Below are 111,850 nucleotides of genomic sequence, written 5' to 3'. Positions count from 1 at the left end.
CGTACGCGCGACCGTACCTGCCGGACGCGTGCCGGCCCTTCGTCATGCCAATCGTCGCCGCGAGCTTGAGAGCGCTCGTTGCACATGTGCGGCCATGGCTGATCTACCGCGTCACAAAGTCCCGCAACCCGCCGGAGAAAGCGCTCCGGAAGGATCTCTTCCTGACGCGGACGCTGGAAGACGAAGGATATGCCGTCATCGAGACGGGATCTGATCCTTGGGACCGAAGGTTTTGGATTCTCAGCCGCGCGTTGACAGGCTGAAGCCGGTGTGGAGGATACTGGTCGTCCAGGAGAATGCCATGGCTATCGGCCTGCGGGATCCGCGCGGCGACGATCTCTACGTCAGCGATCGTGTCTTCGACGGCGTTCGTTCCCGAGACGCTGGGACGACGGCGCGTGACCGAGACCGGGCGCTGAAGCAGCTTGAGCGCCTTCGGACGGATCGGCGGCCAGGCACCGGCAAGCGCCCCTGATCGCGGCGATGTTCACGGACTTTGTGTTCGTCGACCCCGCACGAGCGGGGTTTTTTATTGCTTTTGCGGAACCGGCCCCGCAAGCGAAGGTCCGCGCCGACAGATGTCAGCGGCGAAGAGGTTCGTCCATCAAGCGGACTCTTGCGTTACGCATTCCCCGACTGGACCACGGCAGAGTTTCCGAGTTTTGATGACGGCGATCTGGTTCATCCTGGCGGGCATGACCGCTGCGGCCGTGCTCGGCCTGCTCTGGCCGATGTCGCGGCGCACGGCCGTTCCGGTGGGTGAGGGCGGCATTTCCAGCGTCGATACCGAGACCGCGTTCTACGAGGACCAGATCGCCGAGATCGACCGCGATCTGGACCGCGGCCTGATCGCCCCGGACGAGGCCGAGACCGCCCGCGCCGAGGCTGCCCGGCGGCTCCTGCGGGCCAGCCGCGATGCGCGGCGCGACGCCGAGGATGCCGGCGCGGACGAGGCCGCGCGTCCCGCCGAGCCGCGGCTGCGCCGGCGCCGGGCGGCCTCCGCCTTCGCGCTGTCCACGATTCCGCTGGTCGCGCTGATCGCCTACGGGCTCTACGGTTCGCCGGAACTGCCGGCGCAGACCGACGCCGACCGGCAGGCCGCCCGCGGCGGCACCGAGGACCTGATGAAGGCGGTCGGCCAGATCGAGGCCCGTCTCGCCCGCGACCCGAACGACGCCCGGGGCTGGGCCGTGCTCGCCCCGGTCTACATGCGGACCGGCCGGTTCGACGACGCGGCCCGCGCCTTCGCCAACATCGCCCGGCTGAAGGGCGAGACCGCCGACGTCCTGTCCGATTGGGGCGAGGCCCTGGCGGCTGCCGGGGAGGGGACCGTCACCCCCGAGGCCAAGGCCCTGTTCGAGAAGGCCCAGGCCAGGGACCAGAACGCGCCGAAGCCCCGCTTCTATCTCGCGCGCGCGGCCGAGCAGGCCGGCGATACCGCCGAGGCGATCCGCCAGCTCTCCGCCCTGGAGGCCGCCAGCCCCGCCGATGCGCCCTGGCTCGGGCTGGTCCGGCAGAACCTGGCCCGGCTCAAGGGCGAGGCGGCGCCGGCGGCCGCGCCTGCGGCGCCCCCGAAGATCCCGGCCGAGCAGCAGGCGGCGATCCGCGGCATGGTCGACGGGCTCGACGCCCGGCTCAAGGCGGGCGGCGGCACGCCGGACGAATGGCTGCGGCTCACCCGCTCCCGGGCGGTGCTCGGCGAGCGCGACCAGGCGATCGATGCCCTGGCCCGTGCCCGGGTGGCTCTGGCCGGCAATCCGCAGGGGCTCGCCCAGGTGGAGGAGGGCGCCCGCATCCTCGGCCTCGATCCCACCAAGCCGGCGGCTCCGGCGGCCTCCGGTTCAATGACCGGTTCCATGGCCGGACCCGCCCCGCGGTCCGATGCCGAATCGGCGGCTGCCGCCATGCAGGCGCTGTCGCCGGCCGAGCGCGACGCCGCGATCCGCGGCATGGTCGACGGGCTCGACCGGCGTCTCGCGGCCCGGGGCGGCACACCCGACGAGTGGCTGCGGCTCGTGCGCTCCTACAGCGCACTCGGCGACCGCGATCAGGCGATCAAAGCCCTCGACCGCGCCCGGATGGCGCTCGCCACCAACGCGGATGCGGTGAGCCGGCTCGACGGGCTCGCCCGGGAACTCGATCTGACCGCCAAATCCAATCCCTGACGGCGCCGAGGGGCGCCACGCGGCTGTTCGTACGACAATCGGTCCTGCCCGACGCCCTTGACCGGCGCGGCCGCCGGGCCGACACCCTCAAGTCTGGAATGAGAACGGTTTAGGTCTGCTCGGGCCAAAGCCCGTCGGATCCCGGGGTGGAAGAATCGTGACGCGCAAGAGCCGCCGCCTGATCCTGATCACTGCCTGCGGCAGCGTGCTCGCGCTCGCCGTGGGGCTGATCCTGTTCGCCATGAGCGGCTCGATCGTGTTCTTCCGCTCGCCAACCGACATCGCCCAGCAGGGCATCGCCCCCGGGACCCGGATGCGGCTCGGCGGCCTGGTGAAGGACGGCTCGCTCCGGCGCGGGCCCGACCAGACGGTGGATTTCGCCGTGACCGACACCAACGCCACCGTCGAGGTCCAGTACAAGGGCCTGCTGCCCGACCTGTTCCGCGAGGGGCAAGGCGTGGTGGCCGAGGGTATGCTGGAGCCGGGCGGCCGGTTCCGGGCCGACACGGTGCTGGCCAAGCACGACGAATCGTACATGCCCCGGGAGGTCGCCGACGCCCTGAAGGCACAGGGGCGCTGGCAGGAGGGGGGCGAGAAGGGCGGCGCCAAGGTCGCACCGAAGCCCGTCACCGCCTCGAACGGCGGGACCCTCGGCCCCCGCAGTGAGCGGTAAGGAAACCGGATGATCGTCGAGACCGGCCATTTCGCGCTCGCGCTCGCGCTGGCGATCTCCCTTGTCCAGATGGTGATGCCGGTCTGGGCGGCGCGCTCGGGCGACCCGGCCCTGCGCCAGGCCGCCTCGCAGGCGGCCCTGGGCGCCTTCGCGTGCGTGCTGTTCGCCTTCGCGGCCCTGACCTGGGCGCACGTCACCTCGGACTTCTCGGTCCAGAACGTCGTCGAGAACTCGCACACGCAGAAGCCGCTGATCTACAAGTTCTCCGGCGTCTGGGGGAACCACGAGGGCTCGATGCTCCTCTGGGTCCTGATCCTGACCCTGTTCGGCGCCTGCGTGGCCGTGGCCAAGAATTCCGTGCCGCCGCGCTTGCGGGCCAACACGCTCGGCGTGCAGGGCCTGATCACCTTCGTGTTCGTGCTGTTCATCATCACGACCTCGAACCCGTTCAGCCGCGTGGTCCCGGCGCCGCTCGAGGGCAACGACCTCAATCCGCTGCTGCAGGATGTCGGGTTGGCGATCCACCCGCCGCTCCTCTACGTCGGCTATGTCGGTTTCTCGATCAGCTTCGCCTTCGCGGTCGCCGCCCTGATCGACGGGCGGATCGATGCGGTCTGGGCGCGGGCCGTGCGGCCCTGGACGCTCGCCGCCTGGTCGTTCCTGACGCTCGGCATCGCGATGGGCTCCTACTGGGCCTATTACGAGCTCGGCTGGGGCGGCTGGTGGTTCTGGGATCCGGTGGAGAACGCCTCCCTGATGCCCTGGATCGCCGGCACGGCGCTGCTGCACTCCACCGTGGTGATGGAGAAGCGCGACGCCCTGAAGGTCTGGACGGTGCTGCTCGCCATCCTGACCTTCTCGCTGTCGCTGATCGGCACCTTCCTGGTCCGCTCCGGGGTGATCACCTCGGTGCATTCCTTCGCCACCGACCCGACCCGCGGCGTCTTCATCCTGGCGATCCTGATCCTGTTCATCGGCGGCTCGCTGACGCTGTTTGCGTGGCGGGCGCCGCTGCTGCGACAGGGCGGCCTGTTCGCGCCGATCTCCCGGGAGGGGGCGCTCGTCCTCAACAACCTGTTCCTGGTGGCCGCCTGCGCCACGGTGCTGGTGGGGACGCTCTATCCGCTCCTGTTGGAGATGCTGACCGGGGAGAAGATCACGGTCGGGCCGCCCTTCTTCAACGCCACCTTCATCCCCCTGGCGATTCCGCTCCTGCTGATCGTGCCCTTCGGCCAGGCGCTCGCCTGGAAGCGCGGGGACGTGCTCGCGGCCTCGCAGCGCCTGTTCGCGGCGCTCGCCGTCGCCCTGGTGGTCGGCTTCGCGGTCCTGGCTTTCACCTGGGGCGGCCCCGTGATGGCGCCGGTCGGGATCGGGCTCGGCGCCTACCTGCTGATCGGCTCGGCGCTGGAGATCGTCTCCCGGGCCCGGGGCTTTGGCTCCAGCCGGACGCGCGACCTCGGCCAGATCGGGCGCCGAGCCATCGGCCTGCCGCGCTCGGCCTGGGGCACGGCACTCGCCCATGCCGGCGTCGGCGTGGTTGTGATCGGCATCGCCGCGCAGGGGTGGGCCACCGAAGGGCTGGCGACGCTCAAGCCCGGCCAGACCCTGTCGGCCGGCCCCTACACGGCGACCCTCGACCGGCTCGCGCCCCGGGCCGGCCCGAACTACGAGGAGGCCGCGGCCTTCCTGACGATCCGGACCCGCTCGGGCGACGAGGTCGGCCGGGTCGAGACCGGCAAGCGCTTCTACCCGAGCCGCAAGATGTCGGTGACGGAATCCGGCCTGCTGACCATCGGGGCGAGTCAGGTCTACGCCAGCCTCGGCGAGATCGGCCAGGATGGCGGCGTCGGCCTGCGCCTCTACTACAAGCCGCTGGTGCTGATGATCTGGCTCGGCGCGGTCGTGATGGCCTTGGGCGGCGTGCTGTCCCTCACCGACCGCCGGATGCGCGTCGGCGTGCCGGCCAAGGCGCGGGCGCGGGCGATGCCCCACGTCGCCGCGGTCCCGGCGGAGTGATGGGTCGGGACATGAGGGCCAACGCGGTTCTTCCCGGTCCCTCTGTGGGGGACCGGGTCCACGCCTATCCGGTCGAGCCGCAGGCCCCCTCTCCTGTGCGGGAGAGGGGACCTGTCGCGGTCGATGGCCGTCGGTCTGTGGACGCCGCACCGGGGAGGGGGAAGGCGCGTGGCCGCCTCGCCTTCGCGCTCCTCGCGACCCTTTCGCTCGCCGTCCCGGCCCATGCGGTCCAGCCCGACGAGGTGCTGAAGGATCCGGTGCTGGAGCATCGCGCCCGGGAGATCTCGTCCGAGCTGCGCTGCCTGGTCTGCCAGAACCAGTCGATCGACGATTCCGACGCGCCGCTCGCCAAGGATCTGCGCGTGATCGTGCGCGAGCGCCTGCAGAAGGGCGACAGTGATCCGGCGGTGCTGCGCTACGTCGTGGACCGCTACGGCGAGTTCGTGCTGCTGCGGCCGGTCTTTGCCCTGCACACCCTGCTGCTGTGGCTGACCCCGATCCTGGCGGTTCTGCTCGGCGCTTTCGGGATTTGGCGCCTCGCCCGCCGGCGGCCGGCCGCGCCGGTCCGGACCCTGTCGGCAGCCGAGCAGGCGGAGGTCGCCGCGCTGCTTCGTCGGGAGTAGTCTTCGGCGCGTTGCGATTCGCCCGGATCGAGTCGGCAAGATTCGCTGCTCCGGCACGAGTTTTGGATCCGGCAATGCAGATCGCATGATCGGCGACGCGCCCGGGGTGAAGACGATGACCGCCACCACGCTCACCATCTCCAGTCGCAACTACTCCTCCTGGTCCCTGCGGGGCTGGCTGATCTGCCGGATGGCGGGTCTCGCGTTCGACACGGAAGTCCTGTCGGGCACGGACGTCACCAGCCGTGCGGAACTGCTGCACCTGTCCCCATCCTTCCTGGTGCCGCGCCTGCGGCATGGCGACGTGGTGGTCTGGGACATCCTCGCGATCGCCGAATACCTGAGCGAGACCTTTCCCGACGCCGGCCTTCTCCCGCGCGAAGTGGCCGAGCGTGCCCATTGCCGCTCCATCTCCGGGGAGATGCACTCGGGCTTCGTCAACCTGCGCTCGGCCCTGCCGATGAACCTGCGGGCGTTCCATCCGGGCTTTCGGGTGTTCAACGGCGCCAAGGCCGATATCGAGCGCATCGTCACGATCTTCGACGATTGCCTGGACCGGTACGACGGACCGTTCCTCTTTGGTGACCGGCCTGGCCTCGCCGATGCGCTCTACGCGCCGGTCTGCACCCGCTTCCGTACCTACGACGTCGCGCTGCCGCCCCGGGCCGCAGCCTACCGGGACGCCATCCTGCACTGGCCGTTGATGATCGAATGGGCCGAGGCCGCCGCCGACGAGCCGGATGAGATCGAAGAGCTCGACATGGAGTTCTGACCCCCCATACCGCGCGGCAGATGAAATTTCTTGCAGGGCACAAGATGATGTTGCGTCGCACGCGGGTTGGTTCGACGGGCTCCAGGCGGTAGAAACCGATGCGTTGAGAAAGGCTTACCGTATGGATGGGCCGCCGGCCCGCGACGGGTGACAGTCTGACAGGGATCCTTTGTCAGGCGACCGGACTGCACGATTGATGGTGTTCGGCATTTCTGTTCCACTTCGCTTTAGAAAAGGAACAGACTGGGCTGGAAACCATGGCGCGTCACGAGCCCTGGAGCGCGGAACGCGCTACCGGGATCATTGCAGAGCATACCCATCTCGAAGGCGCGACGCTGCCGATCCTGCACGCGTTGCAGGCGACCTTCGGCTACGTCGATGGCGGCGCCGTGCCGCTCATCGCCGACGCGCTGAACCTGTCGCGTGCCGAGGTGCATGGCTGCATCACGTTCTACCACGACTTCCGCGCCCATCCGGCTGGCCGCCACGAGGTGAAGCTGTGTCGGGCCGAGGCCTGTCAGGCCATGGGCTCGGACAAGATCCACCGCGAGATCCTCGGCCGCCTCGGCTGTGACTGGCACGAGACCACCGCCGACGGCAGCGCCACGGTGGAGCCGGTCTACTGCCTCGGCCTCTGCGCCAACGGTCCCGCGGCCCTGATCGACGGCGAGCCGGTGGCCCACCTGACTGCCGACGGCCTCGACGAGGCGCTGGCCGAAACCAAGCGGGAGACCCGCCAGTGAGCGTCACCCTTTACGTCCCCCGGGACGCCGTGGCTCTGGGCCTCGGCGCCAACAAGGTCGCCCGGGCCCTGTTCGCGGGCGCCGAGCGCCGCGGCCTCGACGTGACCATCGTGCGCACCGGCTCGCGCGGCCTGTTCTGGCTGGAGCCGATGGTGGAGGTCGCCACGCCGGAAGGCCGGGTCGCCTACGGTCCCGTCAAGGTCTCGGATGTCGACGCCCTGCTGGATGCCGGGCTCGCCACCGGCGGCGAGCATGCCCTGCGCCTCGGCGACCCGGAAAAGATCCCGTTCCTCGCCCGGCAGCAGCGCCTGACCTTCCACCGCTGCGGTGTGGTCGATCCGATCTCCGTGGCCGATTACCGGGCCCATGGCGGGTATCGCGGCCTCGAGGCGGCGCTGAAGCTCGGCGCCGAGGGCATCGTCGCGGCGGTGCGTGATTCCGGCTTGCGCGGCCGCGGTGGCGCCGGCTTCCCGGCCGGCATCAAGTGGAACACCGTGATGCTCGCCAAGGGTGAGCAGAAATACGTCGTCTGCAACGCCGACGAGGGCGATTCCGGTACCTTCGCCGACCGGATGATGATGGAGGGCGACCCCTTCAACCTCATCGAGGGCATGACCATCGCGGCGATCGCGACGGGTGCGACCCGCGGCTACATCTACTTGCGCTCCGAATACCCGCAGGCCTTCGCCACCCTGAAGGAAGCCATCGCCAACGGCATCGAGGCCGGCGTCCTCGGCGACGATATCTTGGGATCGGGAAAGACGTTCCACCTGGAGGTCCGGCTGGGCGCGGGCGCCTATATCTGCGGCGAGGAGACCTCGCTGCTGGAGAGCCTGGAGGGCAAGCGCGGCATCGTGCGGGCCAAGCCTCCGATCCCGGCGCTCAAGGGCTTCCTCGGCAAGCCGACGCTGGTCAACAACGTCATGACCTTCACGGCCGTGCCGTGGATCCTCGAGAACGGCGCCGGGGCCTACGCCGATTACGGCATGGGCCGCTCGCTCGGCACGCTGCCGATCCAGCTCGCCGGCAACATCAAGCACGGTGGCCTGATCGAGCTCGCCTTCGGGGTGACCCTGCGCGAGGTGATCGAGGATTACGGCGGCGGCACCCGCTCCGGCCGGCCGGTCCGGGCCGTACAGGTCGGCGGGCCGCTCGGGGCCTACTTCCCCGACCACCTGCTCGACACGCCCCTCGACTACGAGGCGATGGCCGCCGCGAAGGGCCTCGTCGGCCATGGCGGCATCGTGGTGTTCGACGACACCGTCGACATGGCCTCCCAAGCCCGCTTCGCCTTCGAGTTCTGCGCCACCGAATCCTGCGGCAAGTGCACCCCCTGCCGGATCGGCGCGACCCGTGGCGTCGAGACCATGGACAAGGTCATCGCCGGCATCCGGCCGGAGACGAACCTGAAGCTGATCGAGGACCTCTGTGAGGTCATGACCGACGGGTCGCTCTGCGCCATGGGCGGGCTCACGCCGATGCCCGTGATGAGCGCGATCACCCACTTCCCTGAAGATTTCAGGCGCGCCGGCGATCTGCCGGTCGCGGCCGAGTGAAGGAGACGTCGATGGGCCTGATCAAGGAGATCGACTACGGCACGCCGATCCGCGTGGCTGAGCAGACCGTCACCCTGACGATCGACGGCATGGACGTGACGGTGCCGGCCGGCACCTCGGTGATGGCGGCGGCGATGCATGCCGGCACACAGATCCCGAAGCTGTGCGCCACCGACAGCCTGGAGCCGTTCGGCTCCTGCCGGCTCTGCCTCGTCGAGATCGAGGGGCGGCGCGGGACGCCGGCCTCCTGCACCACGCCGGCCGAGAACGGCATGGTCGTGCGCACGCAGACCGACAAGCTGGCCAAGCTCCGCAAGGGCGTGATGGAGCTCTACATCTCCGATCACCCGCTGACCTGCCTGACCTGCGCGGCCAACGGCGATTGCGAGTTGCAGGACATGGCCGGCGTCGTCGGCCTGCGCGACGTCCGCTACGGCTACGAGGGCGACAACCACGTCGTGCCGAGTGCCGAGAAGTACCTGCCCAAGGACGAGTCGAACCCGTACTTCACGTACGATCCGTCGAAGTGCATCGTCTGCAACCGGTGCGTCCGCGCCTGCGAGGAGGTGCAGGGCACCTTCGCGCTGACCATCGCGGGCCGCGGCTTCGACAGCCGCGTGGCGGCGGGCCCGACCAACTTCATGGAATCGGAGTGCGTCTCCTGCGGCGCCTGCGTGCAGGCCTGTCCCACGGCCACGTTGCAGGAAAAATCGATCCACGAGTTCGGCCAGCCCGAGCACGCGGAGGTGACGACCTGTGCGTATTGCGGCGTCGGCTGCTCGTTCAAGGCCGAGATGCAGGGCACCCGCGTCGTCCGCATGGTGCCGTACAAGGCCGGCAAGGCCAACGAGGGCCATAGCTGCGTCAAGGGTCGCTTCGCCTACGGCTACGCCACCCACAAGGACCGCATCACCAAGCCGATGATCCGCGCGAAGATCACGGATCCGTGGCGCGAAGTCTCCTGGGACGAGGCCATCTCGCACGCGGCCAGCGAATTCAAGCGGATCCAGTCGACATACGGCAAGGATTCGGTCGGCGGCATCACCTCGTCGCGCTGCACCAACGAGGAGGCCTACCTTGTCCAGAAGCTCGTGCGCGCCGCCTTCGGCAACAACAACGTCGATACCTGCGCCCGCGTCTGCCACTCGCCCACCGGCTACGGGCTGATGTCGACGCTCGGCACCTCGGCCGGCACCCAGGACTTCAAGTCGGTCGAGCAGTCCGACGTGATCCTGGTGATCGGTGCCAACCCGACCGACGGGCATCCGGTCTTCGGCTCGCGCATGAAGAAGCGCCTGCGGGAGGGCGCCAAGCTGATCGTGGCCGATCCGCGCAAGATCGACCTGGTGAAGTCGCCCCACATCAAGGCCGACTATCACCTGCCCCTGAAGCCCGGCTCCAACGTCGCCTTCATCAATTCGCTGGCGCACGTCATCGTCACCGAGGGGCTGATCGACGAAGCGTATGTCCGCGAGCGCTGCGACCTCGCCGAGTTCGAGTCCTGGGCCCGGTTCATCGCCGAGGAGCGGCATTCGCCCGAGAACCAGCAATCGTTCACCGGCCTCGACCCGGCTGAGGTGCGTGCGGCGGCCCGGCTCTACGCCACGGGCGGTGCGGCCGGCATCTATTACGGCCTCGGCGTCACCGAGCACAGCCAGGGCTCGACCATGGTGATGGGCATGGCCAACATCGCCATGGCCACCGGCAACATCGGCAAGCTCGGTGCCGGCGTGAACCCGCTGCGCGGCCAGAACAACGTCCAGGGCTCCTGCGACATGGGCTCGTTCCCGCACGAGTTCACCGGCTACCGCCACGTCTCGGACGACGCCACCCGTGAGAGCTTCGAGGCGCTCTGGGGCGCCAAGCTCGACGGTGCGCCGGGCCTGCGCATCACCAACATGCTCGACGAGGCCGTCGATGGCAGCTTCAAGGGCCTCTACATCCAGGGCGAGGACATCGCGCAGTCGGATCCCGACACGCACCATGTCACGTCCGGCCTCAAGGCGATGGAATGCATCGTCATCCAGGACCTGTTCCTGAACGAGACCGCGAAATACGCCCACGTCTTTCTGCCGGGCGCCTCGTTCCTCGAGAAGGACGGCACCTTCACCAACGCCGAGCGGCGCATCTCCCGCGTCCGCAAGGTGATGCCTCCGATGGGCGGCTTCGGTGACTGGGAGGGCACGGTGCTGCTCTCCAACGCGCTGGGCTACAAGATGGAGTATAGCCACCCGTCCGAGATCATGGACGAGATCGCCGGCCTGACCCCGAGCTTCACCGGCGTGTCCTACGCCAAGCTCGACGAGCTGGGCTCGGTGCAGTGGCCCTGCAACGAGAAGGCGCCGCTCGGCACGCCGATGATGCACGTGGACCGCTTCGTCCGCGGCAAGGGCCGGTTCATGATCACCGAGTTCGTGGCCACCGAGGAGCGGACGGGGGCGAAGTTCCCGCTGATCCTGACCACGGGCCGGATCCTGTCCCAGTACAATGTCGGCGCGCAGACCCGGCGCACCGAGAACTCGCGCTGGCACGAGGAGGACGTGCTGGAAATCCACCCGTTCGACGCGGAACTGCGCGGCATCGTCGACGGCGACCTGGTCTCCCTGGAGAGCCGGTCCGGCGACATCGCCCTGAAGGCCAAGGTCTCGGAGCGGATGCAGCCTGGCGTGGTCTACACCACGTTCCACCACGCCAAGACCGGCGCCAACGTGATCACCACCGACTACTCGGATTGGGCGACCAACTGTCCCGAGTACAAGGTCACGGCGGTGCAGATCCGGCGGACCAACCGGCCCTCGGATTGGCAGGCGAAGTTCTACGAGGAGGATTTCTCGTTGACCCGGATCGCCCAGCGCCTCGACGCGGCGGAGTGACTCGATGAGCGCACAGACCCAGGAGGACAAGCTCCTCCGGATGGCGAACCAGATCGCCACCTTCTTCCGGTCCTACCCGGAGGACGAGGCGGTGGCCGGGGTGCACAAGCACATCACGGCCTTCTGGACGCCCAAGATGGTCTCGAAGCTCGAGGCCGCCCTGCCGGGGATGGGCGACCGGGCCGACAGCCTGGTGCAGCAGGCCCTGCGCGGGGCCGAGCCCCAGGCCGAGAGCCCGGTGCGCTCCGCCACCCGCGACCCGCAGAAGCTCGGCGAGGGTGCCAGCGACGCCGGCTGATCGGCCTTCGTCGCGTTCGATCGGTCCATCGCGGCGCCGGTCGAACGCGGCCGCCCTGAGCAGGGCAGCGACGGCCCGAGGCGTGCCTGGAGGTTTACGCGCCGACCCTCCGAATGAATGCAGGATGCGCCGATTTCGGTATCCGCGTATACGTCGCCCCTGAATTGTAGGCTAAACCGGTACCGATGACGGGTCGAACCCCGTCCGCGCGCTGGCACCCGCCAAGCTCAACGACTAAGCTTCCTCGGCAGCACGGCTCACGCAACGAAGTCGTGCCTGGAGGAAGCCTCTATGCGTTCAGACCTGGCGGGCGCAGTCGCGCCCGGGAGCGATCACGGATGGTTGTCCCGTGAGCGCATCGTCGCCAAACCGGGCTTCAACCGCTGGCTGGTTCCGCCGGCGGCCCTGGCGATCCATCTCTGCATCGGCATGGCCTACGGGCTATCGGTGTTCTGGCTGCCGTTGAGCCGGGCCCTTTCGGTCGGCCAGCCCGCCCCCGCCGCCTGCCCCGACATGGGCGTGATGACGGCGCTGTTCACCACCACGTGCGATTGGCGCGTCAGCGACCTGGTGACAGTCTTCTCCATCGGCATCGTGATGCTCGGCCTGTCGGCCGCCCTGTTCGGCGGCTGGCTGGAGCGGGCGGGCCCGCGCAAGGCCGGTATCGTGGCCGCCCTGTGCTGGGGCGGCGGCTTCCTGATCGGCGCGCTGGGCGTCTACCTCCACCAGCTCTGGCTGGTCTGGCTCGGCATGGGCCTGATCGGCGGCATCGGGTTGGGCCTCGGCTACATCTCCCCGGTCTCGACCCTGATCAAGTGGTTTCCGGACCGGCGCGGCATGGCCACCGGCATGGCCATCATGGGCTTCGGCGGCGGCGCGATGATCGGCTCTCCCCTGGCCGACGGCCTGATCAAGACCTTCCGCAGCCCCGATTCCGTCGGCGTCTGGCAGACGCTCGCCCTGATGGGGCTGGGCTATTGCGTGTTCATGCTGGGCGGAGCCTTCGGCTACCGGGTCCCGCCGGCCGGCTGGCAGCCGGATGGGTGGACGCCGCCTGCCGCCAAGAACGCGATGATCGCCTCGGGCCACGTCCACCTGCGGGACGCGCACAAGACCTTTCAGTTCTGGATGATCTGGCTGGTGCTCTGCCTCAACGTCTCGGCCGGGATCGGCGTGCTGGCGCTCGCCTCGCCGATGCTCCAGGAGATCTTCGGCGGCTCCCTGATCGGGCTGCCCGGCACCGGCTTCGCTGCGCTCGACGCCGGCCAGAAGGCCCAGATCGCCGCGATCGCGGCCGGCTTCGTCGGATTGCTGTCGCTGTTCAACATCCTGGGCCGGTTCTTCTGGGCCTCGATGTCGGACCGGATCGGCCGCAAGCTCACCTACGCGATCTTCTTCGCCCTGGGCGGCGTGCTCTACGCCGCCGCTCCCTGGGCCGCCGGGATCGGCTCGCAGGCTCTGTTCGTCGCGTTCTTCTGCGTGATCCTCTCCATGTATGGCGGCGGCTTCGCGACGATCCCGGCTTACCTCGCCGACGTGTTCGGCACGCAGTTCGTCGGCGCGATCCACGGCCGCCTGCTCACCGCGTGGTCGACCGCCGGCATCGTCGGTCCGTTCGTGGTCACCAAGATCCGGGAGGCGCAGGCCGCCGCCGGTGTCCAGGGCGCGGACCTCTATGGGCGGACCATGTACGTGCTGGCCGCGTTCCTGGCCGCCGGGTTCGTCTGCAACCTGTTGATCCGGCCGCTCGCCGGGCGGTGGTTCATGTCCGATTCCGAGCGCGCCGCCCTCGACGTCCGCGGCGCCGCCGCTGCCGTCCGGTCGTCGGGCTCGTTCGGCATCGGCCGGGGCGGGTTCAGCGCCGCGGCGGCACTGGCCTGGGCGGTCGTGGGCATCCCGATCCTCTGGGGGATCGGCATCACCCTGTCGAAGGCGTTCATCCTGTTCCGCTGAGCGTGCGCCCGCCGCCGGTTGTGGCCGGACGGGCGGGCCACTAGGTTTCGGCATCCCAACCTGCGGGGTGCGCGCCGCTCGGAATGCCTCCGTGATCGACAAGCTCGACTTCCTGCTCGCGCTCGCCCGCGAGCAGCATTTCGGCCATGCGGCCGAGACCTGCGGGGTGACGCAGCAGACCCTCTCGGCCGGCGTGAAGCAGCTGGAGAACCGCTTCGGCGTGCAGCTGGTACTGCGCGGTTCGCGCTTCCAGGGCTTCACCCCGGAGGGCGAGCGGGTGCTCGAATGGGCACGCCGCATCGTGGCCGACGCGCGGGCGATGCACGAGGAGGTCACGGGCCTGCGCCGCGGCCTGACCGGGCACCTGCGCATCGCCGCGATCCCCACGGCCCTGCCGATGATCGTGAGCCTGACCACCCCCTATGGCGAGCGCCACCCGGGCGTCCGGCTCACGGTCGAATCCGCGGCCTCCGCCGACATCTTCTCGCTGATCGAGAACCTGGAGGCCGATGCCGGGCTGACCTACCTCGACAACGAGCCGCTCGGCCGGGTCGTGTCGGTACCGCTCTACCGGGAGCGCTACCGCCTGGTCACGGCCGACGGCGGCCCGTTCGACGGCCGCGCCAGCGTCACCTGGGCGGAGACCGGCCGCCTGCCGCTCTGCCTGCTGACCCCGAACATGCAGAACCGCCGGATCATCGATCAGCAGATCCGGGACGCCGGCGCCGATCCGGCCGCGACGCTGGAATCGAACTCGATGATCGTGCTGATGACCCACGTGCGCACCCTGCGCTGGGCCTCGATCATGCCGGAGATCCTGGTCGATGCCCTCGGGCCCATGGCGGGCGTGCGGGCGATCCCGATCACCGCCCCGGACCTGGAGCACACGATCGGCCTCGTCGCCCCGCGCCGCGAGCCCTCGACCCCGATGGTGACAGCCCTGGTCGCCATCGCCCGGACCCTGGCGCGGACGCTCGATCCGGAGCTGTACGGCTTTTCCAGCGCCGTGACGGATGCGTGAGAGGGTGCGCGTTCAGGCCGGCGCGAACAGGCCTCGCACCAACCCGCGGACGGCCCGATAGGGAATCAGCGGCAGCTTGAGGACGAGGCGGGCCGTGAGCACCGCCAGGACCGTCAGGATCGTCAGCAGAACTCTGAACACCGTGCGCGCTCCCTTGGCCGGTCCGGCCAGTGCGGAGGGAGACGGATCCCGGCGCCGGGTCAGGCAGCGCCCGGAACGCGGCGAGACTATGGTCGGGCGTCGCCCCGGCCCCGTCCGCGGCGCCGGGCAGGATCGTTCGTCACCCTGTCCCGGCAGGGCACGAAAAAAGCCGCCCCGTCTCCGGAGCGGCCTCGAGGTCGCGGCTGGACCGGGATGGGTCCCGCGAGCTTACTTGATCTTGGTTTCCTTGAAGTCGACGTGCTTGCGCGCGACCGGATCGTACTTGCGCATCGTCAGCTTCTCGGTCTGCGTGCGGGAGTTCTTCTTGGTGACGTAGAAATAGCCCGTGTCGGCGGTGGAGACGAGCTTGATCTTGACGGTGACGGCCTTAGCCATGGCGCGGCGCTCCTGCAGGGTGCGGCATTCCGCGTGAGCGAAACGCAAATGGCCGGGAAGGCCCGGCCGAATACGGGCCGGTCAATGCCCGATCGGACCCCGCAGGTCAAGACCGCGCGGCGGATCGCTCCATCATGGCAAGGCTCGACGAGAAGACCAGGAACAGTGCCAGCAGCGCCCACGCGAAGCCGTGCGGCGGCACGAGGTCGAGCCCCCCGCCGATCAGCGGCGGCCCGAGCATCAGGCCGACATTGTACAGCACCACGAAGGCCGCGTTGGCGCCCGCGAGGTCGGAGGCCGGGACCCGGTCGCCCAGCGTGGTCAGGCCGACCGTGTAGAGCGTCCCGGCGATGCCGCCCCAGGCGAACAGGACCAGGCCGAGCGCCAGCGGCGACCCGGAGGCCAGCGGGATCAGGGCCGAGCCCGCCGCCCCGGCCAGGCCCGCGCCGAGGAGCACCGCGCCCCGGTCGACGCGGTCGGCAAGCCAGCCGAACGGGATCTGGAACAGCACGTTGCCGAGCGCGATCAGGCTGACGAGGCCGGCCGCGCCCTGTGCGTCGTAGCCCAGGCGCAGGCCGTAGAGCGGCAGGATCGCGAAGATCCCGGTCTCCACCGCCCCGTACGCGAGGGCGGCGAGCAGCGCCCCGGGGGCGAAGCGCAGATAGGCGAGGAGGCTGCGGCCGGAACCGTGCTCGATGGTCGGCGAAAGGCCTCGGGCGAGGACGATCGGCAGGCCGCCGGCCAGCATCAGGGCGGCACCGGTCAGGTAGGGGGGCAAGCCCTCGGTCCCGACGAGGGCCAGGAGCGCCGGCCCGACCGCGAAGCCCGCTGCCAGCACGGTGGCGTAGATGCCCATCACCAGGCCTCGGCGCTCCGGCGGGGCGGCGGCGTTGATCCAGTACTCGGACAGCACGAACAGTGCGCCGAGCGTCGCCGAGAACACGAAGCGCAGCGGGAACCACAGGGCGATGCCCGGCACCATCGGAAAGGCGGCGAGGCTCACCGCCCCCACGACCAGGGCGAGACACAGGAGCGGCGCGACGCCGATCCGCGCGGCCAGTCGCGGGACGAACGGGACCGTGCAGATGCTGGCGATGCCGGCGACCGCGGTGTTGAGCCCGATCAGCGTGCTCGACGCGCCGCGCCGCTCCAGCTCGATCGACAGGAGCGGGATCGACAGGCTGAGGCCGATGCCGACCACGGTGACGCAGGCGATGGCGGCGGTGATCGCCGCCACGGTGTCCGGTCCGATCCCGCGTCCCGCGACGATCCGGTCCGGCCTGTCGGAAACATTCACAACGCGACTCGTTCCCGGCGCCCGTAGCGCTCGTAGTGGAAGGGGATCATCCGGTGCGGCGCGAAATCGGCCGCGATCTGCGCCTCCAGATCGTCCAGGATGGCGCGGGTGATGAACGGCAGGTCGAGCTTGCGCGCCGCGTCCAGGCGGACCCAGGCGAGCTCGGTGAACTCGGCCTCGGGGCTCACCCGGCCGGCCTCCTCGGCCACGACCATGCGGCGATCGACGGCGAAGAACCGCGTGTCGAACCGGCGGACGCGCTTGGGCGGGGTGATCGCCCGGGCCACGAGGTGCAGCGCCTCCAGGTCCGGCAGGATCCCGTGCCGGGCGAAGGCCTCCCAGCCCGCGGGGGCGGTCTCGGGGGCGCCGTGCTCGTTCGTGCCGAGCAGCAGGCCGGTCTCCTCGTAGGTCTCCCGGATGGCGGCCAGCGCCAGCGCCCGGCCGAGATGGTGCGGCGGCCGGGAGACCTGACGGGTCAGCGCGGCCTCGGCGTAGTCGGGCAGTGCGCCGGCCACCGGCATGTGGCGGTCGCCGAGTTCGATACGGCCCCCGGGGAACACGAACTGCCCGGGCATGAAGGCGAGGCGCGGGTTGCGGCGGCCCATCAGGACCTTCGGGCCGCCCTTCCCGCGCCGGTCCAGCACGATCAGGGTGGCGGCGTCCCGCGGGCGCAGGCGCGCCGGGGACGGCGTCCGCTCAGGGCTGGTCGCGATCTCGGATTCCTGCTGCGGCTCCGGCTGCGGCAAGGCGTGTCTCCTTCAACCCCGAAACGGGGCGGCCCCGCGGTAACGTGGCGAAGCCGTGCATGCCAAGGGCATATTGCAACCCGACGACGGCACCCTTGACCGGCTGGAGCAACGCGAGGGCGAACAGGAGCGTGAAGACCGGCCAGACGCCCATCTCGACCCACAACGGGACATCGTAGGCGGTCTCGGTCTCCAGGATCAGGTAGCCGACGATGTGGGCGACGATGAAGATCACCACGTAGGGCGGCAGATCGTCCGCGCGGTGATGGTGCAGTTCCAGCCCGCAGGCGTCGCATTCCGGGCGCACCTTCAGGAAGCGTCCGAAGATCCGGCCCTGCCCACAATGGGGACAGCGGCCGATGAAGCCCCGCGCCATCGCGGGGATCAGGCGGGTGCGCACGGGAATCGCGTCGGTGGCCATGACCAAAGCCTACACCGGCCGGGTCACCGGCGCGAGCCGCGATGGCGCGTGCCGGAGTTGCGGATGCCGGGCGGGCGGCCGGAGGGGGCGGCCTTGAACGGCCGCCCGCTGGGCTTCCGGCCGGCGCCGTCCTTGCTGGACCCGGAGCGGGTCTGGCCCGCGCTCAGCAGCTCGAAGCGGAGCGCCCCCGCCACCGGCGCGGCCTCGACCAGGCGGACCTCGACGCGGTCGCCGAGCCGGAAAGTCTCGCCGCTGCGCTCACCCACGAGGGCGTGACGGGCCTCCTCGTGGCGGAAATAGTCGGCGCCGAGCTGCGAGATCGGCACGAACCCGTCCGCGCCGGTCTCGTCGAGCTTGATGAACAGGCCCGACCGCGTGACGCCCGCGATCTGTCCCGCGAAGGTCGCCCCGATCCGGTCGACGAGATGGTGCGCGATCAGCCGGTCGATGGTCTCGCGCTCCGCCGCCATGGCGCGGCGTTCGGCCGCCGAGATCTGCTCGCCGATCTGCGCGAGCTCGCCCACCGACACCTCCGCGGGCAGGCCGTCGGCGCCGAGCCGGCAGGCGGCGATCAGCGCTCGGTGGACGATCAGGTCGGCGTAGCGGCGGATCGGCGAGGTGAAATGCGCGTAGCGGCGCAGGTTCAGCCCGAAATGGCCCAGGTTCTCGGAGGCGTAGACGGCCTGGGCCTGGGAGCGCAGCACCACCTCGTTGATGAAGGTCGCGTGCTCGCTGCCGGCCACCGATCCGAGGATGCGGTTGAACAAGGCGGGGCGCAGCGCCCCCTCCTTGGGCAGCTTGATCCCGACCGAGGCCAGGACCTCGCCGAGCGCCTGCATCTTCTCCTGCGCCGGCTCGTCGTGCACCCGGTAGATCAGCGTCTGCTTGGCCGCCTCCAAGGTCTCGGCGGCGGCGACGTTGGCCTGGATCATGAACTCCTCGATCAGCCGGTGCGCATCGAGGCGCTCCGGCACGATCACCCGGTCGACCGCGCCCTCGGGCGAGAGCAGCACCTTGCGCTCGGGCAGGTCGAGCGCGAGCGGCCCGCGGCTGTCCCGGGCCTCGCGCAGGGCCGCGTAGGCCGCCCAGAGCGGGCGCAGCACCGTCTCCAACAGCGGCTCCGTTGCGGCATCCGCCTGCCCGTCGATGGCGGCTTGCGCCTGCGCGTAGGCGAGCTTGGCCCGGGAGCGCATCATCACCCGGTGGAACGTGTGGCGGCGCTTCACCCCGTCCGCGGCGATCACCATCCGGACCGCGATGGCCGGGCGGTCCTCGCCCTCGCGCAGGGAGCAGAGATCGTTGGAGATCCGCTCCGGCAGCATCGGCACGACGCGGTCGGGGAAATAGACCGAGTTGCCCCGCTCCAGCGCCTCGCGGTCGAGGCTCGAGCCGGGGCGGACATAGGCCGCGACATCCGCGATCGCCACCGTGACGAGGAAGCCGTCCGGATTGGCCGGGTCGGGATCAGGCTCCGCCATCACGGCGTCGTCGTGGTCCTTGGCGTCCGGCGGATCGATGGTCAGCAGCGGGCGGTCGCGCCAATCCTCGCGACCTTTGAGCGGGGCGGGGGCCGCTGCATCGGCCTCGGCCAGGGTCGCGTCCGAGAATACGTGCGGGATGTTGTGCAGGTGGATCGCGATCAGGCTCACGGCCTTCTCGGAGCCGAGCGAGCCGAGCCGTTCCCGGACCCGGCCCCGCGGCAGGCCGAAGCGCGTCTCCCGCTCCAGCGATACGCTGACGAGGTCGCCGTCCCGGGCCTGACCCTCCTCGCCGGGCGGGATCAGGATCTCGCGGCCCTGCGAGCGCTTCTCGACCGGCACGATCCGGCCGCCCTGCGCCCCGGCGCGGTAGACGCCGATGATCTCGGCCTTGTTCTTTCCGATGACCTTGATGACCCGGCCGGTATAGCCGCCCTCGGCGTCGCGCTCGACCCGGACGAGGGCGCGGTCGCCGATCCCGGCGTCCGGGCGGTTGCCCTTGCGCGGTCCGCGGCTTTGCGTGAGCACGATGGATGGCGGCTTGCCGGTGCCGGTCCACTCGACCGGAACCGCCAGGAAGTCGCCGTGCCGGTCGCGCGAGCGGATGTCGCTCAGAACCACCGGCGGCAGGCGACCGGCAGCTGCGAGGCCGCCGCGCCCGCGATCGAGGCCGCCATCCTCCTCGATCTCCTTGAGGATGCGCTTCAGGTCGATCTTGGCGGCGCCCTTGATGCCGAACGCCTTGGCGATCTCCCGCTTGCCGACGGGTTCGGTCGCCTCCGCCACGAAGGCGAGGATCTGCTCGCGGGTGGGGAAGGGCGGGGGAGCGGCGGGTTCGGCCGCCTCTGCGCTGATGCGTGATGCCAAAAGGTGGTGCCGGACGGTTCTCGAAAAAGGCGTGCGCCCGCGATCGGGCACCGGACCGCTGATTCGGTCTCGTCACCGCAAGATGGGGTTCCGGCCGGTCCGCGGCAACGGTGGCCGTCGCGTCCTCAACAGGCGCGATCAGCCGGTGGACGCCGATTTGCGGATGCGGTCGACCGCGAGATCGACGTCGAAGGCCGGGTCCAGGATCTCGTCGAGGCCGAACGGGCAGGCGCGGGGCAGGGTCAGGTTCACCTGGCCTTCTCCGGGCGCAAGCTCCGGCGTCTCCGCCTGCTGGATCGCCAGCGTCCAGGCGCCGTCCATGCGCAGGCTCCCGGCCTGCGGCGGGTCGGCGCCCAGGGCGGCGAGCCTGGTCCGGCCGGCCTCGCGGCAGGCGAGGCTCGTGGCGTCGTCGGAGATGAGGGCCGCCTTGATCAGCTCGGCCAGGGCATCCCTGACCCGTTCGACGCTCGCTTTCATGGGCATCCGCTCCGCACCGTCGCCACCGTGGCAAGCGGGGTGCCAGACCGGTTCGCGGCGACGTGACATAATCGCCGATCTTCCCTCGCGAGGGGCCGGGTGTAGAACGCGTTCATGATCCCGGTCCTGACCCGCCACACCGAGGCCGTGCCGCTCTATGAGGCGGTGGTCGCCGAACTGCGCCTGCGCGGCTTCGCGGGCGACCTCACCGTGTCGGCCGCGGACCGCACGGTCTTTTCCACCGACAACTCGATCTATCAGGTCGAGCCGGGGGCCGTGGCCTTCCCGCGCTCGCGCGACGACCTCGTGCGCATCGCCAAGCTGCTGGACGACCCGCGCTTCACCGAGATCGTGATCCGCCCCCGCGGCGGGGCCACCGGCACCAACGGCCAGTCGCTCGGCCACGGCCTCGTGGTCGACACCTCGCGGCACATGAACCGCATCCTGGAGATCGACGTCGCGCGCCGCATCGTCCGGGTCGAGCCCGGGGTGGTGAAGGACCAGCTCAACCGGGCGCTGGCCGAGCACGGCCTGTTCTTCGCGCCCGAACTCTCGACCTCGAACCGCGCGACCATCGGGGGCATGATCTCCACCGATGCCTGCGGTCAGGGCTCCTGCCTCTACGGCAAGACCCGCGACCACGTCCTCGCGCTGACCTGCGTGCTCGCCGACGGCACGGTCTGGACGGCCGAGCCGCTGGACGCGGCCGGCCTCGAAGCCGCCCAGGCCCGCAACGACCGGGTCGGCGAGATCCACCGCACCGTCGATACGGTCGTCACCGAGAACGCAGCGCTGATCGCCGAGCGCTTCCCCAAGCTCAACCGCTGCCTCACCGGCTACGACCTCGCCCATCTGCGCGATGCGGACGGCCGGTTCGACCTCAAGAGCGTGATCTGCGGCTCGGAGGGCACCCTGGCGCTGATCGCCGAGGCGCGGCTCAACGTTCTGCCGATCCCCAAGGCGTCGGTGCTGGTGGCGCTCTCCTACGTGGATTTCGACGCCGCCCTGCGGGACGCCCAGGCGCTGCTGCCGTTCGGCGCGGCCTCGGTGGAGACCATCGATTCCACCGTCCTGGGCCTCGCCCGCAAGGACCCGATCTGGGCCGAGGTCCGCGCCTTCTTCCCGGACGATCCCGCCGGCCGGCCGGTCCACGGCATCAACCTGGTGGAATTCGTCGGCGACGACGCGGACGGCGTGGATGCCGCCCTGGCGCGGCTCACCACGGTGCTGGAGGCCGAGCGCGGGACCGACACCAAGCGCCTCGGCTTCACCATCGCCCGCGGCGACGCGATCGAAAAACTCTGGACCATGCGCAAGAAGGCGGTGGGCCTGCTCGGGGCTGCCAAGGGCGATGCGCGCCCGATCCCGTTCGTCGAGGATACCGCGGTGCCGCCGGAGCGGCTCGCCGACTTCATCGCGGAGTTCCGGGCGCTGCTCGACGCCAAGGGGCTGCGCTACGGCATGTTCGGCCATGTCGATGCCGGCGTGCTCCACGTCCGTCCGGCCATCGACCTGAAGGATCCGAACCAGAACGCCCTGATCCGCGAGGTGACCGAGGGCGTGGTCGCGCTCACCGCAAAGTATGGCGGGCTGCTCTGGGGCGAGCACGGCAAGGGATTCCGCTCCGAGTTCGTGCCCGCGACCTTCGGGCCGCTGATGCCGGCGCTCGAAGCGGTCAAGCGCGCCTTCGACCCGGGCGACCGGATGAATCCGGGCAAGATCGCCACGGCCCGGGGCGGCGCGCTCACCCGGATCGACGGCGTGCCCCGCCGGGGCGAGCAGGACCGGACGATCCCGCCGCCGGTCCGGCAGGATTTCGACGAGGCCCTGCACTGCAACGGCAACGGCGCCTGCTTCACCTTCGATCCGGACGACGCGATGTGCCCGTCCTGGAAGGCGACCCGGGAGCGCCGGCACTCGCCCAAGGGCCGCGCCTCGCTGATGCGCGAGTGGCTGCGCCTGGCGTCACAGGCGGGCATGGACCCCGCCGCGGAGCTGAAGCGCCAGCGCCCCGGCTGGTGGGCCGATGTTTTCGCGACCATGCGCAGCGGTTTCCGGCGCCGCTCCGAGGCCGATGACTTCTCCCACGCCGTGAAGGAGGCGATGGACGGCTGCCTCGCCTGCAAGTCCTGCACGGGATCGTGCCCGATCAAGGTGGACGTCCCGACCTTCCGGGCGAAGTTCCTGGCACTCTACCATGCCCGCTACGCCAGGCCCCTGAAAGACCACCTCGTGGCCGCGCTGGAGCCGCTCCTGCCGCTGGCCGCCCGGATGCCGCGCCTGAGCAACGCGGCCCTGGCCAACCCGCTCGCCCGGATGCTGCTGGCCAAGGCCGGCCTGGTCGGGATCCCGGCCCTGTCGCCGATCGACCTGACGGCGCGGCTCGCCGAACTCGGCGTCGCCACCGCGACCCCGGAGGTGCTGGCCCGTCTCCCCTCGGCGGAGCGCGCGCGCGCAGTGCTGCTGGTGCAGGATGCGTTCACCAGCCATTTCGAGGCGGCCTTGGTCGTCGATGCCTGCGCGCTCCTGGTCGCGCTCGGCTTCAAGCCGTGGCTCGTGCCCTACCGGCCGAACGGTAAGCCGCTGCACGTGCACGGCTTCCTGGCCCGGTTCGCCGCGGTGGCGCGGTCCAACGCCGCGATGCTGCGGGCGCTCGCGCGCTCGGGCGTGCCGCTCGTCGGCCTCGATCCGTCGATGACGCTGACCTACCGGTCCGAATACGCCCAGGCGCTCGGCGGCGACGACCTGCCCAAGGTCCAGATCCTGCAGGAATGGCTTGCCACGCAGCTCGACCGGATCGCGCCCCGGCCGGGCAACGCGACCCTGCAGCTGCTGCCCCACTGCACCGAGCGCACCAACGCCCCCGGCGCGGTCCGCGACTGGCAGGCGGTGTTCACCCATCTCGGGCTGCGGCTCGACGTGCTGCCCGCGGGCTGCTGCGGCATGGCCGGGACCTACGGCCACGAGGCGCGCAACCGCGCCACCTCGGAGGCGATCTACGGCTTGAGCTGGGCGCGCCACGTGGCCGAGGCCCCCGGCGGCAACCTTCTGGCGGACGGCTATTCCTGCCGGTCGCAGGCCAGGCTGATCGACGGCGTGAGGCTCCGCCACCCGTTCCAGGCCCTCCTCGACCATGTGCGGACGGGGGCCGCCGCCGCGCCGTTCCATCCCGAGCACGCCGCGGCGGCGGCGCGATGAAGGTCGCAATCCTCGGGGCCGGCGCGGTCGGCTGCTATTACGGGTTCCTGCTCGCGCGGGCCGGCCATGCGGTCACGCTGATCGGCCGCCCGGCCCTGGTCGAGGCGGTCGCGGCAAACGGGCTGGTGCTGGAGAGCGCGGCCGGGCGTGCCGCCGTGGCGGTTCCTGCGACGACGGCGAGCGATGGTGTCGCCGGGGCGGATCTGGTGCTCGTCTGCGTCAAGTCGGGCGACACGGAAGCGGCCGGGGCGACCATCGCGCCCCATCTCGGCCCCTCGGCGACGATCCTCAGCCTCCAGAACGGCGTCGACAACGCCGAGCGCCTGGGCGTCGTGCTCGGGCGGCCGGTGGTGCCGGTGGCGGTCTACGTCGCCACCGCGATGGTCGGGCCGGGGCAGGTGCGGCACAACGGCCGGGGCGACCTCGTGCTCGGCGCCTCGGCAGCCAGCGAAACCATCGCCGCCGCGCTCATCGCCGCCGGGATCCCGACCACCGTCTCGGAACGCGCCCTGGACGCGCTCTGGGGCAAGCTGATCCTGAACTGCGCCTACAACGCCCTGTCGGCCCTGACCCAGTTGCCCTACGGCCGCCTGGTGCAGGGTGAGGGCGTCGTCGCGGCGATGACCGATGTGGTGCAGGAATGCGTCGCGGTGGCGAACGCCGCGGGCGTGTCGGTACCCGACGACATCCTCGACACGGTGCTCGCCCTCAGCACCAGCATGGCCGACCAGCGCTCCTCCACCGCCCAGGACCTCGCCCGGGGCCGGCCGAGCGAGATCGACCACCTCAACGGTTATGTCGTTCGGAAGGGGGCTGCGCTCGGCATCCCGACGCCGGCGAACCGGATGCTCCACACGCTGGTCAAGCTGGCGGAAGCGCGAAGGTAAGGTTTGGCGGATCGTGCTGCCCACGTTCCGCTTGCCTCAGATCTTGGCGGTCGCCGCACTCTCCGCCCGCATGAGACGGTCGGTTCCTCGCAACTCGCCAAACAGAGTGAGGGCTACTGTTCGAGCGGAGAGCTACAGCTATTGTCAGGCGAAATCGACACGGCAATACTCATTTAAGCGCGGTGGAAAACCATTGACGCTTGGAGGGGGAATCGCATGAAAGTCGTGAGCCTGTTGTGCGGTTCAGCCGTCGGCGCGGCCGTGCTCTCGTTGGCGCTCACGGCGCGTGCTGCCGAATATCCGACGCCCAAAGAGGGCGACGCGACGATCAAGGACTTCACATTTCACACCGGCGAAGTCCTGCCGGAGATGCGCCTGCACTACACGACCGTTGGCGATCCGAACGGCGAACCCGTCGTCGTCGTGCATGGGACCACCGGTTCGGCATCCAGCATGCTGACGCCTGGCTTCGCGGGAGAGCTATTCGGGCCCGGCCAACCACTGGACGCGGCAAAGTACTATATCATCATCCCGGACGTGCTCGGCCATGGAAAGTCATCCAAGCCTTCCGATGGTCTGAAGACGAAGTTTCCACGGTATAACTATGACGATATGGTCGAGGCTCAGTACCGGCTTCTCAAAGAACACCTCGGACTCAACCACGTCCGCCTGATCATCGGCAACTCGATGGGGGGGATGCACGCCTGGATCTGGGGCGTGAAGCACCCGGAGTACATGGACGCTCTCGTTCCCATGGCGTCACAGCCGAGCGAAATGGCGAGCCGCAACTGGATGATGCGCCGGCTTCTAGTAGAGACCATCCGGCGCGACCCGGCCTATGCCAACGGGGAGTACTTGGTCCAGCCGCCCTCGGTGCGGGTTGCAAACGTGTTCTTCGCCCTCGGCACCAGTGGCGGCACGTTGGCTCTACAAAGACACGCACCGACGGGTGACTTGGCCGACAAACTCGTGGACGCACGCTTGGCGTCACCGTTCGCCGCCGATGCAAACGATTATGTCTATCAGTGGGAATCGTCTCGCGCCTACAATTGTTCTCCTGGCCTGGAGAAGATCGAAGCCGCGGTGCTGGCGATCAATGCCGCCGACGACGAGCGCAACCCGCCCGAGACGGGGATCATGGAGCGCGAGATAAAGCGCGTGAAGAACGCGCGCCTCTACGTGATCCCGGCCAGCGACGAGACCATGGGCCACGGCACCACGGGTTACGCCAAGTTCTACAAGCGGCAACTTCAGGATTTCCTGCAGGCCGCGCCGAAGAAGGCCATATAGGCCCTCCGCAGGCAGGATCCGACTGGGACCTACGATGCTTTCGGTGTGACGCCGGCCCGGGCTGTGGCGACCTCGAAAGGTCGAAGCCAAGCGATTCCAGGCCGCGGAAGGCGTGCAACACGTCCGGTCCCGCCCCTGCCGGATCACGCACTGGCCGCAGCATTCGCCTTGCGCGTCGCCGCAGCCTTCCTGGCCGAGGCCGAGCGCTGTTCCGGTGTCCGGCTCGCTGAGGCCTTGCCGCCTGTGTCGCCGCCCGTGTGGGCCGCCGGATGGCCGGTGGCTTTGCCGCGGCCCGAGCCGCCCGGCTTCTTGCCGCCGCCGTCGTCCTTGTTGACCGTGGCCCAGGCGCGGGATTCCGCTTCCTGCTCCGGCACGCCGCGCGCCTCGTAGGAGTCGGCGATGTGATCGGCCTTGCGCTTCTGCTTGTCGGTGTATTTCGCCTTGTCGCCCTGCGCCATCGCGTGTCTCCTCAAGCTCAGCCTACGCCGGTGGGACCGTCGAGGATGGCCCGCACGCGGCGGACCAGCTCCGTGCGCCGGTAAGGCTTGTTGAGAAGGTCAAACTCGGAACCGCCGATATCGGTTCGCTCCAGGCTCGCCTCCGCATAGCCCGTGGCCAGCAGGACCTTGAGCTTGGGCTGGCGGCGGCGCGCCTCGCGGGCGAGCAGCACGCCGTTCATGCCGCCCGGCATGATCAGGTCGGTGAACAGCAGATCGATCCGCTCGCTGGATTCCAGGATCTCCAGGGCCTCGCGGGCATTGCTGGCCATCAGCGTCGTGTAGCCGAAGTCCCGCAGGATGGTGCGGGCGAGTTCGGCGACGTCCTCGCGGTCGTCCACGATCAGGATCGTCTCGGTACCCTGCCGGTCCACCGCCCGATGCGAGACCTTGGACGGGGCGTGCGCGTCGCCGTCGGTCGCCGGGAAGGACAGGCGCACCGTCGTGCCGGCGCCGACCACGGACTCGATCTGGGCGGCGCCGCCGGACTGCTTGGCGAAGCCGTAGACCATCGACAGGCCGAGCCCGGTGCCCTTGCCCTCCTCCTTGGTGGTGAAGAACGGATCCATCACCCGGGCCAGAACCGCGGGCGGGATGCCGGTGCCGCTATCCCGGATCGCGATGCTGACGTAGCGGCCCGCGCGCAGCGGCCCGATCTCGCCGCTGGCCGTGACCGCGTTGTTCTCCGTGGTGATCCGGACGGTGCCGCCATCCGGCATGGCGTCCCGGGCGTTGATCAGCACGTTGAGGATCGCGACCTCGGCCTGCGTCGGGTCCACGCGGCAGTTCCAGAGGTCCCGGTCGAGATCCAGCTCGATCGTCACCGCCTCGCCCACCGAGCGGGCGACCATCTCGCGCATCCCCTCGATCAGCGTGTTGAGGTTGACGGCGCGCCCGTCCAGCCGCTGCTTGCGGGCGAAGGCCAGGAGCTGCTGCGTCAGGGTGGTCGCACGCTCGGCCGCCTGCCGGATGTTGTCGGTGGCGCGCCCGAGCCGGGCGCGGTCCGCATCGGGCTTCTCGAGCCCGGAGGCCAGGATGTCGACGTAGCCGACGATGACTTGCAGCAGGTTGTTGAAGTCGTGCGCGATGCCGCCGGTAAGCTGGCCCAACGCCTCCATCTTCTGCGCCTGGCCCAACGCCTCCTCGGCGTCGCGCCGGCGCGAGACATCGAGCTGCGAGCCGAAAAAATATACGAGCTCCCCGGCCGAATTGTACACCGGCGAGACGAACAGGGCGTTCCAGAAGCTCGAGCCGTTCTTGCGGTAGTTCAGGATCTCGGTGGCGAATTCGCGGCTCTCGGCGATCGCCGAGCGGATCTGATCGACGGTCTCGCGGTCGGTCTCCGGGCCCTGCAGGAACCGGCAATTGCGCCCAACCAGTTCCTCGGGCGTGTAGCCGGTCATCGCCAGGAAGGCGCGGTTGGCGAAGATGATCGGATTGTCCGGCTGGCGCGGATCGGTGACGATCATCGGCATCCGGGTGGTTTCCACCGCGGCGAAGAAGATGTCGCTCTTGGGGTCGGCGACATCGCTCGCCGCGCCGTCCCTGACGACTGCGCTCGGTCCGATCGGAGGTTTTTCAGGGGAATCGGACATGGCGCGCAGTCTTATTCGTTCCAATCGTGGACAGATGGGGATGCCGGCCCGGTGCCGGCAGCGGGCTGCGACTTTAGGAAGGCACGCGGCGTTGTCGACCGTCACGCCACGTCGGCGTTGTCGCGCTTGGCGTGGGTCAGGCCGCCACCGGCCGGGCCGGGCCGGGGAGGGCCCGGGCGGGTGCGGACGCGACCTGTGCGGGCGCCGGCTCACGGCAGGCACTCGTGACCGCCGAGAGCGCCTCGTTCAACGAGGTGACCAGGAAGTCCGCCGAGGTCGCCCGGCGCAGGCGATCCAGTGTCGCCGGATCGCGCTCGCGCCAGAAACCCACCAGGATACGCACGCCCGGCACCGCGGCACGGGCCTGCCGCACCGTGAACCGGATCTGCGACAGGCTGACCGGCTCCAGATAGGAGAAGCAGATCAGCGCGAGGCCGCCCGGGTTGTCGGGGCGTTCCCCAGCGCGGATCGCGGCCATCGACAGGGTCTGCGAGGCGAGCCCGTGCCGGGCCAGGATCTGGCTGAGCATGAGGGTGGCCGCCTCGTCGAACGGGCCACGGCTCGACACGCAGAGGACCGGCGTCTCGCTGCGCCAGGCCGGCGCGAGATCCTCGCGGGCCAGCACGATGCCGGCGATCTGACGGTCTGGCCCTGCGGCGGCCAGCGCGGCCGCGGTCTCGGTGTCGGACGCGCGCGGCGCGCCCCGCCAGGTGCGCCGTGCCACCGGGGCGGTGCCGAGCCGCGCCACGACGGTTCGGATCGCGGCGCCGACCGCATCCTGTCGGGTGCGGTCCAGGGTGCCGCGTGAGAGGTCCTCCTGCGCGAGCAGAAGCCCGGCCAGCGCGACCTCGTCATAATAGGTGACCAGCGCGCGCTCCTTGAGGAACTGCCAGCCCTGGTCGATCGCCTCGGCCGGGTCGTTCGCCAGCATGCGCTGGTAGAAGATCTCCGGCGGCGCGAGCGCCGGCCGGTCGCCGAGCAGCACATCGAGATACCAGAGGCGCTCCACGTGCCGGCCGAGCACCACCAGGCAGACGGTGAGCGGGGTGGCCAGCACCAGACCGATCGGTCCCCACAGGAAGGTCCAGATCGTCGCCGCCAGGATCACGGCGATCGGCGACAGGCCGGTGGAGTGGCCGTAGAGCAGCGGCTCGATCACGTGGCCGGCAATCGGCTCCACCACCAGGAACAGGGCCGCGGTGGCGATCACCATGCTCCAGCCGGGATCGACCGCCGCGGCGAGGATCAGCGGCAGCAGGGCGCTGATCGCGGCGCCGATATACGGCACGAACCGCAGGATCGCCGCGAGCACGCCGAACAGCGTCGGGCTCGGCACGCCGATCAGCCACAGGCCGACGCCGATCACCACCCCGAAGGCGATGTTGAGGGCGAGCTGAGCCAGGAAGAACCGGCTGAGCCGGCTGGTCGCGTCGTCGATCGCCGCCGTCACCCGGCGCAGGTCTCCGGAGCCGCCCGCCAGCCGGATCGCCCGGTTCCGAAGGTCCTCGCGCTGGAGCAGGATGAAGATCGTGAAGATCAGGATCAGCCCGGTGGTGGCCAGCGGGTGCAGGATCGGGCCCGCGAAGGTCTGGAACGTCTCGACGACGCTCGCCCGGGCGGGGGTGATTTCTACGGTGAGCGGGTGCGTGCGCGTTCCCGGCTCGCCCTTGACCTCGATGGCGCCGGGCGGCTGGAGCGTGGCGCTCAGGTCCTGGACCATGTCGACCATGCGCGACAGCGTCCCGGCCCCGTCGGTCGCGCCGCGCAGGTCCTTGATCTTGTCGCGCATCACCAGCGTGTAGCGCGGCAGGTCCGACGCCAGCTGCGAGGCCTCGCTGGCGATCAGGCTGCCGATCCCGAACAGGCCGCCGAACACGATCACCACCACCAGGAGCACCGCCGCCGCCCGCGGCACGCGGATCCGGCGGAGGATGCGGACCGCCGGCACCAGGACGAAGCTCAGGAGGATCGCCAGCGTCACCGGCACCAGGATCTCGCGCCCGAGATACAGGGCCGCCATGATCGCCACGACGAGGAGGGTGGAGGCCAGCGCGACGATGACCGGCAAGCCCTGCTTGAGGCGCTGGGCGGTGACGGGATCCTCGCTCACAAAGACGCTCCACTCATATCGAATTCAGGGACGATGCCGCCCCGCGACGGCGGAGCGGTTCGGGTCAGGGAGCCTGCCGTGGCGGGCGGCCTTCAGCCGGCTTGTGCGGTCTCGCCCAGCGCGGCGCTGATCTGGCTGAGCAGCTTGGAGAAATCCACGGGCTTGGGATGGTAGTCGTCGCACCCCGCCTGGATGGCCTTGTCCCGGTCCCCGGACATCGCGTGCGCGGTGAGCGCGATGATCGGGATCGCCCGCGTGTCGGATCCGGATTTCAGGGCGCGCGCCGCCGACCAGCCGTCGAGGACCGGCAGGTTCATGTCGAGCAGGATCACGTCGGGCTGGCCCGACCGGGCCTGCTGCACGCCGGCCTCGCCGTCATGCGCCAGGATCACCTCGTAGCCGCGGCGCTTGAGGCGGCGGGACAGGAAGTCCCAGATCTCTTCATGGTCCTCGACCAACAGTATCTTCGCCATCAGAACTCGAATCCCCGGGTCGCGTCGCGCCGGCTGGCACCCCAACGCGCGGCAACGCACAAACGCCCAACGTCCCTGCCGCGATTCCGGTCCCTCCGGAAGTGGGCACCCGCGCAGAGGGCGCAACTCGGATCCGGATGTCTCATTGGGGCCACCCGTCCCGGGCTCGGGGCGATCCCGCAACCGCCACCGTCGCGGCGCTGCACGATTGACCCGGACCTCAGGCAGGACGAAGCGTATCGCCGCGCAAATCACGGATCCTGGGAGGGTGCGGCATGGCCGACACGCCGGACATCGAGTTCTACCACGCCCCCAATACCCGCTCGACCGGCGTGCGCGTGCTGCTGGAGGAACTCGGCGCCCCGCATCGCCTGCACGTGCTCAACATGCGGGCCGGCGAACATCTCGGGGATGCCTATCGCGCCATCAACCCGATGGCCAAGGTGCCGGCGATCCGCACCCGCGACGCGCTCGTGACCGAGCAGGCGGCGGTTTACCTGTATCTGGCCGACCTGTTTCCCGAGGCCGGCCTCGCCCCGTCACTCACCGATCCCACCCGGGGGACGTATCTGCGCTGGATGGTGTTCTACGGCTCGTGCTTCGAGCCCGCGGTGATCGACCGCCATCTCAAGCGCGAGCCCGGGCCGCGCGCCATGTCGGCCTATGCCGACTACGACAGCGTGATCGCCCGCGTCGCCGAAGCGCTGAAGCCGGGGCCGTACCTGCTCGGCGACCGCTTCAGCGCCGCCGATATCCTTTGGGGCAGCGCACTCGGCTGGACGATGGGCTTCGGGCTGGTCGCGCCCGATCCGGTGCTGTCGGCCTATGTCGACCGGATCCGGGCCCGCCCGGCCTTCCGGAACGTGGCCGCCGCGGATGCGCGGCTCGCACAGGAGCACGAGGCGGCCGCGGCGGCCACGTCCTGAGCCACGATCAGGCATCCTCGCTCGCGTCCCAGATGCCGGTGCGCGTGAGTTGCGGTGCCGGCTCGGGGGCGCTCCACCGGAGGGGAACCGCCGCCCGGCGCCGCCAGCCGGCCGTCATCGTGAACGCCCAGGATCGCTGCGCGCCCAGGAGACCCGCGGCGTCGGTGCCGGTCCAGTCGATCGCGGTGCGGCCCTGGAGGACCAGAAGGTCGCCACTGGTGAAGTCGAGGAACAGCAGCGCCGCACGCGGCTCGCCGACCAGGTTGCCCAGCGTGTTGAAGTAGCGGTTTCCGGAGAAGTCCGGGACCGTCAGCACGTCGCCGCGGCGCCGGACGAAGCCCGGCCGCCCGCCCCGATGCGAGATGTCGGCGCCGCCGTCCCGGAGCCCGTCCCGCGCCCGGGTCGCCACGAACAGCGTGTCCGCGGCGTCGATCAGCGCGCCGGCTTCCGCGTCCAGGGCCGACAGGATCTCGGTCGGCCCCGGCTGGCGCGGCACCGGCTCGACGTCCCGCCGCTGGATGTATTGCGGGCAATTGCCGAAGCTCTGGTCGATCGCCACGGTCAGGCCGTCCCGGTCGCGGCGCACGATGCGGCCGTTGGCACGGTTGCGCCGCCGGGTCGCCAGATCGATGCCCAGGATGCCGGCTTCCGCGCCCGGTATCAGGAACCGGGCCGCAGGGTCGGCCGGGTCGAGCGCTGCCGAGATGGCGAGATGGGTCGCGTCCGGGCTGTGCACGAAGCCGGGCGCACCCGTCAGCAGGGTCGCCACCGGCGCGCCGCTCGCATCTGCGGTCGCGACCAGGAGATAGGGCAGCCCCGCGAAGAAGCCGCGGTGCTGGTCCGGCATGAACGACCGGATCGCCGGGGTCTCGCCGAGGACGTGGCCGGCCCGCGCCTGGGCGATCGCCTCATCCGCATGGAAAGTCGCCATGGCATGCCTCACGCTTGTTCCGGGATGGGAGAGGCCGGCATCGGGACGAAGCCCGGCAGGGCCTCGATCCGGGCGATCCAGGCTCGTACGGCCGGATAGGGCGCGAGCGAGACGCCGCCTTCGGGGGCATGGGCGACGTAGGAGTAGCAGGCGATGTCGGCCAGCGTCGCCCGGTCGGCGGCGAGGTGCCGGCGATCGGCCAGGTGCCCGTCCATGAAGCCGAGGATCCGCGCGGCGGTCGCGTGCACGGTCGCGCGGTCGGCCAGGGCACCGAACACCACCATCAGCCGGGCCAGGGCCGGCCCGGTGCGTACCTCCCCGGACGCGATCGAGAGCCAGCGCTGGACCTCGGCCGCGCCGAGCGGATCGGCCGGCATCCAGCCGCCATCCGGCGCGTAGCGCGCGGCCAGGTAGACCAGAATCGCGTTGCTGTCCGGGATCGCGGCCGCGCCGTCGGTCAGGACCGGGATCTGGCCGAGCGGGTTGAGGCGCCGGAAATCGGCCGCTGCGCGCTGCTCGGCGCTCGCCACCGCGACGAACCGATAGGGCAGCCCCAGCAGCGACAGGAACAGTTCCGCGCGGTGCGAATGGCCCGAGAGTCGCAGGCCGTAGAGGGTCAGGTCGGGTTCGGACATCGTCGGGGTCTCCAGCAACGACCCGACTATCGCTCTTGCATGCGCCGCCGAAAATCCGGAGTGTTCGACACTCAGAATTTCAGGATCTGAAACAATCGATGGACCGGCTGGACGAACTCGCCCTCTTCGTCGCGATCATCGATGCCGGCAGTCTCGCCGGGGCAGCCCGGCGGTCGCGCCGTTCGGCGGCTGCCGCGACCCGGGCGCTCTCGAGCCTGGAGGCCCGGGCCGGCGCCCGTCTGGTGGAGCGCACCACCCGCCGCCTCGCACCGACTCCGGCGGGCCTCGATCTGGCCGAACGGGCACGCGGCCTGCTGGCGGGTTACGAGGCCGCCGTCTCGGGGGCGGCCGGCGATGCGGTGCGCGGTCTCGTGCGAGTCACGGCGCCGGTGCTGTTCGGGCGCAAGCACGTGGCGCCGGTCGTGTCGGGCTTCCTGGACGTCTACCCGGAGGCGCAGGTCGAACTGGTTCTGGCCGACCGCAACCTCGACCTCGTGGAAGAGGGGATCGATGTCGCCCTCCGGATCGGGCAGCTTGCGGAATCGCGCCTCGTCGCGCGCCGGCTCGGGCAGGTGCGCCAGGTCGTCGTCGCCAGCCCGGCCTATCTCGCCGTCCGGGGCACGCCCCGGACGCCCACCGACCTGAGCGCGCACGACACCATCGTGGGCCTGATCCACGCGGGCGTTCGCGAATGGCGCTTCGGTGCCAACCGGGTGCGCCTCGCCCCGCGGCTCATCGTCAACGAGGTCGAGGCGGCGCTGATCGCGGCCCGGGGCGGACGCGGTATCGCGCGGGTGTTGTCCTACCAGGCCGCCGAAGAGATCGCGGACGGTCGGCTCGTGCGCCTGCTCGCGGCCCATGAGCCGGCACCGGTACCGGTGCAACTCGTGACCCTCAGCCAGGGCCTCCGGCCCGCCCGGGTGAACGCCTTCCTCGACTACGCTGCGGAGTCCCTGAGGACATTGCCGGTCCTCCAATGCCTGAAAACGGGGACATGATCGAACTTCCGTCACCGGATTTGGTCGTAGACTGGTTTCCAAGTCGCCGCTGGCTATAGCCACGGCCGGACTCTTGCTGAGGGTTGTCCGGAAGCCCGATCCGCGTGCAGTCGGGCTCCCGCCGCCGGGTCAGCCGGGCCGGCGCCCCGTTGCGCGACCAGGGAACCGGCCAGCCCATGCGTCTGCTCACTCCGCTCCTCGCCGTGCTGCTCGCGGTCCTCCCCCCGGCGGCCCAGGCCGAACCGCTGACCGGCACCCTCAAGAAGATCAAGGACAACAACCGGCTGGTGCTCGGCGTGCGCGATAGCTCGCCGCCGTTCAGCTACCTGGACCAGAACCAGAAAGTGGTCGGCTTCGCGGTCGATATCTGCCGCAAGATCGCCGACGCCGTGAAGCGCGAGTTGAAGATGCCGGGGCTCGAGGTCGCGATGGAGTTCGTGAACTCATCCTCCCGCATTCCGCTGATGACCAACAACACCACCGATCTCGAATGCGGCACCACCACCAACAATTCCGAGCGCAAGAAGCAGGTCGACTTCACCAACACCCACTTCCTCACCGCGACCCGGTTCATCGCCCGGAAGGACCAGAAGATCGGGAGCCTGGAGGATCTGCGCGGCAAGGTGGTCTCGTCGGTGGCCGGCTCGACCAACATCCTGATGCTGATCAAGGCGAACAACGAACGTAAGCTCGGCATCACGGTGATCGCCGCCAAGGATGTGCCGGAGGCCTTCCTGATGCTCGAGACCGGGCGGGCGGCGGCCTTCGTGATGGACGACGTGCAGCTCAGCGTCGTGGGAGCCCAGTCGAAGGATCCGTCCGCCTACGCGATCAGCCAGGAGACCCTGTCCAACCCGGAACCCTACGGCATCATGCTCCGCCGGGACGATCCGGCCTTCAAGGCGGTGGTCGACCGGGCGACCGCGGATCTCTACCGCAGCCCCGAGATCATGACGATCTAGGAGACGTGGTTCCTCAAGCCGGTGCCGCCGCGGGGCCTGAACTACAACGTGCCGTTGTCGTCGGCTCTGCGCTGGGCGTTTGAGCATCCGAGCGACAATTCGGATCCGGCCTTCTACGCGCACTGATCCGGGTGGGTTTCGCTCCGGCCGCGGAGATGCGATGCCGCGTTCAGATCCGCCTGCCCCGCGAAGCCCCCCATGCTCGACCGCCAAGAGCCGGCCCTCACGCCGTCAGCGACCCGCGCGCCGGAGCCTGCAGCCGCCTCGATCCCGCGCCTGATCGTCGTCCTGGCCTGCGCGGGCTTCGGCAGCACCTTCGCGCTGCGCTCGGTCGAGCCCCTGGTCGGCGTGCTGGCGCGGGATCTCGGCAGCGACACCCACACGGTGGCGCTGCTCTCCACCGCCTTCGCGCTGCCCTACGCCTTCATCCAGCCGGTGCTCGGCCCGGTGGGCGATGCGTTGGGCAAGGAGCGGGTGATGAGCGTCTGCCTGGCGGTGCTCGCCGGCGCCCTCGTCCTGTGCAGCCTCGCCCCCGATATCGGCAGCCTGTTCGGCCTGCGGATGCTGGCGGGGGCAGCCGCCGGCGGCTGCATCCCGTTGTCGCTCGCGCTGCTCGGGGACCGGGTGCCCATGGACCGGCGCCAGGTGGCGATCGGGCGCTTCCTCGTGGCGGCGATCCTCGGGCAGCTCACCGGCTCGACCTTCGCGGGCCTGATCGAGGCGGTGATCGGCTGGCGCGGCGTGTTCGCCATCACGGCTCTGGTCGCCGCCGTCGCGTGCGCCGCGACGGTGTTCGGCTTCGACCGCACCGGCAGCCTCCCGGCCCGCCGCCCCGCCTTCCGGCAGGCGGTGCGGCGCTACCTCACCATCCTGGCCAATCCGCGGGCCCGGATCCTGTTCTCGGCGGTGTTCGTCGAGGCGATCGCGATCTTCGGGGTGTTCCCCCATCTCGCCCCGCTGATCGAGGCCCGCGGCGAGGGCGGCCCGCGCGAGGCCGGCCTGGTGCTCGCGGGCTTCGCCATCGGCGGCCTGCTCTATTCGGCCCTGGTCGGTCTGCTGGTGCGGCTGCTCGGCATGCCCCGGATGCTGATCGGCGGCGGCCTGATCTGCAGCGCCTCGCTCACCGTGGTCGGGCTGGCCGGAAGCTGGCAGGTGGACTGTGCCGCCCTGACCGCAATGGGCCTCGGCTTCTACATGCTGCACAACACCTTCCAGACGCAGGTGACCGAGGTGGCGCCCACGGCCCGCGCCTCCGCGGTGGCCCTGCACGCGTTCTCGTTCTTCTGCGGGCAGGCGCTCGGCGTCGCGGTGCTGGGTCAGGCCCTGATGCAGCTGGGGCAGTTCGGGGCGCTCGCGGCCTGCGCGGTCACGATCCTGGGGCTCGGGATCGCCACGGCCGTGGCCCTGCAGCGGCCTGGCCCCAAGATCGCCTTCTCGGATTGACCGGTCCGGTCAGGGGCGGGCCATCGCCAGCGCCTTGAGATCGAAGCCGGGATCGGCCGCCTGCTCCGGGGTGAGCGGCGTCCCCGCCGCCAGCAGGCGCCGGGCGATCATGTGGTCGGCCGCCCGGTCGACGGATTCGACCGCGCTCAGCGAACCGTCCCGGAAGCGGAACACCGAGAACGCCGCACCGGAGCCCCGCACCACGCTGGAATCGCCGGGCCCGGACAGGCCGGCGATCTGGAGCTTGTGCGGACCCTGGTCGCTCCAGAACCACGGCAGCGCCCCGTAGGCCGCCGGCTTTCCATTGAGCAGCGCGGCGAGGCAGCGGCCCTGGTCGATCGCGTTCTGCACCGACTCGATCCGCACCGTGCCGTCGGGGCTGAGCCCGCGCGCGAACGGGCTCGGGAAGCGGGCGCAGTCGCCGATCGCCGAGATCGCGGGATCGGGCGTCGCCAGGAACGCGTCGACCCGCACGCCGTCCTCGGCCGGGAGGCCGGCCTCCGCCGCCAGCTCCCGGTTCGGCAGCACGCCGATGCCGATCAGGACGACGTCGGCGGGAAGCTCCCGTCCGTCCGCCAGCACGATGCCGGTGGCGCGGCCGTCGCGACCGGTGATCGCGGTCACGCCGGCCCCGAACGCGAAACGCACGCCCCACGCCTCGTGGGCGGCACGGAAGAACCCCGCGATCTCCGGCGAGATCGCCCGGGCCATCGGCCGGTCGGCCGCCTCGACCACGGTGACCGACAGGCCCCGGGCGGCGGCCACCGCGGCGAATTCCAGGCCGATGAAGCCGGCGCCGATCACGACGATCGCCCGGGCGGAATCGAGCGACGCCCGGAGCGCGTCGGCGTCTTCGAGGCCGCGCAGCTGGCGCACGTTCGGGGCGTCGGCTCCCGGGACCGGCAGCGGCCGGTTGCGGGCGCCGGTGGCCAGCACGAGGTGGTCGTAGGCGAGGCTCTGGCCGTCCGAGAGAAGCAGGCGCCGTCCGGCCCGGTCGATCCCGACGGCGCGGAGGCCGGGGCGGTGGGCGATGGCATGCTCGGCGAAGAAGCCGGGCTGGCGCAGGAACAGGCCCTCGGCGTCGGTCTTGCCGGCGAGGTACGCCTTCGACAGGGGCGGGCGCTGGTAGGGCAGGGCGGTCTCGTCGCCCACGAGGGTGATCGGATCCCGGAATCCGCCCTCGCGCAGGGAGGCGGCCAGCTGGAACCCGGCTTGGCCTGAGCCGGCGACGACGATGCCGGCCGCGCTCACGCCTTGGCCCCGGTCACTTCGGGCAGCGTCACGCCCGGCAGCATGCGCGCACCGTCGCTCATCAGGTACGACCAGACCGCGGAGGCCGCCGGGCCCAGCACCTTGTCGGCCCGGCGCACCGCGTACCAGTCCCGACGGATCGGCAGGCCCTTGACGTCGAGGAGCGCGAGCCGGCCGCTCTCGACCTCGGCCGCCACGGAATGGACCGACAGGAGCGCGATCCCGAGCCCCGCCATCACGGATTGCTTGATGGTCTCGTTGGAGCCGGTGTCGATGTCGAGCAAGGCGCGCTTGACCAGGATGCCGCTCATGAACTCCTCGAAGACCGTGCGCGTGCCGGAGCCCTCTTCGCGGAAGAAGAACGGCTGGTCGGCCAGGTCTTCGCGCGACAGCCCGGTCCGGCCGGCCAACGGGTGGCTGGGAGGCGCCACCAGGACCAGCGGGTGTGGACCGAACGTCGCCGCCTCGATCGGGAAGTCCCGGGGCGGGCGGCCCATCACGGCGAAGTCGATCTCGTAGCCGCGCAGGGCCTCGACGGTCTGGCCCCGGTTGCGGACCGAGAGGCTGATCTCGACCCCGGGATGCTGCTTGACGAAGCCCGCGATCACCTGGGGGGCGAAATATTTGGCCGTCGAGACGACACCCAGCGCAACGCGCCCGCCCTCCGCGCCGCGCAGGGTCCGCAGGCGGTCGGTGCAGGTCTCCAGCACGGTGTTGATGCTGTCGATCGCCCAGAGCATCTCGCGCCCGGCATCGGTGGGCTTGAGCCCCCCCGGCGTCCGGTCGAACAGCAGCAGCCCGGCCTCCTCCTCCAGCTGGCGGATGCGCGCGTAGAGGGCGGCCGAGGTGACGTTCAGCTCCTGGGCCGCCCGGGTCATGGTTCCCAGGCGGGCCACCGCCGCCACCGCCTGGAGCTGCTTGAGAGAGAGGTTGCGCATGGCGGAGGTCTCGTTTTTTTTGTCCTATGACACAAGATCCCCCAGAAATCTTGAGCGTGGCGTCCTCGGTTCTTGTCGATCGGGGCGCGCCGCCCGCTATCATGGTGGTAGAGGGGTCGCTACAGACCGGCGCGGAACGCGCGATCCCGGCGGGCGGGATTTCAGCAGGAGAGACAGGCCGATGGCAATTTCAGCAGCGATCGGGACGCCTCTCGAAACCTGCCTGGCGCAGGCGGTCGAGGCCAACCCGGCCTTGAAGGATGCCGCCGCGGTGATCCGTGCGATCGCGGGCTCGGCGGTGGAGATCAGCGCGCTGATCGGGCGCGGCGCACTTGGCGGCGACCTCGCGGCGGCGGGCGAGCACAACAGCGACGGCGACGTGCAGAAGGCGCTCGACGTGATCGCGCACGAAAGCGTGACCGCCGCCCTGCAGGGCGCTCCTGTTGCCGAAGTCGCCTCCGAGGAGGCCGAGGAGGTGATGCGGTTGAACCCGGACGCGCCGCTGGCCGTGGCGATCGACCCGCTCGACGGCTCGTCCAACATCGGCGTCAACATGGCGGTGGGGATGATCTTCGGCATCCGCCCGTCGATCAAGGACCCGGCCAACCCGCTGGCCTCGTTCACCACCCCGGGCACCGCCCAGATCGCTGCCGGCTTCGTGACCTACGGCCCGGCCACCGCGCTGATCCTGACGCTCGGCGACGGCACCCAATCCTACGTGCTCGACCGGGAGGAGGGCGCGTTCCGCCTGACCAGCCCGGCCATGTCGGTTCCGGCCTCGGCCAAGGAATTCGCCATCAACGCCTCCAACGTCCGGCACTGGGACGCCCCCGTGAAGGCCTATATCGAGGATTGCCAGCGTGGCACCGAGGGACCGCGCGACAAGGACTACAACATGCGCTGGCTCGCCTCCCTGGTGGCCGACATCCAGCGCGTGCTGACCCGCGGCGGCGTGTTCCTGTATCCGGGCGACGCCCGCAAGAACTACGCCCGCGGCCGCCTGCGGCTGCTCTACGAGGTCGCCCCGGTGGCGATGCTGGTCGAGCAGGCCGGGGGCGCCGCCTCGGACGGCCAGACCCGCATCCTCAACCTGGTGGCCACCGGGATCCACGAGCGCGCGCCCCTGGTCTGCGGCTCGACCGAAGAGGTCGCGTGCGTGGCCGCCTATTATGCGGGCGGCAAGCCCGATGCCGGCCGCTCGCCGCTGTTCGGCCAGCGCGGATTGATGCGGTCGTAATCGCAACGCGAAGTACAAGAGCATGTCGGCGCGGCACCCCATCATCTCGGTGACCGGCTCCTCAGGAGCCGGCACGACCTCGGTGCGCAACACCTTCGAGCAGATCTTCCGCCGGGAGGACGTGCGCGCCGTGTTCATCGAGGGCGACGGGTTCCACGCCTACGACCGGGACACGATGCGGGCCATGATGGCGCGCGAGCCGACGCTGTCGCATTTCGCGCCCCGGGCGAACCTGCTGCCGGAGCTGGAGGCGGTGTTCCGCAGCTACGCCGAGAACGGTACCGGCCAGACCCGGCACTACGCCCACGACCAGCACGACGCCCGGGCCTACGGCATCCCGGAGGGCAGCTTCTCGGATTGGGAGGCGTTCCCGCCGGATTCCGACCTGCTGTTCTACGAGGGCCTGCACGGCTGCGTGGCCGACCCGGACGTGGACATCGCCCGCTACGCCGACCTGAAGATCGGCGTGGTGCCGGTGATCAACCTCGAATGGATCCAGAAGCTGCACCGGGACCGCTCGTTCCGCGGCTATTCCACGGATGCCGTCACCGACGTGATCCTGCGGCGGATGCCCGACTACGTGCAGACCATCTGCCCGCAATTCTCGTTCACGGACATCAACTTCCAGCGGGTGCCGACCGTCGACACCTCGAACCCGTTCATCGCCCGCTGGATCCCCACCGCCGACGAGTCGCTGGTGGTGATCCGGTTCAAGGACCCGAAGGGGATCGATTTCTCGTATCTGGTGTCCATGATCCACGACAGCTTCATGAGCCGTGCCAATTCCATCGTGATCCCGGGCGGCAAGCTCGACCTCGCCATGCAGCTGATTCTGACGCCGATGATCATGCAGCTCGTGGAACGCCGCCGCCGCCTGGCGTGATTCCATAGGGATCGGACGAAGCCTTTGAACCAAGCAAGACCATCGATCCCATACGGCCCCTCATCCTGAGGTGCTGCGCAGCAGCCGCGAAGGTGCCCTCCAGCCGGCCACGGGATTTCTTGAGGGCTCCTTCGAGGCCTCCGCTCTGCTCCGGTACCTCAGGATGAGGGACAGTGTGGGATCGGCCCGTGGGCCGAAGATTGTCTGAGCCAAACCGCAGTCGAAAGATCCATGATGCTGCCTCCCGTCATCGCCCCGTCGATCCTCTCGGCCGACTTCGCCCGCCTCGCCGAGGAGACCTGTGCCGTGGACGCGGCCGGGGCCGACTGGATCCATCTCGACGTGATGGACGGCCATTTCGTGCCCAACATCACCTTCGGCCCTCCAGTGGTGAAGGCACTGCGCCCGCACACGCAAAAGTTCTTCGACGTGCACCTGATGATCGCGCCGGCCGACCCGTATCTCGCGGCCTTCGCCGACGCCGGCGCCGACGGGATCACGGTCCATGCCGAGGCCGGGCCGCATATCCACCGCTCGCTCCAGACCATCCGCGATCTCGGCAAGCGCGCCGGCGTGGCGATCAACCCCGGCACCCCCGCCGCGATGGTCGAGCCGGTGCTCGACATCGTGGATCTCGTGCTGGTGATGACGGTCAATCCGGGCTTCGGCGGCCAGACGTTCCTGCGGAGCAGCATGGAGAGCGTGGCGCGGGTGCGGGCCATGGTGGCCGGCCGCGACATCCGCATCCAGGTCGACGGCGGCATCGACGCCGAGACCGTGAAGGCGGCAAGCCGCGCCGGCGCCGACACGTTCGTGGCCGGCAATGCGGTCTTCAGCGGAGGTCCAGACGCCTACGCGGAGCGCATCGCGGCGATCCGGGCCGGCGCGGAGGGCGCCTCCGGTCGCGACCTCTCGTGCTGAGGGCGCTGATCTTCGATGTCGACGGCACGCTCGCCGAGACCGAGGACCTGCACCGGCAGGCGTTCAACCGCGCCTTCGCGGACCTGGATCTGCCCTGGCGCTGGGACCCGGCGCTCTACGCCGACCTGCTCACCGTGATGGGCGGCAAGGAACGGCTCACCCACTACATCGACACGCACCACCCGGGCGAGGCGGCTTCGCTGCACGCCCGGGCGCCTGAGATCCACGCCCGCAAGACGATCGCGTATGGCGGCCTCGTCACCGGGGACGGCCTGCCCCTGCGCCCGGGGATCGCCCGGCTGGTCGGCGAGGCCCGGAACGCCGGCCTGCGCCTGGCTATCGCCACCACCACCAGCCGGCCCAACGTCGATCGGCTGCTGGCGGCGAACTTCGGGCTGGACGACACGCCCTTCGACGTGATCGCGGCCGGCGACGAGGCCGCGCGCAAGAAGCCCGCCCCGGACGTGTTCCAACTGGCTCTGGACCGCCTCGGTGTCCCGGCCGTGCAGGCCGTGGCGTTCGAGGATTCCGCCCCCGGCATCGCCTCGGCCCGCGCCGCCGGCCTGCCGGTCCTGGCGACCCGCAGCCGCTACACCGACAGCCACAGCCTCGACGGCGCCTTCTCGGCGGTCTCCGATCTCGGCGAGCCCGGCCGCCCGCACCGGCACATCGCCGGGCTCGAATGGCCGGGCGACGTGGTGACGTTGGGCGCTTTGCAGGATTGGCACGCGGGCGTGCGCTGAGGCGGCTGCGTCCCACGCGGCTGACGCGATCGATATTTTACCTCCGGGGCCCGGCGCATCGCCGAGGAACAGCGCCGGGCGGCGATGCACCAGATGGCCGACGCGTTCGAGCGGGCGACCAGCGGGATCGTCGCCACGGTCTCGGCGTCGGCCTGCGCCTTGCAGGCCACGGCGCAGACCCTGGCGACGACGGCGGCCAAGACGGCGGAACGGTCTACCACGGTCGCGGCCGCCTCCGAGCAGGCGGCATCCAATGTCGGCACCGTGGCGGCCGCCGCCGAGGAGCTGGGCGCCTCGGTGCAGGAGATCGGACGGCGGGTCGCCGCCTCGGCGGATCTGGCACGGACCGCGGTGGGCGAAGCGGACCAGACCGCCGCGCTCGTGACCGCCCTGACCGCAAGCGTGGCCAAGATCGGCGAAGTGGTCGGGCTGATCTCGGGCATCACGGCACAGACCAACCTGCTGGCGCTCAACGCCACCATCGAGGCGGCCCGCGCCGGCGAGGCGGTGCGCGGCTTCGCGGTGGTGGCCTCGGAGGGCAAGGCGCTGGCCGACCAGACCGCAAAGGCCACCGGTGAGATCGGCCAGCAGATCGGTGAGGTCCAGGGTGTTACGGGCGAGGCCGCCACGGCGATCGGGCAGATCGGCGGCCGCATCCGGGAATTCAGCACCGTGTCCGCCTCGATCGCGGCGGCGGTGGAGCAGCAGGATGCGGCGACCCGGGAGATCCGTCCACAATGTCGGTCCGGCGGCCTCCGGCACCGGGGTGGTAACCCGCACCATCACGGGGTGTGGCCGGGGCGGCGGAGAAGACCGGCGCGGCGGCGGCCGAGGTTCTGACCTCGGCCTTCGAGCTGTCGCACCAGTCGGAGCGGCTGACCGCCGCGGTCGGGCGGTTCCTGGCCACGGTCCGGGCGGCGTGAGGCGGGATCGTTCGACGCTCGCGATCCGTAATTCAACGCGCTCGCCGATGCCGACTAGGGATCCACTCCGGCGGCGAGCGCTCTAGCGCCGCCGCCCCTCAGGCCGTCCCTTGGCCTCGGTCGCGAACAGCATCGAACCGGCCACCGCGCCGAGCAGCGTGGCGATCCCGAGCTTGAGCCAGCGGCGGTCGTCGGTCGGGGGCGTCGTCGCTGTCCTGCTGTGTTCGGTCCGGCGCGGCATCGGGTTTCCAGCTGACATGTCCCGCGCCAACGCCCGGCGCGGGCGATCTTTCCGCGGTCGCGACGATCGGGTGGCGCGTTGCTTCGTCGGAAGCCGGCGGCCTATAACGCGGCGACCTCACAGCCGCGACGGCGGGGTCCCGGACGCCCGCCCTCGCCAACGAACAAAGTCTCACGCAACATGGCAGGCCATTCGCAGTTCAAGAACATCATGCACCGGAAGGGCCGGGTGGACGCGGTCCGCTCGAAGGTGTTCGGCAAGCTCGCCCGCGAGATCACCGTGGCGGCCAAGCTCGGCACGCCGGACCCGGCCATGAACCCGCGCCTGCGCGCGGCGATCATCGCGGCCCGCGCCGAGAACATGCCGAAGGACAACATCGAGCGCGCTGTCAAGAAGGCGGCCGGAGCGGATGGCGAGAACTACGAGGACATCCGCTACGAAGGCTACGGCCCCGGCGGCGCCGCGCTGATCGTGGAGGCGCAGACCGACAACCGCAACCGCACCGCCTCGGACGTGCGCTCGGCCTTCACCAAGTCCGGCGGCAGCCTCGCCGAGACCGGCGCCGTGGCGTTCATGTTCGACCGGGTCGGCGTGATCGGCTTCCCGGCGAGCGTCGCCGATGCCGACACGATGCTGGAGGCGGCCATCGAGGCGGGGGCCGACGACGTCAGCTCCAGTGAGGACGGCCACGAGGTCGTCTGCGCGCAGGAATCCTACGGCGAGGTCGCCAAGGCCCTGGAGGCCCGGTTCGGCGAGCCCAGCCGCACCGGCCTGGTCTGGAAGGCCCAGAACACGATCGACGTCGATGACGAGACCGGCGAGAAGCTGATCCGCCTGGTCGAGGTGATCGAGGACCAGGACGACGTGCAGCACGTCTACGTCAACTTCGCATTGTCCGATGCACTGATGGCCAAGCTCGAGGGCTGAGCGTCGGCCGCCGCGCGGCTCGGCCCGGCGCCGTTCAGGCCTGGGCCGCCAGCTCGGCGCCGAACCGCTCCTGCACGTAGGCGTCCAGGGAGAAGCTGTCGTCCGGCAGCTGGGCCATGAACCGCTCGGCCACCTCGGTCAGGACGAGGTCCGGCTTCGTCCGCGCGATGTAGGACCAGTCGAGCGACGTGCTCCAGACGAAGTGCACCTCGCGGAACGTCTCGGCCAGCAGGATGGTCAGCATGTAGGGCATGACGTGCGAGAACGAGTCGCCGAACAGCGCCAGCCGGCGCGGATCGGCCGCCGTCTCGTTGCGGTAGATCACGTTGGCGCCGCCGTGCAGCGTGTGCAGCAGCCCGGCCTTCTCCCGCGCCGCGACGATCGGGCTGGCAAAGGTCCGCACGGAATCTCGCTGGATCCGGTAGGCCCGGGACGGCGCCCGGCGCGGCGGGTCGAAGGCACTGCCCAGGTCGCCGTCATGATCGACCGGGGTGAACGGCCGGTCCCGCAGATCCGCCCGCGGCTCCGTCCCGAAGGCCCGGCAGATCTCGGCGTAGGCCAGGTAGCAGCCGTCGAAGCTCCAGTGGGTATCGGTCCGGCAATAGAGGTCTGCGGCGTCCCGGGCGGCCCGCATCGGCGCGACCAGGTCGATGCAGGTCTGTCGCCAGCGCTTCCGGCGCCGCCAATCCGCGTAGAGGCCCCGCGGCCCCCGCCGCCAGGCGGGACCCATGTCCGGCTCCGTGTGGATCAGCCGATAGGCCGGCGAGACCGCGGGCGCGATGGTGATCCCGTCCAGCTGGTTGTCGTAGATCACCAGCTTGTCCGGCGCGACCACGTGGCGATACCGGATGCCGAACGCCCGCAGCCGCCGCTCCCGGTTGGACACGAGGCTCCGCCACGCCCAGATCAGATCGGCCATCGCCTCAGGCCGCTCCAACTGCCCCAGGATGTCGTTCGTCCCGGTCTTCAGGAACAGCCACGTGTCCCGCCCGACATGGATGTGATCGGTTTTGCTCGACGCCATGACGCACTCAGGAGAGGGATCGGGAATTCGGCAGCAAGGGGCGGGATGCAGGCCCGGCCGCGGGACGGCAGGGTGACGGGTGTTCGATATACCCGTCCGGCAGGTGCCGTCATGTCCGTTCCCCGCCTGCCTCTCCCCCGCCTGCCCCTCCCCAATGCGCCTGCGCCGCCGCATAGTCCCGCCATGAGCGTTCCCCCGACAGCCGATCCCGAGGAGGCCGCCCGCCGGGCGGCGCTCGCCGCTCGCGACGGGCGGGCGGACGGCACCTTCGTGTACGCGGTCCGCACGACGGGGGTGTATTGCCGCCCGAGCTGCCCGTCGCGGGCGGCCCGGCCCGAAAACGTCACCTTCCACCGCACCTGCGCGGAGGCGGAAGAAGCCGGCTTCCGGCCGTGCCGCCGCTGCCGGCCGGACGAGCCCGGTCCGTCCGTGCGCCGGGCGGAGGCCGTGGCCCGGGCCTGCCGGCTGATCGAGTCCGCCGAGACGGTGCCGCCGCTGTCCGAGCTCGCCCGCGCTGCCGGCCTGAGCGCGTACCATTTCCACCGGGTGTTCAAAGCCGCCACCGGGGTGACCCCCAAAGCCTACGCGGAGGCCCGACGGGCCGGGGCCCTCGCCGCCGCGCTGCCAAGAGCGTCAACCGTCACCGAGGCGCTCTATGATGCCGGCTATGCGACAGCGAGCCGGTTCTACGCCGGCGCCGCACAGCGGCTCGGCATGGCGCCTGCCGCCTACCGCAAGGGCGGGCTCGGCATCCGTATGCGCTTCGGCGTCGGCGCCTGCACCCTGGGAGCGATCCTGGTCGCCGCCACGGAGGCCGGCCTCTGCGCGATCCTGCTCGGCGACGACCCCGAACTTCTCGTCCGCGACCTGCAGGACCGGTTCCCGGGGGCCGAGATCGAGGGTGGCGACCCCGCGTTCGAGGCCTGGATGGCGCGGGTCATCGGGCTCGTGGAGGCGCCGGGCACCGGCCTCGACCTGCCCCTCGACATCCGCGGCACCGCCTTCCAGCAGCGCGTCTGGGCGGCCTTGCGGGCGATCCCGGTTGGATCGACCGCTACCTACGCGGACATCGCCCGCGCCATCGGGGCGCCTACATCCATGCGGGCCGTTGCCCAGGCCTGCGGGGCGAACCACCTCGCGGTGGCGATCCCGTGCCACCGGGTGGTCCGCTCGGACGGATCCCTGTCAGGCTACCGCTGGGGCGTGGACCGCAAGCGCGACCTGCTCGCGCGCGAGGCGGAAGGCTAGAGAGAAACTAAAGCCGCGGAGGTGGGATCGCATGGGCGGCAAGCCTCAGCGCCGGCCGCCGCTGGGTGGGCCGCCGAAACCGCCCGGTCCTACGCCCGGGCCACCGAATCCCCCGCCGGGACCTCCCGGGACCGCGCCGAAGCCGCCGCGCGGCCCACCGAACCCGCCGGGCCCGTCCGCGCCGGGGATGCGGCCGGCCCCGGGCCGGGTGTCGATCGCCGGGCCGTGGGAATCGCCGAGCCCCCCGAACGGGCTCTGCCGGGGGCCCGGCTCGGTGCCGAAGCGCTCGGGGACATTGCGGGGCAATTCGGGCAGGTCGGGCAGCTTCTGCAGGTCGAGGCGGTCGCGCTCCCGCTCGAAGCGTGGCGCGTCCGGCGATTGCAGGCGATCGGGCGCGATCCGGTCGTCGATCCGCAGTCGCTCCATCGTGAGCCTGCCATCCGGGGCGATGTCGGCGGTGAGGACGCCGCGCACGCTGCCCTGGCGCGGGACGCGCAGGCCTGCGCGTCCCGACACGGCGAGGCCCGAACCGAGGTCCAGACCACCGCCGGCGCGACCGATATAGGCTTCGACCGACACCGTCCTCAGGCCGGGCGGGAACGGCAGCCCGACCTGGGCGGCGTTGGTCACGGCGAAGGCGCCGGCCTCGGTGGCGCCGGTCACCAGGGCGCGCTGGCCCGGGGGCAGGACGTCGGCTCCCTTCAGGCGCAGGCCGCCGATGGAAAGGCCGCCGCCCGCGTCGCGGCGCACCGGCCCGGCGACGCGGTCGGGCCCGAAGCTGCGCGGCTCGATCAGGCTCGCCACGATCACGCCGTCCGGCCGGCGCAGGCCGCTCACGGCGACGCGGGTGCCGGGCTTCCAGTCCCCCGCCAGGTCACCGGTGGAGACCCGCTGGCCGAGCACGATCATCCGCCCGGGCGCGAGCGATTCCACCGGCCCGACCACCTCGCTGACCACGTCGATGCGGCTTGTGCCCAGGCCGCCGCGCTCCGGCCGGGCGACCACGTGCACGACCTGGCCGATCTTCAGGTCGGCCGCCTTGGCGGGCTCCCCGTCGATCTCCACCGCGACCTCGGGCGGGTAGGCGATGCGCAGGTCGTTGACGACGATCGAGCCGAAGCGGCGGATCGTGCCGATCACCCCGGTGCCGCCGATGCCGCGGTCGCCCTCGCCGAGGGCACCGTCCTTCGGCTCGTCGGTCATCTTCATGCCGGTGCCGCCGATGCCCTGGTCGCGCGGGTTTTCCTGGGGCAGGGCGGCGCCCGGCAGCAGGCTGGCGGTGCCCGCGAGCAGGCGGAGGACGAATCGGCGGTTTGGCGAGGATTGCACCGGCCGGCCTCTCAGCGCCCGTCCGTGGACCGGGCCGGCGGGGCGGCCTCGGCGTAGACGTAGAGGCCGAAGTTCCACCGGTGATCGCCGCCGGAATCGGTCTGGCAGGCGGCATGCGCCTCGCGGTTGGCCTGCTGCAGGGCCTCCATGGCGATCTCGCGGGCCCGCGCCTCGAGCTTGACCGCAAGCGCCTCGGACAGCCCGTCGTAATGCACGGCCCGCTCGAGGAAGCGCGGTTTGTCGCCGACGATGTTGGCGACACTGGCCGCGATATGGTCGTGCAGGTTGCGGCCGAAATAGTAGAGCTGCGGCTCGGCCGAACCGTCCCCGCGCGGCACGTAGGCCGCCTCGGCCAGAACGATCCGGTCCTGCGGGTCCAGGGAGGCGAGCCCGCGGTCGAGCCACTCGTCGAGCACCGCGCGGGGGCGCAAATCGCGGGTGATGCCGGAGACCAGGACCTCGAAGGACGGCGCGCCCGCATCCGCTGTCCGCGGCAGCGGCAGCGGCTGGCCCTGCGGATCGGTGAAGGCCGGGTCGGCGATCCAGCGTGCGATGATCCGGCTCGTGCGCGAGACCACGGCCGGCACGGCGCTCACCGGCGCCCCGGCCCCGCGCAGGCGCCGCACTTCCTTCCGGTGGATGCCGGTCAACAACGAGACCCGGCTGTCGGTCTGCTCCTTGCCGGGCAGAGCGAAGTCGTACTCGGCGACGTTCACGTAGAGTTCGCGCAACAGGTCGGTAAGCGCCGGGAATGTGATCCCGCGTGCTACGAGCAGGCGCACCAGCGGGCGCAGCAGCCGGGCCAGCGGCGCATGCAGGCTTGCGCCCTCCGGTTTCGTGGCGGGGGTCTCGGACATGCTCGTAGGGTTAGACGATGTGTCGTGGGAGACAATCCCACGAGGTGTGCAACCGCACCCCGGACCGCCGATTTTTCGTTGACGTGGGAATTTTACACACATAACTGAGATGCGTGGTCAAATTTCCCACGTTCTTGACGGGGCTAGGACGATGAGTGCCAAGATGCGCAGACTGACCGCCGAGGCGCTGCCGCCGCTCACGCTGCCCACGAAGGCGCCCTCTCGGCCCCGCCAATCCGATCCCGTGCCGCGGCTGCGGCGGATCGCCTGCCTCCTCACAGCGCTCGCACTGCCCGCCCTGGGGACCGCCGTCGCCGACACGGCTCACCGGGCCGGCGAGACGACGGGGTCGCAGACCGCCGCACCCGTCATCCTACGGAACGCGGCGGCTCTCCACGCCTATGGGCACCCGCACCTGCAAACGGACGCCGCGCTGAGCCGCCCACGCGTGGGTTCCCGGTCGTGAACGCCGTGTTCCGGGTCATGACCGACCGTGATCGCCAGGTGCCGAACTGCGGCGGTGCGCCGATCCTCGATCTCGCCCTCTGCCTCATCCTCTCCGTGACCGTCATCGGGCTGCTGCTGCTCGCCCTCTGAAGCCTCGCGCGACCGCCGCCCGGGCGCGGCACGCGCTCGGCTGGTGCGACGGGCAGAAGCCTCGAATACGCGGTCTGGCCCACGCAGCTAGAGCCGTGCCCTTTCAGGTTGGCTCATAGGCATCGTATCCAGCAGCGGTAAGGTAGTTTCGGCACTCATCCGGTCGGACGGCGGCGAACGCGTCCTCGATGGCGATGGTCAGGCCGGCGGCGGTCCGTGCTGCAGCCGTCCGGAGGAGGGCTTTGACCTTGGCAAAGACCTGCTCGATCGGATTGAAGTCGGGACTGTAGGGCGGGAGGTAGAGAACCCGTGCGCCGACCGCCTCGATGGCCTCGCGCACCCCGGCGACCTTGTGGGCGTTCAAATTGTCGAGGATGACGGTGTCACCGGGCCTCAGCACCGGAGCCAGGGTGTCGGTGACGTAGGCCCGGAAACGCATACCATTCGTGGCCCCATCGAAGACGGTCCTGGCGATCAGTCCCGTGGCGCGCAGGGCGGCGGTGATGGTGGTGGTCTTGTAGTGCCCGTGAGGCACGGCGATCCGGCAGCGCTGACCGCACGGAGCACGACCATAGCGGCGGACCATCTTCGTCGTGGCGGCCGTCTCGTCGAGGAAAACCAGGCGATCTGGATCCAGATCGGGTTGTCGCTCGAACCAGTCCTCGCGTGCAGCCTTCACATCCGGCCGCTCCTGCTCGGCCGCGTGGACAGCCCCTTTTTACGGGTGATCCCATGCCGGGCGAAGAAGCGCGACAAACTGCTCGTGCTCGCCCGGACGCCGCGGTCCGAGAGCCTGTCGCGCAGTTCCCGCAAGAAGGAGAGCGGGTGTTCTTCGTTGAGCCGAAGGATCAGGGCCGCCTGCGCTTCCAGACGCTGCGAGTTGCGGTCGCCGCCCATGGGCTTGGGCGCGATCTGCCCGTTCTGACGGAAGCGCTCGTACCAACGGACCGCGCTGGCCGCCCCGACCCCGAAGCGTTTGGCCGCCTGACGCCGCGATGCACCCGCTTCAATCGCAGCGACCACACGCTCGCGCAGATCCACCGACAGGGCTGAAGGCATGGCGATCCTCCATCACAAGCCCATCCAGTGAATCACACGCCAGCCAGATCGCCTACCCCGCGCGATTCAACCCGCCAGGGCACGGCTCTAATGGAGAACGCTTCGCCAGGATGGAGGGGCTGGGCATCTCCGGTTCAGCCACCGGGTCAGCCGGCTGGATACTACAACGTCAGAGATCCGACGTATTGCGGTGCCGGCAAACAGGGTTTGGGATCCGCGTCGACGCGTGCCGGTGTGAAGTACCGATTTTAGTCAACATTCGCGGCGAGCGATCTTGACGATATCGTTCCGCTCGGCCGCAATGCACGGTGTTCGGCTCCGCGAATCCATCGGCCGGCCGGGATCGTCCGCGCCAGTCGGGTCACACGGATGCCGAATGCCGCGCCGGTCCCGCCGCGTGGCGTCAGGAGGCATCACCGATGCAGGATCGGCCGTGAACGCTCCCAGCCTGACCCCCATTGCGACGGCCCTGCTGACCCTCGGTCTCACCGTCGGTGCCGCGGCTGCGCAGGAGATCGTGCCGCCCGGGCCCTCAAGCCGGGGCGCGCTCCTGATCCACGGCAATTTCTGTGGTCCGGGGAACCGCGGCCCCGGCTACGCGCCGGTCGACGCGCTCGATCTCGCTTGCGCGCATCACGATGCCTGCTGGCCGGATCCAGCTTTAGGGCTGCTGCCGGCCTGCGCCTGCAATCGACGTCTCGAAGTCGAGGCGGGTCTGGTCGCCCGCGATCCGTGGTCGCCGGTCGAGACGCGGCAGACGGCGCGGTTCATCGCGGACTTCGCGACCGCGCTGCCTTGCGCGGACGCGTCGGGGCAGATCCGCTGATCAGGCGGCGTCGGCGGGGTTCGCGGCCGCCTTGGGGCCGCCCTTGGCGACGCCGACCAGCGCCGGGCGGAGTACCCGCTCGCCGATCACGTAGCCGGTCTGCACGACCTGCACGACGGTGCCGGCCGGGACATCGGGGTTCGGCACCTCGAACATGGCCTGGTGCCGGTTCGGGTCGAACTTCTGGCCCTCCGGCTCGACGGGCTTCACCCCGTGCCGCTCCAGGGTCTTGGCCAAGTCGCGCTCGGTCAGCTCGATGCCGTCGATCAGCCCCTTGAAGGCGCCGTCCGCGGCGGCCTTCGCGTCCCCCGGGACGCTGTCGAGGGCCCGGTGGATGTTGTCGGCGACATTCAGAACGTCGCGGGCGAAGTTCGTGACCGCGTAGGCGCGCGCATCCGCGATCTCCCGCTCGGTCCGGCGGCGCAGGTTCTCCATCTCGGCCAGCGTGCGCAGCATCCGGTCCTTCAGCTCGTCGCGCTCGGCGGTGAGGAGGGCCAGGGCCTCGGCCACCGGATCGACGGACGCCGCGGCGGCGCCCGTGCCCGGCGACGTGGTCTCCTGGGCCGCGCTGGCACCGGCCTCGACCGTGGTCTGGCGCTGGTCGTCCTGGGACATGTCGTTGCTCGTCATCGCGGTTCAGTCGTCGGCAAGGAGGGGGGAGGAGAATCGAATTCGGCGCTGATATCTGGCCCGGGGCGGCCGAAATCAACCCGCACGCTCACGCCTCGCGCGGCGGCGGCGCGGCGACCAGGGCTTCCAGGCCCTCGGCCCGGAGGACGGCGACGTCGCCCGCGAACACCTCGAGCATCGCCTTGCGGATCGCCGCCTGCCGGTCGGGCTGCGTCACCCGCGTGCCGGTGAGGTCGGTGACGTAGAAGACGTCCACCGCGCGCTCGCCGAAGGTGGCCACGTGCGCCGAGGTGATGTTGAGCGACAGCCGGCCGAACGCCGTGGTCAGCTCGTAGAGCAGGCCCGGCCGGTCGAGGCCGGTCACCTCCACCACGGTCTCGCGGCTCGACAGGGCGTTGTCGATCCCGACATCCGGCGGCACCAGGAAGGTCTTGGCCTGGGCGCTGGTCGGCGGGTGCTTGTCGGCCACGAGGTCGGCGATGCGGATCTCGCCCTTCAGGGAGCGCTCGATCGCGGCCGTGATGCGCCTGCTCCGGCGCAGCTCGTCCTCGTCGCGCTCGAAGGCCCGGGAGATGAAGATCGTGTCGAGGGCGAAGCCGTCGGTGGTGGTGAAGATCTGCGCATCGACGATGTTGCTGCCGGCCGCCGCGCAGGCCCCCGTGACGATCGCGAGCAGGCGCGGGTGGTCCGGCGAGTAGATCGTGACCTCGGTCACGCCCCGCACCGGATCGAGGGCCACGTCGGTGGCGCTGGTGCGGCCCTCGCTCAGCACGTCGCGGAGGAAGACCGCGTTCTTGATCTGGCGCGGGCTGTCGACCTTCAGCCAGTAGGCTTGGCCGTGGCGCGCCGCGTAGGCGTCGAACTCATCCGAGGCCCAGCCGGGCAGCTGTTCGCGCAGGCTCATCTGGACGAGGCGCACCCGGTCGGTGCGGGCGATCTCGGAATGGCCGCCCGAGAGGAACACCTCGGTCTCGTCGTAGAGGGTGCGGACCAGGGTGCCCTTCCAGGCGGTCCAGACCCCGGGGCCGACCGCGCTGATGTCGGCCACCGTCAGGATGGTCAGGAGCTTCAGCCGCTCCAGGCTCTGCACCACCGAGGCGAATCGCTCGATCGTCTTGCCGTCCGACAGGTCGCGGCTCTGCGCGGTCATCGACATCAGCAGGTGATGCTCGACCAGCCAGGCCACGGTCTCGGTCTCGGCCTCGGTCAGCCCGAAGCGCGGGCAGAGCCGCGCGGCGATGGCCGCCCCGGCGATCGAGTGGTCCTCGGGTCGGCCCTTGGCGATGTCGTGCAGCAGGATCGCGGCGTAGAGCGCCGTGCGGTTGTGGATCGTGTGGATCAGGCGCGAGACCAGTGGGTAGGCCTCCTCGGCGCGGCCCGACTCGATGGCAGCCAGGATGCCGACGGTGCGCAGCAGGTGCTCGTCCACCGTGAAGTGGTGGTACATGTTGAACTGCATCATCGCGACGATGCGGCCGAAATCCGGGATGAAGCGACCCAGCACGCCGGCCTCGTTCATCTCGCGCAGGGCCTCCTCGGGGGCGTTGCGCGAGGTCAGGATGTCGATGAACAGCCGGTTGGCTTCCGGATCCGCCCGCAGGGTCGGGGTGATGAGCCGGCGCGACCGGTTCGCCAGGCGCTTGGCGTCCGGGTGGATCGCGAGGTTGTGGCGGTCGGCCAGCCAGAACAGGCGGATCAGGTTGACCGGGTCGCGCTCGAACGCGTCCTCGGCGCGCAGGTTCACCCGGCCGTGGTCAATCCAGAAATCCTCGGCCTCGATCGCGGTGGCGCGGAAGCGGTCGCGGAACCGGCCGATCCAGCGGTCGAGCACCGGCGTGCGCTTGGCGTGGCGCGCCTCCAGCTCGGCGCAGACGATGGCGGTGAGGTCGCCCACGTCCTTGGCGACGCGGAAATACGCCTTCATGAAGCGCTCGACCCCGGACAGGCCGCCCCGCGCCTCGTAGCCGAAGCGCTCGGCGATCCGCGGCTGCAGCCCGAAGGACAGCCGCTCCTCCGCCCGCTTGGTGACGAAGTGCATGTGGCAGCGGACCCGCCACAGGAACTCGTCGCAGCGCTCGAACAGCGCGTATTCCTCCTGGGTGAACAGGCCGGCGCCGACGAGCTCGATCTGGTCGCGCACCCGGTAGGTGTACTTGGCGATCCAGAAGAGCGTGTTCAGGTCGCGCAGGCCGCCCTTGCCGTCCTTGACGTTGGGCTCGACCAGGTAACGCGAGGTGCCCGCCTTCGAGACCCGGGCGTCGCGCTCGCGCAGCTTGGCGTCAACGAACTCGGCGGCCGAGCCGATCACCAGCTCGGCGTCGAAGCGCGTCACCAGCTCCTCGAACAGGATCCGGGTGCCGAACAGGTAGCGCGCCTCGAGGAGCGCGGTGCGGATCGTCATGTCGGCCTTCGCCTCGCGGAGGCATTCCTCCACGGAGCGGGTGGCGTGGCCGACCTTCAGCTTCAGGTCCCACAGGACGTAGAGCATCGCCTCGACGACGCTCTCCGACCACGCGGTCTGCTTGTACGGCAGCAGGAACAGCAGATCGATGTCGGAGCCCGGCGCCATCGTGCCCCGGCCGTAGCCGCCGGTGGCGACCACGGCGAGCTGCTCGCCGGTCGAGGGGTTGTCGTTGGGGTAGAGCTGCCGCACCACCGCGTCGTGGATCGTCTGCACCACGGCGTCGGTCAGGTTCGACAAGGCCTGCGCGCAGCCAAGGCCGTTGCGGTCCTGCAGAAGCTGCGCCTCCGCGGCGCGGTGGCCGTCCTCGATGACCCGGCGCAGCTCGGGCACGAGTGCGGCGCGCAGCTTGGTCGGCTCGCGGGCTTCGCGGTCGAGGTTGGCAAGGACCGTTTCGAGGGCGGCGGCGGGATCGAACATGCCCCCCGTTAGCATGATATGCCTACGCCGCCAGCCGGGCGGTGATGCACGGGACACAGTGGTCCCTCCCGACCCGCATACCATTCCGCGTCGACGCGGGCGCCGGCGCGGACGGCCACCGTTATTCCGCGGCCGGCAGGTTGAGGGCCAGCAGCCGCGCGGTGCGCCGCTTGGCAGTCGCTCCCGGCGCCGAATCGTCGGCCCGCCGCCGCGCGTCCGAGATCGCCGCGTGGACGCCGTCCACCGCCAGGATCAGCGCGCTCACGGTCCGGGCGTCGATGCTGCGCTCCCGGGCGTAGCAGACGACGTCGGCCACGAGCCCGTCCGTCTCGATCGCGATCGTGTCGAGTTCGGCCGCGCTGGTGGCGGCCCGAACCTCGCGCATGATGTCGAGCAGGCGGTCGAGCACGATGTCGATCCGCTCCCGGCGCTTGCGGGCCAGCCGCTGCCCGATCCAGGCGATGCCGGAGCCGATCGTGCCGCCGAAGAAGGCCAGCAGGTAGATGTAATCCTCGTAGCGATCCAGGAAGGTCTGCTGCTCGCGCTCGAAATAGTCGACGGCGCCGGGATGGTTCGGCAGGCGTGCCGACGTCGCCGCGACCGTGGTGTCGAAATCCGGCGCCTTCATCAGCTTGGCGGCCGGGGCCGCGGCGGCGAGCCGCGAGCGCCACTCGAACAGGTGCTGCGTCGCCGAGGCGATCGCGACCCGGCTGACCGAGCCCCGCGCCATCAGGCGGTAGGAGGCGCCGACGGTGCGGACCTCCTCGTCCGGGCGCTTCGGACGGCCGCCGAAGGTTCCGGCCGGGATCGACAGCGATTGCAATTCGGGGAAGCGCTGCAGGATCGCGTCCCCGTCCGGGATCGACACGAACCCGATCTTCCGATCGGGGGAACCCTGCTCAATGGCTCGCACCACCGCGCCCGCGATCTTCGAGGCGGGGCTGGCGATCACCGCCACCGCGTCGACGCGCTTCTCGGACAGCGCCGTCGCGACCTCACCGAGCTTCAGCGGCACCACCTGCACGTGGCCGGATGCGATCTCGGCCGCCGGCTCGGCCTCCGGCGCATCCGCACCGGGGTTGTCGGGCAGAAGGTCGTAGAAGGAGAGAAGGTTGGTGAGGAACGGCAGGTCGGCGCTGTGGCGCACGACGATCCCGAGACGCTTGCGCGCCAGCGCCGGCACGTCCTCGATCTCGGAGGCCTCCGGCGCGGCGATCACCAGGGCTTCGTCGTGCAGGATCGCCAGCGTCAGGCCGTTCTCGGGCAGGAACACGTCCGGCCGCACCACCGCGAGGTCGGCCCGGTTGCGCTGGAGCGCCAGGGCGCTGTCGCGCACGTCCGAGAAGCGGACGACCTTGAGGCGCACGTCCTCGCGGCTCCGGTCGAGGGCGTTCGCGTAGGCCTCGATCAGCGCGGCCTCGGCTCCGTCCTGGGGGCCGACCGCCACCGTCAGCGTGGTCGGCCGGGATAGATAGACGATGCCGGCCGCGACCGCGGCCAGCCCGAAGGCTACCAGAACCAGGAGCCACTCGCGGCGCATCAGGATCGTCGCCGCGGCGCGCAGGCGTCGCCGCCACGGGCCGTGGGTGAGATCGGGCGAAGGACTTTGCTGCGGACCATGGCCGAGCCTGTCGCGTTGCGCGCGTTCCATCCCCAAGTCATGGAACGCAAACCTGTCGAGATCGTGAAGAACCGGTGAAACCACCAAACGTTGCAGAGACCGGGCCACGCGGACGCCCTGCGGGAAAAGACCGCAACGCGGAGCGCCGGCCGCCCGGACCGGTCAGCGCCGCCTGGCTGCAGCGGGTCGCGCTCTACTACCTCGAACGCTACAGCGCCTCGACCGAGATGCTGCGCCGGACCCTGGCGCGGCGGGTCGACAAGCGTGCGCGGTTGCGTGGCGAGGATCCGGCCCCCTTCGCCGAGATGGTCGACGCCACCGTGGCGCGGGCGGTCTCCGCCGGCCTTGTCGACGACGTCCGCTTCGCCGACGCCCGGCTCGCCACCCTGCGCCGGCGCGGCACGTCCAGCCGGGGCGCAGCGGCGAAGCTCGCCGCCAAGGGGGTGCCCCGCGACGTGGTCGAGGCAGCGATGCAGGCCGAGCGCGAGGCGATCCCCGATGCGGAGGCCGCCGATATCGAGATTCGGGCGGCGCACGCCTACGCCAAGCGGCGGCGCCTCGGGGTGCATCGTCGGCCCGACACCAGGGCGCTCTACCGCGACCGCGACCTCGGCGCCCTGGCCCGGGCGGGTTTTTCCTACGATCTTGCCCGCCGGGTGGTGGATGCCGACCCGGACGAGCCTGATTGAGGGGCAGCACCTCGGTCATCCGTCGGGTGCGGCATCGCGGACGGGGGCCGGCGACGGGTCGGCCTTGCCTCTTGGGGCATGTGGTTCATTGTCTGTTCGATGGACGAAACGCTGGCCAAGAAACTGCGCATCCTGGCAGATGCTGCGAAGTACGATGCGTCGTGCGCCTCTTCGGCGGCGCCCAAGCGCGCGGCCGGCAAGGACGGGCTCGGCTCCACCACCGGGGCCGGCATCTGCCACGCCTACACGCCGGACGGGCGTTGCGTTTCGCTGCTGAAGATCCTGCTGACCAACTGGTGCCTGTTCGACTGCGCGTATTGCATCAACCGGCGCTCCTCGAACGTCCGGCGGGCGAAGTTCACCGTGGAGGAGGTCGTGAACCTCACCCTGAACTTCTATCGGCGCAACTACATCGAGGGCCTGTTCCTGTCCTCGGGCATCATCAAGTCGCCCGACCACACGATGGAGCTGCTGACCCGGGTGGCGAAGTCGCTCCGGCGCGACCATGGCTTTGCCGGCTACATCCACCTCAAGTCGATCCCTGAGGCGAGCCCCTGGCTGATCGAGGAGGCGGGCCTCTACGCCGACCGGCTCTCCATCAACGTGGAATTGCCGACCGAAGCGAGCCTGCAGCGGTTGGCTCCCGAGAAGGACGGCGCCGCGATCCAGAACGCGATGGCGCAGATCGGCGAGCGCATCGTCGAGGCCAAGGCCGAGAAGCGGCGCTTCTCCCCGGCCGGGCACTCGACCCAAGTGATCGTCGGGGCGGACGCCACCACCGACGAGGCCCTGATCCGCAAGAGCGCGCATCTCTACGGCAGCGTCGGGCTGAAGCGGGTCTACTACTCGGCGTTCAGCCCGATCCCGGACGGGTCGGCGATCCTGCCGCCGAAGCCGCCGCCCCTCCAGCGCGAGCACCGGCTGTACCAGGCCGACTGGCTGCTGCGGTACTACGAGTTCACCCCCGACGAGGTCGCCGACGCCTCAGAGGGCGGCATGCTCGCCCTCGACATCGACCCCAAGCTGGCCTGGGCACTCAAGCACCGCGAGAAATTCCCCGTGGACGTGAACAAGGCCGACCGGGAGTGGCTGCTGCGCGTTCCCGGTCTCGGCGCGAAGGCCGTGGACAAGATCGTGACGGCGCGCCGCCACGCGACCCTGCGCCTCGACGACGTCGCCCGCCTGACATCGGGGCTGAAGCGCGCCCGGCCGTTCCTGATCGCGGCCGACCACCGCCCGGTCGGGCTCACCGACCGAGCCGACCTGCGCGAACGGCTGGTCGAACCGGCCCGGCAGCTGAGCTTGTTCTGATGAAGGCCGGAGGTGCGTCCGACTCTTCTCCTCCTGCGGGAGGAGGGGATGCGCATTCACCGCAGAGCATCCTCCTGCGCCCGGGCGCCGATCTCACAGGTTTCCGCGATGCCGCCCGCAGGCTCGTCGCGCAAGGATTCCCGCCTGAGGCGGTGACGTGGTCGGTGACGGATTCCCCCGGCCTGTTCGGCGCCGAGACGACCCAGGCTCCGGCCGGTCCGCTCGCCCTGCCGAAAGCCGTCGCCGGCCTGATCCCCCAGGTGATCCCGCACCGCGATCCGGAGCGCTACGGGCTGCTCTACGCCCTGATCTGGCGGGTCTGCCAGGGCGAGCGACACCTGATGGAGGTCGGTAGCGACCCCCTGGTCCACCGCCTCCACCGGATGGCGAAGGCGATCGGGCGCGACCTGCACAAGATGCACGCGTTCCTGCGCTTCCGCCGCGCCGAGGATTCGGGCGGGGAGCATTTCGTGGCGTGGTTCGAGCCCGATCACCACATCCTGGAGGCGGCCGCGCCGTTCTTCGTCGCGCGTTTCCGCGGCATGCGCTGGTCGATCCTAACGCCGGACGGGTCGGCGCATTGGGATACCGACACCCTGACCTACGGGCCGCCCGGGGACCGGGCCGCGCTCCCCGAGGGCGACGGCTTCGAGGCCGGCTGGCAGACTTATTACGAGAGCACGTTCAACCCGGCGCGCACCAACCTGAAGGCCATGCGGGCGGAAATGCCCAAGAAGTATTGGCGCAACATGCCCGAGACCGCCGCGATCCCCGCCCTCGTCCGGGCGGCGGCGGGCCGGACCGAAGCCATGATCGAGAGGGAGCCGACCTTGCCCACACGCCGCGAACCCGCCCGCGCCGTCGCCGCCATGGCCGACCAGGACCCGAAGACGCTCGACGAACTGAACGCGATCATCAAGCGCACCGAGCCGCTGGTCCCGGGCGCCACGCAGGCGGTTCTCGGCGAGGGGCCGGTCGGCGCGGCGATCGCCTTCGTGGGCGAGCAGCCGGGCGACCAGGAAGACCGGCAGGGCCGCCCCTTCGTCGGTCCCGCCGGGCAACTGCTCTCGCGGGCCATGGCGGAGGCCGGGATCGACCGGGGGGCGAGCTACCTCACGAACGCGGTCAAGCACTTCAAGTTCGAGGAGCGCGGCAAGCGCCGGATCCACCAGAAGCCCACGGCCGGCGAGGTCAGCCACTACCGCTGGTGGCTCGACCGAGAACTCGACTTCGTGGCCCCGAAGCTCGTGGTGGCGCTCGGCGCCACCGCGGTGCTGGCGCTCACCGGGAAGGCGGTGCCGATCACCCGGGCGCGCGGCCCGTTCCGGTTCGACCGCTTCGACAACCGCTTTCAGGGCTTCATCACGGTCCACCCGTCTTACCTGCTGCGCCTGCCCGACGAGGCCAAAGCGGACGCCTACGCGGCGTTCGTGGACGACCTGCGCCGGGTGGAGGAGATCGGCCGCGAACTCGCGGCGTGATCGGCCATCGCGGCTGATCCCCGGCACTCGCGTTTGGACGGGGTGACTGGAGGGAGCCGACGCCTGAGCGCTGCCGCGAGGGCCCGGTATCCCGAGGTGCCGTGGCGACTGATCGCGGGAGCTGGCAGCGTCGATCACCACGGCTACGACAGCCTGACTCTGGACATCGTCTGGCTCACCGTCCACGACGAATGACCCTTTCCGATGGCGGCCTGCCGTGCCGAGCTGGATCGCACGCGCCCTGATCGCCCCGAGACGCCTTCGCCCCAGACGCCTTCGCCCATGACAGTCGAGCGCCCATGACCGTCGAGACCGCCGCCGCAAGTCCCAAGAAAGTCGGCCCGGGCGATCAGGTGATCCTGGTCGACGGCTCGTCGTTCATCTTCCGGGCCTATTTCCAGTCGATCAACCAGGACCAGAAGTACAATTCGCGTCCCTCGGACGGGCTGCCCACCGGCGCCGTGCGGCTGTTCTGCACGAAGATCGCCCAGTTCCTGCAGGAGGGCGCCGCCGGCATCATGCCGACCCATCTCGGCATCATCTTCGACAAGTCCGAGGGCTCGTTCCGCAAGGAGATGTTCCCGGACTACAAGGGCCATCGCCCGGACGCGCCGGACGACCTCAAGCGCCAGATGCCGCTGATGCGTGACGCGGTGCGGGCCTTCGGCCTGCACGCGGTGGAGCTGGTGCGCTACGAGGCGGACGACCTAATCGCCACCTATACGCGGCAGGCGGAGGCCCGGGGCGCGGGCGTCATCATCGTCTCGTCCGACAAGGACTTGATGCAGCTCGTCGGGCCGCTGGTCCGGTTCTACGACTTCGAATCGGGCTCGAAGGGCAAGGCCGGCTATCGGCCCGAGCGCAACCTCGACGTCGAGGCGATCATCGCCAAGTGGGAGGGGCTGCAGCCCAACCAGATCGGCGACGCGCTGGCGCTGATCGGCGACACCTCCGACAACGTCCCCGGCGTGCCCGGCATCGGCCTGAAGACCGCGGCGGCGCTGATCAAGGAGTTCGGCAGCCTCGAGGCGCTGCTGGAGCGGGCCGGCGAGATCAAGCAGCCCAAGCGCCGCGAGACCCTGCTGGCCAACGTCGAGCAGGCCAAGCTGTCGCGCAAGCTGGTGGCGCTGATGGAGGACGTCGCCGTCCCGGTGCCGCTGGACGACCTCACGGTGCCCAAGCCCGATCCCGAGAAGCTGGTCGGCTTCCTCAAGGCGATGGAGTTCAACACCCTGACCCGCCGCATCGCCCAGATGCTGCATGTCGACCCTGAGGCGGTAAAGCCCGATCCGGCGCTGCTGCCCGGGGCGAGGCCCCACGGCTACGGCAACGCCGGCGGCGGCGGCGGCGGCGGCGGCGACGCGGTGCCGTTCTTCGGCGATTCCGTGCCGCCCGATCCCGAAACCGCGGCGGCCGGTGCCGAGCGGCCGCCGGGCGCCGCCCCACCCGGGGGCGGCGAGGTTGATCCGTTCGCGGATCTCGACCTGCCGGACGCGCCGGCCAAGCCCCGGGCGCCGATCGAGGCGACGCCGGGCAACGTGGTCGCCGCCCGCGCCGCGGAGGCCGTAGCGCCGTTCGACACCGCCGCCTACGAGACCGTCGCGTCCCTGGAGCAGCTCGACGCCTGGATCGCCGAGGCCGAGGAGGCCGGGGTGGTCGCGGTCGATACTGAGACCGACGCGCTCGACGCGCACAAGGCCGGGCTCGTCGGCGTCTCCCTGGCCACCGCCACCGGGCGGGCCTGCTACATCCCACTGGCCCATATCCAGGCCGCGAAGGTGCAGGCCGATTCCACCGACCTGTTCGGCGAGGGCGCGGCGGCCTCCGACGTGGCCGAGCCGGTGCCCGGCCAGATCTCCCTCGACGCGGCCATCGCCCGGCTGAAGCCGTTCCTCGAGAATCTCGGGGTGCTGAAGGTCGGCCAGAACCTCAAATACGATTGGGTCGTGCTGGCCCGCTACGGCATCGAGATCGCGCCGTTCGACGATACGATGCTGATCTCCTACGTGCTCGACGCCGGCAAGGGCGGGCACGGCATGGACGAGTTGGCCCGCCGCCATCTCGGCCACCAGCCGATCACCTTCTCTGACGTGGCCGGCACGGGGCGGAACAAGGTCAGCTTCGACCGGGTGGCGATCGACAAGGCCACCGCCTACGCGGCCGAGGATGCCGACGTCACGCTCCGCCTGTGGCGGATGATGAAGCCGCGCCTCGTCGCCGAGCGGCGTGTGGCGGTCTACGAGACCCTGGAACGGCCGCTCCTGCCGGTGATCGCCCGGATGGAGCAGCGCGGCATCCGGGTCGACCGCGAGATGCTGAGCCGGCTGTCCGGAGACTTCTCGCAGATCCTGGTCCGCCTGGAGGAGGAGATCCAGGAGGATGCCGGCGAAAAGTTTTCCGTCGGCTCGCCCAAGCAGATCGGCGACATCCTGTTTGGCAAGATGGGCCTACCGGGGGCGAAGAAGACGCCCTCCGGCCAGTGGGCGACACCCGCGACCCTGCTCGAAGAACTGGCCCAGGCCGGGCACGAGCTTCCGAAAAAGATCCTGGAGTGGCGCCAGCTGTCGAAGCTGAAATCCACCTACACGGATTCGCTCCAGACCCATGCCGACCGGGAGACGGCGCGGGTCCATACCTCGTTCTCGCTGGCCGCTACCACCACGGGCCGCCTGTCCTCGTCCGAGCCGAATCTGCAGAACATCCCGATCCGCACCGAGGAGGGCCGGCGCATCCGCCGGGCCTTCGTGGCGGCGCCTGGCAACCGGCTGATCTCGGCGGATTACTCGCAGATCGAGCTGCGGCTCCTGGCCCACATGGCCGACATCCCGGAGCTGCGCAAAGCGTTCGCGGACGGCATCGACATCCACGCGGCGACCGCCTCGGCGATGTTCGGCGTGTCGCTCAAGGACATGACCCCCGACCTGCGGCGCCGGGCCAAGACCATCAACTTCGGCATCATCTACGGCATCTCGGCCTTCGGGCTGGCGGATCGCCTCGGCATCGGCCGGGAGGAGGCGTCGGCGTTCATCAAACAGTATTTCGAGCAGTTCCCGGGTATCCGAGACTACATCGACAGCACGAAGAAGATCTGCCGGGACAAGGGCTACGTCACGACGCTGTTCGGCCGGGTCTGCCACTACCCGCAGATCCGCTCCAACAACCCGTCCGAGCGCGCCAGCGTCGAGCGCCAGGCGATCAACGCCCCGATCCAGGGCTCGGCCGCCGACATCATCCGGCGCGCCATGACCCGGATGGAGACGGCCCTCGCCGCGCAGAAGCTCAAGGTCAGCATGCTGCTGCAGGTCCACGACGAGCTGGTCTTCGAGGCCGCCGAGGACGAGGTCGAGCGCGCGATCCCGATCATCCGCGGCGTGATGGAGGAGGCGCCGGCGCCGGCCCTGACGCTCCGGGTGCCGCTGGTGGTGGAGGCCAACGCGGCGGGGAACTGGCAGGAGGCGCATTGAGGTCGTCTGGCCTGCGCCGTCCCCGGGACCGGCTCTCGGTCCTCGATTCGGCGCCCTCGCTTTCGGCGAACCGGTATCCAATTCGGCGGGGAGCGCTCTAACCGTCGTCGCGCGACGAAGACGGCGGGCAGGATTGCAGGACGTCGCCGATGAACGCGTCTTTGGCGGCGCGATAGACCGTCATCGGGTGATCGTGGTGGGCGCGCTTCAGAGTATTGTAGCGGGCTACCAGTTCGGGATCGGCGCGCAGGGCCGCAGCGAAACGGTGGAATACATCGAAGGGGCCGCCTTTGAGTGTGAGTTGGATCCCAAGGTGCGGCGTCCAGCCGTCATCCTGGAACGCCGCGAAGTCATCGGTGCGGACCGACCCGCCGTTGCGTGTGAAGCGTGCCGCGAGGCAATGTTCAGCGATGGCGAAGGCCTGCCGCTCGACACGCACCACGATATCGAGATCTCCTTTGGTCAAGCAGCCCGGTATGGCGGTGGCGCCGACGTGCAGGATCTCCGTCTCGAGGGGCAGGACGATCTCGAGTGCGCGCCGGACCACCGCGAACAACTGGTCCGCCGCTGCGTGGGCCGCAGCATTATCTTCGGTCAGACGGAAGCGCTGAACGTGGGTCATGACGGGCGATCTTCAATGCAAGTCCAGACGCCTTGGAAGCACGGTCGAAGACGGTCATACGCGGCAACACCCATGATGCAGATGACCATCATCCCGTGACCGACCCCCTGGCCTTCCTCTCCGGCGGCGGCGAGGCCGCGCGGATGATTCGTGCGCGGGACTGGTCCGGCCACCCCCTCGGCCCGCCCACGACGTGGCCGGCGGAGCTCCGGGCGGCCCTGTCGCTGGTGCTCAACTCGCCGGAATCGATGATCCTGGCCTGGGGGCCGGATCTGCATTTCTTCTTCAACGACACGTATGTCCCCTTGCTCGGGCCGCGGCTGCCCTGGGCGATGGGCGCGCGGTTCGAGGAGGTCTGGGCCGATGGCTGGGCGCAGGCCAAGCCGATCATCGATGCGGCCATGGAGGGCCGGCCCGAGCGGTTCATCGACCTGCCGTGGCGGCTCGACACCGACCGAGGCGCGCAGGACACCTGGTGGACCTTCTCATATTCGCGGGTGCTCGACGCGGACGGCGCGGTCGCGGGCCTGTTCATCCTAACCAACGAGACCACCGGCCGGGTGATGGCCGACGCCGCCCTCACGGAGAGCCGGGGCCGGCTGGAGACGGCGCTCGCGGAACTGCGCGACCTCAACGCCTCCCTGGCCCTGCAGGTCGAGGAGCGCACCGCCGACCGCAACGCCCTGTGGACCCTCTCCTCCGACATGATGCTGCGGTGCCTGTTCGACGGGACGATCACCGCGGTGAACCCGGCCTGGACGGAGGTGCTGGGCTGGCGGGCCGACGAACTCGTCGGCACCAACCTGATCGGCTTCGTCCACCCGGACGACCTGGGCCGCACCGCCGCGGGCGGGGAGCAACTGGCCGCGGGGCGCAGCCAGGCCCGCTTCGACAACCGCTACCGCCACCGGGACGGCAGCTACCGCTGGATCACCTGGGCGGCCCGGCCCGGCGACGGGGTGATCAACGCGGTCGGGCGCGACTTCACCGCTGAGCGCGAGCGGGCCGACGCCCTGGCCGCCGCCGAGGAGGCCCTGCGGCAATCGCAGAAGATGGAGGCGGTCGGCCAGCTCACCGGCGGTCTGGCCCACGACTTCAACAACCTGCTCGCCGGCATCTCCGGCTCGCTGGAGCTGATCCAGACCTGGCTGGCCCAAGGGCGCCTCATGGATGTGGACCGCTACATCAGCGCCGCCCAGGGCGCGTCCAAGCGCGCCGCCGCCCTGACGCACCGCCTCCTCGCCTTCTCGCGCCGGCAGACCCTCGACCCGAAACCCACCGACGTGAACCGTCTGGTGGCCGGCCCGGAGGAAATGATCCGCCGCACGGTCGGCCCCGCCGTGACCGTGGCGGTGACGGCCGACCCGGACCTGTGGCCGGCCCTGGTGGACCCGCCGCAGCTCGAGAACGCCCTGCTCAACCTGTGCATCAACGCCCGGGACGCGATGCCCGAGGGCGGCCGCATCACCATCGAGACCGCCAACACCCGGCTCGACGCCCGCGCCGCCCGGTGCCACGACCTGCCGCCGGGCCAGTACCTGCTGCTGGGCGTCGCCGATACCGGCATCGGCATGGCGCCCGAGATCGTCGGCAAGGTGTTCGAGCCGTTCTTCACCACCAAGCCGATCGGGCAGGGCACCGGCCTCGGCCTGTCGATGATCTACGGCTTCGCCCAGCAATCGGGCGGCCAGGTGCGGATCGCCTCCGAACTCGGCCGCGGCACCGATGTCTGCCTCTACCTGCCCCGACACCGGGGCGCCGTGGCCGAGGAGGACCCGCACGCCGCATTCGGCGCGCCGGCCCGGGCGGCGCCGGGGGAGACCGTGCTGGTGGTCGACGACGAGCCGACCGTACGCATGCTGGTGACCGAGGTGCTGGAGGATCTCGGCTACACGGCGATCGAAGCGGCCGACAGCGTCGCCGGCCTCAAGGTGCTGCAATCCGACGTGCGCATCGACCTACTGGTCAGCGATGTCGGGCTGCCGGGCGGCCTGAACGGGCGGCAGATGGCCGAGGCCGGCCGAGTCACGCGTCCGGGCCTCAAGGTGCTGTTCATCACCGGCTACGCGGAGCACGCCGTGCTGGGCAACGGCCCGCTCGCCCCCGGCATGCAGGTGATCACCAAGCCGTTCGGAGTCGAGGTTCTGGGCGCCCGCATCCGCGAGATGATCGGGACGGCTTGACCCCGCCGCCGGTCCGGGCCTTCACAGAGCGAAAGACACCAACCGGGAGGACAGGATGCGGGCGCTGCTGTGCACGAGGCTCGACGGGCCGGAGCAGCTGGAGATCGTGGATCGCCCCGATCCGGTGCCGGGCCCCGGGCAGGCCCTGGTGCGGATCCGGCTCGCCGCCCTCAACTTCTTCGACACGTTGATCGTGGCCGGCCGCTACCAGGTGAAGCCGCCCTTGCCGTTCTCGCCGGGGGGCGAGGGCGTCGGGGTGGTCGAGGCGCTGGGAGAGGGCGCCATAGGCGTCTCCGTCGGCGACCGGGTCATCGTCCATGCCGGATACGGCTGCTGCGCGGAGCTGATCGCCGTCGATGCCGGCAAGCTCACGCCGGTGCCGGAGGCCGTGCCGGACGCGCAGGCGGCCGGGCTCACCATCACGTACGGCACCTCGCTGCACGCGCTGGTCAACCGGGCGCGCATCCAGCCGGGCGAGTGGCTCGCCGTGCTCGGCGCCTCCGGGGGCGTCGGCCTCGCCGCGGTGGAACTCGGCCGGCTGATGGGCGCCCGGGTGATCGCCTGCGCCTCCTCGGAGGAAAAACTCGCGGTCGCCCGCGCCCACGGCGCCGAGGCGACGCTGGTCTACGATCCCGCGACCCTGAAGGACGCGTTGCGCCGGATCAGCGGCGGCGGGGTCGACGTGGTCTACGACGCGGTCGGCGGCGACTACGCCGAGCCGGCCCTGCGCGCCCTGGCCTGGCGTGGGCGCTACCTCGTCATCGGCTTCGCCGCCGGCGGCATCCCGCGGCTGCCGCTCAACCTGATGCTCCTGAAGGAACTCGACGTGCAGGGCGTGCACTGGGGCGCCTTCCTCGACCGCGAGCCGGAGGCGCACCGGGCCGACCAGCGCCGGCTGCTGGCCTGGGTCGCCGAGGGCAAGCTTACCGCGCAGGTTCACGGTACCTACCCGCTGGCCAAGTTTCCGGAGGCCTTCGGGCTGCTGACCCGCCGGGCTGCGATGGGAAAGGTGCTGCTGCAACCCTGATCCGTTGGATCCTCGCCTTAAAATTGGAATCGGCAAGGCGATCCAGGCTATAAGGCGAGCGCCGCGAAGATTATTGTCCCGTATCTGCGCTCTTGGCGGCTTGTTGGTTGGACGACGCAGCGAACGCTGAAACCTTGTTGTCACGCTCCTGCGCTAAGGTTCGAGCCATTGGCTTGGAGAGGCCGCGAGATGAACTTGGGGCGCAGCATCACTGTTCGGTTGTTCTTGGCGTCGTTCGTCGGATTCATCCTTCTGATCGCCAATTCCCTATCGAACATCGTGAGCATCAAGGCGGTTCACGACTCGGCCAGGGAGATGCGGGACGTCTGGAACGTGAAGAATCGCGAGCTGGACGAGCTTCAGTTCCTGGCACTCCGGTATCACACCACCACGATCCGCAGGGTGATCGCCGAGGAAAGCGCCGAAAACCGCGACCTCGACACCGAATTCACCGAGATGGACGCGGCCATCCCGGAGAAGTTCAGGCAGTACCGCTTTCACATCGGATCCGCCGACGAGACCGCCCTGTGGAATGCGTTCGAGGCGCGTTGGCAGGCCTATCTCGCCGCTCGGGAACCGATTGTGGCGGCTCTCCGGCGCGGTGACCGCAATGCAGGCCGCGACGCCATCGCGCCGGCCCGCACGCCCCTGGTGAACGCCTTCGGGGCGCTGGCGGACCTCGCCAAAGTCAACGCCACCGGCACGCAGGCCGCGACGCGGCGGGCCGAGGACGCCTACGCGACCGCCTGGACCGTCACGGCCGCCCTGCTGATCGCGGGCCTGGTCGCCACGGCCGGAGCTCTCTGGTTGATCCTGCACGGCGTCGCCCGTCCGATCCGGGCCATGACCGGGATCATGGCGCGGCTGGCGGCGCAGGATCTGACCGTCGCCGTGCCCCACGCCGCGCGGCGCGACGAGATCGGCGCCATGGCCGCGTCCGTGCAGGTGTTCAAGGACGGCCTGATCCATGCTCAGGCGCTGGAGGCGGAAACCGCGCGCGCCCGGGCGGACGCCGAGGAGCAGCGCAAGACGGGCATGCGCCACATCGCCGACGCCTTCGAGGGGTCCGTCGGCGGCATCATCGGGACGGTTTCGGGGGCGTCCGCGGCGCTGCAGGCCACCGCCGCCACCATGACCAGCACGGCCTCCGGCACCGCCAGCCAATCCCTGCGGGTGGCGAGCGCGGCCGAACTGGCTGCCGCCAACGTCAACACCGCGGCCTCCGCGGCGGAGGAACTCGAAAGCTCCGTCCAGGAGATCGGCCGTCAGGTGTCGAGCGCCGCGGCTTTGACCCAGGCCGCCGTCGAGGACGCCGCGTCAACGGCTCATCTGGTGCAAGAGCTGAGCGGTGCCGCCGCCCGGATCGGCGACGTGGTCACGATGATTACCAGCATCGCCGGACAGACCAACCTGCTGGCGCTCAACGCGACCATCGAGGCGGCTCGCGCCGGCGAGGCCGGGCGCGGCTTCGCCGTGGTCGCTGCCGAGGTGAAGGAGCTGGCGAGCCAGACCGCCCGGGCCACGGACGAGATCGGCGGCCATATCGGGCGGATCCAGGCCTCGACCGACCACGCGGTCTCGGCCATCGGCCGCATCGGCGGGCGGATCCAGGAGATCAGCGCCGTCGCGACCCTGATCGCGGCCGCCGTCGAGGAGCAGGGGGCCGCGACCCGGGAGATCGCCCGCAACGTCACCGAGGCGGCGTCGAGCGCCGGCGAGGTGACGAGCAGCATCTCCGGCGTCGCGGACGCCGCCAATCAGACGGGGACGGCGGCCGACCAAGTGCTCAGCTCGGCGTCCGAGCTGTCGCTCCGGTTCGAGCATCTCCGGAGCGAGGTGACACGCTTCCTCGCGACGGTGCGGGCCGCCTGAAGCGCCGGATCAGAGCAGGCCGCGCGCCTTGGCGAGGCCGACCAGATCGGCCTGGGGGCGCGCGCCGATGTGCTGGATCACCTCGGCGGCCGCCAAAGTGCCGAGGCGGGCGCTGGCGACGTTGTCGAGGCCGCGGGCGTGCCCGGCCAGGAACCCGGCCGCGAACAGGTCACCGGCCCCGGTCGTGTCCAGCACCTCGCAGACCGGGCTCGCCTCGACGGACCGGACCTCCCCGCCCTGCACCACCAGGGCGCCGTCCGACGAGCGGGTGACCAGGCCGAGCAGGTGCCTGCCGCGGGCGTTGCGCTCGTCGCGCAGGGCGGCCACGGCGGCCTTGGGATCGTCGGTCTGGTAGAGGCTCTGAAGCTCGCCGATATTGGCGAACAGGATGTCGATGCTGCCGTCGCGCACGAGGCCCAGGAATTCGTCCCGGTAGCGGCCGACGCAGAACGCGTCCGACAGCGTCAGCGCCACCGCGTTGCCGGCCTGGTGGGCGATCTCGACCGCCTTGCGGAACGCATCCTTGGCGGCGGGCGGGTCCCACAGATAGCCTTCGAGATAGACCACCCGGGCCGAGGCGACGAGCGCCCGGTCCACGTCCTCGGGCTTCAGCCCCTGGCAGGCGCCGAGATAGGTGCTCATCGTGCGCTCGCCGTCGGGCGTCACCAGCACGAAGCAGCGGGCCGTGGCCGGCCCCTCGGTCGCGGGCGGCACCGTGAAGCCGACGCCCGTGGCCTTGAGGTCGTGGCCGAACAGGCCGCCGAGCTCATCGTTCCGGACCTTGCCGACGAAGCCGGTCTTGGCGCCGAGCAGGGCCGCGCCCACCGCGGTGTTCGCCCCCGAGCCGCCCGAGACGATCGTGGCCGGGCCCATCGCAGCGAACAACGTCTCCGCCCGCTCCTCGTCGATCAGCTGCATCGCGCCCTTGGTCACCCCCTGGGCGTCCAGGAAGGCGTCGTCCGTGCGGGCGATCACGTCGACGATGGCGTTGCCGAGCACGAGGAGATCGAGGGGTGTGGTCATCCGGGTGTCCTGATTCGCGTTTGCGCCGCTGTGACATCCGCCTCGGATCGGATCAAGCCGCGGGCGCTGCGGGGGCGGGAGATCGGCGAACAGCTCGGCCACCGACAGGCTCAGGCCGAGCGGGGTCGGAGCGAGGGGCCCTCGGCTTCCGATGCGGGCTTCGATCGGGCGTTCCAAGGCGCGTCTGTGGTGAGCGATCAGACGCTTGACCGGATCGATGATCAGGTCGTGCGCGACGCTGGCGATTTAAAAATAGCCGACGCGCTTTGCCTCGGTATCCACCGACTTGATCCCCGGTGAGAGCCCCTCGACCACGATGACGGGGTGGGACACCTCGACGGCATCAAGGTCGATCGCCGGCCCACAAACCAGGGCATCCGGTTCGGACGTGGTCGCAACGTCGATGCGGACCGTCATCCGAGGCTTCGCCTGTTCGATCATACCGTCACGCGAGCACGCATGGCCCTCGCAGGCATGCGCCCTCACCCCGCGATCTTCTCCAACGCCACGTCGCGGGTGCGGGGTCCCAGCAGCCCGACCAGCGACCCCGCCGCCAGCATCGCCGCGGAGATGAACAGGAACACCCCCGGGGTGCCGGCCTCGCGCAGCACGAAGGCGATGACGAACCCCGTGAAAATCGCCGAGAAGCGGCTCCACGAATAGACGAACCCCACCGCCCGGGCGCGGATGCCGGTGGGGAACAGCTCGGCCTGGTAGGCGTGGAAGCTGTACGACATCACGTTGGAGGCCAGCGTCAGGCCGATCCCGAGCGCGATGATTGCCGACACGTCGCGGGTCTGCGCGAAGGTCAGCCCGCAGGCGATGTAGACGAGGGCTGCGGCCACGATGACGTGCTTGCGCTCGAACCGGTCGGCGATGGCCAGGCCGATCAGAGGCCCGACCGGGGCGGCCAGCGCGATCAGCGCCGTGTAGGCGAGGCTCGACGTGATGGTGATGCCCTGCGCCACCAGCAGGGTCGGCACCCAGTTGGCGAAGCCGTAGAAGCCCACCGTCTGGAACACGTTGAAGCCGGCCATCATGAATGCCCGGCGGCGGTACGGCGGCACCCACAGGTCGCCGAAGGCGCCGCGCCGCTGCACCGGCTCCGGCGCTGCGGGCAACGGCAGGGGGCGGCCGTACTCGGCGGCGACCTGGCCTTCGAGGCGCCGCAGGACCGCGTCGGCCTCCGCGAGCCGCCCGCGCTCGACCAGCCAGCGCGGGCTCTCCGGCAGGCCGGCGCGCAGCCACCAGACCCCGATCGCCGCGGTGGCGCCGATCAGCACGACCCAGCGCCAGCCGTCGATCCCCAGCGGCGCCGTCGGGATCAGCAGATAGGACAGGAAGGCCACCACCGGCACGGCGGTGAAGCCGATGCCCTGGCACAGGGCGAAGGCGCGGCCGCGGATCGCCTTCGGAACCAGCTCCGAGAGGTAGCTGCCGATGGTCACCATCTCCAGGCCGAGGCCGATGCCGGCGATCAGCCGCCAGAGATTGAGCCCGAACGCGTCGGTCTGGCAGGCCATCACGACGTTGGCGGCGGTGTAGGACAGCAGCGACCACGTGAAGATCGCCCGGCGCCCGAACCGGTCGGCCAGCCAGCCGCAGACCAGGGTTCCGATGAACAGCCCGGTGAACAGGGCCGCCACGAAGCTCGCCACGCCGCTCGCGCCGAACAGCCCGGGCGTGGTCGGCGTGAGGATCCCGGCCTTCACGAGCCCCGGGGCGACGTAGCCGGTGAACAGCAGGTCGTAGAGCTCGAAGAAGAAGCCGAGGCCGAGGAGAGCGACGAAACGCCAGATCGTGCGCGTCGGCGGCAGCCGGTCGAGGCGGGCCAGGATGGCGCCGGGGTCAAGATCACTACCCGACGTCCGCGCCGCCGTACTCGTCGTCATGTGCCTGGTCCTGCCTCAGGCGCCGCAGCACCACGCTGGCGCAGTGCCGCGGAAGGCGCCTCCGCGCAAGGTGTCGGTCACGCCCCGAACACCGACCAGCCCATGCGCTGGGTCAGGCGCTCCAGGGCGACGCGGCCGAGATGGGAGTTGCCCGCCGCGTCGAGGCCGGGTGACCAGACCGCGATCGAGGCCTTGCCGGGGGCCACCGCCAGGATGCTGCCGCCGACGCCGCTCTTGCCCGGCAGGCCGACCCGGTAGGCGAACTCGCCCGAGCCGTCGTAGTGACCGCAGGTCAGCATGATCGCGTTGATGCGGCGCGCCCGCTCGGCCGAGACGACGTTGTGCCCGGTCGACGGGTTGCGGCCGTTATGGGCCAGGAACCGGCCCGCCATGGCGAGCTGCCGGCAGGTCATCGCGATGGCGCAGTGATGGAAGTAGACGCCGAGCGTGTAGTCCACCGGGTTCTCGATGACGCCGAACGACTTCATGTAGTTGGCGAGCGCGGTGTTGCGGAAGCCGGTGCGCTTCTCGGAGGCCGCCACCTGCTCGTCGATGGTGATGGTGGGGTCCTGGGCCAGGAACTGCATGAAACGCAGGATCTCGCCCAACGCCTCCCGGGGCGCATGACCCGAGAGGATCACGTCGGTCACCGCGATGGCGCCGGCATTGATGAACGGGTTGCGCGGCACCCCGCGCTCCCGCTCCAACTGGACGATCGAGTTGAACGGGTTGCCGGAGGGCTCGCGCCCGACCCGCTTCCACAGCCGGTCACCCACCATGCCGAGCGCCAGGGTCAGCGTGAACACCTTCGACACGCTCTGGATCGAGAACGGCGTCTCGCTGTCGCCGCCGACGGTGACGGCCCCGTCGGCATCGATCACCGCGATGCCGAACTGGTTCGGGTCCACGTGGGCGAGTTCGGGGATGTAATCGGCTACCGCGCCCCGGTCGGAGCGCAGGGCCATCTCGTCGGAGATCTCCCGGACGACGGTGTCGAGATCGGGCACGGCCGGGCCTCGCCGGGCGCCCCGATCAGGCCGCCGCCAGGGACATCGACATCGATTCCTTCTTCATCAGCTCGCGGAAGAAGCCGTCGAGATGGGTCAGCTTGTCTGGCGAGCCGTCCTGGATGATGCGGCCGCCTTCCAGCACTACGATCCGGTCGAAGTCCTGAAGCGTCGACAGGCGGTGGGCGATGGCGATGACGGTGCGGCCCTTCATGAGGTTCGCGAGCGCCTGACGGATCGCCTGCTCCGATTCCGCGTCGAGCGCAGAGGTCGCCTCGTCGAGCAGCAGGATCGGCGAATTCTTCAGGATGGCCCGCGCGATGGCGATGCGCTGGCGCTGGCCGCCCGAGAGTTTCACGCCGCGGTCGCCGACCATGGTGTCGAAGCCCTCCGGCAGGGCCTGGATGAACTCGGTGCAGCGTGCCGCCTCGGCGGCCTGCCAGACCTCCTCGTCGGTGGCCTCCGGCCGGCCGTAGCGGATGTTCTCGCGCAACGAGCGGTGGAACATCGACACGTCCTGCGGGACGACCGTGATCGCCTCGCGCAGGGATTCCTGGGTCACCAACTCGACCTTCTGGCCGTTGATGCGGATCTCGCCGGTCTTCACGTCGTAGAAGCGCTGCAGCAGCGAGAACAGGGTCGACTTGCCGCCGCCCGACTTGCCGACGAGGCCGACCCTCTGGCCCGGCTCGATCACGAGGTCGAAATCGGTGAAGACCGGGCGCCCGTCCGGATAATTGAAGGCGACGTGGTCGAACTCGATCTTGGCACCCTGGCCGGCGAGCGGCTTGGCTTCCGGATGGTCCACGAGGTCGTGGGGCTGGAGCAGGGTGTGCAGCGCCTCCGCCAGGCGGGCGGTGTGCTGGGTCGCGTCCACCAGTGCCACCGCGAGGTCGCGGGTGGCCGCCAGGATGCGGATGCCGAGCGTGCAGACCAGCACCACCTGGCCATTGGTCGCCTGGCCGGCCTCCCACATCTGGATCGCCCAGTAGAGCAGGCCGAACACCGCCAATACGGTGAGCACCGCGTGCACGATGCGCAGCTTCTCAAGGTAGAGCAGCGACGAACGGCGGGCGCGCATCTCCGTGGCGATCGTGCTCTCGAAGCGCTGGCCCTCGCGCTTGAAGCCCGAGAACGCTCGCACGAGCGACATGTTGCCGACGAGGTCGACCATCTCGCCGTCCACGGAGGCCGCCTTGGCGGCGAAGTCGTGGTGCAGCGGCTTGCCGGCCGCCGCCATCTTGAACATCAGCACGACGACCGCGGCGAAGACGCCAGCCAGGATCGCCGCCATGGTGGTGTTGACGGTGGCGATGTAGGCGATCGACCCGAAGGCCGCGACGGTCGGCGGCATCACGTTGAACACGAACATGTTCTCGACCGTGAAGATCGCGTTCGAGGTCGCCGTGATGCGCGACGCCAGGGTTCCCGGCTGCCGGTCGGAGAAGAAGGTCGGCGAATGGCCGGTCATGTGCCGGAACAGGTCCCGCCGGATGTCGCCGGTGACGCCCACGAACGTGAAGGCCCCGGTCAGCGCCGCCACGCGCCAGAGCATGTTGTCGGCCGCGATGAATCCGATCAGGACGGCGAGCGCCCCCCAGACCACGGTGTTGCCCGGGCCGGGACCCTTGGTCAGCGCATCGACCACGCCCTTGAGGGCATAGTCGGTCGAGACCGAGAACCCGACCGCACCGAGCACGGAGATCAGGATCACCAGGTGGGGCACCCAGCGGCGCCGGAGGTATCGCCCGACGAAGGCGAAGGGCCTCTCAGCGTATTGGTGCAGCTCTTCCATCGCGGTGACCATTCCGTATTCACGCGGCACTGGCTGGTGCGGGCTGAGGCGGAGTGCAACGCGGGCGTAATCGGACCCGCAGCGGCAACGCGACAGCGTTGCCATATGTTGCACCGGCCCGCACCTCCCGCGCGCTTTTATCTCTCAAACCTGAACGCCGCTTGAGCGGCGCGGATACACGCAAGCGAATCCGATGCCGCGGATCACGCCTCCTCCGCCGGCTGGCGCGTCTCGGGCATGATCAGCGCCACCAGCATGAAGGCCGCGAAGCCCATGAAGGCCAGCCCCAGGAAGGCGCTATGGCTTCCCAGGCGGTCCGCCATGATCCCGGCGATCGACGTCGAGAGCGCAGCGCCCACGCCCATCGCGGTGCCGACCGCGCCGAGCGCAAGGTTGAAACGCCCCGTGCCGCGGGTGAGATCCGAGACCACGAGAGGCACCATCACGCCGAGCACCGAGGCGGAGATCCCGTCGAGAACCTGGATGGCGACCAGGCCGTAGGGGTTCGTGGTGTAGGCGAGCATCAACCCGCGCACCGGCAAGGCGCCGAAGCCCAGGAGCAGCACCGGGTAGCGGCCGAACCGCTCGGCGGCCCGGCCGACCGCGGGGGCGCTCACGGCGAGTACCGCCTGCGGGACCATGATGCAGGCCGCGATCAGCGCGGTTGCGGTCTCGCTCGCCCGCAGGGTGAGGACGCTGCCCACCAGCGGCAGCATCGCGGCGTTCGCGAGGAAGAACAGGACCATGCAGGCCGCGAAGCACAGGAGCCCGCGATTGGTCAGCAGCGCCCGCACGCCGTCCTGCCCGGCGGCGCGGGGCGGCTGGGCGGAGGCCGGCTTGGAAGCTGCCGTGGAAGTCGACTTGGAGGCCGCCTCGGGGGCCACATCCTTGAACACGTTGGCGTCGATCTCGTCGGCGCGGATTCGCGTCAGCGCGATGATCGTCGGCACTACGAGAGCCGCCGTCAGGTAGAACACCGCTCCGTTCGAGAGGTAGTAGCCGATGGCGCCCATGCCGGCGGCGCCGAGCGCGTTGCCGACCGCCGCGAAGCTCGCGTTGCGGCCGAGGCGCTCGCCCGCCCGGGCACGCCCGACCAGCCCGATGCTGATCGCCGCGATAGCCGGCGTGAGCACGCAGCTCGCCCCCGAATGCACCGCCATGGCCAGGAGCACCACCGGGAAGCTCGGCCAGATCGCCAGCGCGAAGGCGCTGCCCGAGATGCCGATCACCGCTACCGCGGCGGCGAACCGCTTCGAGCGCACCACGTCGACGAAGGCGCCGCCCGGCACCTGGCCCAGCAGCGCGACGAGGCTCCCTACTGTGAGGGCGAAGCCGATATCGGACTGGGTCCACTTCGCCTGCGAGAAGTACACGGCCAGGAACGGCCCGAACCCGGTCTGCAGGTTGGCGACGAAGAACGCGAAGGCGTCGAGGCCGTGGCGGCTTGCCGCCGTGAGCGTTCGGTCCACCGGTGCGGCCTCCGCGGCCGCCCGGGCCGGCTCGCGCGCGACTTCGGCCGACTGATCCTTCAGGCGGACGGGCCGCGACCGCGGGTCCTGTCGGGACACCTCGCGCTCGCGGGGGGAAACGGCGGGTCTTGCCTTCAATCGGGCCACCGTCACTTATCCGGGGCCTTTTCCGGCGGGGTGGCGGGAAGCGGGGCGGACGGCGTCGGGACCGACGGAGCCGGAACGGTTGGCGCAGACACGACCGGGGCGGCGGGATTGACCGGCGGGGCCGCGCTCGTCGCCTGCTCGCCCTCGGGCACGGGGGCGGCCGGGCTCGCCGGGCCGAGCACGACGATCGGCTCGCCGGCCTTGTATTCGGGCGACACCCGGACCTGGTTGCGGCTCAGCGCGACGGATAGCTTGCGCTCTTTGTTGCCATCGGGGGTGAAGCGCAGGGCGCGCCAATCGACGGCGATTTTGCGGGTGCCGACACCCAGGAATCCGCCGAAATCGATGATGGCCGCCCGGGGATGCCCGTCCTTGTCGATGATGATGTCGATGACGCGCCCCAGCTCGTCGCCGCCGGCGCTGCGCACGCTGCGGCCGAGCAGGCTCTCGTAATCCTGGGTGTCCAGCACCGTGGCCGGGGTCCCCTGCTGCTGCGCCGCGTTCGACGGCGCTCCCGGCGTGGCGGAGGTGGTCGGCGCCCCAGCGGGCGGCGCCGCTGCTGGGGGCGCAGGGTGCAAAGGCGGGGCAGCAGGCACCGGCGGGGCGGCGGGCGGCGTTTGCGCGGCGGGTGGACCCTGCGTCGGGGTCTGGCCGGATGCTGCGCCATCGCCCCCGGGGGCCGGGGCCTGCGCCGCAACGCCCGACGCCCAAAAGGCGAGCGTCACGGCCGCGATCATCCGGTTGGTTCTGAACACGCTGCGTCCTCTGAGGAAGGGCCGGGCCGGGCCGACGCGCCGGCAAGACCGCGACCGTATCGGCCGGATTTGGGCCCGCCGTCGGCGCGACCCCGCCTGCGGACAGCACCCTGCCGAAGGACCTGGGCGAAGTTATGGACCGTCGGGGCCAGCCGGCAAGTTCCGCGCCGGTCCGATCCGGACGCCCTCCCGGACGCGCGCGACGGGTGCTGGCGCGCATGTGTCTGGTTTTCGCCGCAACCCGAGCGTAGACAGCCGACGATAAGCTTTTGCGAGCTGCGGAGACCACCGCGGCCCCTTGCGAGGACTACACGATGTCGACCCTCCCCTCGTCGGTCTGTGCCACTGCGCGCGGCCTCGCGCTCTGCGCCGCCATGGCCAGCCTGGTGGCCGGCTGTCAGGCGCTCGGCGGCGGGGGCGGCGTAATGCCGGAAACCGAGGTCGGGCTGCCGCCCTCGCTGCGCGGCTCCCTGCCCAACCGCGAGGCCCGCAACGCCGGGGTCGATGCCGACGGGCAGCCGCTCCAGACCGCTCCGACGAAGCAGCTGGCGATCCCGCGCAGCGCCGGCGGCGCGACGCAATCGGCCAATGCCGGGGAACGCCGGATCCGGCGCGAGGACATCGAGGGCGGCAACGCCGCTGGCGGCGCGGGCAGCAACTCGATGGGCCCCATGCTGTCGCCCGGCGGCAGCGTCGGCCTCGGCGGGAAGTTCTAAGGACCGTAACCGGAAGCGGGCGCGGCGCTACTCGTGATGGGCGCGGGCCACCTCTCCCGTGCAGGAGAGGTGGCCCGTCGCGGTCCGCAAGGGTGCCGGCGGCAAAAGCCCGTGCGGGCACGAGGCGTCCCGGTGGAGCGTCGATGGCCCGCGCCCTGCGCTCACAGCGTTGGCGCGCGCACGCCGTAATAATCCTCGATCTTCCCGCGGTAGTTCGGGTCGGCGAATGCGTCCTCGCCCGGGCCGTGGCTCGGTGCGCCGGCGAGGTTGCCCGGATCGATGTCGACCACGTAGCCGCCGAGTTCGGTACTGTAGGTCAGTGCCTTCCAGGGCAGGGGGTGGTGGTTCTCGCCGAGCCCGAGGAAGCCCCCGAAGGCCAGCACCGCGTAGGCGACCTGGCCGGTGACCTTATCCACCATGAAGTTGTACACGGCCCCGAGGTGCTTTCCCTCGCGGTCGTACACCGCCGTGCCCTCGACCTTGTTCGAGGCGATCAGGCGGGCGGTCTCGTCGATGGCGATGCCCTCGCCGGTGGGATCGAGCTCCAGGGAGCCCGTCTTTCTCACGGGACGCTCGGTGGGCAGATCCGTCGGCATGGTGACTCCCGGGTTACGCGGACCGGGCCGGACGTGCCGCCGGCCCTGGTCACTAAACGCCGGGGCGGGAGCGGGTTCCGGTGGCTCAGAGATCCGCCAACATCCCGGCATCGGCCCGGCGCTGGTTGATCCGGTCCCGGACCGAGCGGCTGGCCAGCAGCATCTCGAAGCCGAACGCGATGAGCGCGCAAAGCGTGCACAGGATCGCGGTCCCGAACAGGCCGAACAGCAGGCTCGCCACCGTGCTGTCGCGCAGGGCGCCGACGAACAGCGTCAGCACCGAGCCGCAGGTCGCGACGCCGCCGAGCGCGGCCAGGAACACCGCCGCGTCCAGCGCCAGCGAGCGCGTATGAAGCCGGTCGAGCCGCTGACCCAGGATGATCCGCTCGGCCTCGCCGGCTCCAGCCAGCAGCGTCGACACGCGCTCGGCCTGGTCGGCCACCCGCGCGAGCCGGGCACCGAAGACGTTGAGCAGCGTCGCGAGCCCGGACAGCAGGAAGACCGGGCTCAGCGCCACCTGGACGACGTGGGCGGTGCTTTCCAGGGTGGTGGATGTGATGGGATCGATCATGCTCGCGGGCCCATGGACCCGGCGGCCCGGCACGGCAATCCCGTGCGCCGTCAAACCAGCCCGCGTTGCGGTTCCAGGCCGGACGAGACCGGCTCGGCCCGGATACCGAGACCAAGACCGAGCACGAGCCCGGTGGCGAGCAGCAGCGCGAGCGCGAGAACCGGGGTAAACATGACTGTATTTCTCGGGCCTGATCGTTAAGAGCAGGTTTCGAGCGCGCGGGTTCGGCGGAATGTTCTTCGCGGCGGTGCAGATCGGCGGCTTCCGGTGTGGATTTCCGCGCCTGCCCTGTGGATGAGGCCCCCGCGAAGGCGATTTCCCCTTGGAACGGCGGCGGCACCGCTTAGTTGCTGCTATGCTGGCTCGGCCGTGGGGCGCTCATGCCCCGGCCTGCGGCCCGAGAACCGGAGGAAGTTTATGGCCACGAAGACCGAGAAGGCTGCGCCGAAGGCGGCCAAGACCACGAAGGCCGACGAGCCGAAGGCCGCCAAGGCCGCGCCCGCGAAGGCTGCCAAGCCCGCCGCCACCAAGGCCGCCGGCGCGAAGCCGAACGCCCTGCAGCAGCCGCTGAAGCCGTCTGCCGATCTCGGCGCGATCGTCGGCACCGATCCGTTGCCCCGCGGCGAGGTGGTCAGCAAGGTGTGGGACTACATCAAGAAGCACAACCTGCAGAACCCCGAGAACAAGCGCGAGATCCTGGCCGACGACAAGCTCAAGAAGGTCTTCGGCAAGGACAAGTGCTCCATGTTCGAGATGAACAAGCACCTCGCGGCTCACCTGAAGTCTTGATCGTCTAAGCCCGGGTCCGGCGCCTTCGCCGGACCGGTGGCTCTCGATCGAACGGGGCCCGACGGCCCCGAGCCGAAGACCGTTTCGCTCGATGCGGTCTACGCGAGACCTTGCAGGACACCGCCATCCACCCGCAGCGCAGCGCCCGTCGTGGCGCTCGCTGCCGGGCTGCAGAGATAGGCGACGAGGTTCGCAACCTCCTCCACCGTGGCAAGGCGCTTGATCAGCGACGACGGGCGATGCTCGGCCACGAAGGCACGGCCCATCGCGTCGAGGTCGGCGTCGGCCGCCCCACCGGCCATCTGCTTCATGAACTCGGCGACGCCTTCCGACAGGGTCGGCCCGGGCAGCACGCTGTTGACCGTCACGCCGGTGCCGGCGACGGTCTGCGCCAGGCCCCGAGAGATCGCGAGCTGCGCGGTCTTCGTCATCCCGTAATGGACCATCTCGGTCGGCGTGTTGATGCCCGACTCGCTCGAGATGAAGATCACGCGGCCCCAGCCGCGCTCGGCCATGGCCGGGGCGTAGGCACGCGACAGGCGCACGCCGCTCATCACGTTAAAGTCGTAGAAGCGCTGCCAGTCCGCGTCCGGGATCTCGAAGAACGGCTTCGGCTCGAAGATCCCGGTGTTGTTGACCAGGATGTCGACCGCGGGCAGCCCCCGGACGAGAGCATCGACCCCTTCGGCGGTGGCCACGTCGCCCGGTGCCGCGAAGGCGCGGCCGGCCTTGGTCTCGCCGCGCAGCTTGGTCAGCGCCGCTTCGACCCGCTCGGCGGTGCGGCCGTTGACGCCGACCTCCGCGCCGAGGTCGCAGAGCTCCTTGGCGATGGCGTAGCCGATGCCGCCGGTCGAGCCGGTGACGAGGGCCTTCTTGCCGGTGAGGTCGAGGTCCATGGGCGGAGACTCCGGGGCTTGGAACACGGGTTGTGGATCTCGGCCCAACGCGCGCCAGGCCGGTCGGTGGCATACCGGGCTCGCCTAACCGCCCTTACCCCGCCGCAGGACGCTGGCGCAGCCGCCGATTGCGGCGAGCGCCACCGCGCAGGAGAGCGAGAGGGTCACGGCCCGTTCGGCGCCCAGCCCGTGGGTCAGCCCGAAGATCACCGCCACGAGGGCGGCGCCGAGCGACTGCCCGGTGAGGCGGGCCGTCGACTGCATGCCGCTTGCCCCGCCGGCGCGCTCCCGAGGCGCCGAAGTGACGATCACCTTGTTGTTGGGCGACTGGAACAGGCCGAAGCCGAGCCCGCACAGGGTCAGGCGCCAGACGATGTCGAGGGTGGCGGGCGACTCGGGCAACAGCGTCACGCCGACGAGGCCGGCCGCCAGCATGGCGAGGCCGATGCCGCCGAGCAGCCCGGGCGGGTAGCGGTCGGCCAGGCGCCCCGAGATCGGCGCCATCGCGGCCACCGCGATCGGCCAGGGGGTGAGCAGGAAGCCGGTCTGGGTGCTGGAGAGGTGCAGCACATCCTGGAAGTAGAACGGCAGCGCCACGTAGGACACCATCTGGGCGCAGAAGGAGGCCACCGAGGTCGCCATCGACAGGGCAAAGGCGGGGATCCGCAGGAGGTCCACCGGGAGCAGCGGGGCGGGCAGCCGGATCTGGCGCCGCACGAACACGGTGCCGATCACCAGGGCGCCGACAAGTTCGGCGACGGCGATCGCTTGGCCCTCGGGGTCGCCGAGCCCGTCGATGCCGATGATCAGCAGGCCGAAGGTTAGCGCGTTGAGCACCGCGCTCACCAGGTCGAAGCGCCGCCCGCTGGCCGGGGTCGCCGGCAGGGTGCGCGTGGCCACCGCCAGGGCGAGCAGCCCCACCGGGACGTTGACCAGGAACAGCCAGGGCCAGCTCGCCACGGACAGGATCGCGGCCGCCACGGTTGGCCCCGCCGCCGAGGCCACCGCCACCACCAGGGCGACGTTGGCGACCCCCTGGCCGATCATCCGGTGCGGATAGATGAACCGCACGAAGCCGATGTTGACGCTCATGATCGCCGCGGCGCCGAGCCCCTGGACGATGCGCCCCGCAATCAGCAAGGGCAGGCTCGGCGCCAGCGCGCAGGCCAGCGACGCCGCGACGAACACTGCGAGCCCCGGCAGGTAGACCCGGCGGAAGCCGAAGATGTCGCCGAGCGATGCGAAGGGCAGGAGGCTCGCCGTCACGGCGATCTGGTAGGCGTTGACCACGAAGATCGCGTCGGCGGGCTTCACCGCCAGGTCCTTCGCCATCACGGGCAAGGCCACGTTGACGATGGCCCCGTCGAGGACCGCCATGGTCATGGCCAGCCCGATCGCCGCCATCGCCAGGACGCGCTCCCGCGGCGGCAGGCCGTCGTGCTGGGCGGGGACGCCTGTACCGGCCGGGACCTGCGCCATGCGCGCGCTCCTGCGGCGTCCCGGAGGGCCGGCGACGTCGGTTGCGGGGGGAGATCCGGGCGCGGATGCACCGTGGATGCCGGTTCCCTCTCGCGCAGCCGCGGCACAGCGTCGAGGGCCGTGGTGTGTCCTATGTCACGGCGCGGCGGGATTGTTCGCCCGGCTATGCATCAGGCGAGCATGTAGGTGAGGAGCGCGCGCAGCTGCGCGGGCTTGATCGGCTTGCGCAGCAACTCCGCGCCGGACCGTGCAACCTTCGCCTCGACCTCGCGGGAATGGTCGGCGGTTGTGACGATCACCGGCAGCGCCTCGCCGTAGAGGTCATTCAGGTACGCGGCGACGTCGAGCCCGCAGGCATCGTCGTCGAGGTGGTAGTCGAGGACCAGGATGTCGGGCCGCGGGGCTCCGGCCTGCATGGCGGCGCGGACCCCGGCCAAATCCCGGAAGGTCGAGACCCGGGCGTCCCAGTTCTGCAGCAGGCGTGCCAAGGCGTCGGCCGTCGCGGCGTCGTTCTCCACCGCCAGGACGTGGGCGCCGGACAGGCGGGTCACCACGGGGGCCGGCGGCGCGATGGCGGCCGGGATCGGGCTCAGCGGCAGGCCCAGGGTCACCCGGGTGCCGTGGCCGGGCCGCGAGGCCAGGGTCAAAGGATGATCCAGCGCCTGGGCCATGCGCCGCACGATCGACAGGCCGAGGCCGAGGCCCGGCTCCTCCGCGGCGCCGGTCCGGGTGCCGCCCCGGAAGAACTCCTCGAAGACCAGGTCGTGCTCCTCTGCGGCGATGCCGCAGCCGGTATCGAACACATCCACCCGGACTCCGCCGGCAGCGCGCCGCGCCGCGAGCACGATGCCGCCCGCGCCGGTGTAGCGGATGGCGTTTGAGACCAGGTTCTGGACGATGCGCTGGAGCAGCATCACGTCGCTGGTGACCGTGAGGTCCGGGCAGCGCACGGCGAGCCGCAGGCCCTTGCGCTCCGCGAACGGCTTGAAGCTCCCCGCCAGCTCGGTCAGCAGGTCGGGCAGGAAGACCGGCTGCAACTGCGGCCGGACGATGCCGGCATCGAGCTTCGAGATGTCCAGGAGCGTCTTGATCAGGTCCTCGATCGTCTGGAGGCCCCGCTCCACCCGGCCCGCGATGGTGCGCGCCTCGGGCAGCAGCGGGAGGTCGTCCAGCGCCGAGATCGAGAGGCGCGCTGCGTTTACCGGCTGCAGCAGGTCGTGACTCGCCGCCGCCAGGAAGCGTGTCTTCGAGCGGTTGGCGGTCTCGGCCTCCTCCTTGGCCGCCGCCAGGGCCTCGTTCGAGCGCTCCAGGCGGTGCATCAGTCCGGTCAACTCCTCGGTACGGGTGCGGACGCGGCCTTCCAGCATGATCGCAGTCTGGAACAACGAGTAGGCGCTGCCGCGCTGATCCATGCTGCGCTCGACGTGAGACATCAGCGCGGCGTTGATCCGCTCCAGCTTCTCGATCCGCCGGCGCAGGGAGGCGTCGGTCTCGAGCCCGCCCGGGTGCAGGGTCATGATCCGGCCGGGACCGGCGGGCCGCTGGGCTCCGTGCCCCGGGTCAGCCCCTTGCCGATCGCGATGCCCGTGAAGGTCTGGTTGAGGTGCATCGCCCGGTACTGCTCGCCGAAGGTCTCGAAGCCGACGACGTTGTAGCGGCGGTACAGGTCGGCGATGCCGTGGCCCACCTGCCGGCTCTCGGCATCGAGCCGGCGCAGGACGCATTCGAAGCCGATGATCAGGTCTACGCCGCCCACCACCGTGTCGAGGCGGGCCAGCTCGGTCCGGGTCGAGGTCACGATGTCCCGCGGCTCAGCCAGCGTCAGCACCACGCCCTCGTCGATGGCGCAGAAGAAGCTCAGCGAGCCGTCCTCGTTCATGCGGCGGATCGAGCGGCAGAAATACTCGCCGCCGACCTTCACGGCGAGCGGGTAGGCGGCAAAGCTCATCGGCGACAGGCCCTCGGGATCGAGGCCGATCGCCATGGCGTATTCCCGCGCCGCCGGCTCGGCGTTGAGTTCATGGACGGTGCGCCGCTCGCTGTCCGAGGCGGTGACGACGAACTTGGTCCCGGTCGGTTCGAAATTGTCGCTCTTGAAGATCTCGAACGGGAAATCCGTCTCGACCAGCACCAGCACCGCGGCGTTACGGTGGATCCGGCCGCCATGCAGCAGCACCGCGTCCCGGAAGCGCAGGTCGTCGCCCGCCGAACCGCCGACGATCGGGATGCCGTCGAGTGCCCAGGCGATGGCCGAGACCACCGTCTCCTCCGCGTTGGCGAGCCCATCGATCAGCGACAGGGCGAAGCGGCGATCGACGGCGGGCGCTTCGGCTTCGCGGGAGGACACCGGCGGATCGAGGGTCCGGCGCAGGGCACGCACAGCTGAGGCGGTGCGTTCGACATCGAGGTGGTCGATGGCGTCGAGCACGGTCGAGACGATGCGGAAGCGCTCGGTCGGGAAGGCGATCACGACGAGGCCGCGATCGAGGCCGCCCGCCGGAGCGATGCCCCCCGACATCGAGCAGCCCGCGATCGGGACGCCGGGGAACTGCCTCTCCATGGCGGTAGCCAGGATTTCGGGGTCGTAATCGTGCGAGAAGAAGGCGACGATCTGGGACAGGGCCGGGGTACCGATCGCCCGCGCGATCTCGGAGACAGCCTCAGGGGCCGCCGCAGCCTCCGTCCAGGCTGTCCAGATGCCGCACGCATGGCGGCGCACTCCGGTTCCTTGAGCCACGTTCCACCCCCTCACACCCCCTTCGGCGAGCTTTGCCTCGCTCTTCAGAGTCTTGCGCGGAGTATGTCGTGCACAACCGAACGGCGCAACGGGGCGTTGCGCCGTCTCTCTGGGAGGCCCTGACCCGCGTGGAAACGCGGCGCCGCTCACTTCATGCAGACATCTTCCGCCTTCGTGAAGGCAGCGGGTTTCGCCTCGTGATCGGCCGGGCGGTTGCGCCCGACCACGCCATCCGCGCGGGCGCGCAGATACGTGTAGATGTCCGGCATGTAGCACATGACGTTCCGGTTATCCCCGAACGCCGGCATGACCAGTTCCTGGGAGGCGTTCACGTCCTTCTTGCCGCCGGTGATGATGCCGGCGAAGTGCGCGTAGTCCATGCCCTTGAGCGCATCGACCAGGGAGGGCGCATAGGTCGAGCCCATGCCGTCCGGGCCGTGGCAGACGATGCAGTTGGCGTTGTACCGCAGGTACCCCGACATCGTGTACCAATCGACCTTCTTGCCGCCGTCGGTGACGTGATAGGTCGGATCGCCGTTCTTGTCGGTGTACTGGCCGTCCTGGACCTTGGCCGGCTGCGTCGGGCCGTCGCTCTTGAGGTCGCCAGGGCTCGTCTGCGGGGGCGATGGGGTGTCCGGGTTGGCGGCCGAGGCCGGGGCCGCCCCCAGGGTCCCGATCACCAGCCCCGCGACTGCGAGCGCCGCGAGCGCATCAGTTGTGCACCGCATGTCGTTCCTCCAGCCGCCCTAGCGTTCCGGTTCTTCAGGTGGCGGCGGTGGACAACGGCGCTCACGGCACGCGAATGCCGTTGGACATCTTCACGTTTTCGCGCGGGTCTCACCGACCTGCAGGCACGGGCGCCACAGGTCGGAGAATTCCTACGTCATCCGCGTTGCGCACAGCATTAACCTTTTGTTAATCCGCCGATTGCCGCCGGGCCCCCGGCGTGAGAGCTTTCGTTAACGAGAGCTTAACGGTTGGGTCACGGCGATGCGGTTCGCGGGTTCCATGGTGCAGAGTTCGGTTCCCAGCTCTGCGCTGCGTCGGGTGGCTCGCAGCCGTCGCGTCCTGGCCGGCTTCGCCTGGGCGGCCCTGTGCTTCGCCGGGCTCGGCGCCGGTACGGTGCAGGCCCAGACCTTCGCCAGCCTGCCGTCCCCGCAGATCGGGGCCGAGCCCCAGGGCGCGGCGCGGCCGATCGCAGCCTGGGTGACGTTCTGCCAGTCCTACGCGGCGGAATGCGCCGTGGACCGGAGCGAGCCGGCGCGCATCACCCTGACCCCGGCGGTCTGGGCCGCCATCGTCTCGGTCAACCGCCGGGTGAACAAGTCGGTCGAGCCGAAGACCGACATGGAGCACCTCCACGTCGCCGACCGCTGGGACCTGGCCGAGGACGGCATCGGCGACTGCGAGGACTTCCAGCTGCTCAAGCGCCACCTGCTGGCCGAGGCCGGGCTGTCCCGCCGGGCGATGCGCATGACCGTGGTGATCGACGAGAAGGGCGAGGGCCACGCCGTCCTGACCCTGATCACCGACCGCGGCGACCTGGTCCTCGACAACAAGACCAACGCGATCGTGCCGTGGCACAAGACCGGCTACGTGTTCATCAAGCGCGAGAGCCAGGACGCGACCGCGTGGGTCTTGCTCGGCGGCGTCACCTCGCCGGTCACCACCGCCAACCGCTGATCGGGCCGGTCCTGCGCACCGCGTCGGCCATTCGCGGGACACATCCGGACAGCCGGATTTTCACCTGATCGTAAGCTCCCGCTAACCTTGTCGGCGTCACCCTGTCTCCGGACCGAGTGCCCGATCCATGTCGCCTGCCTCTCTCGCATCGCCCTTGCTGCTGGCTGCAATGCTGCTCGCCTCCGGGCCTGTGCGCGCTGGCGGCGAGACCGAGACCCGCCACGCCGGCTGGCGCGAGTGCCTCAGCCGCAACTTCCAGATCCAGGCCGCGCTCACGGACCCTGATCTCGCTGCGGATTCCGCGTTCCGGGCCTGCCGCAGCGCCGAGGACGCCTACCTCGCAGCCCTGGCGCGTTCACCGCTTCTCGACGGCGACGACGTCGCCCGAGCCCGGCCGATGCTCGCCGGCCGTTTCCGGGCCTGGCTGATCAGCAGCCGGGGGTGATGGGTTGGATCCGGCGCCGCTCGGAGATCCACCCAGCAATCGCTCACGCCGGCGTCCGGGGCCGGGCAGGGCGTTGGGACGCTAGATACCGCAGGCGCAGCACGACCGGACATTGGCGATCCTCTGTGCAGGCGTGCCGAACGTCGACTGGGTCACACCGTAATTGCTCCAGTGCGTGATCCACTGCTTGATGTAGTGCAGGCCGTTGGGCGCGTTGGCGAGTTGATGGGCCGCCCAGCAATCTGCCAGCCGTTCCGAGTTGTTTCGGATGGCGAGAAGGCCATAGGCATGGACGATGTAGAAGTGACTGGCGCCGTTGACCTGGGACTCGACCAGACTGATCCGGGTCGGACACAGTAAAAGGCCGTCGGATTTGGACGTCGCGATATTACCGGACGTCTCAGAGCAGCTTTTCGTGATCGATATATTCAACAATCCGCCCGAAGCGCTCCACTGAGCAAGTGATGGCCCGCATTGAGAAATAAATGCGCAGACAGAGGCTGCAGCAATTCGAGCGCGCGACATGGAATTTTCCCGGAACAATACGATTTGTGAGCATATACGGTTGGAGAGATTTGCGAAACATTGCGCATTTTGAATGACTTGTACGATGTTACATGTCGCAGGAAGTGTCAGAGGCGTGGCATGGGGGTCCGGTGCTGCTTGCCCGCTCGGCCTGACATCGGCAGCAAGGAGCGGGACGCTTTCTCTCCCCCGGAGCCGGCACGGTTTCCGAGGACCAGGAGAGCCTCATGACCCGATACCGCTGCGTGCCGATCGGCACCGAGATCGCGGAGCGCTTCCGCCGGAGCGGGCGCGACGATTTCGATAACCCGGTGCGGACGGTCACGGCGACCGACTCCAGCGGGTTTCCCTGTCGGCAATGCCTGTGCTGCGCCGATCCAGGCGAGCCGATGCTGCTCGGGTCCTACGATTTTGGGCGTCCGCGCGGCATCTACTGGGCCCCGAGCCCGATCTTCCTGCACGCGCGGTCCTGTGGAAGCTTCGTCACGGCGGATGTCGTCGCACCGATCCTCCGCGCCAACACCCTGGTGTCGGTCCGGGCCTACGACGCGGCGGATCTCTGCCTGTACGATCTCGGCCACGTCTGTCCCGGTGCCGAGATCGACGCGCCGCTGCTGCGCGCCCTCGGCGATCCGCGCACGGCCTTCGTCAACGTCCACACCGCGCGGCCCGGCTGCCTGCTGTCGCGGGTCGAGCGGATGACGGCTAGCCCTTCAGCCGCGCCTTGATGCGCCGGGTGAGCCCGTCGCGCACGTCCCGGTAGGCGTCCAGGCGCTGCTCCCGGGAGGCGTCCTGCAACAGGGTCGGGTCCGGCGTCGGCCAGTACTCGACATCGGCCGCGAGCGTGTGGGTCAGGTCGAGGGCCCGGTGGTGCGCCTCCGGCGAGAGGGTGATGATCAGGTCGAAGTTCAGCCCTTCCCAATCCTCCAATTGCTCGACGGTGCGGGGGCGATGCCGGCTCGCGTCGATGCCGACCTCGTCGAGCGCCGCGACCATGAACGGATCGGTGGGCTCGCCCGAGCGCACGCCGGCCGACTGCACGTAGGTGGATTTGCCGAAATAGGCCCGTGCGATCGCCTCGGCCGCGGCCGAGCGCACCGCATTGAAGTTGCACATGAACAGGACCGACTGGACCCGCCGCTTCTTCGGGGCGATCTCGGGGAAAGGCTCAACCATCGCCGTTCGGGGCCGGACGGCGCCCTAGCCCTTCCAGTGCAGGGCGAAGATCAGCGTAAACAGGCGGCGCGCCGTGTCGTGGTCGAGGTCGACCTTGCCGTCGAGGCGCTGCTTGAGCGTGTCCGACGCTTCGTTGTGCAGGCCGCGCCGGCCCATGTCGATCGCCTCGATCTGCGACGGCGAGGCGGTACGGATCGCGTTGTAGTAGCTCTCGCAGATCATCTCGTAGTCGCGGATCACCCGCCGGAACGGCGTCAGCGACAGGAGGTGCGTCATCACCGGCTCGCCGTCCACCGTGCTGATCGCGAAGGACAGTTTGTTCTCGACGAGGCCGAGCGTCAGCATGTAGGGCCCCTCGTGGCCCGGAATCGCGAAGACGTTGTCCTCCAGGATGTCGAATAGCGCGATCGCCCGTTCGTGCTCCTGATCCGGGTTGCCGCGGGCGATGGATGCCTCGTCCAGGCTTACCTTGGCGAGGCGGTTCGGCCCGCGCTGCTTCTCGGCCATCCCCAAGACCTCACAAGTTCAACCGGATCGCGACGGAGCGGGCATGACCCTCCAGACCCTCCGACCGGCCGAGCGTTATCGCTGCCGGGCCCAGCGCCCGCAAGCTCTCCGGCGTGCAGGCCAGGATGGTGGTTCGTTTCAGGAAATCCAGGACGCCGAGGCCCGAGGAGAACCGGGCCGAGCGGGCGGTGGGCAGCACGTGATTCGGGCCGCCGACATAGTCGCCGATCGCCTCCGGGGTGTGGGAGCCGAGGAAGATCGCGCCGGCGTTGCGGATCCTGAACGACAGCGCCTCGGCATCCTGGGTCTCGATTTCCAGGTGCTCGGGGGCGATCCGGTCGACCAGCGGGACCGCCTCGTCGAAATCCCGGACCCGGATGATCGCGCCGTAATCGCGCCAGCTCGCCCGGGCGATCTCGGCCCGGGGCAGGGTGGTCAGCGCGCGCTCGACGGCAGCTTCCACCGCCTCGGCGAGTTCCGGGCTGTCGGTGATCAGCACCGATTGGGCGGCGGTGTCGTGCTCGGCCTGGGCCAGGAGGTCGGCGGCAATCCAGTCGGGATTGGCATGGCCGTCGGCGAGGATCAGCACCTCGGACGGGCCGGCGATCATGTCGATCCCGACCTGGCCGAACACCCGACGCTTGGCCGCGGCCACCCAGGCGTTGCCGGGGCCGACGATCTTGGCGACCGGGGCGATGGACGCGGTGCCGTAGGCCAGCGCCGCCACCGCCTGAGCGCCGCCGACCCGATAGACCTCGTGGACCCCGGACAGGCGGGCTGCGGCCAGCACCAGGGGATTGAGGATGTTGTCGGGCGTCGGCACCACCATGACGATCCGCGGCACCCCCGCCACCCGCGCCGGCACGCCGTTCATGAGGACCGACGACGGATAGCTCGCCGTCCCGCCGGGAACGTAGAGGCCGACCGATTCCAGCGCCGTCCAGCGCCAGCCGGCGGTGACGCCGAGCGCGTCGGTTGCCCGATGATCCTGGGGCTTCTGCTGCGCGTGGAACGCCTCGATCCGCTCGGCGGCGAGGCGCAGCGCCGTCATCGCCTCGTCCGGGCAGGACGCCACGGCCGCATCGATTTCGGCCTCGGTGATCCGCAGGGCCTCGGCGGAGAAGTCCGCGCCGAGCCGGTCGAAGCGGCGGGTGAACTCGACCAGGGCGGCGTCGCCCCGGGCGACGACCTCGCCGATGATGCCGCGCACCGCCTCGTCGACATCCTCCGCGATCTCGCGCTTCAGGGTGAGCAGCCGCGCGAAATCGGCGGCGAAGTTCGGGGTTGAGCTGTCGAGCCGGACCATCGGATGTCTTTCGTCTGTCTCAGGCCGCCGGGCCGGGGGCGGTCACCGCATCGGTCGTCGAGTCGATCGCGTGGCCGGGGCGGGCGACCGCCTCCCAGACCGGACCGAGATCCTTCATCCGGACCTCGATGCACTCGACCTCGAGCCGCACCGCCGCGCCGCCGGAGAACACCATGTCGATATGGCCCGACGGCGAGTCGGTCGCCTCGAAGGTGAGTGCGAGCAGGCTCATCGGCGTGGTGTCGCCCGGAGCCAGCCCACGGGTCTTCACGCTGAGGACGCGCTCGACATGCAGGCCGGCCAGCCGCCGCCGCGGCGGGGCGTCGGGCGTCCAGTCGAAACGCCGTACGACCATCAGGAAGCGATGCTCGCCGCTCAGGTAGGTCAGGTCCTCCGGGCGCAGGATCGCGTCCTGGAGGTGCGCGGAGATCACGGTCAGATCCTCGGTATCGAGGGCGGCGAGCTTGAGCAGCTCCATGAAAGGATCCTCGGGGATAGGTAGGCGCGGGCGACGGCGGCGGCCCCACGGCAGGGCGTAGGTAGCGGCCAGACCGGGTTCGGGCAACGCCCGCATCCGGGAAGGCGGTTCCGGCCGTGGCATCCGGCCTCATCACGCTGCCTGGGGCCCTCAGGACGACCGAGACGATTCGAGGCAGGACGACGATGGTGAAACGGATCTCGCTCGCGGCACTGGCTGCCCTGACCCTGGCGCCGCTGCTCGCCGCCCCGGTGCGCGCGCAGGTCGGTCCCGACGCGGATGTCTACGTGTTCGGCCGCCCTGGACCGGATCGCTACGAATACGACCGTCGCCGCCGGCCACCCCCGCCACCCCCGCCGCCGGAGGACGATTGGCGCCGCCGGCCACCGCCTCCACCGCCGCCCTACGACGATGACGACCGCCCGCGTCGGCGCCCGCCGCCGCCACCGCCGCCGGTCGAGGAGGACGATCGGCCGCGCTACGACCGGCGCTGGCGCAGCGTCGGCCTCTGCATCACGGCCGGGATTGACAGCCGAGCTCGTCCCGCCGCGTCCGGCGGCTGCGAGATGCCCGGCTTCGGGTACGCGCTTGGGCCGATCGAGGGCTGACGGACTTCAGGCGGCGCCGTCGTCGAGACGCTAGGGCGCCGCCAGCACCGCGATCGGCAGATGCCAGGCCTCGCTGATGATGCGGATCCGGGCGAGGGTGAGGGGGCTTTTCCGGCTCAGGATCTCCGATGCGCATGCCCGCGAGCCGAGCGGGTGCCCCAGCTCCGCCTGCGCGTGGCCCATAGCGGCGAAGGCGAACTGCAGGATCTCGATCGGATCGGCCTCGGCGATCGGGAAGGTCCGCTCTTCGTGGGCTGCGATCAAGATGGAGAGAACCTCGAACCGATTGCCGTCGGGTGTCCCGACGGCAGGCTCCTCGGCGACGTAGCGATCAATCTCCGCGAGCGCCCAACGGTGATCGTCAGCCATGCGGATCGGCCTGACGTCCTCGACCGTCTCGGTAAGCCGAGTGGAGACGGTCTCCATCTGCATCATCCGACCACTCCGGTGAGCGGATCGACGGCATCGTGCTCAGCACGAGTGCCGACGAGCCGAAGGAGCCTTCGCGACCCGGCCATACCAGGCTCGCAGCGGCACCTCCGACCGAGGATGCTGTGCCCCGAATACCACGAGGGCACAGCGAGCCCCCCGGTCCAAGCCCGTTCCCAGGCTGGGACCGGGGGGCTCGGGCCGGTAAGGCGCGCTCGGCCGAACTCAGATTGGCGTCAAACCCGCACGCGCTCGATCTGCGCGCCGCAGCGCCCGAGCTTGGCTTCCAGCGCCTCGAAGCCGCGGTCGAGGTGGTAGACCCGGTTGATCTGGGTCTCGCCCTCGGCGGCGAGGCCCGCGATCACCAGGGAGACGGAGGCGCGCAGGTCGGTCGCCATCACCGGCGCGCCCTTGAGCCGGTCGACGCCCTCGACGATGGCGAGGTCACCCTCGAGGCGGATCTTCGCGCCGAGGCGGGCCAGCTCCTGCACGTGCATGAACCGGTTCTCGAAGATCGTCTCGCGGATGTGCGACTGGCCCTTGGCCAGCGTCATCAGCGCCATGAACTGCGCCTGCAGGTCGGTGGGGAAGCCCGGGAACGGATCGGTGGTCACGTCGACGGCCGCGATGCCGCCGCCGTTGCGGCGCACGCGGATGCCCCCCTCGACCTGGCTGATCTCGGCCCCCGTGGTCGACAGGACGTCGAGCGCCGAGTGCAGCAGCTCGGCCCGCGTGTCCTTGAGGATCACGTCCCCGCCGGTCATCGCCACCGCCATGGCGTAGGTGCCGGTCTCGATCCGGTCGGGCAGCACCTCATGGCGCGCGCCGTTGAGCCGGGCGACGCCTTCGATCTCGATCCGGGGCGTGCCCGCGCCGCGGATCTTGGCGCCCATCTTGTTCAGGCATTCGGCGAGGTCGACCACCTCGGGCTCCCGGGCGGCGTTCTCCAGCACCGTGGTGCCGTACGCGAGGGAAGCCGCCATCAGGGCGACGTGCGTGCCGCCGACCGTGACCTTCGGGAACGCGATCTCGGCCCCGCGCAGGCCGTTCTTCGTCTTGGCGACCACGTAGCCGGCGTCGATCTCGATCTCGGCCCCGAGCTTCTCCAGGGCGGTGATCAGCAGGTCGACCGGGCGGGTCCCGATGGCACAGCCGCCCGGCAGCGAGACCTTGGCCTCGCCGAACCGGGCCAGCAGCGGTGCCACCACCCAGAAGCTCGCCCGCATGGTCGAGACAAGATCGTAGGGCGCGGTGGTATCGATGACGTTCGAGGCGGTGAGCCGGATCGTCTGGCCGGTCTCGGTGGTCTGCCCGGGGCGCTTGCCGACCACCATGTGGTCGACGCCGTGATTGCCGAGGATCCGCGTCAGCGCGGAGATGTCGGCGAGCCGCGGGACGTTGATCAGCTCCAGCGTCTCGCCGGTGAGCAGGCTCGCGATCATCAGCGGCAGCGCCGCGTTCTTGGCGCCCGAGATCGGGATCACGCCGTTCAGGGGCGCGCCGCCGGTGATGTGAATGCGGTCCATCGTATGTCCTCGGGCGGCGCACCAGATGGGCGCGCGGCCGGCCGTTCTCCTGGTGGACGCCGCGGCGTCCAGGCTTGGCCGTCCCCTATAGACCGGATTTGTCGGAATCTGGACCGGCAGAATCGGTCTCGCGCGGGTCGGGCTGCTCCGCGTCGGGGGCGCCCCCGGTCTCGGCGCGACCTCGGTCCTGTGCCTTCCGGCGGCGCAGATTCGCCCGGAGTGCCGCCTTCAGGCGCTCGGACCGCGCGTCCTTGCCCGCGCTCATCGCGCGACCCTTCGTCGCCGCAGGCTTGAGCCGCGCGATCCCGCGCCGGGGCAGGCAGTTCGGCGTGACGCCATGGCGGTACTCAAGGATCTGACAGCGTGTTCGGGCTTCCGCGGCCGCCCGTGAGGTTAGCGAGTTCGTCCCCGCCTCTCAACGGCTGCAGGGCAGCGATGCCGGAACCTTACCTTGAACCAGTTCCAGATCCGCGCGTATCTTGCGGCCCTCACGCGAAGGACTGGACCGAGGCCGTACGTTGATCGCGGGATCAGGTTGCCGAACCGGCACCGACCGCACGGCCGCACACGCGAAGGACGCTCGATGACCGTCACCCGGATGCCCAGCACGATGCTCGCCCAAGCGGGTTCGACGCGCGCCGGCTCTGGCTACGAGCGGTACTTTCGTGGCGCCCTCGACCAGCTCCACGGCGAGCGTCGCTACCGCGTCTTCGCCGACATCGAGCGCATCTCCGGACGCTTCCCCACCGCCAAGTGGCGGAAGCAGGATGGCAAGACCGCCGAGATCACCGTGTGGTGTTCCAACGATTACCTCGGCATGGGCCAGCACAAGGAAGTGGTTTCGGCGATGACCGAAACGGCCGCGCGCTGCGGCGTCGGGGCGGGTGGCACGCGCAACATTGCCGGCAACAACTCGCCGCTGGTCGATCTGGAGCGGGAACTCGCGGACCTGCACGGGAAGGAGGCGGGTCTGGTCTTCACCTCGGGCTACGTATCGAATCAGTCGGGCATCTCGACGATCGCCAAGCTGATCCCGAACTGCCTGATCCTGTCCGATGCCTTCAACCACAACTCGATGATCGAGGGCGTCCGCCATTCCGGCTGCGACAAGAAGATTTTTCGCCACAACGACCTCCAGCACCTGGAAGAGCTGCTCCGCGCCGCCGGCGACCGGCCGAAGCTGATCGTGTTCGAGTCGGTCTACTCGATGGACGGCGACATCGCGCCGATCGGCCGAATCTGCGACCTCGCCGACACCTACGGCGCCATGACCTACCTGGACGAGGTCCACGCGGTCGGCCTCTACGGACCCCGCGGCGGCGGTATCGCCGAGCGTGACGGCGTCATGCACCGGGTCGATGTGATCGAGGGGACGCTCGCCAAGGGGTTCGGCTGCGTCGGCGGCTACATCACCGCCTCTGCCGCTATCTGCGATGCGGTACGCAGCTTCGCCCCGGGCTTCATCTTCACCACCGCGTTGCCGCCGGCGGTGGCCGCCGCCGCCCGAGCCTCGGTGCGCTACCTCAAGCGATCGAACGTCGAGCGCGAGGCGCATCAGGCCCAGGCCGCCGCCACGAAGGCGGCGCTCACCGAGGCCGGCCTGCCGGTTCTGGAGACCGAGACCCACATCGTGCCCGTGATGGTCGGCGACGCCGAGCTGTGCAAGGCCGCGGCCGACCACCTGCTGGAGCGGCATGCCATCTACATCCAGCCGATCAACTATCCGACGGTCCCGCGCGGCACCGAGCGCCTGCGCATCACTCCGTCGCCGTTCCACGACGCGACCCACATCGCCCGTCTCGCCGCGGCCCTCGCCGAGACCTGGGAGACCCTGGACCTTCCGCGGGCCGGGACGGTGTTCGTCGAGGCGGCGGAATAGGGTTTTGCGGTCAGAGCTTGCAGCCGGACCCACGCGGCTCTCCCTGCCCCGCAGAGGCTAAAACGTTCACCCATCGGAGGTGGACGACGAAACACGCTGTCCTCACCCGCACCCCTGACCGCTCCGCGCTCAGGGAGCGGAAATGCGTGGCGCCTCGAGCGCTGGCTGCGGACCTTGATGTTGATGCCGGCAAGTCCCCGCTTCAGGGAGGAGGACGGTGCCTGCCAGAGTCGATCGGCTTGGGCGGGAAGCCCTCACCACAAACGGCCGACCTCGCCCATCCTCGGCAGGCTCGTCTTTTCCGGCGCCGGCCTGTAACCACGGCGCCAGCATCCATCCCCGAAAAGTCGCGAAAAAATGATCTCCTCTCCGCTCATGACCGTGATGGTCGACGCCGTGCGCAAGGCTGCGCGCGGCCTGCGCCGCGATTTCGGCGAGGTCGAAAACCTCCAGGTCTCGCGAAAGGGCCCGGGCGACTTCGTGTCCGCCGCGGACCGGAAGGCCGAGGAGACCCTGCGGGACGCCCTCATCAAGGCCCGGCCGGGTTACAGCCTGGTGCTGGAGGAGAACGGCATCATCGAGGGCACCGACAAGAGCCACACCTGGCACGTCGACCCCCTCGACGGCACCTCGAACTTCCTGCACGGCGTGCCGCATTTCGCGATCTCGGTCGGGCTCGAGCGGGAGGGCCAGATCGTGGCCGGCGTGATCTTCGACCCCATCAAGGACGAGCTGTTCGTCGCTGAGCGCGGCAAGGGCGCCTACCTCAACAACCGGCGCCTGCGCGTCTCCGGCCGGCAGGACATGGCCGATGCGCTGGTCGGCTATGGCACGCCCTATCTCGGCCGCGGCAGCCACCCGCGCCTGCTGCGCGAGCTCGGCGCCGTGATGGCGGTGGCCGGCGGAACCCGGCGGATGGGATCGGCGGCCCTGGATCTGGCCTACGTCGCCTGCGGTCGCCTCGACGGCTACTGGGAGCGCGACCTCCAGACCTACGATTTCGCCGCGGGCGTGATCCTGGTGCGCGAGGCCGGCGGCTACGTGACCTCGGCGGACGGCGCGGCCGAGCCCCTGGCGGCCCGCTCGGTGGCCTGCGGCAACGAGGTGCTGCATCGCGAATTGCTCGCCCTCCTCAAGAAGGTGCAGGCGGCCTGATCCTCCGGCAGACGCCATCAAACTGGTCAGGGGCCGGGCCTTCTGCTTTAAGCCCGCCGTCCCCCACGGAAGGCCCGAACCCATGGAAGCCCGCCGCCACGTCGCGCTGAAGGAATCGATCCGCTCGATTCCCGACTACCCGAAGCCCGGCATCATCTTCCGCGACATCACCACGCTGCTCAGCGACCCGCGGGCGTTCCGGCGTGCGGTGGATGCGCTGGTCCATCCCTACGCGGGCGGGCGAATCGACCAGGTGGCCGGCATCGAGGCCCGGGGATTCATCCTGGGCGGCGCCATCGCGCACCAGCTGTCCTGCGGCTTCGTGCCGATCCGCAAGAAGGGCAAGCTGCCCCACAAGACCGTCTCGATGGCCTACGCCCTCGAGTACGGCACCGACGAGATCGAGATCCACGTCGATGCGGTGAAGCCCGGCGACAAGGTGCTGCTGGTCGATGACCTGATCGCCACCGGCGGTACCGCCACCGCGGCGGTGAACCTGCTGCAGAAGATCGGCGCCGAGATCGTGGCCGCCTGCTTCGTCATAGACCTGCCGGAGATCGGCGGGGCGCAGCGCCTGCGCGACATGGGCGTCGAAGTCCGTGCTTTGATGCAGTTCGAGGGTCATTGAAGTCCAGGAAGAGGTCCACGAAACGTTGACTTCGCGGGACCCATCCGCCATAAGCCCGCCACTCGCGACGTGGCGCCCCGCCTGGGCGCCCTTCGTGTTTGCAGACAACCAGGACGCGTGAAGGTCGGGTGCGGCAATTGCCGCCCACGAGCGCGCCTCGACCTTTGAAGGCTCTGAACCATGAAGAGAACCTACCAGCCGAGCAAGCTCGTCCGTAAGCGTCGTCACGGTTTCCGTGCGCGCATGGCCACTGCGGGCGGCCGCAAGGTGATCGCGCGTCGCCGCGCTCACGGCCGCAAGCGCCTGTCGGCCTGAGCCGGTCGGACCCTCGCCGGCGCGGTCCTGCTGCGGCAGCCGCGCCGTGAGGCGTGTGCATGATGCGGAAACATGGAATCCGGTTTTCCGAACTCATCATGCGGCACACACTATGAGATCGGTCGGGATCGAACCATCGATGGCGACGATCGCGCGGCTGAAGAAGCGGCCTGATTTCCTGGCGACAGCCGAGGGCCGCCGCTTCCATACCGATCGCATGACCGCCCAGGGGCGTCTGCGCGATCCGCAAGCGGCGGATGGCCTCCGGCTCGGGTTCACCATCACCAAGCGCGTCGGCCATGCTGTCGAACGCAACCGTATTCGCCGGCGCCTGCGGGCGGCGGTGAACCTGGTCGCCTCCGGTCTTCCGGGCGATCTGGCCGGGTTGCCGGCCGACATCGTGCTGATCGCCCGCCGCCCGGCCCTGACCGCGCCCTTCGAGGCCCTGGCAGAGGACCTGCGTCGCGCCATTCCGACGGTGACGCGCCCGGCCGCGCCGAGGCCCCCCGGCAGTTCCCGCGGCGACCGGTCCGGCAAGCCTGGCGGCCGGCCGGCCAAGACCACACCTCTCCAGCGCGATGCGGGCCGGGTGCCCGCGCAGCCTGCTGCGTCCCGCGAACCTGACATCGATCCGTCGCAGGACCGCGCCAGAGGTCTCCGAATCACGGACGCGCGCAGGCCCGAACGGGCCGGTGCCGCTCCTGTTGCCACTCCGAACACGTGCGGCGGTGTCCCCGATGGGCAATGACAAGACGAACATGTTCGTGGCCATCGGCCTGTCGCTGCTGGTGCTGCTCGGATGGCAGTACTTCGTGGCCGGCCCGCGGGTGGAACAGCAGCGGCTGATCGAGGCGCAGAACAAGGCCGCCCAGCAGCAACAGCAGCCGCCGGGCGTGACCCCGGACGGTGTGCCGTCGCCTTCGCCCAAGGAGGGCGGGCCCGCCGCGCCCGTGCCCGGCACGGTTCCCGGGCAGGCCGGCGCCGTCTCGCGCGAGGCGGCGCTCGCCCGCTCGCCGCGCATCCGGATCGAGACCCCGGCGCTCAGCGGCTCGATCGCGCTCAAGGGCGGCCGCGTCGACGACGTGTCGCTGAAGAACTACCACGAGACCGTGGACCCGAAGAGCCCGGAGATCGTGCTGTTCTCCCCGGCCGGCAGCGAGGCGCCGTACTACGCCGAGTTCGGCTGGGTCGGCGCCAATGCCGGGCCGCTACCCGGCAGCGAGACGGTCTGGTCCAGCGATGGCAAGACGCTGTCGCCCGGCATGCCCGTGACCCTGACCTGGGATAACGGCGCCGGCCTCGTCTTCAAGCGCATCATCGCGGTCGACGACAAGTACATGTTCACGGTCCGCGAGGAGATCGAGAACAAGGGCTCGGGCGCGGTGACGCTCTATCCGTACAGCCTGGTCTCCCGCTGGGGTAAGCCGCACACCCAGGGCTACTACGTCCTGCACGAGGGCATGATCGGCTATCTCGGCAACGACGGCCTGCAGGAATTCACCTACGACAAGCTCGCCAAGGAAGGCGCCTATGGCGGCGCCAACACCAAGGGCCGCGCCTGGAACGGCGTGACCGGTGGCTTCGTCGGCATCACCGACAAGTACTGGGCCGCCGCCGTGATGCCGGCCGACCAGGACGTGCCCTACACCGGCGCCTTCACCGACCGGACCGACGGCGCAACCAACGTCTACCAAGCCAGCGTCCGCGGTGACGCCGTGAACCTGGACGCGGGTGCCTCGGCGACGACGACCCAGCGCCTGTTCGCCGGCGCTAAGGAAGTCAACCTGATCAACAACTACGAGAAGGATCTCGGCATCAAGCACTTCGATCTGATGATCGATTGGGGCTGGTTCTTCTTCATCACCAAGCCGATGTTCCGGGCGTTGGATTTCTTCTTCCATCTCTTCGGTAATTTCGGCGTCTCGATCCTGGTGGTCACCTTCTGCCTGAAGCTGCTGTTCCTGCCGATCGCCAACCGCTCCTACGTGTCCATGGCCAAGATGAAGGCCGTGCAGCCCGAGATGGTCGCCATCAGGGAGCGGTACAAAGACGACCGCATGAAGCAGCAGCAAGCCACGATGGAGCTGTACAAGAAGGAGAAGATCAATCCGGTCGCGGGCTGCTGGCCGGTGCTGATCCAGATCCCGGTCTTCTTCGCGCTCTACAAGGTGCTGTTCATCACCATCGAGATGCGCCACGCTCCGTTCTTCGGGTGGGTCCACGATCTCGCGGCGCCGGATCCGACGAGCATCGTCAACCTGTTCGGCCTGCTGCCCTTCCCGGCACCGGACTTCGTCCATCTCGGCGTCTGGCCGCTGATCATGGGCGTGACGATGTTCGTGCAGATGAAGATGAACCCCGCGCCGCCGGACCCGGTCCAGGCGCAGATCTTCACCTTCATGCCGATCGTGTTCACCTTCATGCTGGGGTCGTTCCCCGCCGGCCTCGTGATCTACTGGGCTTGGAACAACACCCTGTCGGTGATCCAGCAATACGTCATCATGCGTCGCAACGGCGTGAAGGTGGAGCTGTGGGACAACCTGCGGACCACGTTCCGGCGCGGCGGAACCAAGGCGGCGGCGACCACGAAGGGCTGACGCCCGCGGTCTTCGCCGACACCGCATCCCGGAGGGCGCCCGCCGCCGTCCGGGATGCCGCTCTGGGCCGACAAGGAAAGCCGTGACCGAGACCAACGACGATGCGGCCGACCTCCTGGAGGCCGGTCGCCTGCTGTTCGCCGGGGCCGCCGACTTCTACGCGGCCGCCCAGGTGCTCGAGCGCATCCCGCCCATGGAGGGCGTCGAGATCGCGTTCGCAGGGCGCTCGAACGTCGGCAAGTCGAGCCTGATCAATGCGCTGACCGGCCGTAACACCCTGGCGCGCACGTCGCATACGCCGGGGCGGACCCAGCAGCTCAACTTCTTCCGGATCGGAGACCGCATGTCCCTCGTGGACATGCCGGGCTACGGCTACGCGGCGGTGGAGAAGGCCAAGGTCGAAGCCTGGACCAAGCTGATCCATTCCTACCTCAAGGGCCGCGCCAATCTCGCCCGGGTGTTCATGCTGATCGACGCCCGCCATGGCTTCAAGTCGATCGACACCGACGTGCTCGACGGTCTCGACAAGGCCGCCGTGAGCTACCAGGTCGTGCTCACCAAGGGCGATTCGCTGAAGAAGGGCGAGATCGAGAGCCGCATCGCCGGCATCCAGGCGGGGCTCGCCAAGCGACCGGCCGCCTTCCCGCAGGTGATCCTCACCTCCAGCCGCGACGACCGCGGCATACCCGAGTTGCGCGCAGCCGTCGCCAAGCTGCTGATCGAGCGCGGGGCATGAGCCTCTCGAGGATCGACCGGGGGCTCATGGCCTTGGCCTGCCTCGCCGGCCTGCTCGGTGTCGCCCTCAGCGCCGCGGCGGCCCACATCCCGGGGGCGGATTCGCTCAAGACTGCGGCCCAGTTCCTGTTGTTCCACGCCCCGGCGATCCTGGCGCTCACGGGCTTGGCCGCCGGAGGTCTGATGCGACCCGGCCTATCCCGTACCGCGGCGGGTCTGCTCGTCCTCGGCGTGATCCTGTTCTGCGGCGACCTGTCGGTCCGGACCTGGCTGCAGCGCCCCCTGTTCCCGATGGCCGCCCCCATCGGCGGTTTCGCCCTCATGGGCGGCTGGCTCGTGGGAGCTGTGGGCGTACTGGTGCCGGCACGGCGGGCTTAGATTCGCTCCCGATCGCGGTGCAATCGGGACCACATCTACCCCCTCGACTCGACGCGCGCGCGCGCCGCCGAAACCGTATCCACTTCGGCGGCGCGCGCTCTAGCCACTAGCCTGAACCTGTAGAAACTCAAGCGCCGGTCCCTGTGCGTCCGAGAAGACGCCGGCCGTGAGAGCGCCGCCATAGACCGCCGCCGTGTCGAGATTGGTCCGGAACCGGCGCACCTCCGGGTGGCCGTCCCGCTGGGGCGTGTGGCCGTGGACCACGTGCCGGCCGAAATCGTGATCCTCCTGGAGGAACGGCTCCCGGATCCACAGGCGGTCGTGCACGTCCGAGTCCGAGGCCGCGGTGCCGGGGCGCAGACCGGCGTGGACGTACCAGCGGACCTCATCGTCGTGCAGGGTCGGCAAGGCTTCGATCCAGTCGAGGGTATCGCTCGGCAGCCCGCTGGGGTCGCGGGCACCGAACGAGTCGAGGGTGGCGTCCCCGCCGTTATACAGCCAGTGCCGGGCTGCCTCGGGCGTCAGCAGCGCATCGAGGAGCATGCGCTCGTGGTTGCCCATCAAACAGGTGACACGCTCGGGCTCGGCCCAGTTCAGGCGGCTGACCGTGCGCAGCACCGCAGCGCTGTCGGCCCCGCGGTCGATGTAGTCGCCGAGGAACACCAGACGGTGGCCACGGTCCCCGGCATGGGCGGCGATCCGCTCCAAGAGCGTGTCGAGCAAGTCGGCGCGTCCGTGGATGTCGCCGATGGCGTAGGTTAGTGGTGCGGAGTCCATGGGCCATCGTCTACGGGAGGGATCCGGTCCGCAAGGCTTCGCCGCGGATCAAGGCACCCCCACGGGGAAGATTTTCAGCCCCCCGACTCTCGGGCGTATCGGCCGTCGTATCGGCCGGCCTGGATCATCGCGAGCACCTCGGCCTCTTGGGCAGAGTGTGCGCGCACCGCCTCGATCAGGCGCGGCGCGAGCGCGGGCGGGAAGGTTACGACGCCATCCGCGTCGCCCACCACCACGTCCCCCGGGCTCACCGTCCAGCCTCCGACGGAAACGGGTACGTTGATGGCGCCGGGGCCGATCTTGAACGGACCCCGGGGCGTGGCGGCGCGTGCGTAGCAGGGGAAGTCCGAACCGGCGAAGGCGTCGGTATCGCGGATTGCGCCGTCGATCACGAAGCCCGCCACGCCCCGGCTCTCGGCGATCGCCTTCATGATTTCGCCGACCAGCGCCCGGCTCGTGTCGCCGCCGCCATCGACCACGATCACATCTCCGCGACTGACCTGTTCGAGCGCCTGATGGATCGCGAGGTTGTCGCCGGCCCGCACCCGGACCGTGAACGCCCTCCCGAGGAGCCGGGCCTGTCTGTGGAAAGGCCGCAGGCCGTGCAGGACCGCCATCCGGTCCAGGCAGTCGCTGATCGTCGCCGTGGGGAAGTCCTGGAACGGGGCGAGCAGGCCGGGATCGACGGTGGGCGGCGGCGGATTGTGCGTGATGCCGGGCATCGGCGAGAAACCTCCCTGATGGCGGCCGGGCTGGATCCTGCCGGATCCGCGTCGGAGCTGTGCCGGGGGCGGATCTTGCCCCAGGATTCGCGCGGTGTCGCGGGGGCCGTCGGCTTCAGCGCTCGGCGGCTTGGGGGCCCGCCGCGCCGCCGCCGGTCGCGAGCTTACGGCGGGCGTCGGCCTGGCCGCTCTGCGTGTCGAAGTACTTCGCCGCGTCGCCGAGCTGGACCGCCGGCTGGCATTTCGGCGTGCAGGACAGCGATTCCTGATCCATGCCGCGCTGGACCGTGATGGTCGCATCCCGCGATGCCTCGACCCGGATCATCGTCTCGGCGATCATCGCGCCGGCCGTGTCGAGCGCGATCAGGTTGGTCGAGCCGTAGCTCTTACCGGTGAGCACGAGCACGCCGTTCTTCTGCGGCGTGACCTCCGCGATGATCGGGTTGCCGACGATGACGGTCGCGGTCTTCTCCGGCAGGCGGATGACCTTGGCGTTGTCCACCAGCACGGTGACGATCGGCAGCGGCTCCGGCTGGGCGGCCGCGACCGTGGCACCCGTCAGCAGGAGGACGAGGCCGGCTCGGCCCGCATTCGACAGGGTGCGGCGCATCGGATTCCTCGGAAGCGGCCGGCGCCTGCGCGAGGCGCGACGCCTGAAGCCGCAGCGATAGCCCGGGACCGGTGAAGGAACCGCTAAGCATGAGGCGGCCCGCGCGCATGCTCAGCAACGGCGAAACCTATCTTTCACTAAGCTCGCAGCGGACCAGCGTCGGACTTTGTTCGAGGTGCGATTTAACCGAATTTCAAGGCGTAACGGGCAATCTCCAAGAGCCGCCGATCGAGACGTAGAAATCTTCGTCGGTCATCTTTCAAACTTCACGTTGCCCGTTCTTGATCGAAGGATCGTCTCCCATGAAGACCCTGTTCTCGCGTTTCGCCTCCGACGAGTCCGGCGCCACCGCGATTGAGTACGGCATGATCGCCGCTCTGATCGCCGTCGTCATCATCGGCGCGCTGAAGACTGTGGGCACCTCGCTGTCAGCCAAGTTCAGCGCGATCTCGGGCAACCTGAACTAATCGGGTCTCTCCACGATCAGGATCCGCGGCAGGTTCGAGGCTCCATCGCTTGAGGCGATGGGGTCTCGGCCGGCCGGATCCCTCGTCCGGCTGCGGCCCCGCGCCGCTTCCCCGCCAGGTACGGATAGGGTTGGCCCCGAGATGGTTGGCGCAGGTTCGGCGATCGCGAGTCTCGGAACGGCGGGCTTCGGCCTGCTGGTGCTGTTCCCGTTCCTGATGGCCTACGCGGCGGCCAGCGACCTGCTGACGATGCTGATCCCGAACCGGATCTCGTTGGCCCTCGTCGCGGGCTTCGCGCTCATGGCCGCCACCGGCCCGATGAGTTGGCTCGACATCGGGCTTCATGTCGGCGCTGCCGCGCTCGTGCTGACCGTGACGTTCACGCTGTTCGCGCTCGGGGTGATCGGCGGGGGCGACGCCAAGCTGGCCGCCGCGACAGCGCTCTGGCTGGGCTTCGACGGCCTGGGCGATTACCTGCTGGTGGCCTCGATCCTCGGCGGTGGCCTGACACTCGCGATCCTGGCCGTGCGCGGCTACCCGCTGCCGATGCGCATCGCGCGCCTGCCCTTCGCGCTGCACCTCCACGATGCCAAGACCGGGATCCCGTACGGTATCGCGCTCGCGGCCGCCGCCCTGCTGGTGCTGCCCGAAACCGAGGTCTGGGCCCGCGCGCTGGCCGCTTGAAATCCTGGCACCAAAGCAATTCTCGATCTCGAGATCTGGAGCCCAGGTTCGGAGCCCGTTAGAACTGCGCCATGTCGTTCGCGCTGCTGCGTCGCCCCGATCCCGACCACCTTGAGGTCCAGCACGATGGAGCCAGCCTCCAGATCGCGCTGCGCCGGCGCCCGACCGCGCGTCGGATCACCCTGCGGGTCTCGGCCGCCACCGGCGAGGTCGTGATCACCCTGCCGACCCGGACCGCCGTGAACACCGCCCAACGCTTCGCCACCAGCCATGCCGGCTGGATCGCCGCGCGTCTGGCGCGGGTGCCGGAGCGCATCGGTTTCGTTCCGGACGCGATCCTGCCGCTGCGTGGGGCGCCACACCGGTTGCATCTGCGCGGTACGCGCAGCGGCGCGGTGCGCGTCGAGACGGAGGCCGGGGAACCGGTGATCTCCCTCTCCTGCGAGCCGGCCCACGTCCCGCGCCGGATCCGGGACTACCTGACCCGCGAGGCGCGGCGGGACCTCGCCGAGGCGGTCGAGCGGTATGCGCCCCTGGTCGGTCAGCGGCCGGTCCGCATCACTCTGCGGGATACCCGCAGCCGGTGGGGATCCTGCACGGCGCGGGGCGAGCTGAACTTCTCGTGGCGCCTGATCCTGGCGCCCCCGATGGTGCTCGATTACCTCGTGGCCCACGAGATGGCGCACCTGCGCGAGATGAACCATTCGGCGCGGTACTGGGCGCTGCTGCACGGGCTATGCCCGCACGTCGACGCCGCCGAGGCGTGGCTGAAGCGCAACGGCACCAGCCTGCATCGCTACGGCTGAACGGTCTGCCCTCAGCCCTCGTTACCCTCAACCCTTGGCGCGCAGGACCTTCTGACGCGTAACGGCCTCGCCGGGCCAAGTCGGCCGCGGATTGACCTGGCCGGGCTCGAGCGTGCGGGGGGCGACGCTGTCGCAGACCTCGCGCTGCCGGATGATCATCGGGTTGCCGAAGGCGTCGCGGCGGCGCACCAGGCCGCCTTCGCGGCAATAGCCGGCGATCGCGGCCTGCCCGTTGCGGCCGCCATACGGGTTCACCGCCACGGGCGGATGCTCGACGATCAGCGTGTCGGAGCGGTTGAGGGAGCGTTCGACATAGGTGGTCTCGCCGACCGGCAGCGATTGTGCCCCAGCCTGCGCGAGGGTGGCCATCAAGCAGGCGGCCGAGAGGGCGAGCGGGCGCATCACAGCTTCAGGATCCTGCGCTGGAGGAAGAGCGAGCCCTATTTAGGCGCTTCTGCAACCTTCGGGTAGCGTCAAGGAGCAACACCGGAGCCGGCATCGCTTGACAGCGCGGGTCCGAGCATGGTCGGAACACCCCCGATTTTACGGCCTCGCCGGTCCTCGGCGATGGCGTTCCGAAGGGTTCGGCGGTGCCGCTTCACGCGAAGCTCGATCGTTTCCGGTGCGTCGTCCGGCGCGCCGTCTTGCCGGCCTGCCTTGCCTTCTCCGCGGCAGGGCTCGCATCGGTGGGGCCGGCCGCGGCCCAGGGCATGGTGCGCAAGACCTTCGACGATTGGCAGCTGCGCTGCGAGACGCCGGCCGGTGCGAAGGCCGAGCAATGCGCGCTGGTGCAGTACCTGGCCGCGGAGGACCGCCCGAACCTCACCCTCGTGGTGATCGTCCTAAAGACGGCGGACAATCGCGGTTACCTGCTGCGGGTTGTGGCGCCGCTGGGCGTGCTCCTCCCCTCCGGTCTCGGTTTGAAGATCGACCAGACCGATGTCGGCCGGGCCGGCTTCGTGCGCTGCCTGACGACCGGTTGCGTGGCCGAGGTGGTGATGGATGACGGCTTGATCCGCCAATTCAAGGCCGGCACGCAGGCGACGTTCATCGTGTTCCAGACGCCCGAGGAGGGCGTCGGCATCCCGCTCTCGATGAAAGGCTTCGCGGCCGGGTTCGACAGCTTGAAATGACGATGCCGCCCGGGAGCCGTGCGATGATCGGAGAGCGTGACCTGTTTCTGGGCCTGTGCGGCCTGATTCTCGCCGGTTCGTTGTGCGCAGGCCCGGCCCGCGCCGAGGACGGCAACGTGTTCTCCAACCTGTTCAAGTTCGGCGGAACGACGGTCCCGCCATCGCAGCCGCAAAGCCTCGATCCGCCCTATTGCCCGCCGGTCGAGGTGGCGGAGAACGGTGCGGCGTATCGCATCCTCGCCGGTGGCGATGTGCGGACGCAGTTCTCGGTCGGCCGGCTCGCCCGGGAATGCGCCCGGCGCCAGGACGGTTCGATCACCGTCAAGGTCGGCGTCGAGGCCAACGTGCTGCTCGGCCCGAAGGGTGCGCCCGGTCGGTTCGACGTGCCGGTGACGATCCAGATCCGCCACGAGGGTAAGGTCATTGCGAGCCGCGTCGAGCATACCAGCGTCGTCGTCGGCCCGGGCGAGGCCCAGGGCTTCGCCACCATCGTGGCCGAGGAATTGACCGTACCTCCGGCGGTGGCCGAGGATTACGATATCACCGTCGGCGTCGGCAGCGGCAAGGGTACCGGCGGCAAGCCCGCGGCCAAACCGCGGCGCAAAAAGCCGGCTGCCGCCGCCGAGGCCGCCGGCGGAGGCGACGCTGCCCAGTGATGCCGCGGCGCGCCCCGTCGAACCGACCCCACCGAGCGGACGTGCCGGACGCGGGGCAGCCTGGCTCGACCGCCAGACGCGGTTCCGCCTGGAGCCGGCCGACGACCCGGTCTTCGATCGCCGCCTGATCCTGCCCGACCATTCCGTCGGCTGGATCGTGCTGAGCTATGGCGGTGACCCCCTGGCTGCGCCGCGCCGGCCGATCCTGCGCGTTATCCGAGGGACCGCCGGCACGCCGCAGGATTTCGTCCTCCCGGGCGCGTCGCATGGCTACGCCCATTGGCTCGGCCTGATCCCCGGGGATGCCCGGGAGATCCGGCTCTCGGCCGGACCGGGTTTCGTGCTTGAGCGGGTCGGGGCCCGGAGCGAGGCCTCCGTGCTCGTTCAATGCCTCTTGCGGCGACCCTGGCGCTTCCTGTCCTCCCTCTACGAGCGCGCGCGCGGATCCGAGCGGCGCTACCGCGATACGTTGCGCGGTGCCTGCGCGGTGACGCCGATGCAGCATTACCGGTCCTGGGCGACCTCGCGGAGCCGCCCGATCCAGGTGGCGCCGACCGCCCTGCGGATCCGATGCTTGATCCTCGCCCGGCCCGGCGAAGATGCGGCGCTTGCCGCGACGCTGGACGCCCTCGGCACGCAGATTCACCCGGGGCGGACGGTTGTCGTCGCCTGGGAGGATGCACGTCCCGAGGCACCGGACGCCCGTGCCGATCACCAAATCTGGGACAAGCGTGCCGCGCCCGCCGATCTCATCGCCGAGGCCGACGCCCTGTGCCTGCTCCGGGCCGGCGACATCCTCACCCCCGACGCGCTGGCGCTGCTGGCCCCCGCCCTGGCTGAGGCGGATCTCGCCTACAGCGACGAGCTCGGCCCTGATGGCCGGCCACTGCTTAAGCCGGACTGGAGCCCGGACCTCGCCCTGGCCACCGGCTATGTCGGCCGCTCCAGCCTGGTCTCCCGCGCGCTGCTTACGCGGCTGCCGCCCGAGCCGGTTGGGCCCATGGACGAGGCGGTCCTGGCAATCGAGATCTTCGCAATCGTCGCCGGCGCACGCGGCGCGCATGTCCCGCGGATCCTCGCCCGCACGGCGGGCCACGGCCTGGATTCCGCAGGGAGAGCCCGCGTGCTGGGCGCCCGCCTCGACGCGTTGAGCGTCTGGCCGAAGGCGTCCGTTCGTAAGGGCGCCGTCCAGCTGGACTGGCCGCTGCCGCGTCCCGCCCCGCGGGCCAGCATCGTGATCCCCTCCCGCGACCGGCTCGACCTGATTGAGCGGGTCTGCCGCGGCGTGCTGCACGAGACGGCTTACGCCGATCTCGAACTGATCATCGTCGACAACGGCTCAACCGATCCGGCCGTGCTGGCATATTACGACGCCCTGCGCCGGGACCCGCGCGTCCGGATCCACGTCGATCCGCAACCGTTCAACTTCGCCGCCATGGTCAATGCCGGCGTCGCGGACGCCACCGGCGCGGTCGTGGTGCTGCTCAACAACGATGTGGCCGTTCTCGAACCCGGCTGGCTCGACGCGATGGTCCGCCAGGCGAGCCGGCCCGAGGTCGGGGCGGTCGGCGCAAAACTCCTCTACGCGGACGGCACCCTGCAACATGCCGGCGTCGTGGTCGGCCTCGGCGGACGGGCCGGCCACATCCTGCGCCGCCGCCCCGGCGATACGCCGGGCCATCTCGGCCGGTTGCGCGTCGCCCACGAGGTCTCGGCCGTGACCGCCGCATGCCTCGCCGTATCGCGCGACAAGTACCACGCGGTCGGCGGCTTCGACGCCGAGACGTTCCCGGTGGATTTTAACGACGTCGATTTCTGCCTGCGCCTCGGCGCCGCCGGCTGGAAGACGGTGTGGACGCCGGCCGCCACGCTGGCCCATCTCGAATCCGTCAGCCGAGGGCCCTCGGTCGGCGCCAAGCGCGCGCGGTTCGAGCAGGAGGCGGCTCGCTTCTCCGAGCGCTGGCGCGACGTGATCCGCCATGATCCGTTCTACCATCCCGCCTTGTCACTCACGACCTTCGGCGAGGATCTCGAATGACGCCGCGCCGATGACCGAGCCAGTGGTCGGCCTCGCACAGAGACTGAAACTCGGCATCCCGCGGCGCTCCGGCCGCGCGATGCGCGATGCGCTGCGTCAACTACTGGGCCACCCTCGGGCGACGGCAGAGATCCTGCTCGCGCGGCTCCAGGGCCGACGGCTTCGCGCGCGCCAGAAGCTGGCCGCCCTAATCGGGATCGACCACCAACTCACCCTTCCAGCCGCCATCCTCGACCGGTTCCCACTCGATCGCGCCCCGCCGGCGGACGGCATTCTGGTGTTGGGCGACAGCATTCTGGTCGCGGGTGCGCGCGACCGCATCGCCACTGCGTTCGCGGCCGATCCGGAGCTACAGGCCATCTACGGCGACGCCCTGATCCAGGACCATCCACGCGGTCCGGTGCGGCCCCTGCTCGCGCCCAGCTTCGACGCAGACTGGCTGGCGCATCTCGATTATCTCGCCCCCCTGCTGGCCTGCCGGCCGGGCGCTCTCGCCGCGGCGACGCGGCCGACCGGTCCCGCCGACGCCGCGTTCCGGATCGCCGAGCGGTACGGCGCCGGCGCGATCGGCCATCTGCCCGAGATCCTTTCGATCCGCCGCGGTGTGCCCGGGGATCGTGCGTCGCCGGCAGGGGAGGGGGGGCAGCATCGCCATTTCGACGCCCTGCGCGGGCATCTCGACCGGACCGGACGCCGGGAAAGCCGCATCGTCGTTGTCGGCGACGACGGCTTTTTCCAGGTCGAGCACCCGCTGCCCGATCCGCGGCCGCTGGTGAGCCTCATCGTGCCGACCCGCGACCGGCTCGATCTGCTCCGCCCCTGCCTCGAAAGCCTCGCTACCTGCACCGACTGGCCGAACCTCGAGCTGCTGGTCTGCGATAACGACAGCCGGGAACCGGAGACGCTGGCATTCCTCCAGGCGCTCGAGCGCGAGGGGAGGGGGCTCGTCGTGCCCTGTCCGGGCCCGTTCAACTTCGCCGCCATGAACAATGCCGCCGCCGTCCGCGCCCGCGGCGCGCTGCTGGTCTTCGTCAACAACGACGTCGAGGCGTTCCGGCCCGACTGGCTGACCCGCATGGCCCGGGAGGCCCTACGCCCCGAAATCGGCGCGGTCGGCGCCAAGCTCCTCGACGATGAGGGGCGGGTCCAGCACGGTGGCATCGTGCTCGGCACCGGCGGCCTCGTCACCCATGCGCACCGACACTTCCCCGGCGACGCCCCCGGCTACCTGGCAGGCTTGCGCGCCACCCATGCGGTCTCGGCGGTCACCGCCGCCTGCCTGATGGTCGAGACGCAAAAATTCCGGGCGGTCGGCGGCTTCGACGACGCGGACTTCGCGGTCGATTTCAATGATGTCGACCTGTGCCTGCGCCTGAATGCGGCCGGCCATCGTACGTTGCTGGTGCCGGGGGCGGTACTGCATCACCGCGAATCGGCGAGCCGCCGCTGGACCCCGGCGGCGCGTGCCCGCCACGAGCGCGAGATCACGGCGTTGAAAAAGCGATGGGGGCCGCTGCTGGCGCAGGACCCCCATTATCACCCGGGCTTCGACCCGGACCTCACGACCCACGCGCGGCTGCGCCGGGGCTTCCCTGCGGCGGGGCCGGCGTCGGTGCGCCGGCCACCCGCCTGAGCGGATTACTGGACCAGGCGGGGACCGCCGCCCTGGACCTTCTCGTTCTCCGACATGATCCCGAGTCGCTTGGCGACTTCCGTGTAGGCCTCGATCAGGCCGCCCAAATCCTTGCGGAACCGGTCCTTGTCGAGCTTGTCCGAGGACTTGATGTCCCACAGCCGGCAGGAATCCGGGGAGATCTCGTCGGCGACCACGATGCGCATCATGTCGCCTTCCCACAGGCGTCCGGTCTCGATCTTGAAGTCCACGAGCCGGATGCCGACGCCGAGGAAGAGGCCCGACAGGAAGTCATTGACGCGGATCGCCAGCGCCATGATGTCGTCGATCTCCTGAGGCGTCGCCCAGCCGAACGCCGTGATGTGCTCCTCCGACACCATCGGGTCGTTGAGCGCGTCGTTCTTATAGTAGAATTCGATGATCGAGCGCGGCAGCTGGGTGCCTTCCTCCAGGCCCAGCCGGGTCGCCAGCGAGCCGGCCGCGACGTTGCGCACCACCACCTCGAGCGGGATGATCTCGACCTCCCGGATCAGCTGCTCACGCATGTTCAGCCGGCGGATGAAGTGCGTCGGCACGCCGATGTCGTTGAGGTGCTGGAACACGAATTCGGAGATCCGGTTGTTCAGCACGCCCTTGCCGTCGATGACCTCGTGCTTCTTCGCGTTGAAGGCGGTCGCGTCATCCTTGAAGTGCTGGATGAGTGTCCCGGGCTCGGGCCCCTCGTAGAGGACCTTCGCCTTGCCCTCGTAGATGCGACGGCGGCGGTTCATAGGCGTGTACCGTGGTTTGAGGAAGTCCATGGGCCGAGGCTCCTGATGCGCGACGATTGGGAGGAA

107 protein-coding genes and 2 pseudogenes (1 of these 109 cut by a window edge) are annotated in these 111,850 nt (G+C 70.1%); 57 read left to right on the top strand and 52 right to left on the bottom strand.

What is annotated here, in order from left to right; genetic code table 11:
* From ACYQPG_RS00580 to ACYQPG_RS00525, 12 genes are all read left to right on the top strand, one after another.
* Window positions 1-263 carry the end of a hypothetical protein gene (locus ACYQPG_RS00580; protein ID WP_461229974.1) on the top strand. It extends 349 nt beyond the left edge of the window, so the window shows 263 of its 612 coding nt (coding positions 350-612); its start codon lies off the left edge, out of view; the stop codon is at window positions 261-263.
* Window positions 264-665: 402 nt separating this feature from the next.
* On the top strand, window positions 666-2,165 hold the full coding sequence (gene ccmI / locus ACYQPG_RS00575) for a c-type cytochrome biogenesis protein CcmI (RefSeq protein ID WP_147940199.1): 1,500 nt from the start codon (window positions 666-668) through the stop codon (window positions 2,163-2,165).
* Window positions 2,166-2,322: 157 nt separating this feature from the next.
* A complete protein-coding gene (ccmE, locus tag ACYQPG_RS00570; protein ID WP_461229973.1) occupies window positions 2,323-2,838 on the top strand; it encodes a cytochrome c maturation protein CcmE in 516 nt (171 codons plus the stop codon).
* Between the two features lie 9 nt (window positions 2,839-2,847).
* On the top strand, window positions 2,848-4,854 hold the full coding sequence (locus ACYQPG_RS00565) for a heme lyase CcmF/NrfE family subunit (RefSeq protein WP_147908023.1): 2,007 nt from the start codon (window positions 2,848-2,850) through the stop codon (window positions 4,852-4,854).
* 137 nt (window positions 4,855-4,991) lie between these two features.
* Complete coding sequence (locus ACYQPG_RS00560; RefSeq protein ID WP_147908022.1) at window positions 4,992-5,477, top strand: cytochrome c-type biogenesis protein; 486 nt, start codon at window positions 4,992-4,994, stop codon at window positions 5,475-5,477.
* A 115-nt stretch (window positions 5,478-5,592) separates the two neighbouring features.
* Window positions 5,593-6,249 (top strand): glutathione S-transferase family protein, encoded by a 657-nt coding sequence (locus tag ACYQPG_RS00555; RefSeq protein WP_147908046.1) that lies wholly within the window; start codon window positions 5,593-5,595, stop codon window positions 6,247-6,249.
* 257 nt (window positions 6,250-6,506) lie between these two features.
* Window positions 6,507-6,992 carry a formate dehydrogenase subunit gamma gene (locus ACYQPG_RS00550; protein WP_147908021.1) on the top strand — a complete coding sequence of 162 codons (486 nt, stop codon included), beginning with the start codon at window positions 6,507-6,509 and terminating at the stop codon, window positions 6,990-6,992.
* Complete coding sequence (locus tag ACYQPG_RS00545; protein WP_461229972.1) at window positions 6,989-8,548, top strand: formate dehydrogenase beta subunit; 1,560 nt, start codon at window positions 6,989-6,991, stop codon at window positions 8,546-8,548. The genes ACYQPG_RS00550 and ACYQPG_RS00545 overlap by 4 nt, the downstream gene beginning before the upstream one ends.
* An 11-nt stretch (window positions 8,549-8,559) precedes the next feature.
* On the top strand, window positions 8,560-11,421 hold the full coding sequence (gene fdhF / locus ACYQPG_RS00540; protein ID WP_419830881.1) for a formate dehydrogenase subunit alpha: 2,862 nt from the start codon (window positions 8,560-8,562) through the stop codon (window positions 11,419-11,421).
* A gap of 4 nt (window positions 11,422-11,425) precedes the next feature.
* Window positions 11,426-11,719 carry a formate dehydrogenase subunit delta gene (locus ACYQPG_RS00535; RefSeq protein WP_419830880.1) on the top strand — a complete coding sequence of 98 codons (294 nt, stop codon included), beginning with the start codon at window positions 11,426-11,428 and terminating at the stop codon, window positions 11,717-11,719.
* A 291-nt stretch (window positions 11,720-12,010) separates the two neighbouring features.
* Complete coding sequence (locus ACYQPG_RS00530) at window positions 12,011-13,672, top strand: OFA family MFS transporter (protein WP_147908017.1); 1,662 nt, start codon at window positions 12,011-12,013, stop codon at window positions 13,670-13,672.
* 91 nt (window positions 13,673-13,763) lie between these two features.
* Window positions 13,764-14,693, top strand: coding sequence for a LysR family transcriptional regulator (locus ACYQPG_RS00525; RefSeq protein WP_147908016.1), 930 nt, complete (start codon window positions 13,764-13,766; stop codon window positions 14,691-14,693).
* A 12-nt stretch (window positions 14,694-14,705) separates the two neighbouring features.
* On the opposite strand, the gene ACYQPG_RS00520 is transcribed toward ACYQPG_RS00525, so the two are convergent.
* The 7 genes from ACYQPG_RS00520 to ACYQPG_RS00490 all read right to left on the bottom strand — a co-directional run bounded on the left by ACYQPG_RS00520 (window position 14,706) and on the right by ACYQPG_RS00490 (window position 20,516).
* Window positions 14,706-14,834, bottom strand: a complete 129-nt coding sequence (locus ACYQPG_RS00520; protein WP_281408660.1) for a hypothetical protein — start codon at window positions 14,832-14,834, stop codon at window positions 14,706-14,708.
* Between the two features lie 228 nt (window positions 14,835-15,062).
* Window positions 15,063-15,230, bottom strand: a complete 168-nt coding sequence (gene rpmG, locus ACYQPG_RS00515) for a 50S ribosomal protein L33 (RefSeq protein ID WP_020092568.1) — start codon at window positions 15,228-15,230, stop codon at window positions 15,063-15,065.
* Window positions 15,231-15,336: 106 nt separating this feature from the next.
* Complete coding sequence (locus ACYQPG_RS00510) at window positions 15,337-16,527, bottom strand: MFS transporter (RefSeq protein WP_419830879.1); 1,191 nt, start codon at window positions 16,525-16,527, stop codon at window positions 15,337-15,339.
* A complete protein-coding gene (locus ACYQPG_RS00505) occupies window positions 16,524-17,273 on the bottom strand; it encodes an NUDIX hydrolase (protein ID WP_187193422.1) in 750 nt (249 codons plus the stop codon). Before ACYQPG_RS00505 ends, ACYQPG_RS00510 begins: the two co-directional genes overlap by 4 nt.
* Entirely contained in the window at window positions 17,224-17,694 is a 471-nt protein-coding gene (locus ACYQPG_RS00500; RefSeq protein ID WP_147908015.1) for a DUF983 domain-containing protein, read from the bottom strand. Before ACYQPG_RS00500 ends, ACYQPG_RS00505 begins: the two co-directional genes overlap by 50 nt.
* Before the next feature lie 23 nt (window positions 17,695-17,717).
* Window positions 17,718-20,039, bottom strand: coding sequence for a ribonuclease R (gene rnr, locus ACYQPG_RS00495; protein WP_461229971.1), 2,322 nt, complete (start codon window positions 20,037-20,039; stop codon window positions 17,718-17,720).
* A gap of 138 nt (window positions 20,040-20,177) precedes the next feature.
* The gene (locus tag ACYQPG_RS00490) at window positions 20,178-20,516 is read right to left on the bottom strand and encodes a hypothetical protein (RefSeq protein WP_461229970.1); all 339 of its coding nucleotides are present in this window, start codon (window positions 20,514-20,516) and stop codon (window positions 20,178-20,180) included.
* Window positions 20,517-20,630: 114 nt separating this feature from the next.
* On the opposite strand from ACYQPG_RS00490, the gene ydiJ reads away from it, so the two are divergent.
* The 3 genes from ydiJ to ACYQPG_RS00475 all read left to right on the top strand — a co-directional run bounded on the left by ydiJ (window position 20,631) and on the right by ACYQPG_RS00475 (window position 25,891).
* Window positions 20,631-23,714: a D-2-hydroxyglutarate dehydrogenase YdiJ gene (gene ydiJ / locus ACYQPG_RS00485; RefSeq protein WP_461229969.1), complete on the top strand. Its 3,084-nt coding sequence runs from the start codon at window positions 20,631-20,633 to the stop codon at window positions 23,712-23,714.
* Entirely contained in the window at window positions 23,711-24,601 is an 891-nt protein-coding gene (locus ACYQPG_RS00480; RefSeq protein ID WP_147940707.1) for a ketopantoate reductase family protein, read from the top strand. Before ydiJ ends, ACYQPG_RS00480 begins: the two co-directional genes overlap by 4 nt.
* Window positions 24,602-24,817: 216 nt before the next feature.
* The gene (locus tag ACYQPG_RS00475; RefSeq protein WP_461229968.1) at window positions 24,818-25,891 is read left to right on the top strand and encodes an alpha/beta fold hydrolase; all 1,074 of its coding nucleotides are present in this window, start codon (window positions 24,818-24,820) and stop codon (window positions 25,889-25,891) included.
* A 143-nt stretch (window positions 25,892-26,034) separates the two neighbouring features.
* On the opposite strand, the gene ACYQPG_RS00470 is transcribed toward ACYQPG_RS00475, so the two are convergent.
* From ACYQPG_RS00470 to ACYQPG_RS00455, 4 genes are all read right to left on the bottom strand, one after another.
* A complete protein-coding gene (locus tag ACYQPG_RS00470; RefSeq protein ID WP_461229967.1) occupies window positions 26,035-26,349 on the bottom strand; it encodes a plasmid stabilization protein in 315 nt (104 codons plus the stop codon).
* Between the two features lie 17 nt (window positions 26,350-26,366).
* Entirely contained in the window at window positions 26,367-27,983 is a 1,617-nt protein-coding gene (locus ACYQPG_RS00465) for a hybrid sensor histidine kinase/response regulator (protein ID WP_147940705.1), read from the bottom strand.
* A gap of 136 nt (window positions 27,984-28,119) precedes the next feature.
* On the bottom strand, window positions 28,120-30,093 hold the full coding sequence (locus ACYQPG_RS00460; protein WP_461229966.1) for an AI-2E family transporter: 1,974 nt from the start codon (window positions 30,091-30,093) through the stop codon (window positions 28,120-28,122).
* A 92-nt stretch (window positions 30,094-30,185) separates the two neighbouring features.
* On the bottom strand, window positions 30,186-30,566 hold the full coding sequence (locus ACYQPG_RS00455; protein WP_058192055.1) for a response regulator: 381 nt from the start codon (window positions 30,564-30,566) through the stop codon (window positions 30,186-30,188).
* Between the two features lie 275 nt (window positions 30,567-30,841).
* Here ACYQPG_RS00455 and ACYQPG_RS00450 point away from each other — a divergent pair, with 275 nt between their 5' ends.
* Complete coding sequence (locus ACYQPG_RS00450; RefSeq protein ID WP_147940703.1) at window positions 30,842-31,492, top strand: glutathione S-transferase family protein; 651 nt, start codon at window positions 30,842-30,844, stop codon at window positions 31,490-31,492.
* A 7-nt stretch (window positions 31,493-31,499) separates the two neighbouring features.
* Here ACYQPG_RS00450 and ACYQPG_RS00445 read toward each other — a convergent pair whose 3' ends face one another.
* Together ACYQPG_RS00445 and ACYQPG_RS00440 are read right to left on the bottom strand one after the other, a co-directional pair.
* Entirely contained in the window at window positions 31,500-32,423 is a 924-nt protein-coding gene (locus tag ACYQPG_RS00445) for a pyridoxamine 5'-phosphate oxidase family protein (protein WP_147940702.1), read from the bottom strand.
* Between the two features lie 8 nt (window positions 32,424-32,431).
* Window positions 32,432-33,058: a glutathione S-transferase family protein gene (locus tag ACYQPG_RS00440; protein ID WP_147908005.1), complete on the bottom strand. Its 627-nt coding sequence runs from the start codon at window positions 33,056-33,058 to the stop codon at window positions 32,432-32,434.
* Window positions 33,059-33,156: 98 nt separating this feature from the next.
* Here ACYQPG_RS00440 and ACYQPG_RS00435 point away from each other — a divergent pair, with 98 nt between their 5' ends.
* From ACYQPG_RS00435 to ACYQPG_RS00425, 3 genes and pseudogenes are all read left to right on the top strand, one after another.
* Window positions 33,157-34,056: a LysR family transcriptional regulator gene (locus ACYQPG_RS00435; RefSeq protein ID WP_419830872.1), complete on the top strand. Its 900-nt coding sequence runs from the start codon at window positions 33,157-33,159 to the stop codon at window positions 34,054-34,056.
* 176 nt (window positions 34,057-34,232) lie between these two features.
* Window positions 34,233-35,144 (top strand): annotated as a pseudogene (locus ACYQPG_RS00430) (amino acid ABC transporter substrate-binding protein).
* Window positions 35,145-35,216: 72 nt separating this feature from the next.
* Entirely contained in the window at window positions 35,217-36,461 is a 1,245-nt protein-coding gene (locus tag ACYQPG_RS00425) for an MFS transporter (RefSeq protein WP_461229965.1), read from the top strand.
* A gap of 9 nt (window positions 36,462-36,470) precedes the next feature.
* On the opposite strand, the gene ACYQPG_RS00420 is transcribed toward ACYQPG_RS00425, so the two are convergent.
* Window positions 36,471-37,712: an NAD(P)/FAD-dependent oxidoreductase gene (locus ACYQPG_RS00420; RefSeq protein ID WP_461229964.1), complete on the bottom strand. Its 1,242-nt coding sequence runs from the start codon at window positions 37,710-37,712 to the stop codon at window positions 36,471-36,473.
* Window positions 37,709-38,650: a LysR family transcriptional regulator gene (locus ACYQPG_RS00415; RefSeq protein ID WP_147908001.1), complete on the bottom strand. Its 942-nt coding sequence runs from the start codon at window positions 38,648-38,650 to the stop codon at window positions 37,709-37,711. Before ACYQPG_RS00415 ends, ACYQPG_RS00420 begins: the two co-directional genes overlap by 4 nt.
* Before the next feature lie 181 nt (window positions 38,651-38,831).
* On the opposite strand from ACYQPG_RS00415, the gene ACYQPG_RS00410 reads away from it, so the two are divergent.
* The 5 genes and pseudogenes from ACYQPG_RS00410 to ACYQPG_RS00390 all read left to right on the top strand — a co-directional run.
* Window positions 38,832-39,887 carry a class 1 fructose-bisphosphatase gene (locus tag ACYQPG_RS00410; RefSeq protein WP_461229963.1) on the top strand — a complete coding sequence of 352 codons (1,056 nt, stop codon included), beginning with the start codon at window positions 38,832-38,834 and terminating at the stop codon, window positions 39,885-39,887.
* Window positions 39,888-39,909: 22 nt separating this feature from the next.
* Entirely contained in the window at window positions 39,910-40,770 is an 861-nt protein-coding gene (locus ACYQPG_RS00405; RefSeq protein ID WP_147854414.1) for a phosphoribulokinase, read from the top strand.
* A gap of 234 nt (window positions 40,771-41,004) precedes the next feature.
* Window positions 41,005-41,691, top strand: coding sequence for a ribulose-phosphate 3-epimerase (gene rpe, locus ACYQPG_RS00400; RefSeq protein ID WP_461232401.1), 687 nt, complete (start codon window positions 41,005-41,007; stop codon window positions 41,689-41,691).
* Complete coding sequence (locus ACYQPG_RS00395) at window positions 41,685-42,434, top strand: HAD-IA family hydrolase (RefSeq protein WP_147940697.1); 750 nt, start codon at window positions 41,685-41,687, stop codon at window positions 42,432-42,434. Before rpe ends, ACYQPG_RS00395 begins: the two co-directional genes overlap by 7 nt.
* A 39-nt stretch (window positions 42,435-42,473) precedes the next feature.
* Window positions 42,474-43,357: pseudogene (locus tag ACYQPG_RS00390) on the top strand (methyl-accepting chemotaxis protein); the annotation flags it as partial.
* A gap of 82 nt (window positions 43,358-43,439) precedes the next feature.
* Here the strand turns inward: ACYQPG_RS00390 and ACYQPG_RS00385 are convergent.
* Entirely contained in the window at window positions 43,440-43,616 is a 177-nt protein-coding gene (locus tag ACYQPG_RS00385) for a hypothetical protein (protein WP_419830868.1), read from the bottom strand.
* A gap of 162 nt (window positions 43,617-43,778) precedes the next feature.
* On the opposite strand from ACYQPG_RS00385, the gene ACYQPG_RS00380 reads away from it, so the two are divergent.
* A complete protein-coding gene (locus tag ACYQPG_RS00380) occupies window positions 43,779-44,525 on the top strand; it encodes a YebC/PmpR family DNA-binding transcriptional regulator (protein ID WP_147907998.1) in 747 nt (248 codons plus the stop codon).
* A gap of 34 nt (window positions 44,526-44,559) precedes the next feature.
* Here ACYQPG_RS00380 and ACYQPG_RS00375 read toward each other — a convergent pair whose 3' ends face one another.
* Window positions 44,560-45,549 carry an alginate O-acetyltransferase AlgX-related protein gene (locus tag ACYQPG_RS00375; protein ID WP_461229962.1) on the bottom strand — a complete coding sequence of 330 codons (990 nt, stop codon included), beginning with the start codon at window positions 45,547-45,549 and terminating at the stop codon, window positions 44,560-44,562.
* Window positions 45,550-45,732: 183 nt separating this feature from the next.
* Here ACYQPG_RS00375 and ada point away from each other — a divergent pair, with 183 nt between their 5' ends.
* Window positions 45,733-46,797, top strand: a complete 1,065-nt coding sequence (ada, locus tag ACYQPG_RS00370; RefSeq protein ID WP_419830866.1) for a bifunctional DNA-binding transcriptional regulator/O6-methylguanine-DNA methyltransferase Ada — start codon at window positions 45,733-45,735, stop codon at window positions 46,795-46,797.
* A 45-nt stretch (window positions 46,798-46,842) separates the two neighbouring features.
* On the opposite strand, the gene ACYQPG_RS00365 is transcribed toward ada, so the two are convergent.
* Both ACYQPG_RS00365 and ACYQPG_RS00360 read right to left on the bottom strand, forming a co-directional pair.
* Entirely contained in the window at window positions 46,843-48,126 is a 1,284-nt protein-coding gene (locus tag ACYQPG_RS00365; RefSeq protein ID WP_461229961.1) for a DUF5666 domain-containing protein, read from the bottom strand.
* An 11-nt stretch (window positions 48,127-48,137) separates the two neighbouring features.
* The gene (locus ACYQPG_RS00360) at window positions 48,138-48,983 is read right to left on the bottom strand and encodes a DUF6502 family protein (RefSeq protein WP_147909331.1); all 846 of its coding nucleotides are present in this window, start codon (window positions 48,981-48,983) and stop codon (window positions 48,138-48,140) included.
* A gap of 163 nt (window positions 48,984-49,146) precedes the next feature.
* On the opposite strand from ACYQPG_RS00360, the gene ACYQPG_RS00355 reads away from it, so the two are divergent.
* Window positions 49,147-49,449, top strand: a complete 303-nt coding sequence (locus ACYQPG_RS00355) for a hypothetical protein (protein ID WP_419830864.1) — start codon at window positions 49,147-49,149, stop codon at window positions 49,447-49,449.
* Complete coding sequence (locus tag ACYQPG_RS00350) at window positions 49,446-49,580, top strand: hypothetical protein (protein WP_461229960.1); 135 nt, start codon at window positions 49,446-49,448, stop codon at window positions 49,578-49,580. Before ACYQPG_RS00355 ends, ACYQPG_RS00350 begins: the two co-directional genes overlap by 4 nt.
* Before the next feature lie 103 nt (window positions 49,581-49,683).
* Here the strand turns inward: ACYQPG_RS00350 and ACYQPG_RS00345 are convergent.
* A protein-coding gene (locus tag ACYQPG_RS00345) for an IS630 family transposase (protein WP_461229959.1) occupies window positions 49,684-50,639 on the bottom strand; the annotation gives its coding sequence in 2 pieces (ribosomal slippage) (window positions 49,684-50,288 and window positions 50,288-50,639; 957 coding nt in all).
* 433 nt (window positions 50,640-51,072) lie between these two features.
* Here ACYQPG_RS00345 and ACYQPG_RS00340 point away from each other — a divergent pair.
* On the top strand, window positions 51,073-51,465 hold the full coding sequence (locus tag ACYQPG_RS00340) for a hypothetical protein (RefSeq protein ID WP_461229958.1): 393 nt from the start codon (window positions 51,073-51,075) through the stop codon (window positions 51,463-51,465).
* Here ACYQPG_RS00340 and grpE read toward each other — a convergent pair whose 3' ends face one another.
* From grpE to ACYQPG_RS00325, 3 genes are all read right to left on the bottom strand, one after another.
* On the bottom strand, window positions 51,466-52,080 hold the full coding sequence (gene grpE / locus ACYQPG_RS00335; protein ID WP_147909334.1) for a nucleotide exchange factor GrpE: 615 nt from the start codon (window positions 52,078-52,080) through the stop codon (window positions 51,466-51,468).
* A 103-nt stretch (window positions 52,081-52,183) separates the two neighbouring features.
* Window positions 52,184-54,976, bottom strand: coding sequence for a [protein-PII] uridylyltransferase (locus ACYQPG_RS00330; protein ID WP_147940505.1), 2,793 nt, complete (start codon window positions 54,974-54,976; stop codon window positions 52,184-52,186).
* 121 nt (window positions 54,977-55,097) lie between these two features.
* Window positions 55,098-56,516, bottom strand: coding sequence for a TAXI family TRAP transporter solute-binding subunit (locus ACYQPG_RS00325; protein ID WP_147909348.1), 1,419 nt, complete (start codon window positions 56,514-56,516; stop codon window positions 55,098-55,100).
* Between the two features lie 155 nt (window positions 56,517-56,671).
* Between ACYQPG_RS00325 and ACYQPG_RS00320 the strand changes: the two genes are divergently transcribed.
* The 4 genes from ACYQPG_RS00320 to polA all read left to right on the top strand — a co-directional run bounded on the left by ACYQPG_RS00320 (window position 56,672) and on the right by polA (window position 63,542).
* Window positions 56,672-57,286: a regulatory protein RecX gene (locus ACYQPG_RS00320; protein WP_147909336.1), complete on the top strand. Its 615-nt coding sequence runs from the start codon at window positions 56,672-56,674 to the stop codon at window positions 57,284-57,286.
* Between the two features lie 99 nt (window positions 57,287-57,385).
* Complete coding sequence (locus ACYQPG_RS00315) at window positions 57,386-58,597, top strand: putative DNA modification/repair radical SAM protein (protein WP_147909337.1); 1,212 nt, start codon at window positions 57,386-57,388, stop codon at window positions 58,595-58,597.
* Window positions 58,597-60,078, top strand: a complete 1,482-nt coding sequence (locus ACYQPG_RS00310; RefSeq protein WP_187278517.1) for a UdgX family uracil-DNA binding protein — start codon at window positions 58,597-58,599, stop codon at window positions 60,076-60,078. Before ACYQPG_RS00315 ends, ACYQPG_RS00310 begins: the two co-directional genes overlap by 1 nt.
* Before the next feature lie 299 nt (window positions 60,079-60,377).
* Window positions 60,378-63,542, top strand: coding sequence for a DNA polymerase I (gene polA, locus ACYQPG_RS00305; protein ID WP_461229957.1), 3,165 nt, complete (start codon window positions 60,378-60,380; stop codon window positions 63,540-63,542).
* A 97-nt stretch (window positions 63,543-63,639) separates the two neighbouring features.
* Here the strand turns inward: polA and ACYQPG_RS00300 are convergent, their stop codons facing one another.
* Window positions 63,640-64,164, bottom strand: coding sequence for a GrpB family protein (locus ACYQPG_RS00300; RefSeq protein WP_147909339.1), 525 nt, complete (start codon window positions 64,162-64,164; stop codon window positions 63,640-63,642).
* Between the two features lie 95 nt (window positions 64,165-64,259).
* Here ACYQPG_RS00300 and ACYQPG_RS00295 point away from each other — a divergent pair, with 95 nt between their 5' ends.
* The 3 genes from ACYQPG_RS00295 to ACYQPG_RS00285 all read left to right on the top strand — a co-directional run bounded on the left by ACYQPG_RS00295 (window position 64,260) and on the right by ACYQPG_RS00285 (window position 69,246).
* Window positions 64,260-66,347: a hybrid sensor histidine kinase/response regulator gene (locus tag ACYQPG_RS00295; protein ID WP_461229956.1), complete on the top strand. Its 2,088-nt coding sequence runs from the start codon at window positions 64,260-64,262 to the stop codon at window positions 66,345-66,347.
* A 55-nt stretch (window positions 66,348-66,402) separates the two neighbouring features.
* Window positions 66,403-67,374 carry an NADPH:quinone oxidoreductase family protein gene (locus ACYQPG_RS00290; protein ID WP_461229955.1) on the top strand — a complete coding sequence of 324 codons (972 nt, stop codon included), beginning with the start codon at window positions 66,403-66,405 and terminating at the stop codon, window positions 67,372-67,374.
* Window positions 67,375-67,563: 189 nt separating this feature from the next.
* Window positions 67,564-69,246, top strand: coding sequence for a methyl-accepting chemotaxis protein (locus ACYQPG_RS00285; RefSeq protein WP_461229954.1), 1,683 nt, complete (start codon window positions 67,564-67,566; stop codon window positions 69,244-69,246).
* Between the two features lie 9 nt (window positions 69,247-69,255).
* Here ACYQPG_RS00285 and ACYQPG_RS00280 read toward each other — a convergent pair whose 3' ends face one another.
* The 7 genes from ACYQPG_RS00280 to ACYQPG_RS00250 form a co-directional block, all read right to left on the bottom strand.
* Complete coding sequence (locus ACYQPG_RS00280) at window positions 69,256-70,269, bottom strand: adenosine kinase (protein ID WP_461229953.1); 1,014 nt, start codon at window positions 70,267-70,269, stop codon at window positions 69,256-69,258.
* Window positions 70,270-70,515: 246 nt separating this feature from the next.
* The gene (locus ACYQPG_RS00275; RefSeq protein ID WP_461229952.1) at window positions 70,516-70,686 is read right to left on the bottom strand and encodes a hypothetical protein; all 171 of its coding nucleotides are present in this window, start codon (window positions 70,684-70,686) and stop codon (window positions 70,516-70,518) included.
* Window positions 70,687-70,751: 65 nt separating this feature from the next.
* Window positions 70,752-72,161, bottom strand: coding sequence for an MFS transporter (locus ACYQPG_RS00270; RefSeq protein WP_147940513.1), 1,410 nt, complete (start codon window positions 72,159-72,161; stop codon window positions 70,752-70,754).
* Window positions 72,162-72,238: 77 nt separating this feature from the next.
* Window positions 72,239-73,168, bottom strand: coding sequence for a glutaminase (locus ACYQPG_RS00265; RefSeq protein WP_147909345.1), 930 nt, complete (start codon window positions 73,166-73,168; stop codon window positions 72,239-72,241).
* A 25-nt stretch (window positions 73,169-73,193) separates the two neighbouring features.
* Window positions 73,194-74,963: an ABC transporter ATP-binding protein gene (locus tag ACYQPG_RS00260; protein ID WP_461229951.1), complete on the bottom strand. Its 1,770-nt coding sequence runs from the start codon at window positions 74,961-74,963 to the stop codon at window positions 73,194-73,196.
* Between the two features lie 203 nt (window positions 74,964-75,166).
* Complete coding sequence (locus tag ACYQPG_RS00255; RefSeq protein ID WP_147909347.1) at window positions 75,167-76,585, bottom strand: MFS transporter; 1,419 nt, start codon at window positions 76,583-76,585, stop codon at window positions 75,167-75,169.
* Window positions 76,582-77,316 carry a PRC-barrel domain-containing protein gene (locus ACYQPG_RS00250; protein WP_461229950.1) on the bottom strand — a complete coding sequence of 245 codons (735 nt, stop codon included), beginning with the start codon at window positions 77,314-77,316 and terminating at the stop codon, window positions 76,582-76,584. The genes ACYQPG_RS00255 and ACYQPG_RS00250 overlap by 4 nt, the downstream gene beginning before the upstream one ends.
* A gap of 332 nt (window positions 77,317-77,648) precedes the next feature.
* Here ACYQPG_RS00250 and ACYQPG_RS00245 point away from each other — a divergent pair, with 332 nt between their 5' ends.
* A complete protein-coding gene (locus tag ACYQPG_RS00245; protein ID WP_419830857.1) occupies window positions 77,649-78,050 on the top strand; it encodes a hypothetical protein in 402 nt (133 codons plus the stop codon).
* Between the two features lie 161 nt (window positions 78,051-78,211).
* Here ACYQPG_RS00245 and ACYQPG_RS00240 read toward each other — a convergent pair whose 3' ends face one another.
* The 3 genes from ACYQPG_RS00240 to ACYQPG_RS00230 form a co-directional block, all read right to left on the bottom strand.
* Complete coding sequence (locus ACYQPG_RS00240) at window positions 78,212-78,646, bottom strand: PRC-barrel domain-containing protein (protein ID WP_147910348.1); 435 nt, start codon at window positions 78,644-78,646, stop codon at window positions 78,212-78,214.
* Window positions 78,647-78,731: 85 nt separating this feature from the next.
* Complete coding sequence (locus ACYQPG_RS00235) at window positions 78,732-79,217, bottom strand: DUF2721 domain-containing protein (RefSeq protein WP_147910347.1); 486 nt, start codon at window positions 79,215-79,217, stop codon at window positions 78,732-78,734.
* 50 nt (window positions 79,218-79,267) lie between these two features.
* Window positions 79,268-79,390 (bottom strand): hypothetical protein, encoded by a 123-nt coding sequence (locus ACYQPG_RS00230; RefSeq protein WP_281407111.1) that lies wholly within the window; start codon window positions 79,388-79,390, stop codon window positions 79,268-79,270.
* Between the two features lie 244 nt (window positions 79,391-79,634).
* Here ACYQPG_RS00230 and ACYQPG_RS00225 point away from each other — a divergent pair, with 244 nt between their 5' ends.
* On the top strand, window positions 79,635-80,006 hold the full coding sequence (locus tag ACYQPG_RS00225; RefSeq protein WP_147910346.1) for an SWIB/MDM2 domain-containing protein: 372 nt from the start codon (window positions 79,635-79,637) through the stop codon (window positions 80,004-80,006).
* A 98-nt stretch (window positions 80,007-80,104) separates the two neighbouring features.
* Here the strand turns inward: ACYQPG_RS00225 and ACYQPG_RS00220 are convergent, their stop codons facing one another.
* The 5 genes from ACYQPG_RS00220 to ACYQPG_RS00200 all read right to left on the bottom strand — a co-directional run bounded on the left by ACYQPG_RS00220 (window position 80,105) and on the right by ACYQPG_RS00200 (window position 85,846).
* On the bottom strand, window positions 80,105-80,902 hold the full coding sequence (locus ACYQPG_RS00220) for an SDR family NAD(P)-dependent oxidoreductase (RefSeq protein WP_461229949.1): 798 nt from the start codon (window positions 80,900-80,902) through the stop codon (window positions 80,105-80,107).
* A gap of 84 nt (window positions 80,903-80,986) precedes the next feature.
* The gene (locus tag ACYQPG_RS00215; RefSeq protein ID WP_147910344.1) at window positions 80,987-82,381 is read right to left on the bottom strand and encodes an MFS transporter; all 1,395 of its coding nucleotides are present in this window, start codon (window positions 82,379-82,381) and stop codon (window positions 80,987-80,989) included.
* Window positions 82,382-82,551: 170 nt separating this feature from the next.
* On the bottom strand, window positions 82,552-83,898 hold the full coding sequence (locus tag ACYQPG_RS00210) for an ATP-binding response regulator (RefSeq protein ID WP_461229948.1): 1,347 nt from the start codon (window positions 83,896-83,898) through the stop codon (window positions 82,552-82,554).
* Window positions 83,895-85,100 (bottom strand): FIST signal transduction protein, encoded by a 1,206-nt coding sequence (locus ACYQPG_RS00205; RefSeq protein ID WP_461229947.1) that lies wholly within the window; start codon window positions 85,098-85,100, stop codon window positions 83,895-83,897. The genes ACYQPG_RS00210 and ACYQPG_RS00205 overlap by 4 nt, the downstream gene beginning before the upstream one ends.
* A 164-nt stretch (window positions 85,101-85,264) precedes the next feature.
* Complete coding sequence (locus tag ACYQPG_RS00200) at window positions 85,265-85,846, bottom strand: c-type cytochrome, methanol metabolism-related (RefSeq protein WP_147910341.1); 582 nt, start codon at window positions 85,844-85,846, stop codon at window positions 85,265-85,267.
* 262 nt (window positions 85,847-86,108) lie between these two features.
* Here ACYQPG_RS00200 and ACYQPG_RS00195 point away from each other — a divergent pair, with 262 nt between their 5' ends.
* Both ACYQPG_RS00195 and ACYQPG_RS00190 read left to right on the top strand, forming a co-directional pair.
* Window positions 86,109-86,801, top strand: a complete 693-nt coding sequence (locus ACYQPG_RS00195; protein ID WP_461229946.1) for a transglutaminase-like cysteine peptidase — start codon at window positions 86,109-86,111, stop codon at window positions 86,799-86,801.
* A 127-nt stretch (window positions 86,802-86,928) separates the two neighbouring features.
* Entirely contained in the window at window positions 86,929-87,246 is a 318-nt protein-coding gene (locus ACYQPG_RS00190) for a hypothetical protein (protein WP_419830853.1), read from the top strand.
* Window positions 87,247-87,327: 81 nt separating this feature from the next.
* Here the strand turns inward: ACYQPG_RS00190 and ACYQPG_RS00185 are convergent, their stop codons facing one another.
* Window positions 87,328-87,771 carry a hypothetical protein gene (locus ACYQPG_RS00185; protein ID WP_461229945.1) on the bottom strand — a complete coding sequence of 148 codons (444 nt, stop codon included), beginning with the start codon at window positions 87,769-87,771 and terminating at the stop codon, window positions 87,328-87,330.
* Window positions 87,772-87,998: 227 nt separating this feature from the next.
* Here ACYQPG_RS00185 and ACYQPG_RS00180 point away from each other — a divergent pair, with 227 nt between their 5' ends.
* Window positions 87,999-88,499 (top strand): DUF1203 domain-containing protein, encoded by a 501-nt coding sequence (locus tag ACYQPG_RS00180; RefSeq protein ID WP_147910337.1) that lies wholly within the window; start codon window positions 87,999-88,001, stop codon window positions 88,497-88,499.
* Here ACYQPG_RS00180 and ACYQPG_RS00175 read toward each other — a convergent pair.
* Genes ACYQPG_RS00175 through ACYQPG_RS00160 form a run of 4 tightly spaced genes read right to left on the bottom strand, consistent with a single transcriptional unit; the run spans window position 88,477 to window position 91,238 of the window.
* Window positions 88,477-88,947, bottom strand: a complete 471-nt coding sequence (locus tag ACYQPG_RS00175) for an arsenate-mycothiol transferase ArsC (protein ID WP_147910336.1) — start codon at window positions 88,945-88,947, stop codon at window positions 88,477-88,479. The two genes, ACYQPG_RS00180 and ACYQPG_RS00175, sit on opposite strands and share 23 nt — an antisense overlap.
* 24 nt (window positions 88,948-88,971) lie before the next feature.
* Entirely contained in the window at window positions 88,972-89,454 is a 483-nt protein-coding gene (locus tag ACYQPG_RS00170; protein ID WP_461229944.1) for a UPF0262 family protein, read from the bottom strand.
* A 10-nt stretch (window positions 89,455-89,464) separates the two neighbouring features.
* Complete coding sequence (gene hisD, locus ACYQPG_RS00165; RefSeq protein WP_461229943.1) at window positions 89,465-90,760, bottom strand: histidinol dehydrogenase; 1,296 nt, start codon at window positions 90,758-90,760, stop codon at window positions 89,465-89,467.
* 19 nt (window positions 90,761-90,779) lie between these two features.
* On the bottom strand, window positions 90,780-91,238 hold the full coding sequence (locus tag ACYQPG_RS00160; protein WP_147910333.1) for a DUF2948 family protein: 459 nt from the start codon (window positions 91,236-91,238) through the stop codon (window positions 90,780-90,782).
* Window positions 91,239-91,423: 185 nt separating this feature from the next.
* Here ACYQPG_RS00160 and ACYQPG_RS00155 point away from each other — a divergent pair, with 185 nt between their 5' ends.
* Window positions 91,424-91,846 (top strand): hypothetical protein, encoded by a 423-nt coding sequence (locus tag ACYQPG_RS00155; protein ID WP_461229942.1) that lies wholly within the window; start codon window positions 91,424-91,426, stop codon window positions 91,844-91,846.
* A gap of 30 nt (window positions 91,847-91,876) precedes the next feature.
* On the opposite strand, the gene ACYQPG_RS00150 is transcribed toward ACYQPG_RS00155, so the two are convergent.
* The 3 genes from ACYQPG_RS00150 to ACYQPG_RS00140 form a co-directional block, all read right to left on the bottom strand.
* A complete protein-coding gene (locus tag ACYQPG_RS00150) occupies window positions 91,877-92,281 on the bottom strand; it encodes a helix-turn-helix domain-containing protein (RefSeq protein ID WP_419830850.1) in 405 nt (134 codons plus the stop codon).
* Window positions 92,282-92,511: 230 nt separating this feature from the next.
* Window positions 92,512-93,801 carry a UDP-N-acetylglucosamine 1-carboxyvinyltransferase gene (murA, locus tag ACYQPG_RS00145; RefSeq protein ID WP_147909877.1) on the bottom strand — a complete coding sequence of 430 codons (1,290 nt, stop codon included), beginning with the start codon at window positions 93,799-93,801 and terminating at the stop codon, window positions 92,512-92,514.
* A gap of 85 nt (window positions 93,802-93,886) precedes the next feature.
* Complete coding sequence (locus ACYQPG_RS00140; RefSeq protein WP_419830849.1) at window positions 93,887-94,066, bottom strand: hypothetical protein; 180 nt, start codon at window positions 94,064-94,066, stop codon at window positions 93,887-93,889.
* Window positions 94,067-94,411: 345 nt separating this feature from the next.
* On the opposite strand from ACYQPG_RS00140, the gene hemA reads away from it, so the two are divergent.
* The 8 genes from hemA to ACYQPG_RS00100 all read left to right on the top strand — a co-directional run bounded on the left by hemA (window position 94,412) and on the right by ACYQPG_RS00100 (window position 101,488).
* On the top strand, window positions 94,412-95,680 hold the full coding sequence (hemA, locus tag ACYQPG_RS00135; protein WP_419831101.1) for a 5-aminolevulinate synthase: 1,269 nt from the start codon (window positions 94,412-94,414) through the stop codon (window positions 95,678-95,680).
* A gap of 357 nt (window positions 95,681-96,037) precedes the next feature.
* Window positions 96,038-96,835: an inositol monophosphatase family protein gene (locus ACYQPG_RS00130; protein ID WP_147909874.1), complete on the top strand. Its 798-nt coding sequence runs from the start codon at window positions 96,038-96,040 to the stop codon at window positions 96,833-96,835.
* A gap of 82 nt (window positions 96,836-96,917) precedes the next feature.
* A complete protein-coding gene (locus ACYQPG_RS00125; protein ID WP_147854491.1) occupies window positions 96,918-97,463 on the top strand; it encodes an adenine phosphoribosyltransferase in 546 nt (181 codons plus the stop codon).
* Window positions 97,464-97,643: 180 nt separating this feature from the next.
* Window positions 97,644-97,778, top strand: a complete 135-nt coding sequence (rpmH, locus tag ACYQPG_RS00120; RefSeq protein ID WP_007558110.1) for a 50S ribosomal protein L34 — start codon at window positions 97,644-97,646, stop codon at window positions 97,776-97,778.
* 139 nt (window positions 97,779-97,917) lie between these two features.
* Complete coding sequence (gene rnpA / locus ACYQPG_RS00115; RefSeq protein ID WP_419830848.1) at window positions 97,918-98,526, top strand: ribonuclease P protein component; 609 nt, start codon at window positions 97,918-97,920, stop codon at window positions 98,524-98,526.
* On the top strand, window positions 98,516-100,375 hold the full coding sequence (gene yidC / locus ACYQPG_RS00110) for a membrane protein insertase YidC (protein ID WP_147909872.1): 1,860 nt from the start codon (window positions 98,516-98,518) through the stop codon (window positions 100,373-100,375). The genes rnpA and yidC overlap by 11 nt, the downstream gene beginning before the upstream one ends.
* 82 nt (window positions 100,376-100,457) lie before the next feature.
* Window positions 100,458-101,111 carry a ribosome biogenesis GTP-binding protein YihA/YsxC gene (gene yihA, locus ACYQPG_RS00105; protein ID WP_147909871.1) on the top strand — a complete coding sequence of 218 codons (654 nt, stop codon included), beginning with the start codon at window positions 100,458-100,460 and terminating at the stop codon, window positions 101,109-101,111.
* Entirely contained in the window at window positions 101,108-101,488 is a 381-nt protein-coding gene (locus ACYQPG_RS00100) for a DUF423 domain-containing protein (protein WP_419830847.1), read from the top strand. The genes yihA and ACYQPG_RS00100 overlap by 4 nt, the downstream gene beginning before the upstream one ends.
* A gap of 99 nt (window positions 101,489-101,587) precedes the next feature.
* On the opposite strand, the gene ACYQPG_RS00095 is transcribed toward ACYQPG_RS00100, so the two are convergent.
* The 3 genes from ACYQPG_RS00095 to ACYQPG_RS00085 form a co-directional block, all read right to left on the bottom strand.
* Window positions 101,588-102,265 carry a metallophosphoesterase family protein gene (locus ACYQPG_RS00095; RefSeq protein WP_461229941.1) on the bottom strand — a complete coding sequence of 226 codons (678 nt, stop codon included), beginning with the start codon at window positions 102,263-102,265 and terminating at the stop codon, window positions 101,588-101,590.
* Between the two features lie 74 nt (window positions 102,266-102,339).
* Window positions 102,340-102,987 (bottom strand): RraA family protein, encoded by a 648-nt coding sequence (locus ACYQPG_RS00090; protein WP_147909870.1) that lies wholly within the window; start codon window positions 102,985-102,987, stop codon window positions 102,340-102,342.
* 115 nt (window positions 102,988-103,102) lie between these two features.
* The gene (locus ACYQPG_RS00085) at window positions 103,103-103,597 is read right to left on the bottom strand and encodes a pilus assembly protein N-terminal domain-containing protein (protein ID WP_147909869.1); all 495 of its coding nucleotides are present in this window, start codon (window positions 103,595-103,597) and stop codon (window positions 103,103-103,105) included.
* 302 nt (window positions 103,598-103,899) lie between these two features.
* Here ACYQPG_RS00085 and ACYQPG_RS00080 point away from each other — a divergent pair, with 302 nt between their 5' ends.
* The 3 genes from ACYQPG_RS00080 (at window position 103,900) to ACYQPG_RS00070 (ending at window position 105,554) form a co-directional block, all read left to right on the top strand.
* Entirely contained in the window at window positions 103,900-104,064 is a 165-nt protein-coding gene (locus tag ACYQPG_RS00080; protein ID WP_147856566.1) for a Flp family type IVb pilin, read from the top strand.
* Window positions 104,065-104,205: 141 nt separating this feature from the next.
* The gene (locus tag ACYQPG_RS00075) at window positions 104,206-104,748 is read left to right on the top strand and encodes an A24 family peptidase (protein ID WP_419830846.1); all 543 of its coding nucleotides are present in this window, start codon (window positions 104,206-104,208) and stop codon (window positions 104,746-104,748) included.
* 71 nt (window positions 104,749-104,819) lie between these two features.
* Entirely contained in the window at window positions 104,820-105,554 is a 735-nt protein-coding gene (locus ACYQPG_RS00070) for a M48 family metallopeptidase (RefSeq protein WP_419830845.1), read from the top strand.
* 27 nt (window positions 105,555-105,581) lie between these two features.
* Here ACYQPG_RS00070 and ACYQPG_RS00065 read toward each other — a convergent pair whose 3' ends face one another.
* Window positions 105,582-105,956 (bottom strand): hypothetical protein, encoded by a 375-nt coding sequence (locus ACYQPG_RS00065; RefSeq protein WP_461229940.1) that lies wholly within the window; start codon window positions 105,954-105,956, stop codon window positions 105,582-105,584.
* 242 nt (window positions 105,957-106,198) lie between these two features.
* Between ACYQPG_RS00065 and ACYQPG_RS00060 the strand changes: the two genes are divergently transcribed.
* From ACYQPG_RS00060 to ACYQPG_RS00045, 4 genes are all read left to right on the top strand, one after another.
* On the top strand, window positions 106,199-106,687 hold the full coding sequence (locus tag ACYQPG_RS00060; protein WP_187193413.1) for an invasion associated locus B family protein: 489 nt from the start codon (window positions 106,199-106,201) through the stop codon (window positions 106,685-106,687).
* A 23-nt stretch (window positions 106,688-106,710) separates the two neighbouring features.
* Window positions 106,711-107,343 carry a hypothetical protein gene (locus tag ACYQPG_RS00055; protein ID WP_147909864.1) on the top strand — a complete coding sequence of 211 codons (633 nt, stop codon included), beginning with the start codon at window positions 106,711-106,713 and terminating at the stop codon, window positions 107,341-107,343.
* A gap of 157 nt (window positions 107,344-107,500) precedes the next feature.
* Complete coding sequence (locus ACYQPG_RS00050) at window positions 107,501-109,381, top strand: glycosyltransferase family 2 protein (RefSeq protein WP_246692872.1); 1,881 nt, start codon at window positions 107,501-107,503, stop codon at window positions 109,379-109,381.
* 10 nt (window positions 109,382-109,391) lie between these two features.
* On the top strand, window positions 109,392-111,014 hold the full coding sequence (locus tag ACYQPG_RS00045; RefSeq protein ID WP_461229939.1) for a glycosyltransferase family 2 protein: 1,623 nt from the start codon (window positions 109,392-109,394) through the stop codon (window positions 111,012-111,014).
* Window positions 111,015-111,019: 5 nt separating this feature from the next.
* Here the strand turns inward: ACYQPG_RS00045 and purC are convergent, their stop codons facing one another.
* A complete protein-coding gene (gene purC / locus ACYQPG_RS00040; protein ID WP_147855639.1) occupies window positions 111,020-111,814 on the bottom strand; it encodes a phosphoribosylaminoimidazolesuccinocarboxamide synthase in 795 nt (264 codons plus the stop codon).
* Window positions 111,815-111,850 lie beyond the last annotated feature (36 nt).

The organism is Methylobacterium sp. CM6246, assembly GCF_054818005.1.
This window is presented reverse-complemented; position numbering and strand designations above follow the sequence as displayed.

Bases quoted from the DNA above. Each gene is read 5' to 3' on its own strand.
- ACYQPG_RS00440 (WP_147908005.1), bottom strand. From the start codon at position 33,058: ATGTCCGAACCCGACCTGACCCTCTACGGCCTGCGACTCTCGGGCCAT.
- ACYQPG_RS00530 (WP_147908017.1), top strand. From the start codon at position 12,011: ATGCGTTCAGACCTGGCGGGCGCAGTCGCGCCCGGGAGCGATCACGGA.
- ACYQPG_RS00550 (WP_147908021.1), top strand. From the start codon at position 6,507: ATGGCGCGTCACGAGCCCTGGAGCGCGGAACGCGCTACCGGGATCATT.
- ACYQPG_RS00225 (WP_147910346.1), top strand. From the start codon at position 79,635: ATGGCCACGAAGACCGAGAAGGCTGCGCCGAAGGCGGCCAAGACCACG.
- ACYQPG_RS00290 (WP_461229955.1), top strand. From the start codon at position 66,403: ATGCGGGCGCTGCTGTGCACGAGGCTCGACGGGCCGGAGCAGCTGGAG.
- ACYQPG_RS00410 (WP_461229963.1), top strand. From the start codon at position 38,832: ATGGCAATTTCAGCAGCGATCGGGACGCCTCTCGAAACCTGCCTGGCG.
- ACYQPG_RS00070 (WP_419830845.1), top strand. From the start codon at position 104,820: ATGTCGTTCGCGCTGCTGCGTCGCCCCGATCCCGACCACCTTGAGGTC.
- ACYQPG_RS00455 (WP_058192055.1), bottom strand. From the start codon at position 30,566: ATGGCGAAGATACTGTTGGTCGAGGACCATGAAGAGATCTGGGACTTC.
- hemA (WP_419831101.1), top strand. From the start codon at position 94,412: ATGCTCGCCCAAGCGGGTTCGACGCGCGCCGGCTCTGGCTACGAGCGG.
- ACYQPG_RS00405 (WP_147854414.1), top strand. From the start codon at position 39,910: ATGTCGGCGCGGCACCCCATCATCTCGGTGACCGGCTCCTCAGGAGCC.
- ACYQPG_RS00055 (WP_147909864.1), top strand. From the start codon at position 106,711: ATGATCGGAGAGCGTGACCTGTTTCTGGGCCTGTGCGGCCTGATTCTC.
- ACYQPG_RS00450 (WP_147940703.1), top strand. From the start codon at position 30,842: ATGGCCGACACGCCGGACATCGAGTTCTACCACGCCCCCAATACCCGC.
- ACYQPG_RS00185 (WP_461229945.1), bottom strand. From the start codon at position 87,771: ATGTCGCGCGCTCGAATTGCTGCAGCCTCTGTCTGCGCATTTATTTCT.
- ACYQPG_RS00045 (WP_461229939.1), top strand. From the start codon at position 109,392: ATGACCGAGCCAGTGGTCGGCCTCGCACAGAGACTGAAACTCGGCATC.
- ACYQPG_RS00075 (WP_419830846.1), top strand. From the start codon at position 104,206: ATGGTTGGCGCAGGTTCGGCGATCGCGAGTCTCGGAACGGCGGGCTTC.
- rnpA (WP_419830848.1), top strand. From the start codon at position 97,918: ATGGCGACGATCGCGCGGCTGAAGAAGCGGCCTGATTTCCTGGCGACA.
- ACYQPG_RS00125 (WP_147854491.1), top strand. From the start codon at position 96,918: ATGGAAGCCCGCCGCCACGTCGCGCTGAAGGAATCGATCCGCTCGATT.
- grpE (WP_147909334.1), bottom strand. From the start codon at position 52,080: ATGTCCCAGGACGACCAGCGCCAGACCACGGTCGAGGCCGGTGCCAGC.
- ACYQPG_RS00140 (WP_419830849.1), bottom strand. From the start codon at position 94,066: ATGAGCGCGGGCAAGGACGCGCGGTCCGAGCGCCTGAAGGCGGCACTC.
- ACYQPG_RS00260 (WP_461229951.1), bottom strand. From the start codon at position 74,963: ATGGAAGAGCTGCACCAATACGCTGAGAGGCCCTTCGCCTTCGTCGGG.
- ACYQPG_RS00280 (WP_461229953.1), bottom strand. From the start codon at position 70,269: ATGACCACACCCCTCGATCTCCTCGTGCTCGGCAACGCCATCGTCGAC.
- ACYQPG_RS00465 (WP_147940705.1), bottom strand. From the start codon at position 27,983: ATGTCCGATTCCCCTGAAAAACCTCCGATCGGACCGAGCGCAGTCGTC.
- ydiJ (WP_461229969.1), top strand. From the start codon at position 20,631: ATGATCCCGGTCCTGACCCGCCACACCGAGGCCGTGCCGCTCTATGAG.
- ACYQPG_RS00435 (WP_419830872.1), top strand. From the start codon at position 33,157: ATGGACCGGCTGGACGAACTCGCCCTCTTCGTCGCGATCATCGATGCC.
- ACYQPG_RS00425 (WP_461229965.1), top strand. From the start codon at position 35,217: ATGCTCGACCGCCAAGAGCCGGCCCTCACGCCGTCAGCGACCCGCGCG.
- ACYQPG_RS00100 (WP_419830847.1), top strand. From the start codon at position 101,108: ATGAGCCTCTCGAGGATCGACCGGGGGCTCATGGCCTTGGCCTGCCTC.
- ACYQPG_RS00240 (WP_147910348.1), bottom strand. From the start codon at position 78,646: ATGCCGACGGATCTGCCCACCGAGCGTCCCGTGAGAAAGACGGGCTCC.
- ACYQPG_RS00155 (WP_461229942.1), top strand. From the start codon at position 91,424: ATGGTGAAACGGATCTCGCTCGCGGCACTGGCTGCCCTGACCCTGGCG.
- ACYQPG_RS00315 (WP_147909337.1), top strand. From the start codon at position 57,386: ATGGACGAAACGCTGGCCAAGAAACTGCGCATCCTGGCAGATGCTGCG.
- yidC (WP_147909872.1), top strand. From the start codon at position 98,516: ATGGGCAATGACAAGACGAACATGTTCGTGGCCATCGGCCTGTCGCTG.
- ACYQPG_RS00480 (WP_147940707.1), top strand. From the start codon at position 23,711: ATGAAGGTCGCAATCCTCGGGGCCGGCGCGGTCGGCTGCTATTACGGG.
- fdhF (WP_419830881.1), top strand. From the start codon at position 8,560: ATGGGCCTGATCAAGGAGATCGACTACGGCACGCCGATCCGCGTGGCT.
- ACYQPG_RS00235 (WP_147910347.1), bottom strand. From the start codon at position 79,217: ATGATCGATCCCATCACATCCACCACCCTGGAAAGCACCGCCCACGTC.
- ACYQPG_RS00555 (WP_147908046.1), top strand. From the start codon at position 5,593: ATGACCGCCACCACGCTCACCATCTCCAGTCGCAACTACTCCTCCTGG.
- ACYQPG_RS00310 (WP_187278517.1), top strand. From the start codon at position 58,597: ATGAAGGCCGGAGGTGCGTCCGACTCTTCTCCTCCTGCGGGAGGAGGG.
- ACYQPG_RS00285 (WP_461229954.1), top strand. From the start codon at position 67,564: ATGAACTTGGGGCGCAGCATCACTGTTCGGTTGTTCTTGGCGTCGTTC.
- ACYQPG_RS00445 (WP_147940702.1), bottom strand. From the start codon at position 32,423: ATGGCGACTTTCCATGCGGATGAGGCGATCGCCCAGGCGCGGGCCGGC.
- rpe (WP_461232401.1), top strand. From the start codon at position 41,005: ATGCTGCCTCCCGTCATCGCCCCGTCGATCCTCTCGGCCGACTTCGCC.
- ACYQPG_RS00415 (WP_147908001.1), bottom strand. From the start codon at position 38,650: ATGCGCAACCTCTCTCTCAAGCAGCTCCAGGCGGTGGCGGCGGTGGCC.
- ACYQPG_RS00200 (WP_147910341.1), bottom strand. From the start codon at position 85,846: ATGCGGTGCACAACTGATGCGCTCGCGGCGCTCGCAGTCGCGGGGCTG.
- ACYQPG_RS00275 (WP_461229952.1), bottom strand. From the start codon at position 70,686: ATGACGGTCCGCATCGACGTTGCGACCACGTCCGAACCGGATGCCCTG.
- ACYQPG_RS00090 (WP_147909870.1), bottom strand. From the start codon at position 102,987: ATGCCCGGCATCACGCACAATCCGCCGCCGCCCACCGTCGATCCCGGC.
- ACYQPG_RS00065 (WP_461229940.1), bottom strand. From the start codon at position 105,956: ATGCGCCCGCTCGCCCTCTCGGCCGCCTGCTTGATGGCCACCCTCGCG.
- murA (WP_147909877.1), bottom strand. From the start codon at position 93,801: ATGGACCGCATTCACATCACCGGCGGCGCGCCCCTGAACGGCGTGATC.
- ACYQPG_RS00210 (WP_461229948.1), bottom strand. From the start codon at position 83,898: ATGACCCTGCACCCGGGCGGGCTCGAGACCGACGCCTCCCTGCGCCGG.
- ACYQPG_RS00250 (WP_461229950.1), bottom strand. From the start codon at position 77,316: ATGATCGCGGCCGTGACGCTCGCCTTTTGGGCGTCGGGCGTTGCGGCG.
- ACYQPG_RS00475 (WP_461229968.1), top strand. From the start codon at position 24,818: ATGAAAGTCGTGAGCCTGTTGTGCGGTTCAGCCGTCGGCGCGGCCGTG.
- ACYQPG_RS00375 (WP_461229962.1), bottom strand. From the start codon at position 45,549: ATGGCGTCGAGCAAAACCGATCACATCCATGTCGGGCGGGACACGTGG.
- ACYQPG_RS00095 (WP_461229941.1), bottom strand. From the start codon at position 102,265: ATGGACTCCGCACCACTAACCTACGCCATCGGCGACATCCACGGACGC.
- hisD (WP_461229943.1), bottom strand. From the start codon at position 90,760: ATGGTCCGGCTCGACAGCTCAACCCCGAACTTCGCCGCCGATTTCGCG.
- ACYQPG_RS00150 (WP_419830850.1), bottom strand. From the start codon at position 92,281: ATGATGCAGATGGAGACCGTCTCCACTCGGCTTACCGAGACGGTCGAG.
- ACYQPG_RS00160 (WP_147910333.1), bottom strand. From the start codon at position 91,238: ATGGAGCTGCTCAAGCTCGCCGCCCTCGATACCGAGGATCTGACCGTG.
- ACYQPG_RS00180 (WP_147910337.1), top strand. From the start codon at position 87,999: ATGACCCGATACCGCTGCGTGCCGATCGGCACCGAGATCGCGGAGCGC.
- ACYQPG_RS00170 (WP_461229944.1), bottom strand. From the start codon at position 89,454: ATGGCCGAGAAGCAGCGCGGGCCGAACCGCCTCGCCAAGGTAAGCCTG.
- ACYQPG_RS00490 (WP_461229970.1), bottom strand. From the start codon at position 20,516: ATGAAAGCGAGCGTCGAACGGGTCAGGGATGCCCTGGCCGAGCTGATC.
- ACYQPG_RS00270 (WP_147940513.1), bottom strand. From the start codon at position 72,161: ATGACGACGAGTACGGCGGCGCGGACGTCGGGTAGTGATCTTGACCCC.
- ACYQPG_RS00195 (WP_461229946.1), top strand. From the start codon at position 86,109: ATGCGGTTCGCGGGTTCCATGGTGCAGAGTTCGGTTCCCAGCTCTGCG.
- ACYQPG_RS00245 (WP_419830857.1), top strand. From the start codon at position 77,649: ATGTCGACCCTCCCCTCGTCGGTCTGTGCCACTGCGCGCGGCCTCGCG.
- ACYQPG_RS00085 (WP_147909869.1), bottom strand. From the start codon at position 103,597: ATGCGCCGCACCCTGTCGAATGCGGGCCGAGCCGGCCTCGTCCTCCTG.
- polA (WP_461229957.1), top strand. From the start codon at position 60,378: ATGACCGTCGAGACCGCCGCCGCAAGTCCCAAGAAAGTCGGCCCGGGC.
- ACYQPG_RS00385 (WP_419830868.1), bottom strand. From the start codon at position 43,616: ATGTCAGCTGGAAACCCGATGCCGCGCCGGACCGAACACAGCAGGACA.
- ACYQPG_RS00360 (WP_147909331.1), bottom strand. From the start codon at position 48,983: ATGTCCGAGACCCCCGCCACGAAACCGGAGGGCGCAAGCCTGCATGCG.
- ACYQPG_RS00355 (WP_419830864.1), top strand. From the start codon at position 49,147: ATGCGCAGACTGACCGCCGAGGCGCTGCCGCCGCTCACGCTGCCCACG.
- ACYQPG_RS00325 (WP_147909348.1), bottom strand. From the start codon at position 56,516: ATGCGCCGCGAGTGGCTCCTGGTTCTGGTAGCCTTCGGGCTGGCCGCG.
- ACYQPG_RS00330 (WP_147940505.1), bottom strand. From the start codon at position 54,976: ATGTTCGATCCCGCCGCCGCCCTCGAAACGGTCCTTGCCAACCTCGAC.
- ada (WP_419830866.1), top strand. From the start codon at position 45,733: ATGAGCGTTCCCCCGACAGCCGATCCCGAGGAGGCCGCCCGCCGGGCG.
- ACYQPG_RS00380 (WP_147907998.1), top strand. From the start codon at position 43,779: ATGGCAGGCCATTCGCAGTTCAAGAACATCATGCACCGGAAGGGCCGG.
- ACYQPG_RS00300 (WP_147909339.1), bottom strand. From the start codon at position 64,164: ATGACCCACGTTCAGCGCTTCCGTCTGACCGAAGATAATGCTGCGGCC.
- rpmH (WP_007558110.1), top strand. From the start codon at position 97,644: ATGAAGAGAACCTACCAGCCGAGCAAGCTCGTCCGTAAGCGTCGTCAC.
- ACYQPG_RS00130 (WP_147909874.1), top strand. From the start codon at position 96,038: ATGATCTCCTCTCCGCTCATGACCGTGATGGTCGACGCCGTGCGCAAG.
- ACYQPG_RS00535 (WP_419830880.1), top strand. From the start codon at position 11,426: ATGAGCGCACAGACCCAGGAGGACAAGCTCCTCCGGATGGCGAACCAG.
- ACYQPG_RS00565 (WP_147908023.1), top strand. From the start codon at position 2,848: ATGATCGTCGAGACCGGCCATTTCGCGCTCGCGCTCGCGCTGGCGATC.
- purC (WP_147855639.1), bottom strand. From the start codon at position 111,814: ATGGACTTCCTCAAACCACGGTACACGCCTATGAACCGCCGCCGTCGC.
- ACYQPG_RS00215 (WP_147910344.1), bottom strand. From the start codon at position 82,381: ATGGCGCAGGTCCCGGCCGGTACAGGCGTCCCCGCCCAGCACGACGGC.
- ACYQPG_RS00190 (WP_419830853.1), top strand. From the start codon at position 86,929: ATGTCGCCTGCCTCTCTCGCATCGCCCTTGCTGCTGGCTGCAATGCTG.
- rpmG (WP_020092568.1), bottom strand. From the start codon at position 15,230: ATGGCTAAGGCCGTCACCGTCAAGATCAAGCTCGTCTCCACCGCCGAC.
- ACYQPG_RS00080 (WP_147856566.1), top strand. From the start codon at position 103,900: ATGAAGACCCTGTTCTCGCGTTTCGCCTCCGACGAGTCCGGCGCCACC.
- ccmI (WP_147940199.1), top strand. From the start codon at position 666: ATGACGGCGATCTGGTTCATCCTGGCGGGCATGACCGCTGCGGCCGTG.
- ACYQPG_RS00470 (WP_461229967.1), bottom strand. From the start codon at position 26,349: ATGGCGCAGGGCGACAAGGCGAAATACACCGACAAGCAGAAGCGCAAG.
- ACYQPG_RS00230 (WP_281407111.1), bottom strand. From the start codon at position 79,390: ATGTTTACCCCGGTTCTCGCGCTCGCGCTGCTGCTCGCCACCGGGCTC.
- ACYQPG_RS00500 (WP_147908015.1), bottom strand. From the start codon at position 17,694: ATGGCCACCGACGCGATTCCCGTGCGCACCCGCCTGATCCCCGCGATG.
- ACYQPG_RS00175 (WP_147910336.1), bottom strand. From the start codon at position 88,947: ATGGTTGAGCCTTTCCCCGAGATCGCCCCGAAGAAGCGGCGGGTCCAG.
- ACYQPG_RS00220 (WP_461229949.1), bottom strand. From the start codon at position 80,902: ATGGACCTCGACCTCACCGGCAAGAAGGCCCTCGTCACCGGCTCGACC.